Here is a 115,343-nt window from a genome sequence, read left to right as displayed (position 1 = left end):
CTCGCCGTGGTGGGGGAGTCCGGCGCCGGGAAGTCCGTCACGGCGCGGGCCGTGGTCGGGTTGCTGCCCGCCGGGTTGCGCGTGTCCGGTCGGATCCGGTTCGACGGCGAGGACCTGGTCGGTGCTGCGGCGTACCGGAAGCTGTGGGGACGCCGGATCGCTTTCGTGCCGCAGGACGCGTTGTCGGTGCTCAGCCCGGTGCACACCATCGGGGACCAACTCGCCCTCGCCGTCCGGTCGGTGCGCGGGGTGGGGCGCAGGGAGGCGCTGGCGCGGGCCGTCGCCGCGCTCGACCGGGTCGGCATCCCGGACGCCGCCCGCCGCGCCCGCGCCTACCCGCACGAGTTCTCCGGTGGCATGCGCCAGCGCGCGGTGATCGCCATGGCGACGGTCAACGACCCCGACCTGGTGGTGGCCGACGAGCCGACCACCGCCCTGGACCCGACCGTGCAGGCCCGCATCCTGGACCTGCTGGACAGCTTCCGCGAGCGCGCGGGGACGGCGGTCGTGCTGGTCACCCACGACCTCCCCGTGGCCGCCGCCCGCGCCGACCGGGTCCTGGTGGTGTACGCGGGCCGGCACGTGGAATCCGGTCCGGCCCACCGGGTCCTGCGCGAGCCGCGCGCCCCCTACACGGCCGGCCTGGTCGCCTCACTGCCCTCCCCGCACTCGACGAGCCGGTACCTGCCCGTGCTTCCGGGCACGCCCGGCTCCCCGGGTCCTGGCTGCGCGTTCGCACCCCGCTGTCCCGCGGTTGTCGACACCTGCGCGTTGCGGGAGCCCGAGAGCGTCGAGTGGCGGGACGGGCACCGGGTGTCCTGCCACCGGCTCGCCGACCTGCCGCCGCGCACCGCGGACCTGTTCGAGGGGATCACGGCATGACCGCGCCCGTGCTCGAAGTCCGGGACCTCGTCGTCCGCTACCCCGCACGGGGACGCCGAACACCACAGGTCACGGCGGTGGACGGGATCTCCTTCACCGTGGCCGCGGGCGAAACCCTCGCCCTGGTCGGCGAATCGGGGTCGGGCAAGTCCAGCACCGCCGCCGCGGTCCTCATGCTGCGCAAGCCCGAAGGCGGGTCCGTCCGCTTCGAAGGCCGTGAACTGACCACTGTGGACGAACGCGGGCTGCGTGCGCTCAGGCGCGGTTTCCAGCCGGTGTTCCAGGACCCGTACGGCTCGCTCAGCCCGCGCAAGACGGTGTTCGACGCGATCGCCGAGCCGCTGCGCGTCCAGGGCAGGTGGGACCCCGAGACCGGTCGCGCCCGGGTGGCCGAGCTGCTGGACCTCGTGCACCTCGACCGGTCCGTCGCCCGGAAGCGGCCATCGGAGCTGTCCGGCGGGCAGTGCCAACGCGTCGGCATCGCCCGTGCGCTGGCGAGCGAGCCGAAGCTGCTGGTGCTCGACGAACCGGTGACCGCGCTGGACCCGTCGGTGCGGGCGGGCGTGGTCAACCTGTTCACCGAGTTGCAGGACGAACTCGGGCTCGCCCAGCTGTTCATCTGCCACGACCTCGCGCTGGTCCGGCACGTGGCGCACCGGGTGGCGGTGCTGCACCGGGGCCGCATCGTCGAGTCCGGTCCCGCCCGCCGGGTCTGCGACGCACCCACCCACGACCACACCCGCGAACTGCTGTCCGCCGTACCCGACCACCCGCTCCCGCCGTCGAACCGCATGGAGGCTCGATGACCCTCGTCGTTGGCACGCTGACCGCCGCACCGGGCACCAAGGTGCGCGGCAGCGTCCGAGCCGACCTCGGCACCCTCACCACCGACATCCCGCTGACCCTGGTCAACGGCAGCACGCCAGGCCCGCGCGTGGTGATCACCGCCGGCGTCCACGGCGGCGAGTTCACCGGGATCGAGGCCGCACACCGCCTCGCGGCGCTGCTCGACCCCGCGCACATCCGCGGCCAGGTCGTCCTCTGCCCGATCGCCAACCCACCCGCCGCCTACGGCGGACGCCTCGGCACGTCCCCGCTCGACGGCGTCAACATCAACCGCGTCTTCCCCGGCAACCCCGAGGGTGGTCCCACCGAGCGCTTGGCGGCGTGGCTGTTCGCCAACGTGGTCGACGGCGCGGACGCCTACGTCGACCTGCACTCCGGCGGCATCGACGAGTTCCTGCAAGACTTCGTCGGCTACCGGCTCACCGGCGACCCGGACCTGGACGCGAAGACCGCGGCCATGGCACATGTCATCGGCTACGACGACGTGGTCGTGGGCCTGCACGCCGACGACGGCAACAGCCACGCGGCGGCGGTCCGCCGGGGCATCCCGGCCGTCCTGATCGAGACCGGCCAATTCGGCGAACGCGACCCGCGGGCGGCTTCGCGCGTCGTCGACGCGCTGATCCGACTGCTCGACCACGTCCTGGACGGCAAGGACTCCGAGTACCCACCGGCCCGCGAATGGCTCTGGGCCGGCTTCGTCACCTCTTCCGCCACGGGCCTGTGGTACCCGACCGTCACGGCGGGGGACGACGTCACCGAAGGCCAGGTCATCGGCCACGTCACCGACCCAGCCGACGACACGACCCACGAGGTCCACGCGCCCGCCACCGGCCGGGTCTTCTACGGCATGCACGGCCTGACCGTCGTCCCCGGCACCGACCTCGCCGCCATCGCCGCACCCCGCTGACCCGCCCCGCGCCGGTGTGACGGCCGGCGGTGCTGCTGTGCGGGCCGTCGCTGCCAGGTCTGATCATCGCGCCGACGAGCGGGCCGTGTTCGGATCCGTTCGGGTTCGTGCGCACATCGCCGCCGCCGGTGCGGCGCGGGGTTCCCTGGGCCGGGCAACGCCTGCCCACGCTCGGTACCCAGGGAAGGACCGCGGATGCGTTCTCCTCGTCGACGGCAGCGCAGACCCCTCTTCCGCCTGGTCGTCGCCACTGCCACGACCGTCGCGCTCGCCGCGAGCGGCCTGTCGGCCCCGACTTCGGTCGCCGAGCAGGCGTTGCCGGGGTGGCCGGCGGTGCCGCGGACCAAGTCCGTGCCTGGCACCGGCGTTCCGGTGTCGCCGAGGCCGGCCGATCCGGCGGTCGAGCACGCGGTGACGTCCGTCCCGGCGGTGTCCTGGCCGAAGGCGGGCACCGCCGAGGTCGCCGTGAGCCACACCGCCGCGCGCGTCGGCGAGACGGCTGTGTCGGTGTCGGCCGCCGCGGACGGGCCTGACCGGGTCCGGGTGGAGGTGCTGGACCGGTCCGCCGCGCAGCGGGCGGGCGTGGAGGGCGTGCTGTTCCGCGTCCGGCAGGCCGACTCCGCGCAGAAGGCCGGCCCGGTCAGCGTGGACGTCGATTACTCCGGTTTCCGCCACGCTTATGGCGGTGATTACGCGGCTCGGCTGGCGCTGGTCCGGTTGCCGGCGTGCGCGGCCTGGGCTCCGGAGCGGCCCGAGTGCGTCACCGGGACACCGGTCGCGGCGCACAACGACCTGAAGACGGGGCACCTCCGTGGTGAGGTGACGGTCTCCGGAGCGCCCCGCGCCAAGGACCCGGAGGACGCGCGAGCGGGCCGGGAGCCTGCGCCGTTGTTCGCGGTGACGGCGACGCCGAGCGGCAGTGCGGGCAGCTTCAAGCCGACGTCGTTGTCGCCTTCGGCGATGTGGGAGGTGGGCCTCCAGTCCGGTGACTTCACCTGGGCTTATCCGCTGGATCTGCCGCCGGTGCCGGGTCCGGAGCCGAGGGTCGCACTGTCGTACTCGTCGGGCGGGATCGACGGGCGGACGGCCGCGACGAACAACCAGTCGTCGTGGATCGGTGACGGGTTCGACTTCCAGCCGGGCTTTATTGAGCGCCAGTACACCTCGTGTGCCGGTACCGGGGATCTGTGTTACGCGACGGCTAATGCGGTGGTCTCGCTTCCCGGTGTGACGGGCGAGTTGGTGTTCGACGCTACGAAGGGGATCTGGCGGGCGGAGGAGGACGACGGTTGGCGTGTGGAGCAGTTGTTCGGCGCTGCCAATGGTGACAACGATGGTGAGTATTGGCAGCTCACGGCTCCGGATGGCACGCGGTATTTGTTCGGGCGCAGCGCCGATGCTCGTTCGGCGTGGACGGTGCCGGTGTTCGGCGATGACGCCGGGGAGCCGTGCAAGGCGGCGTCGTTCGGTGTGTCGTGGTGTCAACAGGGCTACCGCTGGATGCTCGACCAGGTGGTGGACCGTCACGGTGACATCGTCAAGTACTTCTACGACACGGAAACCAATCACTACGGCCGCAACAACACCGCGTCCCTTGCCACGCCGTACGTGCGTGGCGGCCAGCTGAACCGTATCGACTACGGCTTGCGTGAGGGTCAATCCGAGCCTGCGGCTCGTGTGGTGTTCACGGCTGCCGACCGGTGCGTGCCGGGTTCCGCCTGCCAACGCACGACTACGGCGGATTGGCCGGATGTTCCGTGGGATCAGCAGTGTGACGGCGGTGTGTGCACTGGGCGGCTGTCTCCGGTGTTCTTCGGTACCAAGCGGTTGGCGAAGATCACGGCTCAGGTGCGCGACGGTGCGAACTTGCGGGATGTCGACTCCTGGACGTTGAACCACCTGTTCCCGTCGACGGGCGACACGACCAGCCCGAGTCTGTGGCTGGAGTCGATCGTCCACACTGGACACGTCGACGGCACGGCCACGATGCCGGAGGTGAACTTCGACGGGCAGTTGCGGGACAACCGGGTCGAGGCGGTCGACGGGCAGCCGCGGATGAGCAAGTGGCGGATCTCGCGGGTCAACACGGAGACCGGCGGGCGGATCGACGTCACCTATGGGCCGGTGGGGTGCGCGCCCGGCGGGCTGCCGGCGGCGGACGTCAACGGCACGTCGTGTTTCCCGGCTCACTGGATGCCGCAGGGTGCGTCCGCGCCGGTGTTGGACTGGTTCCACAAGTACCTGGTGACCGAGGTCCGCGAGGTCGACCGGGTCGGCGGCTCGCCGGACGAGGTCACCTCTTACGAGTACTCCGGTGACGCGGCGTGGCACCACGACGACGCCGAACTCGTGCCCGACGAACTCAAGACGTGGGGCCAGTGGCGCGGCTACCAGTCGGTCAAGGTCCGCACGGGCGAACCGGCGAAGCCGCGCACCCTGGTCGAGCACCGCTTCCACCGCGGCATGGACGGCGACCGCAACGCCGACGGCACCACCAAGAGCGTCACGATCGGCGCGACCCGGGACGTGCCCGCGCTGCGCGGCTTCGCCTACGAGGAGATCACCTACAACGGTGACGGCGGACCGGTGGTGGTGCACGAGATCACCGAACCGGAGGTCATCGGCCCCAACGCCGTGCGCCACCGCGCCTCCGGGGATCTCGCCGCCTACGTCACCGAGGTCAAGAAGACCCACGTCCGCACCGCGTTGGCGGGCGGCGGGTTCCGCGAGACCGAGGAGCGGCACTCCTACGACGGGTACGGCGTGCACGTCCGCACCGAGGACCTCGGCGACCTCGCCGTCCCCGACGACGACACGTGCACGCGGGTCGAGTACACCCGCAACCTCGACGTGTGGCTGATCGCCACCCCCAAGCGGGTGGTGAAGACGTCGCGGAACTGCTCGGTGGAGGACTACGCGCCGGGCGACGTGATCTCCGACGAACGCACCTACTACGACGGGTCCGACGAGTTCGGTGCACAGCCGGTCAAGGGCGACCCGACCCGCGAGGAGGAACTGTCCGGTTGGGACGGTGGCACCCCGCTGTACAGCACCGTCGAGCGGTCGGTGTACGACGCGCACGGCCGTGAGGTCGAGGAGTTCGACGCGCTGGGCAACAAGGAGACCACGGCCTACACCCCTGCGGTCGGCGGCCCGGTCACCTCGGTGACCAGCACCAACGCGTTGGGGCACACCGAGAGCACGACGTTCCGGCCCGCCACGGGCGACCCGCTGGAGCAAGTGGACGAGAACGGCCGCCGCACCACGATGTCCTACGACCCGTTGGGGCGGCTGACGAAGGTGTGGCAGCCCGGCCGCTCCCGCGACGACGTGCCGGACGTGGAGTTCGAGTACCTGCTGCGCGACGACGCACCCTCCGCGGTCGTCGCGAAGAAGCTGCTCGGTGACGGCGGGCAGGTCAGCAGCTACACCCTCTACGACGGGCTGCTGCGCGAGCGGCAGGTCCAGGCACCCGCGCCCGACGGCGGCCGGGTCGTCACCGACACCCGCTACGACAGCCACGGCCGGGTGGCGCGCACCAACGCCCCCTACCACAACCCCGACCCGCCGGGCACCGACCTGCTGGCCGTCGCGGACCAGGACGTCCCGGCGCAGACCGCGTTCGCCTACGACGGCGCGGGCCGCGAGGTCGTCGAGGCCCTGCTGGTCGACGGCACCGAGAAGTGGCGCACGACCACGACCTACGGCGGCAACTGGGTGAGCGAGGACCCGCCCGAGGGCGGCATCGCCACCACCGAACTGCTGGACGCCGAGAACCGCGTGGTGGAGCTGCGGCAGTACAAGTCCGGCTCCCCGTCGGGCGACTACGACGCCACCCGCTACACCTTCACCAAGGCCGGTGAGCCGGAGACCATCACCGATCCCGCCGGCAACACCTGGCGCAACCACTACGACGTGCGCGGGCGGCTCGTGCGGGTGGACGACCCCGACCAGGGCACGTCCACCATGACCTACGACGACGAGGACCAACTCGTCACCAGCACCAACTCGCGCGGCATCACACTGACGCACACCTATGACGCGCTGGGCCGCAAGACCGCCACGCACGAGGGTGGCACGAAGCTGCTGGAGTGGACGTTCGACACCCTCGGCAAGGGCCTGCCGGTGGCGGAGACCCGGTTCGTCGACGGGCAGGCGTACCGGGACGAGGTGCTCGGCTACGACGACGCCGGGCGACCGACCGGCAACGCGCTCACCGTCCCGGCGCGGGAGGGTCCGCTGGCGGGGCGGTACGAGTCGACGCTGACCTACAACGCGGCCGACCAGGTCACCTCGGTGTCGCTGCCGGCGATGGGCGGCCTGCCGGCGGAGAAGCTGGAGCAGGGCTACGACCGGTTCGGCAACGCCGACTCGCTGACCGGCCTGTCGACCTACGTCGAGCAGACGCTGCGCACCAACCTCGGCGAGGTCGGCCTGTACGTCATGGGCTCGCCGGGCAAGCAGGCCGTCCAGGCGTTCGAGTACGAGCACGGCACGCGGCGACTCGTCGGCGCGGCGATGTACCAGGAGCACGACGCCACCCCGGTGGTGGACCGGAGGCTGGAGTACGACCCGGCGGGCAACGTCACCAAGCTGGTCAACGCCTCCTCCGGGCGGCCGGTCGACACGCAGTGCTTCCGCGTGGACCACCTGCGGCGGCTGACCGAGGCGTGGACCGCGCCGTGGTCGTGCGAGGAGGAGCCGCGGGCGGACGCGCTCGGCGGGCCCGCGCCGTACTGGCACTCCTACACCTACGACGCGATCGGCAACCGGCTCACCGAGGTCCGGCACGGCGCCGCCGGCGACACCACCCGCACGTACGACTACCCGCGGCCGGGGTCCAAGCAGCTCGCGGCCGTGCGGACCTCGCGGCCCGGCGCGCCCGAGGACGTGCGGTCCTTCGCTCACGACGCCGAGGGCAACGTCACCGCCCGCGGCGGGCAGACCCTGTCCTACGACGCCGAGGGCCACGTGACGTCGGTGGTGGAGGGCGACAAGACCACGTCGTTCACCTACGACGCGGACGGCGACCGGCTCATCCGCCGCGACCCTGGCGGCACCACGCTGTACATCGGGGACACCGAACTGCACGCGGACAAGGTCGGCCTCGTCACCGCGACGAGGTACTACGAGCACAACGAGGAGACCATCGCGGTCCGCACCCGTGAGTCGCTGACGTGGCTGTCCACCGACCACCACGACACCGCCGAAACCTCGCTGGACGCGGACTCCCTGACCGCCCACCACCGGCTGCGCCTGCCGTTCGGCGCGGACCGCGAGGAGAAACCGGCGGCCTGGGTCGGCGACCGCGGCTTCGTCGGCGGCACCGAGGACCCGTCGACCGGCCTGACCCACCTCGGGGCGCGCGAGTACGACCCGGAGACCGGGCGGTTCCTGTCGGTGGACCCGATCATCGACGAGGACGACCCGCAGCAGCTGCACGGCTACCTGTACTCCAACAACAACCCGCTGACCTTCAGCGACCCGGACGGCCTGCTGTGGGGCTGGGTGAAGAAGGCCGCGAAGGTCGTCGCCGCGGTGTCGGAGGTCGCCTCCTACATCCCGGGCCCGATCGGCACGGCCGCTGGTCTCGCGGGCGCCGCGGCCCACGCCGCGTTGGGCAACAAGAAGAAGGCGCTGGAGATGGCCGCAGGCGCGGCGGCCAGCCTGGTGCCCGGCGGGAAGCTGCTGCTCAAGGCCGGCATGGCGGTGGCCAAGAAGGTGACCGGCAAGGTCGCCGCCAAAACCGCTGCGGCCAAGGGCGCGGCGCAGACGGCCAGGACGACCGCCGCTACCGCAAAACCGGTCAAGACCAGAATGAAGTTCCCCGTCCCCCAGAAGGGCAGGAACAAGCCGTTGATAACCCACGTCGGCAAACGTTTGAAGACTCCCGCTCCGGGTGGTAAGCGCAAGGATGTCAGCAAATCTCGGCGGGACGACGTCCACGACAGCGGTGCCGGGTATTGCGGGTCGTGCGGCGATCGCACGGTCCCGTCCAAGCAGAGCAAGACCGGCGGCAAACATCGGCTGAACGAACGGACCATCGGTCACCCCGTGCCGGTCAGCCGTGGCGGTAAGAACAGTGACGATCTCTTCTCGCAGTGTCGCCGATGCCAGAAGGGCGTCAGCAAGGGCAACGACATGGAGTGGAGCCGAGTCGGTCACCAAAACGGGCAGGCGGCGAAGAAGAAGGCGGCCAAGGCTCGCACGAAGGCGCGCCCCAAGCCCAAGGCCAAGCGCTCAGGCAGCAAGGCCCGGTACACGTTCTGAAGATCGTCGACTGTGGCGAGGGACAGGACGGCTGCGGGTCTCGTGGGCGCGCCGGCGTGTGCGGCGTTGGGCAACAAGAAAGCGCTGGAGAGCGTGCGCGAGGTGTCCTCGGGCACCAAGCACTGGTCGACATCGACCCCGACGGCGACCTGTCGTACGTGCTCACCGCCACCGCGCAGCACCCGTTACGGGTGACCGGCCGGGGTTGGGCGCACGCGGTCGACCTGGAAGTGGGCGACGTCGTCGTCGGAGCGGACGGCCGAACCGGCCGGGTCTCCCTCGTGGTCGACCACGGCGACCAGCCGGACCAGGTCGTGTACAACCTCAGCGTCGACGACCTGAACACCTACGTGGTGCTGGCCGGCGGCGAAGCACCAGAGGCCGCTGCCCACGGTGGTTGGCATCAGAGCGACAACAAGGGCCAGCAGGGCGCGATCGGCGTGAGCAAGAAGCACCGGCCGAAGGACCCGAACGCCAAGCCCACGACGGGAAGGGCCCCAAGACGACCGGTCCGAAGGTTTACCAGGACAAGTACGCGCGCAAGGACGGTGGTTGCTGAGCCCGATCCGTCGGGTGTGGTGCCCGGGCGGGTGCACGCGACTTCCGCGCGCACCCGCCGTGGCCGGTGCGGGTGGGCGAGGTCGGCGCGGGCGTGGTGATCGCCCCGACCTGGTGGTGACGTGCGCCCACGTGGCCACCGTCGACATCCTGGCCCGCCACGCCCTGCGCGCTCGGCCGCACCGTTGCGGTCGGGGTGTTGTCCGGTGTGCCGGAAGGCTGTGTGGCCTGGGCTGTCCGGCAGACGCCGGACAGCCGGGTGGGGTGTCCCGGACGGGCCGGTTGGTTGCCGGACGGTGGTGGGCGTTGCACGCTCGGCGGCACTGCGGGTTTGGGGGGTGGGTGTTGTCCTCGTACGTCGATCCGGGTGCGGCCCGGAGCAGTGGCGAGTTCGTCGCGTTGTTGAGATTGCGGCGGGAGGTGGCGGGGTTGTCCTACCGGCAGTTGGAGCGTCGGGCCCGGCAGGACGGTGGGTGTCTGCCGCCCAGCACGGTGGCCACGATGTTGCGCCGCTCGACGCTGCCGAGTCGGGAGTTGGTCGTCGCCTACGTCCGGGCGTGCGGCGGGGACGCGGACGAGGTCGCCGCGTGGGTCGCCGTGCGGACGCGGTTGGCGACCACCGTGGAGGCGCCGGTGGAACGGCGGGGTGGCGTGCCGTCGTTCCCGGTGCCGCCGCGGCAGCTGCCGCCGTGCGGGGTGGCACTGGTGGGGCGGCGGGATCGGCTCGCCGAGGTGGACGCGGCCACCGGGGGCGCGGAGTCGCCGCTGGTCGTGGTCACCGGCGCGCCGGGGGTGGGGAAGACGGCGTTGGCGGTGCACTGGGCGCACCGGGTGCGTGACCGGTTCCCCGACGGGCAGTTGTACGTGGAGCTGGGCGCGTCCCGGCCGCTCGCGGACGTGTTGGGGGAGTTGCTGGCGGCGGTGGGGGTGCCGGCCGGCTCGGTGCCCGCCGACGATCGGCAGGCCGCCGCGCTGTTCCGGTCCGTCGTGGCGGACCGCCGGGTCCTGCTGCTGGTGGACGGTGTCGTGACGGCCGAGCAGGTGCGGTTGCTGCGGCCAGGGGGTTCTGACTCGTGCATGGTGGTGACCAGTCGGGACCGGCTGGTGGGCCTCGCCGTGTACGACGGCGCGCGGGTGGTGGAGACGCCGCCGTTGGAGCGGGGGCACGCGGTGCGGGTGCTCGCGCAGGCCGCGGGGGAACGGCTGGTGTCCGCCGAGCTGACGGCGGCGGGTCGGTTGGCGGAGCTGTGCGACCGGCTGCCGCTGGCGCTGCGGATCGCCGCGACGGCGCTCGACCCGTCGGCCACCACGCCCATCGCGGACCTCGTCGTGCGGATGCGGGCCTTCGGGCGGTTGGCGGCGCTGGAGGTGCACGGCGACCCGGAGGTCGGGCTGGACGCCGTCTTCGGCCGGTCGTGGGAGGCGTTGGACGAGGTGTCGCGCGGGCTGCTCCGCGCGCTCGCCGCGCTGCCGCCGGGTGGGGTGACTGCGGTGGCCGCCGCGGCGGCGCTGGAGACCACGGTCGCGTTGGCGCGGACCGCGTTGGGGCGGCTGGTGAACGCGCACCTCGTGGTCCGCCTCGGGGACGACCGGTACGCGGTGCCGGGGTTGTTGCGCGAGTACGCCGGGTCCGTGCTGCCCGCCGAGGAGCCCGCCGTGGCGTGAAGGTGGGGCAGGCTGTCCCGGCGGGGCGTGGCGGGCTCCCTGGCGTGGCGTGATGGCGGGGGTGGGCTTCCCGGCGGGCGTGGCGTGGCGGCGGGGCAGGGCGTGGCGGCGGGGGCGTGACGCCGCGTTGCGCTGGCGGGGCGTGGCGGTGGCGGGGTGTGGCTGGCGCCCCCGGATCCATTGTCTCACCGGGGTACGACAGTCCCATGCGTGCGGCGTGCGGGGCGTGGCGTGAATGCGTGGCGGGTGGTCCCGGCCTGGCGTGGCGGCGGGGCGTGGCGTTGTGGGGCGGGGTGTTGTTCGGATGCGTTCGGGACCGTTCGCACTCCGCCGCCCGCGGTTCGACACCGGTTCTGCTGGGGCGGGCACCCCTGCCCCGGCACCGAGGAAGGATCGCGGATGCGTTCTCCACGTCGACGGCATCGCAGACCCCTGTTCCGCATCGCGGTCACGACGACCACGGCGCTCGCCCTGGTCGCTACCGGGGTGACCGCACCGACCCAAGCCGCCCCCGAGCCCGCGAAGCCGGGACGGCCCACCGTGTCCCGGACCGGGTCCGTGTCCGGCGGTGCGGTCCCTGTCCAGCCCAGGCCCGCCGACCCGGCCGCCGAGCACGCCGTGACATCCGTCCCGGCGGTGTTCTGGCCCAAGGCGGGCACCGCCGAAGTCGCGGTGAACCACTCCGCCGTCAGAGTCGCCGACACCGCCGTCTCGGTGTCGGCCGCCGGCGGCGGGCCGGACCGGGTCCGCGTCGAAGTGCTGGACCGGTCCGCCGCCCAGCGGGCGGGTGTCGAGGGCGTGCTGTTCCGCGTGCGGCGCGCCGACCCCGCGCAGAAGGCCGGCCCGGTCACGGTGGACGTCGACTACTCCGGTTTCCGGCACGCTTATGGCGGTGACTACGCGGCTCGGCTGGCGCTGGTCCGGTTGCCGGCGTGCGCCGCCTGGGCTCCGCAACGCGCCGAGTGCGTCACCGGCACGCCGGTGACGGCCCACAACGACCTGAAGACCGGGCACCTCCGCGGCGAAGTGCACGTGACCGGCGCACCGCGCGCCAAAGACCCGGAAGACGCGCGCGCGGGTCTCGAACCGGACGCGCTCTTCGCCGTGACGGCGACGCCGAGCGGCAGTGCGGGCAGCTTCAGGCCGACGTCCCTCGCTCCCTCGGCGATGTGGGAGGTGGGCCTCCAGTCCGGCGACTTCACCTGGGCTTATCCGCTGGACCTGCCGCCGGTGCCGGGGCCGGAGCCGACCGTCGCGTTGTCCTATTCATCAGGCGGGATTGACGGACGCACGCCCGCGACCAACAACCAGTCGTCGTGGATCGGTGACGGGTTCGACTTCCAGCCGGGTTTCATCGAGCGCCAGTACACCTCGTGTGCCGGTACCGGGGATCTGTGTTACGCGACGGCCAACGCGGTGGTCTCCCTGCCCGGCGTGACGGGCGAGTTGGTCTTCGACGCCACCAAACAAGTCTGGCGGGCGGAGGAGGACGACGGTTGGCGTGTGGAGCAGTTGTTCGGCGCTGCCAACGGTGACAACGACGGCGAGTATTGGCAGCTCACGGCTCCGGATGGCACGCGGTACACCTTCGGCCGTGCCACCGACGCCCGTTCGGCATGGACGGTGCCGGTGTTCGGCGATGACAGCGGGGAGCCGTGCAAGGCGGCGTCGTTCGGTGTGTCGTGGTGTCAACAGGCGTATCGGTGGCAGCTCGACCAGGTCGTGGACCGTCACGGCGACACCATCAAGTACTTCTACGACACCGAAACCAACCACTACGGCCGCAACAACACCGCGTCCCTCGCCACGCCGTACGTCCGCGGCGGCCAGCTGAGCCGCGTCGACTACGGCCTGCGCGACAACCAGACCGAGCCCGCCGCGCGCGTGGTGTTCACCGCCGCCGACCGGTGCGTGCCCGGTTCCGCCTGTCAACGCACGACTACGGCGGATTGGCCGGACGTCCCATGGGACCAGCAGTGCGACGGCGGCGTGTGCACCGGACGGCTCACCCCAGTCTTCTTCGGCACCAAGCGGCTGGCCAAGATCACGGCCCAGGTGCGCGATGGCGCAAACCTGCGGGATGTCGACTCCTGGACGCTGAACCACCTGTTCCCGTCGACGGGCGACACGACCAGCCCGAGCCTGTGGCTGGAATCGATCGTCCACACCGGACACATCGACGGCACGGCCACGATGCCGGAGGTGAACTTCGACGGTCAACTGCGGGACAACCGGGTCGACGCGGTCGACGGCCAACCCCGGATGAGCAAGTGGCGCGTCTCGCGGGTCAACACCGAGACCGGCGGGCGGATCGACGTCACCTATGGGCCGGTGGGGTGCTCACCTGGCGCGCTCCCGGCGGCGGACGTCAACGGCACGTCGTGTTTCCCGGCTCACTGGATGCCGCAGGGTGCGTCCGCGCCGGTGTTGGACTGGTTCCACAAGTACCTGGTGACCGAGGTCCGCGAGGTCGACCGGGTCGGCGGGTCGCCCGACGAGGTCACGTCCTACGAGTACGTCGGCGACGCGGCCTGGCACCACGACGACGCGGAGCTGACGCCGACCGAACTCAAGACGTGGGGCCAGTGGCGGGGCTACCAGACCGTGAAGGTGCGCACGGGCGATCCGTCGAAGCCGCGCACCCTGGTCGAGCACCGGTTCTTCCGCGGCATGTTCGGCGACGTGAAGTTCGACGGCACCACCAAGACCGACAAGGTGGGACCGTACGACGACTTGGCCGTGCTGCGCGGCTTCGCGCACGAGGAGATCACCTACGACGGCGACGGCGGCCCGGAGGTCGGGCGCGTGCTGCACGAGCCGGTGGTCATCGGGCCGAACGCCGTCCGCCACCGCGCCTCCGGCGACCTGGGCGCATACGTCACCGAGGTCAAGCGCACCTACACCCGCACGGCGTTGGCGGGCGGTGGCCACCGCGAGACCGAGGAACAGCACTTCTACGACGAGTACGGCGCGCACGTGCGCACGAACGACCTCGGCGACCTGTCCACCCCGAACGACGACACCTGCACGCTGATCGACTACGCGCGCAACACCGAGGCGTGGTTGATCGCGACGGCGAACCGCGTGCGGAAGCTCGGCGTGGCGTGCGGATCGCCGGAACGGCCCGCGGACGTCCTCTCCGACCAGCGCACGTACTACGACGGCTCCGACGAGTTCGGCGCGGCGCCGACGAAGGGCGACCCGACGCGCCAAGAGGAACTGTCCGGTTGGGACGGTGGCACTCCGCGGTACACCACCGTCGAGCGGTCGGTGTACGACGCGCACGGCCGTGAGGTCGAGGAGTTCGACGCGCTGGGCAACAAGGAGACCACGGCGTACACGCCCGCGGTCGGCGGTCCGGTGACGTCCGTCGTCACGACGAACGCGTTGGGCCACACCGACACCACGGTCTTCAACGTCGCCGTCGGCGAGCCCGTCCAGCGGACCGACGAAAACGGGCGGCGCACCACGATGGTCTACGACCCGTTGGGCCGCCTCACCAAGGTGTGGCGTCCGGGTCGGGCCCTCGCCGACGTTCCGGACCTGGAGTTCGAGTACGTGGTGCGCTCCGATGGCCCGTCGTCGGTGGCGACGAAGAAGCTGCTCGGCGACGGCACGCAGATGGCGACCCGCACGCTGTTCGACGGGCAGTTGCGGGAGCGCCAGGTGCAGCACCCGTCGCCGGCGGGCGGTCGGATCGTCACCGACACCCTGTACGACAGCCACGGTCGGGTCGCCGCGACCAACAACGAGTACCACAACGCCGACCCGCCGGGCCCGGACCTGCTGCTGCCCACCGACGTCCCGGCGCGGACCGTCTTCGGCTACGACGGGGCCGGCCGCGAGGTCGCCGAGGTCTTCGAGGTCGGCCTTGTCGAGAAGTGGCGCACCACCACGGCGTACGGCGGCGACCGGGTCACCGAGACCCCGCCCGCCGGCGGCACGGTGACGACGAAGGTGTTCGACGCCGAGGGGCGGACCACCGAGCTGCGCCAGCACCGGTCCGCCGCGGAGTACGACAGCACGCGGTACACCTACAGCAGGGAAGGTGAGCTGGAGACCGTCACCGACCCGGCGGGCAACGTGTGGCGCACGCACTACGACGTGCGCGGCCGTGCGGTGCGGGTGGACGACCCGGACCAGGGCACGACCACCATGACCTACGACGACGAGGACCGGCTGCTGTCGACGACCAACTCCCGCGGCAAGACCGTCGCGCACGCCTACGACCCGCTCGGCCGCCGGACGGCCTCGTACGAGGGCTCCGCGTCCGGGCCGAAGCTCGCCGAGTGGGTGTTCGACGTGCTGGCGGACGGCACGCAGGTCAAGGGTGTCGAGACCGCGTCGGTCCGGTACTCGGGCGGCCAAGCCTACCGCGACGAGGTCTTGGCCGTCGACGACCAGGACCGTCCATTGAGGACAGCGGTGACGATCCCGGCCGCCGAGGGCCGGTTGGCCGGCCGGTACGAGTCGACGCTGACCTACAACGACGCCGGTCAGGTCACGTCCGCGACCCTGCCGGCGGTCGGCGGCCTGCCCGCCGAGACGTTGCAGTACGGGTACGACCAGTGGGGCAACCCGGATTCGCTGACCGGCCTTGCGCCGTACGTGCGGCAGACCGCGCACAACGACCTCGGCGAGGTCGCGATGTACATCATGGGCGCCGAGGGCCGGCAGGTGTTCCAGCTGTTCGACTACGAGCCGGGCACGCGCCGGCTGGCGAAGTCGACGCTGTACCAGGAGAACGACACCGCGCCGGTGGTGGACCGGACGCTCGACCACGACCCGGCGGGCAACCTCACCCGCCTGGTCACCGCGGCGGCCGGCCGCGCGGTGGACACGCAGTGCTTCCGCCACGACCACCTGCGGCGCATGACCGACGCGTGGACCGCCGACGACTGCGGCACCGCACCGGGAACGCTCACCGGACCGGCGCCCTACTGGCACTCCTACACCTTCGACCAGACGGGGAACCGGCTCACCGAGACGCGGCACGAGACCGGCACCACGCGGAGGTACTCCTACCCGCCCGCGGGCGGTCCGCAGCCGCACACGCTCACGTCGGTGACGACGAGCGGTCCGGGCGGGGCGCGGACGGACACGTTCACCTACGACAGCGAAGGAAACACGGTCACCCGCGCGGTCGACGGCCGGACCCAGAGCTTCGAGTGGGCTGTGGACGGCGAGCTGACCAAGGTGACCGAGGGCGACACCGAGACCGCGTACGTGTACGACGCGGACGGCGACCGGCTGCTGCGGCGGGACCCCGAGGGCACCACCCTCTACCTCGGCTCGACCACCGAGGTGCGGGTGGACAAGGTAGGCCTGGTCACCGGCACCCGCTACTACGAGCACAACGAGGACACCATCGCCGTCCGGACCGGCGAGAACACCCTGAGCTGGCTGTCGGCCGACCACCACGACACCGCCGAGACGTCGGTGGACGCCGAGTCGTTGTCCGCGACGCACCGGCTGCTGTTGCCGTTCGGCGAGGAGCGGGGCGACGTGCCGGGGGCGTGGCCGGGTGAGCGCGGCTTCGTCGGCGGGACGAAGGACGCGTCCACCGGCCTGACCCACCTGGGCGCCCGCGAGTACGACCCGCGGACCGGCCGGTTCCTCTCGGTGGACCCGGTGATCGACGAGGAAGACCCGCAATCGCTGCACGGCTACCTGTACGCGAACAACAACCCGTACACCTACACCGACCCCGATGGCCTGTTCTGGTCCAACGTGCTGAAGAAGGTCGCCAAGGTCGCCGAGGTGGCGTCCTGGGTGCCGGGGCCGATCGGCACCGCGGCGGGCCTGGTCGGGGCCGCCGCGTACGCCGCGACCGGCAACAAGGGCAAGGCGCTGGAGATGGCGGCCGGTGCCGCGGCGAACCTGGTGCCCGGCGGGAAGCTGCTGATGAAGGCCGGCATGGCGGCGGCCAAGGCGGTCGGCAAGGCGGGCGCGAAGGCCGGGGCGAAGGGAGCGGTGGCCGCGGCGAAGACCGGCAAGGCGGTCGCGAAGGCGGCCAAGGGGACGGCGAAGGGTGCCAAGACCGCCGCGACGAGGACGGGGCGGACGGTCAAGCGGGCCAACCCGCGCGGGTGCAACTCGTTCACCGCGGACACCCCGGTGCTGATGGCCGACGGCACCCGGAAGCCGATCGGGCAGGTGGTCGTCGGTGACCGGGTGCTCGCGGGCAACCCCCTTACCGGGGAGGCGGGGGCTCGGCAGGTCACCGACACCATCGTCGGCGCGGGCCTGAAGGACCTGGTGACGGTCGAGGTCGCCGGTGGTGTGGTCGTGGCGACGGCCGGCCACCCGTTCTGGGTGGTGGAGGAGGGGCGGTGGAAGGAGGCCGGGGAACTGGAACCCGGTGACACCGTGCTCACGGAGGGCGGTGTCCTCCGGGTCGCCGCGGTCGACCGGTATTCCCGGGTGCTGACCGTGCACAACCTGACGGTCGACGACCTGCACACGTACTACGTGGGTAGGGATGATCCGGTGCTCGTGCACAACGCCGGTTCGTCCTGCCAGGTCCACCCGACCAGGGGCCAGAAGCCGAACAAGAAGGCGGCCTGCACCTGCGGCAAGATCAACAAGCCGGGCAAGGGCGGCGCGCCGCTCAAGCGCAAGGCCGCGCCGGGGCGGGAGAACGCTGAGGTCCTCGCGGGCCAGGAACGGCGGCAGCACGTCGGCCAGGCGCTGCCCAAGGGCGTCGACGGCATCAAGAACGGCGGCACGGACGCGGTCACCGGGGGAAGCCTGCTCGTCGGGTTCGGCGTTGCGGGGGCGATCTGGGCCGGGCGGAAGGCCGCGAAGGCGATCAAGAAGGCGGTGAAGAAGCAGACGCCGAAGGGCAAGCACCGCAAGACGAAGGGGACGAAGAAGAAAAAGAAGCCATAGCGGCCTCCCCAGCCGAGCGGACTGCCCGCCTTGCCGAGCGGACTGCCCGCCTTGCCGAGCGGGCAGTCCGCCTTGCCGGCACGGCGAGTCCGCTTTGTCGTGCGGGCAGCCCGCCTTGCCTTGCCGTGCGGGCAGTCCGCCGAGCGGACACACCTCGACTTGGGCTTCTTGCTTGTGTCATCCCCGTACTGGATGGCCCTCCCGAAGGGCTACCACAGATTTCCCGGGTGCAGCCGAAATTTTTTGTGAGGAACGAGCAAAAAATTTGCGCTGCGCGCTCTCAAGATCAAAAGCGCCTCGCCGGCGGGCAGACCACCGATGGGGGAGGAAGGGCTTCGGTTCCCCCACCGCATGGCCTGGCAAAGCCAACCACAGATTCCCCGGGTGCCGCTGAAAACTTTTGCTCGTTCCTCGCAAAACTTTTCGGCCGCACCCGGGAAATCTGTGGTAGCCCTTCGGGCAGGCCATACGGTGGGGGAACCGAAGCCCCGCCGTGGCTGATAGCCAGCCCGCCGCGCGAAGCGCGGCGAAAAGCGAAAGCGGCTGCTGCGCGGCGGCGGTGTTCGGGTTCGTTCGGCACAGCGCGCGAACCCTCCTCGAACGCAACGCGCACGCAGCAGATTGACGGTCAGGGCCGGGGTGTGGCGCCCCGGTCCTGACGTCGTTCGGAGGGGAAGCCGCATGGTGGCTGGAAGAGGTCTGGCGGTGGCGGTGGCCGCCGTGCTCGCGTGGTCGGCCGTGGTGGCTGTGCCGGCCGTGGCCGAGCCGGTGAAGTGGCCACCCCTGCCCGTGCCCGGGCGGTCGGTGCCGGGGACGGACGCGGGGGCGGTCGCGCCGGCCGAGCTCGCGGTGACGGCCAAGGCGGTCACGGCCGCGCCGGAGGTCGCCTGGTCGCCCAAGGCCGCCGCGAAAGGCGTCGGCGTGGAGGTGCTGGACCGGGCCGCGGCCGAGGCGGCGAACATACGCGGTGTGCTGTTCCGCGCCGGACGGTCGGCCGGGCCGGTGTCGGTGGAGCTGGACTACTCGGGCTTCCGCCACGCGTTCGGCGGCGACTACGCCTCCCGCCTGCGGGTCGTGGACGTCGCCACCGGTCGGACCCTGCCCGCGCGCAACGACATCGCCGCCGGTCGCATCCAGGTCGACGTGACGGGGGCGACGGGCCGGACCAGAGGCCCGGACGGCGTCCAGATCAACGCACCGGCCCCGCTGTACGCCCTGACCTCCGGGACGACCGGCGAGGCGGGCAGCTTCGCGCCGACCTCTCTCGCGCCGTCCGCCACGTGGGCGGTGGGCCTGCAGTCCGGTGACTTCTCCTGGAACCACCCGATCCCGGTGCCGCCCGCGCCCGGACCGGCGCCGCGCATCGCCCTGTCCTACTCCTCCGGCGTGGTCGACGGCCGCACGGCGTCCACGAACAACCAGGCGTCCTGGGTGGGCGAGGGTTTCGGCTACGAGCCGGGGTTCATCGAACGCACCTACAAGCCGTGCGCCGAGGACGGCGAGCAGGGCAAGGCCGACCTGTGCTGGGACCGCAACGCCGCGCACATCGTGCTGCCGGGCGTCAGCGGCGAGCTGGTGTGGGACGCCGGGCGCGGCGTCTGGAAGGTCGCCAACGACGAGGGCTGGCGCGTCGAGCCGCGCACCGGCGCGGCCAACGGGGACAACGACGGCGAGCACTGGCTGGTCACCGGCCCGGACGGCACGCGGTACTCCTTCGGGCGCGCGGCGGGCACGGCGTGGACCGTCCCGGTCTTCGGCAACGACGACGGCGAGCCGTGCCACGGTCCGGCGTTCGACAACTCCTGGTGCCACCAGGCCTACCGCTGGACCCTCGACACCGTCACCGACACCCACGGCGACCAGGTCGCCTACCACTACGAGACCGAGACCAACCACTACGGCCGCTCCGGGGCGGGCGCCAACGCCACGCCGTACGTCCGCGCCGGCCACCTCGTCCGCATCGACTACGGGCTGCGCGAGGGCGGCGACCCGGCGGCCCGGGTGCTGTTCACCAGTGCTCCCCGCTGCATCCCCGGTTCGCCCTGCGACCCGGCGCGCCCGGCGGACTGGCCCGACACGCCGTGGGACCTCGCCTGCTCCGGCGGCAACTGCCCGGCCGCCGGACCCAGCTTCTGGGGCGCGCGGCGACTGGCGAAGATCACCACCCAGGTGCGCTCCGGCGCCGGTTACGCCGACGTGGACTCGTGGACGCTGGACCACGTCTTCCCCGGCACCGACGACCGCACCAGCCCGACGCTGTGGCTGCGCTCGATCACCCGCACCGGCCACGTCGGCGGCACCGCGACCCTGCCGGACGTCCGGTTCGACGGCGTCCTGCTGGCCAACCGGATCGGCACGGTGGACGGCCTCCAGCCGATGAACAAGTGGCGGCTCTCCCGCGTCCACAACGAGATCGGCGGCACGACGGAGGTCGAGTACTCGAACGACCGCTGCGCCGCCGGGGCGCTGCCCCGCCAGGACGCCAACGAGGAGAACTGCTTCCCGGCGTACTGGCTGCGCCAGGGCGCGTCCACGCCGGAACTGGGCTGGTTCAACAAGTACGTCGTCGCCCAGGTGTCCGAGGTGGACCGGGTGGGCGGCGCGCCGCGCAAGGTGACCGCCTACGAGTACGTGGACTCCGGGACCGCGTCCTGGCGGTACGACGCGGCCGAGCTGGTGCCCGGCCGGTTCAAGACGTGGGGCTCGTGGCGCGGCTTCCAGAAGGTGCGGGTGCGCACCGGGGACGCCGCCGGCCCGCGCACGCTCACCGAGCACCTGTTCCTGCGCGGCATGGACGGCGACCTGCTGCTCGACGGCACGCACCGCAAGGTCGAGGTGGAGGACTCGCAGCAGCGCAAGTGGCCGGACAAGCCCAACCTGGCCGGGTTCGCCCGGGAGACGGTCGTGCGCGACCCGGCCACCGGCGCGGAGATCTCCGCGGAGTTCCAGCAGCCGTGGCTGTCGGACCCGACGGCCGTGCGCGACCGGGAGGGCGGTCCGCTGGAGGCCCGCATCCTCCGGGTCGACGTGGTCCAGACGCGCACGACCTTGCCCGGTGGCGGCACCAGGCTGTCCGAGACCAGCACGAAGCACGACCAGTACGGCAACGTGACAGAGGTGCACGACCGCGGCGACGTGGCCGTGCCGGACGACGACCTATGCACCACGACGACCTACGCGCGCAACACCGACGCGTGGATCGTCAACCGCCCCAGCCGGGTGCTGACCGCGGGTGTGCCGTGCGGGACCACCGCCAACCCGGTCGACGTGGTCTCCGACGCGCGCACGTTCTACGACGGCGCCGAGTCGGTCGACGCGCCGCCCACCAAGGGCGACGTGACGCGCACCGAGGTGCTGGACGCCTGGGACGGCGCTCAGCCGGTGTACGTGACGACCTCACGGGCGGTGCACGACGCGCACGGCCGGGTGGTCGAGTCCTACGACGCCCTGGGCGCGAAGACCACGACCGCCTACCAACCGCCGACCGGCCTGGTGACGGCCACGGTGGTGACGAACCCGTTGGGGCACACCACGACCACCGAGCTGGACCCCGCGCGCGGCTCGACCGTGGCCACGGTGGACGCCAACGGCCGGCGCAGCGCCCAGTCCCACGACCCGCTCGGCCGGCTGGCCGCGGCGTGGCACACCGGGCGGCCGGTCACCGAGACCCCGACCGTCCGCCACGAGTACCTGGTCCGCTCGGACGGCCCGGCGGTGGTCACCACCCACCGGCTGGAGGGCGGCCAGTACACCACCAGCCACACCCTGTACGACGGCCTGCTGCGGCGGCGGCAGACCCAGGAGCCCTCGCCGCACGGCGGCCGGATCGTCACCGACACCCGGTACGACGCGCACGGCCGGGTGTCGAGCACCAACGCCGCCTACCACAACGCCGGCGAGCCGGGCACCGCGCTGCTGGTGGTGGCCGACGAGGACGTGCCGTCGCAGGAGGTGGTCGAGTACGACGGCGCCGGCCGCACCGCCGCCGAGGTGCTGCGGTCGCTCGGCGTCGAGAAGCACCGCACCACCTACTCCTACGAGGGTGACCGGGTGCACGAGGACCCGCCCGCCGGCGGCACGCCGACCACGCGGATCACCGACGTGCGCGGGCGGCTGGTCGAGCTGCGGCAGTACACCGGCGACGCGCCGACCGGCGAGTTCCACGCGACGACGTACGGCTACACCAAGGCGGGCAAGCGGAACTCGGTCGTCGACGCCGCCGGCAACGCGTGGCGGTTCGACTACGACCTGCGCGGCCGGCAGGTGCGCGTGGCGGACCCGGACAAGGGCGTCGCCACGATGACCTACGACGCCGAGGACCGGCTGACGAGCGTCACCGACGCCCGTGGCGTCACCCTGGCGCACACCTACGACTCGGTGGACCGGCGCACCGGGGTGTTCGAGGGGTCACCCGCCGGACGCCGGCTCACCGAGTGGACCTTCGACACCCTGCCCGGCGGTCTCGGCCTGCCCGCGGCCTCGATCCGCTACGTGGACGGCGCCGCCTACCGCTCCGACGTCCTGGGCTACAACGACCACGGCCTGCCGACCGGCAGCGCCGTGACGGTCCCCGAGCGCGAAGGGCGGCTCGCCGGCCGCTACGAGTCCACAGTGGACTACGACGCGGTCGGCCGGGTGAGCGCGACGACGCTGCCGGCCGCGGGTGGCCTGCCGGCGGAGACGCTGGTCACCGGCCGCACCGCGCTGGGCCAGGTGGCCACGGTGACCTCCGACCTCGCGCCGTACGTCGCGGACACGGGCTACTCGGCCACGGGCCAGGTGAGCCACCGCGTCCTGGGCGGGCGGGTCGTGCGGCTCTACGCCTACGACGAGGCGACCAGCCGGCTCACCGGCCTGTCGACGGTGCTGGAGAACGGGGAATCGGCGGCCGACGTGACCGTCGCCTACGACGCGGAGGGCAACGTCGTCTCCACCGCCGACGCGGTGTCCGGTGACGCCCAGTGCTTCCGCTCCGACTCGTTCCAGCGCCTGGTGGAGGCGTGGACGGCCGCGGACTGCGCGGCCGGGCCGAGCACGGCCGCGCTGGGCGGCCCCGCGCCGTACTGGCACTCCTACGGCTACGACAAGGCGGGCAACCGCACCCGCGAGGTGCGGCACGCGGCGGCCGGGGACGCGGTCCGCGAGTACGCGTACCCGGCCGCACACCGCGTCGCGAGCGTGACCGAAGGGTCGCGTGTGGACGGTTACGGCTACGACGCCGCCGGGAACACCGTGACCCGGCCGGGGCAGTCGTTGTCCTGGAACGCCGAGGGCCGGTTGGCGAGCGTGACCGCCGGGACCGCGGTGACGTCGTTCGAGTACGACGCCGACGGCAACCGGCTGATCCGGCGCGACCCGACCGGCACGACGCTCTACCTGGGCGACACCGACCTGCGGCTGGACGCGGCCACCGGCGCGCTGTCGGCGACGCGGCACTACGCCGTGGCGGGGACGCCGGTCGCGGTCCGCACCGAGGCGGGCGTGAGCTGGCTCGCCGACGACCACGCCGGGACCGCGTCGGTCGCGGTCGACGGCGACGACCTGGCCGTCACCGCCCGCCGGCAGTTCCCCTACGGCGAACCGCGCGGCGCGGTCCCGGCCTGGCCGGGGGAGCGGGGCTTCGTCGGCGGCACGGTCGACGCCTCGACCGGCCTGACCCACCTGGGCGCGCGCGAGTACGACCCGGTGCTGGGCGCGTTCCTGTCGGTCGACCCGATCCTCAACGCCGAGGACCCGCAGCAGCTCCAGGGCTACGCCTACGCGGGCAACTCGCCGGTCAGCCACACCGACGCGACGGGCCTGTCCGCCGAGCACGTGACCGAGCCCGCGCCGCCCACGTGGGACAGCGCGGTGACGGCCTTCCGGGCCGGCGGCGACACGGGCCAGGCCGGGCTCTACACCGCCCACGGCGGGGTCGACACCGCCTCGACCGCGAGCGATTCGGGCGGGTGGTCGCCGAAGGTCCCACCCGGGTACACGAACCCGCCGGGCGACACCACGCCGTCCTTCCCGGGCATCCCGACGACGCCGCCGCCCACCGGCCCGTCGCAGCCGGACAAGTCGTGGTCGGGCAAGACGCAGATCGTCCACGACGACGACGGCGGCTCGGGCGACTACATGGACAACTTCGGCGCCGGCGACATAGAGGTCCGCGACCTGTGGGAGTACGACCGCTGCAAGCCGTGGAACCCGTGCGTCAAGGACACCAAGCCCGGCATGGTGAAGGGCTACAACCCGCCCGGCCTCTACAAGGACAAGAAGAAGGGCAAGGACAAGAAGAAGGACAAGGCCAAGAAGGACAAGGACAAGAAGAAGGGCAAGTCGAAGTCCAAGGCCAAGAAGGTCAAGGCGAGCAAGAGCGGCAGCAGCAAGAAGAAGAGGAAGTGATGCGGGCCGTCCTCGTGGTCGCGGCGCTCGTCCTCGGCCTGGTGGTGGTGACGGGCGCGGCCGGTCCCGCGCCGCTGTCGGCCGAGGAGTCCGCCTCGGCGCAGGCCCGGCGGACCGGCCGGCCGGTGCCGGTGGACGCGCTGGGCGCGCCGGACGCGGAGGTGGTCGCCAACGCGGACGGCTCGTTCACCGCCACCCTGCACAACCGGCCGGTGCGGGCGCGGACCGGCGCGGGTTGGGCGCCGATCGACACGACGCTGGTGGCGCGGCCGGACGGGACCGTCGGCCCGAAGGTCTCCGCCGTGCCGGTGGCGTTCTCCGGCGGCGGGGACGTCCCGCTGGCGCGGGCGGGCGCGGCGGCCCTGGACTGGCCGGGGCCGCTGCCCGCGCCGGAACTCGCGGCCGACACCGCGACCTACCGGGACGTCCTGCCGGGCGTCGACCTCAAGCTGACCGCCACCGCCGCCGGGTTCACCGACGCGGTGGTGGTGCGGGACGCGGCGGCGGCGCGCGACCCGCGGCTGCGCGGGCTGACCCTGGGCGGACGGCCCGTGACCGGCCGCGCCGAGGCCGCGGCGCTGGACGACCCGGCCACCGCCTACCCCGTCACGCTGACCGGCCCGGAGCTCGGCGACAAGCTGCACTGGATGTTGTTGTCCCACAACACCCAGACCGGCGCGAAGGCCGCCTACTGGGACTCGACGCACATCCCCCGCGTCGGCCGCAAACCGGGCGACCCGCTGCGCTACCGGTCGTACTTCGAGATGAACACCGCCCCGGTCGCGGGCAAGCACGTCCTGGCGGCGCAGCTGAAGATCCACGAGTGGTGGTCGGACTCGTGCACGCCGTCCCCGGTCGAGCTGTGGCACATCGGCACGATCAGCCCGGCCACCACGTGGGGCGACAGCACCCCGTTCCTGCGCAAGGCCGCCGAGGTCGCCTCCGCCCACGGCTACGACCCCGTCGCCTGCAAGGACGGGCCGATCGGTTTCGACGTGCGCGACCTCGCCGTCGAGGCCGCCGCCGGCGGGTGGGCGACGACGACCATCGCGTTGAAGGCCCGGGAGGACGCGGACTCCTACGGCGCCAAGGAGTTCCTCGACCGCAAGGTGCCCGAGCTGGGCCACAAGTACGCGGTGCTGACGCTGGACATCACCTACAACACGGTGCCCGACCGCGCCTCCGACCTCGCGGTGAACGGGACCCCCTGCGGAAGCGACATCGTCGTCAACACCCCGAACCCCACGCTGTCGGCCACGATCCACGACGCCGACGTCGAGCGGGGGCACAGCCAGCCGCGCGGCGTCTTCCGCTGGTGGGAGGAGACCGGGGGCCCGCCGACCTCGGTGTCCACCGCGACGAGCACCGACACGCCACCCGGTCCCGTCAAGGTCACCGTCCCGCAAGCCTTGCGCGACGGCGTCACCTACTCCTTCGGCGTGACCGCCGTGGACCACGCGGACGCCGGCGACGACAAGCCGTGGTGCCGGTTCACCGTCGACCTCACCAAGCCCACCGCCGCGCCGACCGTGACCTCGCCCGAGTACCCGCCGCACCCCACCCCGGGCGCGCGGGTCTTCACGCCGGGCCGGTTCACCCTCGACGCCGGCGGCGACCGCGACATCGTCCGCTTCCGGTACGGCATCGGCAAGAACCCGCCGTCGCGCGGCTCCGTCGTGGAGGCCGACGCGCCCGGCGGCAAGGCCACCGTCACCTACACGCCCGACACCCCCCGGCTGATCCCGGGGCGCGCGTCGCACGCGGTCTCGGTGGTGGGCGTCGACCGCGCCGGCAACGAAGGCCCGGTGAGCACCTACCTGTTCAGCGTGGCCCCCGTGCCGTCGAACACCGCCTACGCGTGGTGGAAGGCGGACTCGGTCACCACCGGCGCGTTGCAGGACAGTTCGACTTCGGCGTACCACGCCGCCATCTCGGGGCCGGTGACCTCCACCCGTGACCGGCTCGGCGGGAGCACCGGCGCGGTGCGCCTCGACGGCGTCACCTCCCACGCGGCGACCACGACGCCCGTCGCACCGAAGACCGCCGCAGGGACGTTCGGCAGCTTCACCGCGATGGCGTGGGTGAAACTGGACAAGGCGGAGGACTGGGCGACGGCGGTCAGCCAGGACGGCCCGATCCACAGCGGGTTCGCGTTGAAGTACGACCACTCCCCGCGGTCCTGGCAGTTCTCCATGCCGGGTGCCGACGGGCGCGCCTCGGAGGCGAATTCGCTGGCCATGCCGCAGGTCGGCGTCTGGACGCACCTGGCGGGTGTGCACGACGCCGCCGCGGGCAAGCTGCGCCTGTACGTCAACGGGCGGTTGGCGGGGGAGGCCGACCACACCAGCACCTGGTACGCGGGCGGCCCCACGGCCGTGGGCCGGGCGAAGCACAACGGGGTGTTCGACGAGTTCTGGCCCGGTGACCTCGACGACGTCCAGGTGTACCCGTGGGCCGCTGCCGAGGTCGAGGTGCGCAGCCGGATGGGCACCGCACCGGCGTTCGGCCCGAACGGGAAGTGGGAGCTGAACGAGGGCACCGGCCGCACGAGCGCGGACGTGTCCACCAACGGTGGGAACACCCTGGCCCTGGAGAACGGCGCGTCCTGGGCCACCGGCCGCACCGGCACGGGCGGCGCGCTGCGCTTCGACGGCCAGGACGGGCACGCCCACACCGCCGGACCGGTCGCGCCGAAGACCGCCGACAACACCCTGGGCAGCTTCACCGTCACGGCCTGGGTGAAGCTGGACGAGCTGACCGACCGCGCGACGGCGGTCAGCCAGGACGGGCAGCGGGACAGCGGTTTCGCGCTGGGCTACTCGCCCGACCCGCGCGGCTGGAGCTTCGGCATGAACGCCGCCGACGCCGACGGCGGCACCGACGACGACCGGCTGATCGCCGACGCCACCCCGCAGACCGGCGTGTGGACGCACCTGGCGGCGGTGTACGACCACGGCGCGGGCACGATCACGTTGTACGTCAACGCGAAGCCCGTGAAGTCGGTGGCGCGCCGCAGCACCTGGTACCCGACCGGCGCGCTCCAGGTCGGGCGGGGCAAGAACGACGGCCGGCTCACCGACCACTGGCCGGGCGAGGTCGACGAGGTCGAGCTGACGCCCACCGCCATGTCGGCAGCCCAGGTCGACGCCGCGATGGCGGGGCCGTCGTTCGACGAGGGCGGGCGCTGGGCGCTCAACGACAACACCACCGACGCCACCGGCCACGGCCACACCCTCGCCCTGTGGCACGGCGCGTCGTGGACGAGCAGCCGGCCCGACAGCAGCGGCCGGTTCGACAGCGGCCTGCGCCTGGACGGGGCCCAGGGCCACGCCTACACGGCCGGACCGGTGGTGCGCCCGGACGCCGGGTTCACCGTGGCGGCGTGGGTGAAGCTGGACGCGGTGGACCGGTCGCAAACGGTCGTCGGCCAGGACGGCACCCGCGTCAGCGGGTTCCGGCTGCACTACGACAAGGCCTCCAACGCCTGGGCGTTCACCGTCGCCGGCGACACGCGGGACGGCGGGACCGTGCCGGACGGGGTGGTGCGCGGCACGACCACGCCACGCGCCGGCGACTGGACCCACCTCGCGGGCGTCTACGACCAGACCGCGCGCGTGCTGCGGCTGTTCGTCAACGGCCGCCTCCAGGCGACGACGCCGTACACGTCCGTGGCGAGGGCCGATCTCGGCGTGTCCATCGGACGTGCCCGCAACAACGGCGACTGGGCGGACTTCCTGGCCGGCGTGGTGGACGAGGTGGAGTTGCGGCCGGCGGCCCTGACCGCGGAGGGCGTCTTCCGGATCAGCGGGCTCCCGGTGCCGTCGGCCACGGAGAGCCAGCCGACCAGGATCGAGGACGTGGCGACCGCCGAAAGCGCGGTCGTGGTCAACGGGCTGACGCCGGACATGACGAGCACGCTGGAGGTCCACGTCGAGATCACCCACACCTACCGGGGGGACCTGGTGCTGCGACTGGTCGCACCGGACGCCACCGAGTACCTGCTGGAGGACCTCACCGGCGGCGGCGACGTGGACGACCTGACGAAGACCTACCGGCTCAACGCGTCCGGCGAACTGGTCAACGGCACGTGGAAGCTGCGCGTGGAGGACCGGGTCCTCGGCGACACCGGCACGATCGTGAAGTGGTCGATCTCCGCGCCCGTGACCGACCAGCCCGTGACCGCCGCGCCGTGGCCGAGGATCGTCGGGTCGGGCTTCACGGTGGGCAACAACACCACCACCGAGCGGTCGGTCACCGTCGCGGGCATCCCGGGCAACGCGCCCACGAACCTGACCGTGACGATCGACAAGACGTGGAGCTGGGCCAGTGACCTCAAGGTGACCCTGGTGTCGCCGGACAACCGCGAACTGCTGCTGCACGACCCGGCGGTCCCACGACCGCCCGAGTCCGACTCCTGCGGACGGCCGACCGACACCTACGACATCAAGAGGACCTACGTGGTCAACGCGGCCACCATGCCCGCCAACGGCGTGTGGAAGCTGCGGTTCAAGCACACCAGCTCCAGCGGCGCGCCCACGGTCACCGCGTGGTCGTTGTCCGCGCCGATCAACCTCGTGGCGTCGGGCACCGCGCCGAACACCAAGTTCGCCAACCCCGCCGACGTCACCATCGACGGCTACCACACCTCCAGCTACGCGCACGCGTGCGGCGTGCCCGGCACGGCGGCCCAGGACGTGCGGGTCAACGTGGACGTCCGGCACCCCGACCGGGGTGACCTCAGGCTCGAACTGCACGCCCCGGACGGCGTCGCGACCTACCTGCTGGAGGACTTCCCGGACGACGACAGCGGTGACAACGTGCGCAAGACCTACACCGTGCCGGGGGTGGCTCAGCTACCCAACGGGGACTGGGCGCTGCGGGTCGTCGACTGGAGCGGCGAGTACGTGGGTGTGATCAACGAGTGGAGCGTCCAGGTCCTGCCCGCCGCGCACGCGTCGCCGGAGCCCACGTGGAAGGCGGAGAGCACCACCGACGTGCCGATCGTGGACGACGGCTGGACCACCTCGCCGATCACCGTCGACAAGCTGGCCGGCATGGCGCCGAAGGTCTGGAAGGTCACCGTCGACATCAAGCACACCCACCGCGGCGACCTCGCCCTGTACCTGGAAGCGCCGGACGGCACCGGCTACCTGCTGGAGGACCTGACCGCCACGGGCGACGTCGACGACCTGGCCAAGACCTACACGGTCAACGCCTCCTCCGAGATCGCCAACGGGGTGTGGAAGCTCAAGGTGCTCGACGCGGTGTGGGGCGATGTGGGGCACATCGACTCGTGGAGCCTGTCCGTGCCCGACTTCCGGCCGGTCCGCACCGACCTGCGAGCGCCGATCGCGGACCTGGGCACGGCGACCAGCCCGCTCGTGGTGGCCAACACCCCGGGCAACGCCCCGAACGGCATGCTGGTCCACGCGGCGATCACGCACGCCAAGCCGGAGCAGCTGGTCGTCACGCTGCTGGCCCCCGACGGAACCGAGTACGTGCTGCACAACCGCAAACCCGTGCTGCCACCGGTGTTCGCGGTGGACGCGACGACGAAACCGCTCAACGGCACGTGGACCCTGCGCGCCCAGGACGCGGCGGCCGGCGAAGCGGGCGTGCTGGAGTTGTGGGGTCTGGTGCTGGCGCCCGCGGTCGCCTGGCCGGAGCGGAAGGGGTCGGCGTTCAAGGTGGACGGGCCGACGTCCCCGGCGACCGGCACGTCCTCGGTGCGGGTCGGCGGGATCGCCGGGAACGCCCCGGCCGACCTGCGGGTGACCGTGGAGACCTCGTACCACTGGGCGAGCGAGCTGAAGATCGCCCTGGTCGCGCCGGACGGCACCGCGTACACGCTGTTCGACCGCGGGGCCGCGCTGCCGCGCACCTTCACCGTGAACGTGTCGGGTGAGGTGGCGAACGGGCTGTGGACGCTGTCGGTGCAGCGGAACAGCGGCAGCGGCACCGTGGACATCACGTCGTGGGGCCTGTGGTCGCCGGTCAACCAGCAGGCCACCCCGCCTGGACCGGTCACCAAGTTCGCCAACGGGACCGACCGGGCGCTGCCCGACGACGGGTGGTCCTCGGGGTACAGCGCGGCGTGGGTGTCCGGCGTCCCCGGCACGGCCGCGAAGGACCTGCGGGTCGTGGTGGACGTCAAGCACCCCAACCGGGGCGACCTGAAGCTGGAGCTGCGCGCACCCGACGGCGCGGCGACCTACCCGCTGGAGGACGTGCCGGACGGGGACACCGGCGACGACCTGTTCAAGACCTACACCGTGCGCGGCGTCGCGCAGGTGGTCAACGGGAGCTGGGAGCTGGTCGTCACGGACACCGCGCAGGGCAACACCGGCACGATCGACGGCTGGAGCGTCCAGCTTCTGCCGACCCCGCAGGCCGCGCTGCCCGCCGGGTGGAGGGTGGAGAACGGCACGGACGTGGCGATCCTCGACTACGGCGTGGTGGAGTCGTCGATCACCGTGTCCGGCCTGGGCGGGATGGCCCCGAAGGACTGGGCGGTGTCGGTGGCGATCCGGCACACCTACGCCGGGGACCTGACGCTGCACCTCGTCGCGCCGGACGGGACGGCCTACCTGCTGGAGGAGTTCGCCGGCGACCTGGACGACGTGGCCAAGACCTACGTGTTCAACGGGTCGGCGGAGCTGGCCGACGGCGTGTGGAAGCTGCGCGTCCGCGACCGGGTGTGGGGCGACGTCGGGCACGTCGACTCGTGGAGCCTCGCCGCCTCGCCCGCCGGGACGACCGCGCCGCCCGTCGCGTGGCCGGAGCGCAAGGGCTCGGCGTTCAAGGTCGACGGGACCACGTCCGGCGTGCGGGGCACGTCGTCGGTGCGGGTGGCGGGCGTCCCGGACACGGCGCCCGCGGACCTGCGGCTGACGCTGGCCACCTCGTACTACTGGGTGAGCGAGCTGAAGATCGCCCTGACCGCGCCGGACGGCACCTCGTACGTGGTGTTCGACCACGGGTCGAAGCTGCCCGGCACCTTCACCCTCAACGTGTCGGCGGAGGTCGCCAACGGGCTGTGGACGCTGTCGGTGCAGCGGGACAGCAGCAGCGGAACCGTCGACATCACGTCGTGGAGCCTGTGGTCGCCGGTCAACCAGCAGGCCACCCCGCCCGGCCCGGTCACCAAGTTCGCCAACGGCGCGGACGTGGCGATCCCCGACGACGGCTGGTCCACCGCGGAGAGCGCCGTCCAGGTGACCGGCCTGCCCGGCAACGCGCCGACCGCCCTGCGGGTCTCGGTGGACCTCAAGCACCCCAACCGCGGCGACCTGGCGCTGCACCTGGTCGCGCCGGACGGGACCGCGTACCTGCTGGAGGACTTCCCCAACGCCGACACCGGCGACAACGTCTTCCGGTCCTACGTCGTCAACGGGTCGGCGGAGACGGCGGGCGGGTCGTGGCGGCTGCGCGTGGCGGACTTCGCGACGGGCAACACCGGCACGATCGACGGCTGGAGCCTGCACTTCGCGGGGATCGTCCTGGTCCCACCGGGCAGCCGGTTCGAGAACGCGGCGGACGTGCCGGTCCCCGACAACGGCGTCGCCGAGTCCACGGTGTCGATCGCGGGCGTCACCGGCCCTGCGCCGGCCGGGCTGAAGGTGGACGTGGTCGTCCGGCACGCGCAACGCGGTGACCTCGTGCTGTCGCTGATAGCGCCGGACGGGACCGGTTACCCGTTGGAGGACCTGACCGGCAGCGGCAACGGGGACGACGTCGTGACCCAGTACGCCGTGAACGCCTCCGCCGAACTGGCCAACGGGACCTGGCGGTTGCGCGTGGCGGACACCGCCGCCGGGGACGTCGGGGTGATCGACTCGTGGAGTCTGACGTTCCCCGCGCCGACCAAGTACCACACCACTGCGGACGTGGCGATCCCCGACGACGGCTCGGCCGCGACGAGCATCGTGCCCGTGACGCGGATCGGCCCCGCACCGGTCGACCTCCGCGTGGTCGTGGACGTCAAGCACCCGAACCGGGGTGACCTCGTGCTGGAGCTGCTCGCGCCGGACGGGAGTGCGTTCCTGTTGGAGGACGTGCCGGACGGCGACACCGGTGACGACGTGCGGAAGACGTACTGGGTGGACGCGTCGGCCGAGCAGGCGGCCGGGGGGTGGGCGTTGCGGGTCAGGGACACCGTGCGGGGCGGGAGCGGGGTGATCGATGCGTGGAGCCTCCAGTTCGGGGCGGAGTAGTGCTGCCGAACGGGTTAAAGGCGTTGTGGCACATCGGAAAACGCCGGTGGTCGGCTACGATCCTCGGCGTGGACGAGGGGGAGCCGCAGCCGTCGCTCGCCGCGAGCCCGGCCGAGTTCGTCGCGCAGTTGGAGCGGCTGAAGGCCAGGTCCGGCCTCACCTACCGGGAGTTGGAGGAGCGGTCGGCCGCCCGCGGCGAGTTCCTGCGCCGCAGCACCGTGGCCGACGCCCTGCGCCGCCCGACCCTGCCCCGGCCCGAGTTCGTGGCCGCGTTCGTGCGGGCGTGCGGCGCGGAGGCGGACGTGGCGGAGTGGCTGGCCGCACTGGCCCGGCTCAGCGATCCGGCGGCACCCGTCCCCACACCACCGCCGGATCCGACCGCCGGTGATGCCGTCGTGGCACCGCCGGTGGCGGTCGCGTCGGATCGGTCCGGCGGTGATGCCGTCGTGGCACCGGCCGACGCGGCGGCGAGCCCGACCGACCGCCGACGGTCACCGGTCGTCCTGTCGGCCGCGGCGGCGGTGATCATCGCCGTGGTCGTGGCCCTGTGGCTGCACGCCCAACCCGACCGCCCGGCACTCGACACCTCCGCCACCTCCGCGGAACCGACCGGCCAACTGGCGCCGTCCCTGGCCGGCTGGGCCCGCATCCACCCCGTCCGCACCCCGGACCTCTGCGTCACCGAGGGCTACGACCGAACCGGCCGCTACCACAGCCATGTCGCGGTGCAACGGCCGTGCGAGGAGGCCGAGCCGCCCCGAACCCTGCTGGAACGCGTCCGCGGCGACCTGTACCAGGTGAAGTGGGACCACCCCGGCCACGGCATCGGCTGCCTGACCGTCATCGTCGGCGGCGTGGGCGCGAACCTCCTGGAACCGTGGACGGACTGCCAGGGCGGTCGGCCGATCCAGCTCTTCCGCGTCGAACCCACGACCTCCGACCGCTACCGCCTGCGACCCGCGGAAACCCAACTGTGCCTGGGCATCCGCGACGACGTCGAGGCACCGGGCGCGGAAGTCGTGCAGGAGACGTGCACCGGGGCGGCCGACCAGGAGTTCGTCATCGAGCCACGCGCAGGCCGATGACCCGCGATCCGTCTTGGTGTCACTCGACGCGCGAGGCGTAGAAGTAGTAGCCGTCCTGCCAGGGGTAGCCCATGTCGCGATAGGTGCAACCGGTCGTCAGGTGGCCGGCCGACTGGAAACCCTGTTCGGAGATCTCGCACTCCTCGTACGTCGGGTACGGCCCGATCGGAGCCCACTCCTCGGCCGCCGCCACACCGGCGCCGGCCGCCGCCACACCGGCGCCGGCCGTCGCCAAGGCCGCGGAAATCCCCAGGACGCCCAGAATTCGTCGCATGCGAGTAGCACACCTCGCGGGGAGTGGGGCCACAATCCACTGTTGTGTGCATCCGCCCGGCGAACGGGCGCGAGCCGGCCGGCGGCACCACCGCTGTTCGCGGGCGGGAGACGAGCCCGCCGCCGGGAAGTGGGCGGGCGGTCAAGCGCGGCGGGCGTTCTCGACGATCGCGTCGATGATCAAGGAGTTTGCCGGCCTCGCCGCGATCCTGGACGCCCCCACGGCCGGTCGCGTACGGTCACGAGTCGATCGAACCGGTTCGACCCGTGATCTGGGAGCGCTCCCAGAACGAACAACGGGCCCTTCAACGACGAAGGAGGACCATGACCCTGCAAACACGACCACACCGGTGGTGGGCGCCGGTCGCCGCCTTGGCACTGGTCTTCGCCGGTGTCGGCGCGGCCGACGCCCGGCCCGGCCCCACCGAGACCGGCACGCTCGCCGCGTCCCCCGGCTGCGGCAAGAGCCCGACCCTGACCAGCGGCACGCACACGATCCAGAGCAGCGGCCAGAACCGCTCCTTCATCCTGCGGATCCCCGCCAACTACGACAACACCCGCCAGTACCGGTTGATCTTCGGGTTCCACTGGTACGGCGGCACCGCCAACGACGTCGACTCGGGCGGGTCCGACGGCTACAACTGGTCGTACTACGGCCTGCGGCGACTGGCGGACGCCGCGAACAACGGCACGATCTTCGTGGCCCCCCAGGGCAACGGCAACGGCTGGGCCAACCCCGGCGGCCAGGACGTGACCTTCGTCGACGACATGATCCGGCGGATCGAGAACGACCTGTGCGTCGACACGGCACAGCGCTTCGCACTGGGCTTCAGCTACGGCGGCGCGATGAGCTACGCACTCGCGTGTGCCCGGCCCACCACCTTCCGCGCGGTCGCGGTCTACTCCGGCGCGGGCATCAGCGGGTGCAACGGCGGCACGCAGCCCGTCGCGTACATGGGGATCCACGGCATCAGCGACAACATCGGCGGCGGCCGGGCACTTCGGGACACGTTCGTCCGCAACAACGGCTGCACCCCGCAGAACGCGCCCGAACCCGCGGCGGGCAGCCGCACCCACATCACCACCACCTATTCCGGGTGCCGCACCGGGTATCCCGTGGTGTGGGCCGCCTTCGACGGGGGACACACCCCCGGCCCCATCGACGGCGGTGGCGAGGGCTGGCGGAGTTGGACCTCGCCCGAGGTGTGGCGGTTCTTCACCGGGGAGACGACACCCGCGCCGGCGTCGTTCCGGCTGCGCGGCGAGTCCTCGGGCCGGTGCCTGGACGTCAACGGCGCCGGCTCGGCCAACGGCACCCAGATGATCGTCTGGGACTGCCACACCGGCGCCAACCAGCAGTTCACCCAGAACAACAAGGCCCTGCAGGTGCTGGGCAAGTGCCTGGAGGCGCCCGTCAACGCGACCCCCGGCACCCGCACCCGCATCTGGGACTGCAACGGCGGCGCCAACCAGCAGTGGAACGTCAACGACAACGGCACCGTCACCAGTGTCCAAACCGGACTGTGCCTGAGCGTCAACGGGACCGCCAACAGCTCCGCCGTCACCGTGGCGACCTGCAACAACACCGCCGGCCAACGCTGGTCCAAGGCCTGACCGGACCGGACGGGGACAGCCGCCACCGCCGCGCGGCCGTCCCACCGCCTGGTTGACAGGGTCGTCCCGGTCACGAGCACTGTGCGCGCCCAGGAATGTTATCGCTAACATCATGGAGGGCCGTACGCGCCGACCTCTACTCGCAGTTCTACGGCAACGACGTCAACTTCCACACCTGGGGCTCCGGCGTGGTGCGGATGTCGGGCGTGTACGGGCGATGGCACGCACAACCGGTTCTTCCTGCCGGGCAACGAGAACACCGTCTACATCAACATGCACCGGGCACGCTCGCGGTCACCGGCGGTTCCCTCGCCGCGAGCGCCGCCGTCGACCTGCCGGCGCCGGGCACGACGCTGGACCTCGCCGGCGACCAGACGGTGAACAACCTCTCCGGCGTCGAGGGCAGCACGGTGGCCGCCGGCGGGGCACTCACCGCCGCGGGCACGCTCGAACCGGGCCGAGAGCCCGGCGTGATCATCGACAACCGGGGAACCGCCCCGGTGGGCGGCACTTTCGACGGCCTGCCGGAGGGAGCGGCGGTGGGCGGGCTCCGGCTCACCTACCACGGCGGCGACGGCAACGACGTCGTGCTGACGAGCGGTTCCGACCCGACCGACCCGACGCCACCGCGCCGCAGGCAGCGTCGACTTCGGACCGTGGTGGTGGGTCTCGGCGGTGGGCGCTCTCGTGCTGCTGATCGCACTCGGGTTCCTGGTGCGCCGCCGGTCGCGGAACCGGACCTGAATCCGGCCGTGGGGTCGACTGCGACAGTCGGGATGCGGCAGGTCAGCGTGCGCCGCGGGTGCTCAGCTGCCGGTAGTGGTCGATCTTCGCGTCCAGTGCCGACAGGCAGTCGGAGAGTTCGTCGATCCGCCGCCGGACGGCGTCCCGGTGCCGTTCCAGCAGCTCCAGGCGTTCCGGCGCGGTCACGTCACCCCGCCTGCGCAGGTCGGCGAAGCGCCGCATGTCGCGGATCGCCATGCCGGTGGTGCGCAGGCGGGTGAGGAAGGCCAGCCAGGCCAGGTCGGTGGCGCGGAAGCGGCGGTGGCCGCCCGGGCCGCGGCCGACCGGGTCCAGCAGGCCGATCCGCTCGTAGTAGCGCAACGTGTGCGCGGTCAGGCCGGTGACCTCGACGGTTTCCGCGATCGACAGCACGCTCGGGTCGTCCATGCGGCCGACGGTAGGAGTTGGAGCGCGCTCGAAGTCAACCCCGCTGCTCCTCGAACACGCCCCTGGCCACGGTCACCGCGTTCAGGACGCGGGGAAAGCCGGCGTAGGGCACGACGTGGATCAGCGCCTCGACCACCTGGCCCCGGCTCAGCCCGACGCGCAGCGCGGCACCCAGGTGCACCCGCAGCTGGGGCGCGGTGTCGCCGGACGCGGTCAGCGCGCCGATGGTCACCAGTTGCCGCTGCGGCAAGGTCAGCCACGGCCGGTGGTACACGTCGCCGAACGCGAACTCGACCACGTAGCGACCGAGGTCGGGTGCGATGTCCCGCAACGACTCGATCACGTCCAGCCCGTGCTGCCCGTCGACCTCCACCAGCTTCCGCACGCCGCGTTCGTAGCGGTCCTGCTCGTCGGTCTGCACCGGCGGCTGGAACGCGATCCCCCGGTCGGCGAACACCTGCCGGGCGACGGTCACCGCGTTGAGCGCCCTGGGGAAGCCCGCGAACGGCACGACGTGGATCAGCGCCTCCACGACCTCGACCGGGCTGAGCCCGACGTGGAGCGCCGCGTCGAGGTGGAAGCGCAGCTGCGGCGCGGTGTCGCCCTGCGCGGCCAGGGCGCCGATGGTCACCAGCTGCCGTTGCTTCAGGTCCAGTCCCGGCCGGGCGTAGACGTCGCCGTAGGCGAACTCGACGATGTAGCGGCCGAGGTCCGGGGCGATGTCCGACAGCGACTCGACCACCTCGGCGCCGCGGTCGCCGGAGACCTGGCGAAGGACGGCCATACCCCTGGCGTACCGACCCGACGCCGCCGATGCCGACGCCGGTGCTGCCGCCGCAGCCGGTGCCGTCGACACCCCGACGGCACCGATCAGCGCACCCGCGGCCAGCAGTGAACGTCGGTTGACGGCGGTCTCGCGTTCTGACTTGGTCATGCCGGCGACGCTAGGTCTTCGCGCGCGCTCGAAGTCAAACCCTCCTTCCTGTAGTGATCACTCCAATTGGAATGATCACTACGGTAAGCTGCGGCCGAGGCACGGGAGACCGCGGAGGCAGCGATGACGGCTCGGATCGACGTCCACCAGCACCTGGTGCCCCCGCCCTACCGCGCCGCGCTGCGGGCGGCGGGGATCACCGAGGTCGGCGGGCGGGCGGTGCCGGACTGGAGCCCCGAGGCCGCCCTGGCGCTGATGGACGAGGTCGGCATCGCCACCGCCGTGCTGTCGGTCTCCGCGCCGGGCACCACGTTCCTCGACGACCCCGCCGCGGCGGCGCGGTTGGCCCGCGAGGTCAACGAGCAGGGCGCGGAGCTGGTGCGGCGGCACCCGGACCGGTTCGGCCACTTCGCCACCGTGCCGATGCCCGACGTGGCCGCCGCCACCGCCGAGGTGGTGCACGCGTTGGACGTCCTGCACGCGGACGGTGTCGTGCTGCCGGCCAACGCCCGCGGCACCTACCTGGGGCAGGACGGGCAGGACCGGCTGTTCGCCGCGCTGCACGAGCGGGAGGCGGTGGTGTTCGTGCACCCGGCCGCCGAACTGCCCGGCCCCACCGTGCCCGGCGTCGCGCCGTTCGCCGCGGATTTCCTGCTGGACACCACCCGCGCCGCTTACCTGTTGGTGCGCAACGGGATCGTGCGCCGCTACCCGGGCATCCGTTTCGTACTGGCCCACGCCGGCGGCTTCGTGCCGTGGGCCGCGCATCGCATGGCCATGGGCTTGGGTGCCGAGGGGATGAGCATCCGGGACACCCTCACCGACCTGCGCACGTTCTACTTCGACACGGCGATGTCGGCCAGCCCCACCGCACTGCCCGCGCTGCTCGCGTTCGCCCGGCCGGAGCGCGTCCTGTTCGGCAGCGACTGGCCGTTCGCGCCGGATGTGGCCGTGCACTACTTCGCCGCGGGCTTGGCGGAGCACTTGGCGCACACGCCGTTCGGGGCCACCATCGCCGCCGCGATCGACCACGGCAACGCCGCCGCCCTGTTCCCCCGTCTGGCCCGGCAGACCGTGCCCGCCACCCCGCCTCGCTCGGCTCTGCGGGGTGCGCTCAAGAGCCGCGCCGTGCGCGCGTTGTTCAAGATCGCCGACCCGGCCCGCCGTTGACGCGGTTCCCGGCTGTTTCAGGCGTCGGCGTGGTCGCGCAGGCGGTCGACGGTGTCGATCAGGGCGTGGGCGTGCAGTTCGAACAGGCCGGGGAGGTCGACGTCGTCGCCGCCGATCTCGTGGGCGATGAACAGCCCGTCGGCGGCCGCCAGCGCGTAGTGCGACACGCGCCGGACCGCCGCCGGGTCGAGGTCGGGCGCGAGTTCGGCGATGGCGGCCGACAGCCGGTCCTGCGCCACCTTGCGCACCTGGAGGAACATCGTGCGCGCGGTGGGTTCCTCGGGACGGCGTTCCAGCGCCAGCATCAGGCCCAGGCGCAGGAAGTCCGGCGAGTCCGACAACGACTTCGCGACCCGCGCGGCCATGCCCAGCGCCCGCCGCCGCGCCCGCACGGCGGGGTCCGCCGCGTCGTCGGCGTCGGGCAGGGTCATGGCGTCCAGCCACGCGCCGAAGCTGCGCTCGATCACCGCGGCGATCAGCTCGTCCTTGTCCTTGAAGTGCCAGTAGATCGAACTGGCCGGCAGCCCGCACCGCGCGCTGACCAGGTTGATCGTGGTGCCCTCGTACCCGCGCTCGCCGGCGACCTCGACCGCGGCGTCCAGGATCCGCCGGCGCGACTCCTCCCCGTTGGCCCGCCGCTTCCGCGCACCCCGCTCACCGACCACCCGACCCACCTCCTCCGTCGCCGGCGACCAGGTTACGACCTCGCCCGGCCCCTCGATTCCCTCCACAAGTGCACGACCCCGGCTCCGCCGGTGACGAGGGACCGGTTCACGCCGCCGGCTCGTCGGACCGGTGCGGGACCATCGCCTCGGTGCCGATGTGGTTGAGGCAGAACTCGACGGAGTGCGCCATCAACCACCCGGTCTGGGCGTCGCGGAAGATCCGCTGGATCGGCGACGTGGCCACGAAACCCGACCCGCCGCCGACTTGCAGGCACAGCTGCGCGATGTCCCGCGCGACCCGGTTGGCGGTGGGTTTGGCGCGCATCGCGGCGGGCAGGAACTGCGGTGAGTTCTGGTCGGCGAGCCAGGCGGTGTGCTGGGCGACCAGGGTGGCGGCTTCGAGTTGGAGGACGGCGTCGGCGACCTCGAACTGGAGGTGCTGTTCGGCGGCCAGGGGTTGGCCGGTGGAGGGCAGGGTCCGGGTGCGGGCGTAGTCGATGAGGGTGTTCAGGGCGGTGTCGGCGACGCCGAGGGAGAGCGCGGCCAGGCCCGCGGCGATGTGGTTGGGCTTGGGGTGCTGGGCGGGTGGGCAGCGCCGGTCGGCGCGGAGGAGGGTGCCGTTGAGGCTGACGAGGTGGCTGCGGGTGGCACGCAGGCCGAGGGTGTCCTGGGGGTCGAAGGTGACTGTGTGGTCGGGTTCCAGGCCGAACAGGGTGGGTTGGCCGTCGACCAGGGCGTTGATGAGGAAGTGGTGGGCGATCTCGCACCCGGAGACGAACCGCTTCGCGCCGGTGAGCCGGAAGCCCCCGTCGACCGGTTCGGCGACCTGCTGGGGTGAGAGGAACTGGTTGCCGCCGGTGGGTTCGGACAGGGCGTTGGCGAAGCGGCGCCCGGCAACGAGTTCGTCGGCGTAGTACCGGGCCACGTCGGGGGTGGAGTGCTGCACCAGGCCCTCGGCGGCGCCGATGTGCATCAGCCACAGGCAGGCGGTGGACGGGTCCGCGGCACTGATGACCCGCAGGACCGCGCCGACCGTCCGGTAACTCAGCGCCTGCCCGCCGAACTCCCGCGGCAAGGTGGCCTGGTCGAGCCCGCTGGCGTGGAGCGCTTCGAGGTTCGCGACCGGGAGCTGCGCGGTCCGGTCCAACTCGTCGGTGGTGGCGGCGAAACCGGCGGCCAACTCCTCGGCGACCCGGACCCAGGACTGCTCGTCGGGCGGCGGGCCGAGCGGGTGGTCGTCGGGCAACGGCATGGTCATGGGCTGCGGTCCCTCCCGGGCGAGTGCGGATCACGGTCACTGTGACGCCATGTGGTGACGGTGATCAAGGGGAGAACCGGTTCACCGGATTCCGTTCCACCCGGGGCCGGCCGCCGGACTCGGCGTCGGCGGCCAGGTGGTGCGGTGCGAGGTGGCGCTGGACGTGATGGTGGCGGAACTCGTGGACCGCTCCATACTGGCGCAGCACGCCGCGGTCGCGGGCGTCGTCGAGGAACGTCATCAGCCGCCATGGGCGCGCGGTCGCGCAGCAGCGACCCGATCCGGTCGAACGGGACGCCGTCGACGGCGTAGCGCGTGGCCAGCGGGCGCGGGGCGTTCAGGCCCAGGCGCTCGACCTCGCCGCGCCACACGCTGGTGACGGCGCCGGCGAGGCGCTCGGCGGCGTCGACCAGCACGCGGCTCAGCTCGGAGCCGACCGGGGTCGTGCGGAACAACGCGTCCTGCCGCCACGTCGCCGGGTCGACCGGCGGTGCGAGTTCGGGCGGCGGGGGCGACATGGTGGCCGACCCTAGCGCCGCCGTCTAGCGCCGGGAGCGGAACCGGGCCGGTCGTGAGCGGCCGTCACGTGCGCAGTCCCCTCAGCAGCAGGGCCACCACCTCGGGCGGGCAGCCCGGCCGGTCCTTGAGGCGCGCGGCCCGGCCGCCGGCCGCCGCGCCACCGTCGAGGGCCAGGAACGTCTCGGCGATGGCGAGCTTCACCGCGACCGCGAGGTCCGGTTCGTCGAACAGGCCGTCGAGCCAGTCGACCGCGAGCCGGTCGCGAGCGGTGAAGCCGCGCAGCAACTCGATCACGGCATGGTCGATCTTCTTGCCGAGGCTGCGCGGGTCCAGCGCACGCAGGACCACCTCGACCAGGTCGCGGACCTCGTCGGCGGGCAGCCGGCGCGCGGTCACCGCGCCGGTGAACATGGTCAGGTCGCGGAACGCGGCCGAGTGCCCGGTGTCGCGGTCGACGGCCGTTCCGCTCAACGGCAGGCGCGAGCAGGTGATCGAGTGGACGCGACGCACCTCGGCCGGCTGGAGCGGGCGGTGCCGGTCGACGGCGGCCACGAGGGCCACCAGGGCCCTCGACAGGTTGGTGCTGCCGGGCACGCGGGCCGCGGTCGCCATGCGGTCGAGCGCGACGGGCAGCAGCTCGTCCGCGATCCCGGCGAGGACCCGACCGTGTGGCCGCAGCAGTTTCGCCAGCCTCTCGGCGGCGTCGACGTGTCTCGTGGCCAGCAACGGGATCGCCCAGCCGGCCAACGCGGGTGTCAGCTCGTCCAGGGTATCGGCGATCGTCTTGACCGCGGTGCCGGCGGCCGCGGAGCTGGGCCCGTCGAGCACGCAACCGCGCACCCAGTGGCGGGCGTCGTCGTCGGTGTCCACCACCCGGGCTTCCAGGCGGGCGCGCACCGGCACCATGTCACCGGTCGCGTTCCGGGTCAGCTCGCGCAGTTCGGGCAGCAGGTCGTCCAGCGCGGGCCTGGGGGTGTTGATGTACCAGGAGAGCACCAGCTTCTCCCACACCGCCGGCGGCAGTTCCGCGACCGCGGCCTCCGCCAGCAGCACGCGGTGCAGGTCCACGTCGTCGGTGGCCAGTGACACCGCCGTCCGCCACATCGCGCGGGGTTCGGACCGGCGGGCGGGTCGCAGCCACGCCGCGAGCCGGGCGCGGGTGTCCCGGTCGAGCGCGCCGGCGAAGACCCCGGTGCACTTGGCGATCGCGTTCAACGCCGGGCGGTTCGTCGGCACCGGGTGGTGCAGCAGCCGCGCCGCGGTCGGCAGCGGGAGCCGTTGAGCGAGCTGGTGGAAGATGTTGACGTGCGCCTCCTGCGCCCGCGCGCGGTCGAGGACGAGGTCGTCGACCACTTCGGCGGCGACCGCGGGGTCCTCGACCGCGCGGGCGATGACGTACTTGACCTGGCCGTTGTTCCAGCCCGCCGGCAAGCCGTCCGCCACCACGTCCGCCCAGTCGCGCCAGCCGCGCTCGGCGCGCACACCGGGTGAGGACCACAGCAGCCGCACCACCGCCTCGGCCTCGGCGTCCTTCAACGGCGGGCACTCGCGGACCAGTGCGACGTGGGCGAGCCGAACGACCTCCGCGTCGCGCATGTGCCGCGCGCGTGCCAGGTGCATCCGCAGCACCGTCCTGCGCCCGAGCTGCCCTAGTGACGGGTAGCGCTCCAGCGCGACCGCGCGCACCCGGGCGGACGCCTCGGTGTGGGTTTCCAGCAGGCGTTCGACGTAGTGATCCCATGCGTCCTGGTCGAGCTTCGGACGGGCCTCGACCAGGTCGTCCAACGCGGTGGCGAGCAGTTCGGCGGAGTCGGCGCGGGCCAGCAGCGACACCAGCGCCGCGACCCCGACGCCCGCGAGCGCGTCGGGGTGTCGCACGAGGGCGCGCCCCACCGCCGCGGCGGCCGGCCCGAGGTGGCGGACCGGGGCGTCACCGAGCGCGGGCACGGCGACGCGCAGCCGGTCCGGCTGGTCGGACATGCCCGACAGCAGGTCGGACAGTGCGTCGGGCGTCGTGCGTTGCAGGGCGCCGAGGGTGTGGCACTTGGTGCCGTCCAACGTGTCCGCGGGCACCGACCGGGCCAATTCCCCGTACTCGTCGTCTTCGGCCTGGAGGAGCAGGGAGGTGGCGATCGGCCACAGCGTCGTCTGCCCGCCGGTGACGCGCGCGGTGAAGCGGTCGACCTCCGGTGACCCGGTGCCCCTGGTGAGCAACCAGCGGGCGTGCCCGTACTCGGCGAAGGTCTGGTGGAAGAACTCCCACGACGTGTCCCGTTCCCGCAGCACGCCTTCGCTGGCCAGCATCCGCAAGCCCGTGTCGTCCACGTCGTCGAGCTGTCCCTTCGGCACCCGCAGCGCGATCTCGCCGGACGGACCCACCACCTGCGCGGCGACGTCGAGAGCCGCCCGTTCCTTCAGGTCTCCGGCACCGGCCGGGTCGCGGCTGATCCGCAGGTCCCAGTAGGCGCGGTACAGGCCGGTGACGGTGAGGTCCTCGGGCACGTGGCGTTCCCGGCCGAACACCTGGCAGGTGAGCGCGAGCCGCACGGGCAGCGCGCACACCTGCCACAACGAGCCGCTGGACCGCAGGCCGCCCGCCAGCGACTCCAGGAACGCCGCCTGCTCCGCGGTCGAGCCGCCCAGACCGGCGACGTGGTCGCCCGCCCACGCCAGGATCTCCGGCCTGGTCAGCGTGGGCACCGGGAAGTCGGCCAGCCGGCCGGCGAGCCGCGGCGCGGTGGTCCTGGCTTCTCCGAGGTGCCTGCCGAACTCCTCCGTGCGGCACGTCGCCACAACGTCGCCCACGTCGAGCGCGCGGACCAGGACGGAGGCCAGCGGCGCCGTGCTCCGAGCGTCGAGCAGCAGATCCAGGGTGTCGACGAGCAGGGTCACCGCGCCGTGCGCCTCGCGCAGCCGCCGCATCAGCGCGAGCAGCCCGGTCGCACCCCACTCGTCGTGCGCGGCGACGCCCAGCGCCCGGTCGACGGTCGACGGCTCGTCCAACGCGAGCGCGGGCGGCACGCTCGCGGCCGACACCAGCAGCGCGGCGCCACCCGCGGCCTCGACGCGGTCGAGGTGCTGCCCGAGCAGCACGCTCTTGCCCACGCCGCCCTCGCCGGTCAGGACGAGCACCTCCCGGTCCTTTCCGGTCCTCCGGGCGCGCCGCGCCAAGGCCTTGTCCAGCAGGTCCGCCCGCACGACGGGGGACAGGGTCGCCGGCTCCAGCGATGCCCGGTCCTGCGCCACCACACGTGGCGGGCCGGCGACCGTCTCGCCCAGTGCGGGCTTGAGGTGCGCAGGTTGACCGGTGAGGACCCGGCACAACTCCTCGACCCCGGCGAGGCTGATCCACGGCACCGCGTAGGGGCGCACGGTGGCGGGCGAGAGGAAGTCCGGCAGCTCGTCGGGCCCGCCGCCGGGGAGCACCACCGGCAAGACCCGGCGCAGCCACCGGTCCCGGTCGCCGTACAGCCGCTGCTTGAGCATCGAGACCTGGAGCGCGGTGACAGTGTCCGACGCGACCGGGTGGTCGGACAGCCGGCGGTACTCGGGCGAGCCGACGACTAGGACGTACGAGGCGGCGTCGAGCTCCGCGGCGAACCACTCGGACCAGTCCCGGTGCTCGGTGCGGTCCCAGAGGTCGAGCACCACATCGATCCCCGCCTGCCGCCGCAGCAGTCCTGCGAACTCGACCACGCGGCCGATGTGGTGCTCGTGGTCCTTGGCGTAGGAGATCAGCACCCGGGGTGCGGCCGGTCCGCTCGCGCCGCCGACCGTCACGACGTCAGCGGCGGCAGCACGGGCAGCGTGCCGAGCGGCGGTGGGAGGTGCTTGGGTTGCCCGCTGAGCGCCCGCAGCAACTCGTCCGCGCCCGCCGCGGTCAGCTCCTTCACGCGGTAGTGGTCGGCCGTGTGGGGCTGGAGCACCAAGGGGATCTCCGACACGGAGCGGCCCGGCAGCACCACGGGCAGGATCTTCGACAGCCACCGCGGTCGGTCGGCGTAGAGCAGTTCACGCAGTACGAGGGCCTCTGCCTGGGCGCCGCGGTGCTTGTCGCCGGGCGCCGAGCCGTCGAGAACCGCTTGGTACGACTTGGAGGCGATCGGCAGGATGAAGTCAGCCCGGGTCATCTCCGCGACGATCCAGGTGTACCAGTCCTTCCTCCGGACGGTGGTCCACCGGTCGAGGGTGGTCGTCACGCCGTTCTCCTGGAGCAGGCGGGCGAAGTCGAGGACGAGCTGCTTGTGCCGGGCGGACCCGTGTACATAGGAGATGAAAGCCGTGGGGGACAACGTCTCCTCCGCGTTCACGACGCCGTGTAGCAGCGAGCGTAGCCGATGTGATCACCCGGTGCGGGCCCGGCGAGGGGAGCGGCGTGGACACGAACAACTCGATCAGCGGCGGGACGGTCACGGGGCTGGTGCAGGCCGGCGTGGTTAACGGGGGAGTGCATGTCTTCGAGGAGCCCCGGCTGCCCGCGCCGCACAACCTGCCGCCCACGACGGCCCACTTCGTCGGGCGCGGCGATGACCTCGACCGGCTGACCCGGTTCGCGGGCGCCACCGGCGGCAGCCGGATCTGCGTCGTCGACGGCGCGCCGGGAGTGGGCAAGACGACGTTCGCGGTGCGGTGGTGCGGGTCGGTGCGGGACCTGTTCCCCGACGGGCAGGTGTACGTGGACCTGCGGGGGTTCGACCCGCGCAGACCGGCCGTCGAGCCGGACGCGGCCGTCCGGATGGTGCTGGACGCGCTGCACGTGCCGGCGCGGTCGATCCCACCCGACCCGGACGGCCGCGGCGCCTACCTGCGCAGCGTCGTGGACGATCGGAAACTCGTGCTGGTCCTGGACAACGTCCGCGACAGCGAGCAGGTCCGCCCGCTGCTGCCGGGGTCGCCGCAGTGCTTCACCGTCGTGACGGCGAGGCACCGGCTCGACGGGCTGGTGCTGCACCACGGCGTGCGGCGCCTCACGCTCGCCCCGTTCACCGCGCAGGAGGCCACGGACCTGCTGACCAGGCACCTCGGGCGGCGCAGGGTGGACGGCGAGCGCCCCGCGGTGGCGGGCGCGGTCGCCGCGTGCGCCGGGCACCCGCTGGCGCTGAGCGTGGTCGCCGCCCGTGCGGCGGCCGACCCGACCCAGCCGCTCCAGGAGATCGTCGACGAACTCGCCGACCGGCACGGCGCGCTGGACGCGCTCCGGCTCGCCGACGCGGTGGACTTCCGAGCGGTCTTCGAGATGTCCTACCAGCACCTGGCACCGCCCCTGGCCGCCGCGTTCCGAGACTTGGCCCTGCACACGGGCACCGGGATCGACGCCCGCGCCGGCGCGGCCATCACCGGGCACGATCTGCCCGGCGCACGGCGGGTGCTCGACGAACTCGTCCGCCGTCACCTGCTGGACCGGGTCGGTCCCGGGCGGCACGCGCTGCACGGCCTGACGCACGTGTACGGGGCGGAGAAATCCCGCTCGATCGACGGCGCCCCGCACCGCGGCCGCTCGGTGCGGTCGTGGCTCAACCACCAGTTGCACGCCGCCGCATCGGCCGACCGGCTGATCAACGCGCACCGCCGCGCGATCCCGCTGGAGCCGTGCGCCCGTCCCGAGTTGCTGCCCGCGTTCACCGACCGCGCGGCGGCCCTGGGCTGGTTCGCGGAGGAGTACGACAACGTGCTGGCGGCGATCGCGACGGCGGTCGAGGGGCGCCTGCACCCGTACACGTGGCAACTGGCGTGGGTCATGTCGAACTTCGCCTACACGGCCGCCCGCTGGCAGGACTGGATCACCACCCACGTGGACGCGGTCGACGCGGTGGGGCGGGAGGGCGACCGGCAGGTCGAGGTGCGGCTCCGGCAGTCCCTCGCTCGTGCGTACTGCGAGAGCGGCGACTACGAGCGTTCGACGGAGCAGTTCCGAGCCGCGCTCGACATCCTCGACCGGATCGACGACCCCACCGGTCGGGCGAACGCGGTCAACGGCCTCGGTGGCGTGCAACTGCGGTCCGGGGCGTTCGAGGCGGCCGCCGAAACCGGTCTGCACGCCCTGCGCCTGTACTCGGCACTGGACGACGATGCGGGCACCGCGAGCACGTACAGCCTCTTGGGCCGCGCGAGCCTGGCGTTGGGCAGGCTCGAAGACGCCGGCCGGTACCACGGGCTCGCGCACGAGCTGTACCTGCGGTCCGGCAACTCCTACGGGCTGGCCCACGTCGCGGACTGCCGGGCCGAACTGGCACTGGCCGCCGGAGGGGTCGAGGCGGCGGCGGTCCTGCTGCGGGAGGCGGCCGAGGCGCACTTCACCGTCGGCAACCGCCACCACGCCGCCCGGTCGTGCCGCAAGCTCAAGGCGCTGTCGGGCGGCTCCGCCCCCGCCGCTCTCGACAGGGTGATCGCCCTGCTCGAAGCCGCCGGCGCCCCGACGGCGGTGGAGTTCACCGACCTGCTCGCCGAGGTGTTCGAGTCGTCGGTCGATCCCGGTCGAGAGGGATCGCGCGACCGGGCTTGATCCTGCCGCGGTGCGTGTTGCGGTCCGGGAAGTACTGTTGGCGGCCATGTCGGACAACGACCTCCGGGCCGAAGTCATCGGCACCGCGCGCCTGGAGTTGCTGCCGTTGCGTGTGGAGCACGCCGAGGAGATGGCGGTGGTGTTGGCCGATCCCGCTCTGCACGCCTTCACCGGCGGCTCCCCGGACGGCCCGGAAGCCCTGCGGTCGCGTTACGAGCGCATGGTCGCGGGCTCGCCCGACCCGGCCGTGTCCTGGCTGAACTGGGTCATCCAGCTCCGCGAAGGGTGTCTGGTGGGGACGGTCCAGGCCACGGTCGGTCCCGCGGTCGCGGAGATCGCCTGGGTGGTGGGAACTCCGTGGCAGGGCCGGGGGATGGCCACCGAGGCGGCGCGGGCGCTCGTCGGGTGGCTTGGGCGGCAAGGGGTGCGGGCCGTGGTCGCCCACGTCCACCCCGAGCACCGGGCGTCCGCCGCCGTCGCCGCTGCCGCCGGTCTCGCACCCACCGGCGAGGTGCACGACGGTGAGATCCGGTGGCGGCGGACCCTGTGAGCCTCAGAACACCGACAGGCCGGTGCGGGTGGTGAACCGGTCCAGCGCGTCCACGCCCGCGACGGAGTTGCCGTGCCGGTCCAGCGCCGGGCTCCACACGCACAGCGTGCACCGGCCCGGCACCACCGCCAGGATCCCGCCGCCCACACCGCTCTTGCCCGGCAGGCCCACCCGGAAGGCGAACTCGCCCGCCGCGTCGTACGCGCCGCACGTGAGCATGATCGAGTTGATCCGCTTCGCGGTGCCGCGGTCCAGCAGGCGGGAACCGTCGCCGCGCAGGCCGTGCCGGGCCGGGAACAGCCCGGCGGCGGCCAGGTCGCGGCAGCTCATCGCGATCGAGCACTGCCAGAAGTAGTGCTCCAGCACCTGCCCGACCGGGTTCTCCAGGTTGCCGTAACCGGCCATGAAGTGGGCCGGCGCGGCGTTGCGGTCGCCCCGGGCGGCTTCCGAGCGGGCCACGTCCGGGTCGAAGTCGATGCTCGGGTTGCCACTTTCGGCGCGCAGCAGCTCCAGCACCGCGCCCCGGGCGTCACCGGTCAGGGTCAGCAGCCGGTCGGTCACCACCAGCGCGCCCGCGTTGATGAACGGGTTGCGCGGGATGCCGTCCTCGTTCTCCAACTGCACCAGCGAGTTGAACGGGTTCCCGGACGGCTCACGCCCGACCCGCGCCCACAACGAGTCGCCGCCGGCCAGCGCGAGCGCCAGCGAGAACACCTTGGACACGCTCTGGATCGAGAACGGCGTCAACCAGTCCTCGACCCCGAGCACCTCGCCGTCCGCACCCGCCACCGCGAACCCGAACGCCGCCGGGTCGACCTCGGACAGCGCGGGGATGTGGTCCGCGACCCGCCCGCACCGCCCGCGCCGGGCGCGACTTCGTCGGCGATCCTCCGCAGCACCGGCAGCAGCCGCCGCGCCTCGGTGGTCGGCAGGTCCTCGACCGTCACGACGGCTCCTCCGTGATTCGACCCTGTCGGCCTGACCGTAGTCGGCGGGTCACTGCCCCCGGAGGCGGGCGTTCTCCTGTTCCAACTCGGCGATCCGGTCCCGCAGCGCCCCGATGGCCTGCTCGACGGCGTCGCGCGGGAACAACTGGGGGATGTGCTGGCGGCAGTTCCAGTCGTAGGCCTCCACGTCGATGAGCAGCGCGCGCTCGACCTTGGCGTGGTGGCCCGGGATTGAGAGCCGCTCGACCACCTCGGGCGACTCGTCGGCCCGCGCGCGGCCGATGAGCTTGAGCCGGGTGCGGTTGGCGTAGTCCATCAGGAACAACGCCACCCGGTCGTCGTGGTCGAGGTTGCCGCGGGTGATGTACTGGCGGTTGCCGCGGAAGTCGGCGAACCCGAGCGTGTGCTCGTCCAGCACGCGCAGGAACCCGGGCGGGCCGCCGCGGTGCTGGATGTAGGGCCAGCCGGTCGCGCCGACGGTGGCGAGGTAGAAGCTGTCGCGTGCGGCGATGAACGCCGCTTCGCCCGGGCCGATGCGGTCGGGGACCGGCGCGGCGGCGTCGGCCGTCCTGGCGTAGGCGCCCCGGCTGCCGTGCCGTTCCTGGTGGAGCTGGACGTCCGGGGTGAACATGACTTGGGCGAAGCGGCTGGTCATCGCGATCTCTCCGGGTGGACGTGTCGGGTTCCCGTCAGTTCTAACGCTTGCTGACTCGGGCAACCGTTAGATCGTCTGCCGGCATTCCGACCTGTCCCGATCTATGACCACGGTCACATCCCGGCCCGAATTCACACGATCGCGTGGCGAAGGTCGTCGGAGATGGTTTGGCGATCACGCGATCGTTAAGGTGCTCGGTCGGGTGATCGTGCACGCACGCCAGGTCGCTTTCGGCATCTTCCGATCGCGGGACCACCACCCTTCGCAAGAGTTTCAGGTACCCCTGCGCGCCGCCTCGTGCCGCACCGGGCAAGCAGACGGAGAAGGTCATGCGGATCACCGATATCCAGCGTTGTGAGATCCGGCCCGGGCGGCTCGTCGAGTGGGTGTTGCGTCCCGTGGTCGCCGGCACCGCGACCGGTGCGCAAGAGGACGCGCGACCGCCGGCGTACCTCCAGGAGTCGCACGTGCGGACGGCCAGGACCCTGCGTGACGACGGCCTTTTCGTGCCCACGTGGCTGGGCGTCGCGTTCGACCTGCCGGGCGTCGTCGACCTCGACGTGCTGCAGGAGGCCTTGCGCGTGTGGACGTTGCGGCACGAGACGCTGCGCAGCGGTTTCCATTGGGAGAACGAGGAAATGCGGCGGTTCACGCTCGCCGCCGAGGACGTCGCGCTGCACCGCGAGGACGTCGGCGAGTTCACCGACCCGGACGTGCTCGCCCAGCACCTGCAAGACCGCTTCGACGTCGCCGCCGACACCCTCACCTGGCCGAACTTCATCTACGCGGCAGTGGTGCGCGAGGAGAGCACGAGCGTCTACCTGGCGTTCGACCACAGCAACGTCGACGCCTACTCCATGTACCGGGTCCCCGCCGAACTCCACGAGTTGTACGCGGCGGGCCTCGAAGGCCGCACCCTCGACCGGTCGCCGATCGCCAGCTACGTCGACTTCTGCGCCACCGAACGCGCCGACGCCGACGAGGTCGAGGCCGACCACCCGGTCGTCGACCGCTGGCGGCGGTTCGTCGCCCGGTGCGACGGCCGGATGCCGAACTTCCCCTTCGACCTGGGCCTGGAGCCCGGCGGCCCGCTGCCGACGCAGAAGTCGCTGCACGAGATGCTGGTGGGCGACACCGACGCGGCGGCGTTCGAGCGGCACTGCCGACCGCACGGCGGCACCCTCGTCGGCCTCCTCGCCGCCACCGCGCTCATCATGCGCGAGATGACCGGCGACGACGTGTACCGCACGGTCGTGCCGTTCCACACCAGGGCCAAGTCGCGGTGGTCGGACTCGGTCGGCTGGTACGTCGGCGGTGTGCCCGTGGAACTCCCCATCGGCGCGGCCGACTTCGACGACCTGATGTGCGCCGCCCAAGCCGAACTACGGGCCAGCCGTCCCGCTTCCCGTGTCCCCGTCGCGCGTGTGTTGCGCTTGCTGGGCGACGACTTCCGCCCGACCTCACCGGACCTGTACTCAATCGTGTCCTTTGTGGACGCACGCATGACTCCGGGCTCGGAGCGTTGGCGGGACATGAAGGCGTACGGCCTGATCCGCGTGTCCTACGGCGACCAGGTTTGCGTGTGGGTCACCCGGCTGCACGAGGGACTCCAGTTCGCTTGCCGTTATCCGGACAACGACGTGGCCTACAAGAACATCCGGCTTTACGTGGACCGGTTGCGCGACATGATCGTGTCGGTCGCACGACAGGAGTTGGTCACGCGCTAGCCGGTGCGACCCCCGCCTCCGGCCACGTGCCGCCGTTGAGGCGGGCCACGACCGTCGCCGTGCCCGTGGACGCTGTCAGCCCCGCCCCGATCCCCCGCCCGCGCCAAGCGTCGACGAGCCTCCCACACGTGCCGGCCGGGTCACGCCTCCACAGGTGCACGGTGCGGGCTCGGAAAAGGTCGGGTCGCGGTAGGAGTCGGTGGCGATCGGCAGCGCCGTCCGCACCCGCGCGGCACGCGAACCCCCGGTCACGACAAGATCCCAGCCAGGCTCCCGTCCGGCGTGGTTCCCGTGATCACCTGTGACCGGTGCGCTATCGTCGACCGTGATCCGGGGGAGGGGTTGCGTTGTCGGACAACGAAGTTCACCTGGTGGTCGGCGGTGACGACCACGTCGTGGAGACCCGGTCGCTGCTGACCGCGCTGCGCGACGACGACCTGCGCGGCGTCACGCCGGTCCTCGACCGCGGCGAACCCGACCCCGAGAGCCTCGGCCTCGTCGACGAGGCCATCCGGGTGGTGGTCAACCCCGAGGTCGGGGCGGCGTTCGCGGGCGCGCTGGGGACGTGGCTGACCACGCGGCGGCGCGCGGTCCGGTTGCGCGTCAAGCGGCGTGGCCGGGAGTTGGAGCTGGAGGCCGGCAGCCCCCGGGACGCGGCCAAGCTGATGCAGCAGGTCAAAGACTTCCTCGACGAGGAGTAGGCCGGTGCGGCTGGGCGATCCGTCGGCGTCCCGCGTCGCGCTGATGGGCACGGCGACCTACACCGGGTCCGGCGGACTGCCGGACGTGCCCGCCGTGGCGAACAACCTGCGGGCGCTGCGGGAGATCTTCACCGACCCGGGCCTCGGCGCGATGCCGCGGGACCACGTGCCCACCCTGCTCGACGCCCGGACCCCGGCCGAGGCGGACGAGTGGCTGGAGGGCGTCGCCCGCGCAGCCTCCGACCTGCTGCTCGTCTACTACTCGGGGCACGGCCTGATCGGCGACGACGAGGAGCTGTACTTCACCGTCGGCGGCTCCGACATCGATCACGTCCACCGCACGGCCGTGCCGTTCGCGTGGATCAAGCGGGCAATCCTGGACAGCCCGGCCCGGACCCGGGTGCTGGTCCTGGACTGCTGCCACAGCGGCCAGGCGATGGTCCGCCTCGGCCGGCTGGGCGGCGGGGTGTCGGCGGTGCTCAACCAGGTGGACGTCGAGGGCACCTACGTGCTCACCGCGTCCGGTCCCAGCCAGGCGGCCCGGGCCGTGGACGGGCGGGAGTTCACCGCGTTCACCGACGTGCTGGTCCAGCTCCTGCGCCACGGCGTCAACGGCGGCCCCGAGCTGCTCACCGGCAGCTACCTGTTCCCCAGGCTGTCGCAGGCGCTGGTCGCGGCGGGGCTGCCCAAACCGCACCAGCAGACCAAGGACATGGCGGGCCAGGTGGCGCTGGTGCGCAACGCCGCGTTCGTGCACGGCTCCGCGCCCGCGCTGACCCTGCCCGGCACGACCGAACCCGTGCCCGCCGACGCCATCGTCCCGCCGACGGACTACGTGCCCGCCGAGAAGAGCCTGCGCGACCTGCACGAGCGCAGCCCCCAGTTCGTGCCGCGCCACTACGACCGCCTGGCCGCCGCGTACGCCGACGAGGGGTACGAGGCGGACGCGGAGCAGGTGCTGATGGAGAAGGAGCGCCGGCGCTACGCGGCCCGCGCCGACCGACGACGCTGGTCGGCGGTCGGTGTGCGGATGTGGAGCCTGATCCAGCGCGTCACCGTCGGCTACGGCTACCGCCCCTCGCGCCTGCTGGTGTGGGTGGTTCTCCTGACGGTGGCCGGGACGGTCTGGTTCTCCTACCACCGCGCCATGGAGGTCAACGCCGACGACAATTCGGTGTGGAGTCCGCTGCTGGTCAGCGTCGACCTGTTGCTGCCCGTGGTCGACCTGGGCCAGGACGGCCGATGGAGCTTCGACCGGCCGAGCATGTGGATCGCGAGCGCGTTGAGCGTGGCCGGGTGGACCATGACCGCCGCCGCGCTCGCCTGCCTGCCCCGAGGACTGCGCCGCCGCTGACCGCAGCGCGGCACCCCGGTCGAGCCGACAAGGCCTTGCCACCTCGTCGCAGCCCTCACTAGCCTGACCGATCGTCGAAGCGCTTCGACACCTGGGGCGGCGAGGTGGCTCGCCCTCGGGCACCGGCCGAGCCGCGGGGGTACGGAATGCCGGCACGCTACTTCGAGGTCTTCTCGCCCGGCTACGGCAAGGCCGCGCCACGCGCCGTGCCGGCCTCGGACGCCCCGCGCCTGGACCTCAACGGCGACTGGGCGTTCCGGTTCTCGGCGACGCTGCTCGACGAGCCGGACGGCTTCGAGCGGCCCGACTTCGACGACACCGGCTGGGACCGGCTCCCGGTCCCGTCGCACTGGCAGCTGCACGGCTACGGCGAGCCGGCGTACGTGAACATCGCCTACCCGATCCCGGTCGACCCGCCGTTCGTCCCCGACGAGAACCAGACCGGTGACTACCGGCGGGTGTTCGACGTTCCGCAGTCCTGGGCGGGCACGCCCGCCGTGGTGCGCTTCGAGGGCGTGGACTCGTGTGCGCGGGTGTTCCTCAACGGCGTCGAGCTGGGCGTGACCTTCGGCAGCCGGCTGCCGACGGAGTTCGACGTCTCGTCGGCGCTGCGGCCGGGGCGCAACGTCCTCGCGGTCCGCGTGCACCAGTACTCCTCGGGCACCTACCTGGAGGACCAGGACACCTGGCGCATGTCGGGGATCTTCCGGGACGTCACCCTGCTGGCGCGTCCGGCGGGCGGGATCCGCGACGTGTTCGTCCACGCCGACTACGACGCGGCCACCGGCGGCGGTCGGTTGCGGGTCGACGTTGACTCGGACGCTCCCGCGGCGATCACCATCCCGCGACTCGGACTGACCGACGCGCCGGTCGACCGCGAGTTCGCGTTCGACGCGGTGCGGCCGTGGAGCGCGGAGGACCCCTTCCTCTACGACGCGGTCCTGGCCACCGCGAGCGAGCGGGTGCGACTGCGGCTCGGGTTCCGCACGGTCGCGATCGACGGGTGCGGTGTGCTCACGGTCAACGGCCGCCGCGTGGTGCTGCGGGGCGTCAACCGGCACGAGTTCGACCCCGACCGCGGGCGGGCGGTCACGGTCGAGACCATGCGCCGGGACGTGGAGCTGATGAAGCAGCACAACATCAACGCCGTCCGCACCTCGCACTACCCGCCGCACCCGGCGTTCCTCGACCTGTGCGACGAACTGGGTCTGTGGGTGATGCTCGAATGCGACCTGGAGACGCACGGGTTCGAGTACAGCGGCCCCGCCTACTGGTCGGACAACCCTTCCGACGACCCGCGTTGGCGCGCGGCGTACCTCGACCGCGTCGAGCGGACCGTGGAGCGGGACAAGAACCACCCCAGCGTCATCTCCTGGTCGCTGGGCAACGAGGCGGGCGACGGGGAGAACCTGGCGGCGATGGCCGCGTGGGTGCGCGAGCGCGACCCGTCCCGGCCGATCCACTACGAGGGCGACCGGATGGCCCGCTACGTCGACATCCACGCGGTCATGTACCGCACGCAGGCCAACGTCGCCCGGATCGGTCGCGGTGAACTGCGGCCGGGCGAGAACTTCTACCCGGCCACCGACGGCGAGGGCGACCCGGCGGACGAGCCCCGCAACCGGATGCCGTTCCTGCTGACCGAGTTCGCCCACGCGATGGGCAACGGCCCCGGTGGGCTGGCCGAGTACATGGCGCTGTGCGAGCGGTATCCACGGGTCCAGGGCGGGTTCGTGTGGGAGTGGATGGACCAGGGCCTGCGCACCACCGACGCCGGAGGACGCGAGTTCTTCGGCTACGGCGGCGACTTCGGCGAGGACCTGCACGACGGGAACTTCATCTGCGACGGGCTGGTGTTCCCCGACCGGACGCCGTCCCCCGGGCTGCTGGAGTACCGGAAGGTCAACGAGCCCGTGCGCATCGAGGCCGGCGACGGCACCATCGTCGTGCACAACCGCTACGACTTCCTCGACCTGTCCCACCTGCGGTTCACCTGGTCGCTCACCCGGGACGGCACCCCGGTCGCCGAAGGCGTCCTCCCGACGCCGCGACTCGGCCCCGGCGAGCGCACCGAACTGCCCGTCCCGTCGACCGCCGTGCCCGGCGACGGCGAACAGTGGCTGACCGTCGAGGCGGCGGCCGAGCCCACCGCGTGGGCGCCCGAAGGACACGTGGTCGCCTGGGGCCAGATCCCGCTGCCGTCCACCCTTCCCGTCCCCCCGAGCAGTGCGTTCTTGCCCGCGGAACCCGTCGACGCGCACATCGTTCTCGGCCCCGCCCGCTTCGACCGGCGCACCGGAACGCTGATCAGCCTCGCCGGGCAGCCCCTGCACGGTCCTCGGCTGGCGCTGTGGCGCGCACCGACCGACAACGACCTCGCGTGGTCCCAGGGCGACGCCCGGTACTGGGAGGCCCGCGGCCTGCACCGGCTGCGCCACCGGACGGTGTCGGTCAGCCCGGACCGCGACGGCCTGACCGTCGTCGTGCGCAGCGCCGCCGCCGCGGTGACCTGCGGCTACCTCACCACCTACCGCTGGGGCACCGACGGGAACCGACTCCGCCTGCACGTCCGCACCGAACCGGTCGGCCACTGGCCGGAGCGCGAGGACAGGTTCGCCGAGGCGATGGTCGACCCCGACCTGCCGCCCGAGCAGTACGCCGAACTCGTCCGACGGGACAAGGCGCCGTCCCTGGCCCGCATCGGCCTGCGGTGGACGGTGCCCGAGCAGTGGTCCCACGTCCAGTGGCTCGGCGCCGGACCCGGCGAGGCCTACCCCGACTCCCGGCAGGCGGTGCGCATCGGCCGGTACCGGGCCACGGTCGAGCAGATGCAGACCCCGTACGTGCGACCGCAGGAGAACGGCAACCGGATGGACGTGCGCTGGGCCGAGGTGTCCGACCCGGAGGGCTCGGGAGTGCGCATCGAAGGAGACCCGGTGTTCAACCTGGCCGCTCGACGGTGGAGCGACCAGCACCTGGCCGCGGCACGGCACCAGACCGACCTGACCGCCGAACCGAGGATCCACCTGCACACCGACCACGCCGTGCAGGGCATCGGCTCCGGCGCGGTGGGCCCGGGCGTGCTGCCCGAACACCGGCTCGAAGTGCGACCCGCCGAGTTCACCTTCATCCTCACCGCTCTACCAGGGCCTCGCTGACACGCGTGGATTCGGTCACCCACAAGGGTTTCCGCGCCCTGGCGCGACGTGGCCCGGCGTGGCTCGGCGTGGCGCGGCCCGGCTCGGCGCGGCGCGGCACCCGCTGCTGGCGTCCGTTGCCCGGCGCGCGTTGCCCGGCGCCCGCAGCCGGCGTCCGCAGCCGGCGTCCGTTGCCGGACGCCGGCTCGACGGCGCTCAGCGCAGCGGGGGAGAGGCGAGCTTGGCCAGTTCGAGGGCCTGCTCCGGCCACCACCGACCGGCCGCCGGCCCGCCCTGGCACTCGCCGTCGGACTCGCCCGGCCGCTTGATCCACAGGAACGCGTCCACCAGCGGGATGCCGGTGTCCGCGGTCGGGCGTGCGCCCAGGCCTCGGCCCGGCGGGTTGCACCAATCGGTCTCGCCTGGTCCGGGGGTGTAGTGACCGCGGCCGTTGCGGCTGGTGTCGAGGACGAAGTGGGTCATGCCGGGCTTGTGCACGGGCAGCGCGTCGAGTTCCGCGTCCGACGGGCAGCTCGTCGCGCCCCGCGCGGTGCGCAGGTGGATGCACTTGGACACCCGCGTGCCGTACCGGACGAGGTCCTCGGTGGTGCGGTAGTTCGAGGTGTTGAGCGCGAACCCGTCGGCCCGCGTCACGCCGCCCTTCAGCAACCGGTTCACGATGCCGGACTGCTGCCGGGGTTCGCCGTAGCCCGCGTCGTAGTCGTTGAGCGCCTGCCACGCCGAGTGGCCCGCGTCGAGGTAGACCCGCGTGTGCTTGCCGCGCTTGAGGGCGTCGACAGCGTGGTTGATCTCCCGGTACCGCTGCGGCACCAGCTCCTCGTCGGGGCCGATGGTGCACCACGGTTCGCTGGTCAGCAGCGCCAGCCCGTCCGGCTCCACCACGACCACGGCCTTCTCGTCACCGATGCCCTGCGCGAAGGCGTCGATCCACTCCTTGTACTCCTGCTCGCTCCGCGCACCGCCCGCCGACCACTGGGAACAGTCCCGGTAGGGCACGAAGTAGGCCACGAGCACCGGCACCCGGTCCTGCGCCTTGGCCGCCTGCACGACCCGCCGCACCCCGTCCCGCACCTGGTCCGCGCCCGCGGTGGTGAACCAGATCGCCTGGGCGTGCGAGGCCATCGCGTCCATCAGGTCGGCGTCGGCGGTCCGCCCTTCCTGCCGCCACACCGCCGCCTGCCGGGCAGCTCCGCCGTTCGGGTCGACGTAGAACGCGGTGCCCTTGGGCAGGTGCGGCGGCCCCATCGCCCCGGCTCCGGCGCTCGTGCCGGTCCCCGCGCTCGCGGTCGCGTCGCCCGCGCCGGTCCCGGCGCTCGCCGTCGCGGCGAACGCCCCGGCGACCAGCGCGGCGGCGGCTAGACCTGCCAAGGCGGTCCGGCGTCTCGTTGCTCGCTTGTCCACTTCCTCTGCTCCTCCTCATCGTCGAGGGCGGCCTGGGAGCGCTCCCAAAATTGGTCGGCCAAGCATGGATGCTGATGCCCCGGATCACAAGCCCCTTCGGCGCCGCAAGTGCGCCTCGGTTGAACTCTACCTAGCCCCTAGGTAGAGTTAGCCTATGCCCGCACCTCCCGCGCCCCGGATGACCCACCCGACCAAGGCGGTGTTGACCGCGCTCCTGTCCGATCCCGGACGCGAGCAGTACGGCCTCGAACTGGGCGCCGCCGCCGGACTGCCCAGCGGCACCATCCACCCGATCCTCGCCCGCTTGGAGGCGGTGGGCTGGTTGGAAAGCCGGTGGGAGAACGCCGATCCGGCGGAAACCGGACGACCCCGTCGCCGCTACTACCGCTTGACCGCGGACGGCGTGGTGCACGCGGGTGCCGCGCTCAGGCGCAGCGAAGCGGCGAAGGCGAAGATCGTCGCGCGAGTGCGGCCCGGCCTGGCCGGAGGTGGCGCGTGACGGACAACGCCCAAGCGCGATTAGGCCGCGATTTCCTGGTCGAACTCCTGGTGGGCATGACGGTCCGGATGCTGCCGGCGGACCAGCGGGTGCGCTACGCCGAGGAGTTCCACGCGGAACTGGCAGACCTCCAAGGGTGGCAGCGGATTTCGCACAGCGCCATGTTGTTGTGCACGTCCTGGTCCCTGCGCCGCTGCCTGCGCTCCTCGGCACCGCTCGCGCGCCAACGGAGACACCGCTTCCTCATCCCGATCGCCTCGGCGGCGGCCGTCTGCGCCATCGCCTTCGTGGGTGTGAGCCTGGTGGCGAGGAACGCCCAACCGGGAGACGCTCTGTGGCCGTTGACCCGAGTCCTGTACGCCGACCACGCGCGCTCAGTCGAAGCCGCCGTCACCACGCGGGTCGATTTGGAGATCGCGCGAGCGGCGTTGCGCGAGGGACGGTTCACAAAGGCCCGCGAGCAACTCGACCGTGTGAGCGCGTACATAACCTCCGTGAACCCGAAGCACGGCAAGAGCGATCTGGCTAAGAACCACGAGGTCCTGGTCAGGGAACTCACCTCGACGCCCGCCGATCCGCTGTCGGCGTCCGCCACTGCGAATGGGACCAGGTGATCGGTGTTGTCCACCACGGAGTCGATCAAACTGCTCAAGTACATAGTGGACGACAACGGCCGAACCTGGCGCACAGTGGGCTTGCTGGCGGCGCTGACGCTCGCCGTCGCCGTCGCGACAACGCTCCTCGCCCTCGCCCTGCACTGGACCACACCCGCCGTGGCCTTGGGCGGCTGCGCCACGTTGCTCGCCGCCCGGCGACTGTCCCGCCGAGGCCGCAGGAAGCCGATCCGACGAAGTTCGAGCTGAGCGCCGGCGGATCGGTCGGGCCGGCTGCCGGGTCATCGCTTGGCTCGTCCGCGCACCGACAGGATCGCCAAGCCCAGCAGGACCGGGCCGGCCAGGCGGACGACCACCTGGAGGGCCGTGCCCCACCCGGTGAGCCGGTCGGACGAGCTTGCGCCGACCAGCTTCGTGGCCGCGTCGGCGACGTGCACCACCGACGCGGGCCAGGTGTGCGGGTCGGCGAAGCCGAACCGGTTCATCAGCGTCGCGCAGACCAGCAGGAGCACCACCAGGCAGGCCACCGACCGCAGGCCGCGCAGGCCGTAACCGGAGGTCAGCCAGTACAGCCTGAGGATGAGCCCTTCGGCGCTGTGCCGGGGTGTGGCACGGCGGCGCATCTCCATCTCGCCGTAGTAGAAGTCGGCGGCGTTGGGCTCGTCTTTGGCGTCCTCGCGGGCTTTGCGCAGCTGCCGGTACACCCGGGCCACGTCGTTGGCGTAGACCGGGCGTGCCGGCGCGGAGAAGCCCTGCAGCAACGGCGCCCAGTCGGCCGGTGCCGAGCGGGCGCGCACCATCGCCTCTTCGGCGACGATGCGGCGTTTCGAGCGTTTCAGGACCCAGGGCCACCGCCGGGAGAACCGGAGGCGGTGCGGTGCCTCGGGGAACGCCGCAGCTTCGACACGCAGCTTGTCGAGGTTGTAGACGTCGCTGAGCGCACATACGCCGAGGTCGACCATGGCCAGGGTGAGGTTGGTGGCGTCCGTGCCGGCCAACGACCGGATCCGACAGGTGGACCGGCTGTCGAGCGTGACCGGCGCGGCGAACCGGGACCTTTCGACGACCACGTCGGCGTTTCCCAGCACCAGCGACGCCTGGACGGCGAAGGTGGTGTTGACCAGTGCCAGGTGGCGCACCTCGATGTCGAAGTCCACCGCACCGTCGAACCGGACGTGCTCGAACCGCAGGCGGTCGCCGAACCGCGCGCCGCGGAAGCTGACCGGGCCGAGGAACCGGACGTCGCGGAACGTGACCGGCCCGCCGAACTCCGCGGAGTCGAACGTGACCTCGCGCTGGAACTCCACGTTGTGGAACACGACCGCGTCCGCGTAGCTCCCGGAGTGGAAGCTCACCGCGTCCTCGAAGGTCACGTCGCGGACCTCGACCCGGCCGGTGGACCGCAGCCGGTCCAGGGTCAGCGGGCCAGAGAACGTCGAGTCCTCGACCAGGAACGGGCTCAACAGGTGTGCGTCCACGAAGCGAACGGCGGACGTGGCTTCGAGCCTGGTCAACCTGAGGCCGTGGTGGTAGGTACCGGAGTCGAAGGACACCTCGCCGCCGGTCTTCGACCGCTCGATGGCGATCGGTGCCAGGGCGGTCACGGCGTCGAGGGACAGCTTCCCGTCGAAGGCGCCATCAGTCAGCACCATCGGCGCCTGGAAGGTGGCCTTCGCGAACGTGACGTCTTCTCGGAAAACGCAGCCGGTGAAGCGGAGCGGCCCTTTGGTGGTGCTTCGATCGAGTGTCACGGCACCGACGGACTCGACCTTGTTGAACTCCATGCCCTCCATGAGGGTGCCCCGGCGGAAGTCGATGCGTTCCGTGACCGAGACCCTGGTGAAGGTCGCGGCACCCACCACCGCCCTGTCGAGCGCGATCTCGGCGAGAGCGCTGTTGACGACCGAGAGGTCGTCGACATGCGTCAGCCTGATCCTTTGCTGCACGTCCTCGCGGCGGCCCACTCGGCCGACCTTAGTGCCCAGGGCGGAGCTTTTGGCGTGCCCTAGCGGTTTCGGGTGCGGTAGGCGCGTTGTTGGCAGCGGCGGGAGCAGTAGGTGCGGGGGCGGCCGGAAGGGGGTTGGGGGATGGGGGTGCCGCAGACCGCGCAGGTTTCGTCACGGGTTACCTCACGCTGCTGGACGCGGAGTTCGATGCTGTCCAGCAGGCGTGCCAAGCCGAATTCGAACGGGTCGGGTTGGTCGAAGGCGCCGGCCTCCCACAGGGCGGTGAGCGTCGGGTAGTTGCTCATCCGGGACCACAGGGCGTCGCGGGCGCTCCAGAACTCCTCGTCGGAGATGCCGGTTTCGCGTTCGGCGCGGGCGGCCTCGACCAGGGCCAGGGCTTCGGCGTCGAGGAACCGGCCGAGGAGGCCGGCGGTGGCGACGACCTCGGCGGGTGGCAGGGGAGTGCTCGCCAGGATGCTCAGCAGGTGTTCGTAGTGGGCCAGTGCGTTGGGCCCGGGGACGTGGCGCGTGCTGCGTTCCTCCGCCAGCCACGGGTGACGCCGGCGCAGTTCCCAGCCTTGGCGCACCGCGGTTTCCAGGCGTTGGCGCCACGGGGCGTCGGGATCGTCGGACGTGGGCTCGCCCAGTACGGCGTCGCGCATGAGGTCGACCAGGTGGTCGCGGCTGGGCACGTGCCGGTACAGCGACATGGTCGTGAAGCCCAAGCGCTCCGCGACCTTGCGCATGGACAGCCCGGCCAACCCCTCCTCGTCGGCGACCTCCACGGCGGCGACGACGACGCGGTCCGTGCTCAGCCCCGGTCGTGCGTCCCGCCACAGCAGTTCGACCCGGTCGTTGTCCTGCGTCACCCGACACCTCCCTGTTTATAGTATAAATGCGTTTATGTCGTACACAAGTGAGGTCTACGTGGCTCCGAGCGGCGACGATGCCGCCGCCGGCACTTTTCAGCACCCCTTCGCGACGGTGGACCGGGCACAGCGCGCGGCTCGGGAGATGCCCGGCGAGGTGATCGTCCACTTGCGGGCGGGTGTCTATCCCGGACCGTGGGTGTTCACCGAAGAGGACGCCAAAACGACCTATCAGGCTTACGGCTACGGGACGGCCGACCAGGAGGAGGTCGTGGTCGGCGGCGGCCGGGCGATCACCGGGTGGCATCAGAAGGACGGCATGTGGGTGGCCGAGGTCGGCGCGCTCGACACCCGGCACCTGACCGTGGACGGCCGCCGGGTCGAGCGCGCGGGCATCGACGGCATCCCCGGCAACGTGAGTGAAAACCCGAAGGGTTACGTCACGGATGCCACCCTCGACTGGCGGACCGGAGTGGAGTTCGTCTACCGGGGCGCCTACCCGTGGACCGAGGCGCGGTGCGCCGTGGAGGCGGTCGACGGCGGGACCATCACGATGAAGCAGCCCGCGTTCGGCTGGGCGCACGACCTCTACAACTCGTCCTGGGACGGCCAGACCTCCTCGGGCCCCGGCCTCCCCGCCCGCGCGGAGAACGACCCGTCGTTCCTGCGCGAACCCGGCACCTTCGCCCTCGACCGCTCCCGCCCGGGCCACCACGTCCTGCACTACCTCCCCCGCCCGGGCGAGCACCCCACCACCACCCGAGTCGTCGCACCGGAACGGGAAACCCTGCTCAGCATCACCGGAGCGCAGCAAATCTCCTTCCGCGGCCTGACTTTCGCCGACACCACCTGGCTGCGCCCCGCCACCGACCGGGGTTTCCTGCACTTCCACGGCAGCGGCTACCACAACGGCGGCCGGATCGACACCGTGGTCGTCGTCGAGGGCCAGTCGTGGCTGACGGTGACCGGCGAGCCGGAGACCGTCCCGGCGTCCGCGACCCTCGTCGACTCCAGCGCCATCCGGTTCGAGGGCTGCCGCTTCACCCGCCTGGGCGCCACCGCGCTCGGCGTCACCGGCGGCGCGGACGTCGTCGTGCGCGGGTGCGACTTCGACACGCTCGCCGCCGGCGCGCTCACCCTGACCGACACCCACCGTGCCCTGGTCGAGGACAACGTCGTCCGCCGCGTCGGCCTCGACCACTCGGGCTCGCCCGGCATCTCCGTGCAGGACACGGTCGAGTGCACCCTGGCGCACAACCTGGTCGAGGACGTCCCGCACTGCGGCATCGTCGCCGGCCCGGCGAAGTCGACCCGCATCCTGCGCAACCACGTGACCGGCGCGATGGGCGTCCTCGCCGACGGCGGCGGCATCTACATCGCCGGCCCGCAAGGCACCTCGCACGACGACGGCGCCCGGGTGCACGGCAACGTCATCACCGACACCCGAACCCCGTACAACTTCGCCCTCTACACCGACTACGGCGCGGCCTGGGTCACCGTGACCGACAACGTCGTCCGCCGCGCCGACAACACCGCCGTCCTGCACGTCACCCCGCCGCTGGACAACGTGGTCTACCGGGGCAACGTGTGGGACGCCGACCCGGTGGGCAGCGACGCCGTCCCGGACACGGTCACCTACGAGGACAACACGACCCTGACCGACGCCTCCGCGCTGGACGCGGCGGAATCCCGAACCCAAGCCGGCCCCCGCCGCACCTGAACCGGTCCGATGTTTGCGCAACAAGCGGTGTGGCGGATCATTGCCACTTAGCGAGCTTTGCACTGATTCGGGGCTACCGGCCGACCATACATCGGATCTATGCTGCCCGAGGTTCGGCCGGACCCCGGATCTGTCCACCGCACCCAACGGAGGGTGTCCATGCGCAGTTCGCTAGCGAAGTCGACGGGGGTGTTCGTGGCGCTGGCCCTGGTGTCAGTCGGCCTCGTGGTGCTGTCCGATCGGGTGCCCGGCGCACAGGCCCAGCAGGCGCCGGACGGCAACACGCTGTGGTACGACGAGCCCGCCTCCGACTGGGAGAGCCGGGCGCTGCCGATCGGCAACGGCGCGTTGGGCGCGATGGTGTTCGGCGGGGTCATGTCCGAGCAGTTGCAGTTCAACGAGAAGTCGCTGTGGACGGGTGGTCCGGGCGCGACGGGCGGGTACAACTTCGGGAACTGGACGTCGCCGCGGCCCGGCGCGCTGGACGAGGTCGTCAACGCGATCAACCAGAACGGCTCGGCCGATCCGAGCTGGGTGGCGGGCAAGCTGGGGCAGCCCAAGACCAACTTCGGGGCCTACCAGACGTTCGGTGATCTGCGGCTGGACATGGCCGGGCACAGCACGTCCTACTCCGGGTACCGGCGCGAGTTGAACATCGGTGACGCGACCGCCAGGGTCAGCTACACCAACAACGGTGTCGTGCACAGCCGCGAGTACTTCGCCAGCCACCCGGACGGCGTGGTGGTGGGCCGGTTGGGTGCGAACCAGCCGGGGAAGGTGTCGTTCACCCTCCGCTACACCTCGCCGCGCAGCGACTTCACCGCGACCGCCTCCGGTGGCCGGCTGACGATCCGGGGTGCGTTGGCCAACAACGGCATGGTCTTCGAATCGCAGGTCCGGGTCCTCGCGGACGGCGGAACGGTCACCGCGAGCGGCGGAACGGTGACCGTGTCGGGCGCCAACAGCGCGACGATCATCCTCGGCGCCGGCACCAACTACGCCGACACCTACCCGAGCTACCGTGGTGCCGACCCGAGTGCGCGCGTGAAGTCCACAGTAGACAGTGCTTCGGCAAAGTCGTTCGCGACACTGCGCGCGAACCACGTCGCCGACCACAAGGCGTTGTTCGACCGGGTGAAGTTGAACATCGGCCAGGTGATGCCGAACAAGCCGACCGACGACCTGCGCTCCGCCTACACGGGTGGCTCGTCGCCGGAGGACCGGGCGTTGGAGGCGTTGTTCTACCAGTACGGTCGGTACCTGCTGATCGCGTCGTCGCGCGCGGGGTCGTTGCCGGCGAACCTGCAGGGCGTGTGGAACAACTCGACCAACCCGCCGTGGTCGTCGGATTACCACACGAACATCAACGTCCAGATGAACTACTGGTTGGCGGCGCAGGCGAACCTGGGGGAGACGGCGGAGCCGTTCGTCCGGTTCGTGGAAGCGCTCAAGGCGCCGGGGCAGGTCACCGCGGGCAACATGTTCGGCACCGGCGGGTGGGTGGTGCACAACGAGACCAACCCGTTCGGGTACACCGGCGTGCACGACTGGGCGACCGCGTTCTGGTTCCCCGAGGCCAACGGCTGGCTGGCGTCCCAGGTCTACGACCTCTACACGTTCAGCAAGGACCCGGCTCTGCTGAACCGGGCGTACTCGCTGCTCAAGGGTGCCAGCGAGTTCTGGATGGCGAACCTGCGCACCGATCCGCGTGACGGCAAGCTCGTTGCGACACCGAGCTATTCGCCCGAGCACGGTCCGTTCACCGCGGGCGACTCGATGGCGCAGCAGATCGTGTGGGGCTTGTTCACCGACACCATCGCCGCCGCCGGTGCGCTGGGTGTGGATGCCGACTTCCGGTCCCAGGTGCAGGCCAAGCTCAACGCCATGGACCCCGGTCTGCGGGTGGGCAGTGGCGGGCGGTTGCAGGAGTGGAAGAGCGACGGGATCACCGGTGAACCGCAGCACCGGCACGTGTCCCACCTTTATGCGCTGCACCCCGGCCACCAGATCGCGGCCGGCACGGCGTTCGGCGACGCCGCCAAGGCCACGCTGGTCGACCGCGGCGACGGCGGGACGGGGTGGAGCAAGGCGTGGAAGATCAACTTCTGGGCGCGGCTGCTCGACGGCGACCACGCCCACAAGATGGTGTCCGAGCAGCTCAAGTCGTCCACGTTGGCGAACCTGTTCGACACGCACCCGCCGTTCCAGATCGACGGCAACTTCGGCGCGACCGCCGGCATGACGGAAATGCTGCTGCAAAGCCAGAACGGCGACGTCCACGTCCTCCCGGCCAAGCCGGGCGCGTGGGCCACGGGCTCGGTGACCGGGTTGAAGGCCAGGGGCAACGTCACCGTGGACGCGTCGTGGACGGCTGCGGGCGGGGTCGACTTCACTCTCAAGCCCGCGAACTCGGGCAGTCTGACCGTGCGCAACGGCATCTTCGCCGGGCAGTACACGCTGACCGACACCACGACCGGGCAGCCTGTCGCCGGGACCCGCAACGGTGACCGCATCACCTTCACCGCCATCGCCGGCCGTACTTATCGCGCCACCGGGACGTTGAGGAAGCCCGCCAACCTGGCTCTGCACGCGCCCGCGAGTCAGTCGAGCACCTACCACACCGGGGCGGTCGCGAGCCGTGCGGTGGACGGGAACACCAACGGGGACTTCGCTGCGGGCTCGGTGACGCACACGTCGGATCGGCCGTTGGACGCGAACCCGTGGTGGGGAGTGGATTTGGGTGCTTCGCATGAGGTGAGCACGGTGAAGTTGTTCAACCGGACGGATTGTTGTGCGGATCGGTTGCGTCAGTTCTACGTCTTCGCCTCAGACACGCCTTTCACGTCTACTGATCCGCAGGTCACGGCGGGCCAGGCTGGTGTGTGGAAGCACTTCCAGACCACGGCGGTGGGGACGACCCTGTCTCTACCGGTCGGCCGGACAGCCCGGTACCTGCGCGTGCAACTCGTCGGCTCGGACCGGCCGCTGTCGTTGGCGGAGGTGCAGGTCTTCGGGAACCTGGCTGTGCGGGCGCCGGCGAGTCAGTCGAGCACGTACCACACGGGGGCGGTGGCGAGCCGTGCGGTGGACGGGAACACGAACGGTGACTTCTTCACCGGTTCGGTGACGCACACGTCCGACCGGCCGTTGGACGTGAACCCGTGGTGGGAGGTGGATTTGGGTGCTTCGCATGAGGTGAGCACGGTGAAGTTGTTCAACCGGACGGATTGTTGTGCGGATCGGTTGCGGCAGTTCTACGTGTTCGCTTCGGACACGCCTTTCACGTCCACCGATCCGGAGGTGACGGCCGGGCAGCCAGGCGTGTGGAAGCACTTCCAGACAACCGCGGTAGCGACGAGCCTGTCTCTACCGGTCGGCCGGACAGCCCGCTACGTCCGCGTACAACTGGTCGCCTCAGACCGACCGCTCTCACTCGCCGAGGTCCAGATCTTCGGCTGACGCACACGGCTCGGCGGGGGTCGACGTTCGCGTCGGCCCCCGCCGTCTTCGCGTGCCCACTCCGGATCAGCCCTGTGGTCTGTCAGGGGACGGGGTTGCCGGTTCCGATCCACCGTCAGACTGCCGATCCGGGGTTTCACAGCCGCGGAACCGGCGTTCGGACACTGTACGACCGGGCGCCGGCCGTCGCCGGTTGTCCGACCCTGGGATGAGGAGGCGGTCGGGTGTTGGACGAACACGATCGACGGTTGCGGGGGCTGGATCCGCTGCTGCCGCCGGCACCGCCCTTGCCGCGCCCGGCGGCGGGAGAACTCGCGCTGGCCGTGCCGTCTGCCGCGGGGGTGTACCGGCTGAGGCGGCTGGACGCGGATTCCCCGGAGGCCGACGAACGGGCCGCCGAGGTGCACGTGCTGGAGGCCCGGGTCGCGGGCCCGGATCCCGCCGCCGCGATGGCCGCGCTGCTGGACCGGTGGGAGGAGCACCTCCCGGCGGGCGACGGCGACTCCGAGGCCCTGATCACGTGGCCCAGTCGCGACACGTCGTTGACCTCGACCTTCCTGTCCCGCGGGCTGGTGCCGGGGTTGATCATGGCGGCCCGACCGGCCGGACGTCCGTCACCACCCGTGCCGGCGGGCGTGACCGTGCGCGCGATGCGGGGTGCCGACCTGGACGTGGCGGTCGGTCTCCAGTTGGAGTTGGCGCGGTGGAACCGGCAGTTCGGCGGCCGGGCGCCCCGACCCGCGACCGAGGCGAACGCCCGTCGGGTACTGGGCGCGAGCCTCGCGTCCGCTTCGTCGTGGACGTGGGTGGCGGAGGTGGCGGGCGTGGTCACCGGTCTGATCGTGGTGACCCCGCCGGAACGGGCGGGCTGGGTCGCGACGTCCGTGGCGTCCGGACCGGTCGCCTACGTCGGCTGCCTCGTCGTGGGCGGGGAGAACCGCGGCGGCGGCGTCGGGGCCGCGCTCGTGGCGACCGCCCATGCCGCCCTGGACGCCGCGGGTGTCGGCGTGACCTTGTTGCACTACTACGCCATGAACCCGCTGTCGGCGCCGTTCTGGCACCGCTGCGGCTATCGTCCATTGTGGACCGAATGGTCCCGGAGGCCCGCCGGGCCCCGGCCGGGACCGCGTCGACCAGGCCCGGCGTAGGTCGTGCCGGAGGTGATCGACCCCACGGCCACCACCCGGGTGCCACCGCGGGTCGACGCCGGATCGAAGCTGCCGGTGTCGTCGGACCCTTCAGGAGAGGTCCGTCCAGAGGCGGATCTTGCCTTCGCCGTCCCCGGAGGCGAGGACCTGCCCGGTCGGGTCGAAGGCGAGCGCGGTGACCCCGTCGTCCGAGCCGTGCCCCGGGAGTTGGGCCGTTTCCTTCCTGGTGGTCAGGTCCCACACCCGAGCGGTCCCGTCCTTGCTGCCGGTGACGAGGACGTTCCCGTCGGGGCGGAACGCGACGGCGTTCACGATGTCGGTGTGGCCTTTGAGGGTGAACACCACCTGGCCCGTGCGGGGGTCCCACAGGCTCACGTTGTCCCCGTTGGCGGTGGCCAGGAACTGGCCGGTCGGACTGAACGCCGCGGCGTTGACGTAGTCCTCCGCGGTGACGCTCACGGTGTTCCGGCCGGTCGTCCGGTCCCACAGCTTCAGCGCGCCGAGGTCGTAGGTCGCGAAGAGCGCGCCGGCCGGGTCGAACGCCATGCCCCCGCAGCTGTCCGCACCCAGCTCCAGCTTCGCCTTCGGGGCACCGGACGGCGAATCCCAGAACTGCACCACGCACGAGTCGGTCCTGCGGAGCATCGTGGCGACTTCGGCGGCCTTGGGGACGAACGCACTGGGCACCGCGCCCACCCCGGAGTCGTTGAGCAGTTGCACGGTGGGGACGTCCCGCGTCCCGGTGGTCGCCCACAACGCCGCCTGTCCCAGGCTGCCGCTGACCGCGAGGGCCGTGCCGTCCGGGCTGAACGACAGCCAGGACCCGCCACTGGCGGCGTTCACCGTCCCGACGACCTCACCGGACCGCCGACTGCGGATCGTCACCGCCTGGGCGTTGGCCGCGCCTCCCGTGTAGACGCCCACGGCCAGGGTGTCGCCAGCCGGGCTGAACGCCATCGCCGTCGGCGAACCCCGGACCGAGAACGTCGACTCGACGCGCGGGTTCGACGAAGCGGGCGACGCACCGCCGGAGGGTTGCGGGCGTCCGGCGATCGTCTGGCCCGTCCCCTGACCCACCACACCGCCCAGGAGCTGAACACCGCCGTACGTCGCCGAACCGAGGACGAGCACGGCGACCACCGCCAAGGCGACGAACCGCGCGGGGTGCCGCTCGGCGTAGTTGACCACGCGTTGCCTGATGTTGACCGGTCCGGAGGCGATGACGTCGCCGATGACGTTCCCGCCCACGACCTCGGTGGTCGAAGGCGCACGCTCCGCGCGGGCCCGCACGGCCATGGCGGCTTGGACCGCGGCCTCCAACTCCCGCCCGAACACCCGGTCGTGCTCCTCGGCCCGCCGGAGCGCTTCCACGGCTCCCGCACCGACGTCCGGCGGCACGTGGCCGGTCCGCAGCGCGGCGTCCCGGAACCGGACGATCGCCGGGTGCGTGCCCAACTTGGCGCCGATCAGGGCCCATATGCGGTCTACCGCCGCGTCCAACGCGCGATCGGCGACCCGCCGCGCCGCCCATTCCACGATGAAGGCGACAACCGTCTCCATGCCCATGTGCTCGTCCATTCCTCGGTTCGTCGACAGCTGCGGTTCAGTAGAGGGACGCGGCCCAGCCGATCAGCGCCAGCGCCGCGATCAAGGCGATCGCCAGGAGTACGACGCGGATCGGGTGGTGCCGCGCATGGCTCGTGACCTTCTGGTCGACGGTCACCGGGCCGGTCGAGGTGATGTCGCCGACGGCGTTCCCGCCCGTGACCGAGGTGGTCCGCACGCCGGGAGTCGGTGGGTTCGCGGCTTTCTCGGCCCGGCCGACGGTGTGGTCGACGGTGCGGTCGATCGCCTCGGCCAAGCCCGCGGCGAAGGCGGCGGCGTTGCGCACCGCCGTGTCCTGCCAGCCGCCCGAGTCGACCTGGTGCTTGTTGCCGTCGGCGTGGTCGCTGATGCCGCGGATGGCGATGGTGGGCGTGGACTCGTGCAGGTGACCGGCGAGGGCGACGCCGGAACTCTCCATCTCCACGGCGACCGCGTCGTTGTAGTGCGACCGCAGGCGATCGCGTTCGGGAGCGGTGGTCGAGTTGAGCACGACCTCGCCCGCCGCGATCGGCTCGAAGTGCACCGCCGCCGCGGTCTCGGCCGCGCCCGGCCAGGCTTTCGCGCGGTTGACGTGCTTGGCGAGTTGGACGAGTCGGTGCGAGGTGTCCCACGCCTGTGGTCTGGCCAGGAACTCGTCCCCGTCGATCCGGCCGCCGTGGTAGGCGTAGACCCGGGTGGCGACGACGACGTCCCCGAGGGCGATCCATTCCCGCAGGCCACCCGCGATGCCGACGAACAGCACGGCCGACGGGCGGAACTCGGCGATCGCGCGTTCGGTGATCGCCGCCGCGTTGACCGTGCCCATGCCGATCACCGCCAGCGCGACCTCGGCGCTCGGCCGGGTGGCGAGGGTGCCCACTTCGAAGACCGTGCCGGCGCCGTGGTGGTGCGGGCGCAGGTTCGTGAGGTGCTTGCGGACGGCGGCGCCTTCGATGTCCAGCGCGGTGAGGATCACGAGCATGGCCACTCCGTTCCTTCGTCGGCGGGCTGACCGTAGAGCCGAGCGGGACTTCTCGTCAATGTGACACATCTAGAAGTGATCTCTTGTCTAGCATTCGGTGCAGGTGAAGTGGCTGTTTCAGGACGAGGTCACTTGTTGTGCAACTGACACACAACGGTAAGCTGGCCCGGTGAACGAGGGTTGGCAGATCCCGACGATCGCGGTGGCGGTCGATCTCGTCGTGCTCACCGTGCGGTCGGAGGCGTTGCAGGTCCTGCTCGTGGAACGGGGGATCGAGCCGTACCGGGGCAGGCTCGCGCTACCCGGCGGCTTCCTGTCGTCCGAGCAAGAGGACATCGACACCGCTGCCGCCCGTGAACTCACCGAGGAGACCGGGCTCGACGCGGCCAGGCTGCACCTTGAGCAGTTGGGCGCCTACGGCGTCCCGGACCGCGACCCCCGCCGGCGCGTGCTCACGGTCGCGTACCTCGCGATCGTGCCGGATCTCCCCGAACCGGCCGCCGGCGGAGACGCCCGGTCGGCGCAGTGGACCCCGGTCGCGAAGCTCGGCCGTCGTCGACTGGCCTTCGACCACTCGCGGATCCTGGCCGACGGCGTCGAACGGGCGCGTCGCCGCCTGGAGTACACGACCCTGGCGACCGCGTTCTGCCCCACCCACTTCACCGTCGCGGACCTGCGGCGGGTCTACGAGATCGTGTGGGGTGAAACCCTCGACCCCCGCAACTTCCACCGCAAGGTCAGGGGCGTGGCGGACTTCCTGGTGCCCACGGGGGAGCACACCACCAAGCACGGCGGCAGGCCGGCGGCGCTGTTCCGGCGGGGAAGCGCCGAGGTCCTGCACCCGGCGATCCTGCGCGGCGGCGGGAACTGATCGGCGCGGCCTTGCGCTGATCACGACGAGCACTTTGGCAGGGTGGGGGCGTGCGTTCGTTGGAATTGCTCGACTCCGCCGCCCTGCGGCCGTTGTGGCGGGCCGTGCACGACCGCTTGTCCTCTGGCCGGCAGGTCAGTCGGGTGCGGGTCGGACCGCTGGACGACGCGCAGCGGTCGGCGGTGGCCGACCTGTTGGGGACCGAACGGCTGCCGGGCGCCCATGCGACGGTGTCGGTGGCCGCGCTCGACGAGTTGCTCGTGGCGTCCATGGGCATGGGGCTGCGTGAGGTCGTCGTGGCGCTGCTCGGGCCGCTGGACGACCGGGCCGGGCGGCGCGCGCTCGACGCCGACGCGCGGGCCGGGCTGTGGGCGTGGCTGGACGGGCATCACGTGGTGAGCGGCCAACCGGCGTTGCGGGAATGGGCGGAGGCCGTTCGGCGGGCCGGGCTGGTGGGTGGCTCGGTAACGCGGACCCGGGAGGAACTGGACCGGGCGTTGCGGGTGTTCGCGCGGCTGCCCGCGGCGGGTGTGCCGCTGCCGGTGCTCGCGGAGGACGTCCTCGGCGATCCGCACGCCCTGGACGACGGCACGCGGGCCGCGGGGCTGGTGCTGCGCGCGCTGGCGGTGGTCCACGGCGAGGACCCGCCCGGGGACGCCCAGCAGCGGCGGGCGCTGTGGGAACGCGCCGGGGTGGTCGAGGACGAGTTGTCGTCGGTCGTGCTGTCGGCCGGCCTGCGGTTGGGCGGTGCGGGCGGTCGGGTGCTGGCCTTGTGCACCGACTCCGGGCTGGTCGCGGCCCTGACGTTGGCGCAGGTCCGGGCCACCTCGTTCACCGGGGCGCCGGCGGACGTGTGGGTGTTCGAGAACCCGAGCGTGCTCGCGGTGGCGGTCGCCCGGTTCGGTGCGTCGTGCCCGCCGGTGGTGTGCACGTCGGGCTGGCCCAACAGCGCGGTGATCGCGCTGCTGCGTGGGCTGTCCGAGGCCGGGACGGCGCTGCACTACCACGGGGACTTCGACGGCGAAGGCGTTCGGATCGCGGCGCACGTCATGGCCCGCACGGGCGCCACGCCGTGGCGCATGGCCGCCGACGACTACCTGGGCGCACTCGGCGGCGGCACCCCCGTGGGCCGGGTCACCGACGCCCCCTGGGACGGCGGGCTGGCGGACGCGATGCGCGCCCACGGCCTGGCGGTCCCGGAGGAACGGGTCACCGCGCGGCTGCTGGACGAACTCGAATATTGCGGACCGGCGGGCGGCGGTCTGCCGTAGCGTGCTCGACCGGTGGGAGGAGTGCCCTTGGAGGCCATGCGCGTGCCGCCGGAGATGTTCCGGTTCACCAGCGGCGAGCGAGCCGAGCTGTACGTGGCGATCCTGCACGCCTTCGGCGAGGCCAACGAACGGCTCGAAACCGCCCTCGGTCTCGACGACGTCCGCGCGCGGCTCCGCTCGATCGGCTGGCTGGACCCGCTGGAGGACAAGGACCTCACCGAGGCGCTGGGCAGCCTGCGGGACTGGCGGCTGCTCGACGTCACCCAGAACCACGCCGAGAACTACCGGACCGCCGACGAGTACGAGCGGCGCAACCTCCAGTACTCGCTGACCAGGCGCGGTGAAGCGGCGCTGGCCGGGGTGGTGCACGCGATGGGCGTGCTGGCCTCGACGGGCGCGCTCCAGACGGCCGTGCTGGACGCGATCGCCGACCGGCTCGGCGAGTTGGCCGTGCTGCTGGGTGATCCCGCGGTGCCCGACCGCCGCGTCTTCAGCACGCTGGTCGAGCTGGAGGGGCACCTGGAGGCGTTGCGGGGCAACACCAAGCAGTTCAACGGGGAACTGCAACGCCTGCTGCGCGCCGAGGGCGCGGACCAGGACACGTTCCGGGAGGTCAAGGCGGCGACCGTGGCCTACCTCCAGGAGTTCACCACGAACCTGGAGCAGCGGTCGCGGGCGATCGCCGACCGGATCGAGCGGGTCGAGGGCCACGGGGTCGCCCTCCTGCACCACCGGGCGCTGGTCGGCGCCGAACTCCCGCCCACCGCCGGCGAGGACGCCCACATCGCGTGGTCGCAACTGCGCCAAGCCCGGTGGGAGGGGTTGCGCGCGTGGTTCCTGCCGGTGGACGGCGGCCCGCCGCGGGTGCAGCAGCTGTTCGTGGTCGCCCGGCGCGCGATCATCGCGTTGTTGCAGGTGCTCGACCGGATCAGCGAGTCGCGGCGCAGGTCCACCAGCGCGGCGGCCGACTTCCGCGAGCTGGCGCGCTGGTTCGCCGCCGCACCGTCGGACGACGACCTCCACCTGCTGTGGTCGACCGCGTTCGGTCTCGGCTCGGCCCGGCACGCGCACCTCGGGCACCCCGACCCGGAACTGGTCGCCTCGACCGCCCGCTGGGCCGACGCGCCGCCGGTCGAGGTGTCGGCCCTGCTGCGCAGCGCCGGGCGGACCGAGCGGTTCAGCCGCACCGGGCGGGTGCGCGACGTGGCCGCGGTCAAGGCGGAACGGGCGCGGCGGGCCCGGGAGGAACGGGCCGCCCTGAAGGACGCCTGGGACCGGTTGGACACCGGCGGCGGCATCCGGCTGTCCGGGTTCGGGCGGCTGGACCACGAGGTGCTCGAACGGCTGCTGGACCTGCTCGGACGGGCGTTGGCCGCCGCACCGGACCCGCACGGCGCCCGCCGGGCCACCACGGGTGACGGGCGGGTGGAGATCCTGCTGCGCCCACCCGGCGCCCACCGCGCGCCGGCCGTGATCCGGACGCCGCGCGGGGTGTTCACCGGCCCGGACTACGACGTCGAGATCCGCGCGCCCGGCGGTCGCGCGGCTCGGCGGCCGGGGGAGGCGACCGGGTGAGCAACATGGCGAACCAGTTGGTGATCGCGGAGCGCGACGAGGTCGCGCGGGCGATCCGCCTGCTGCTGGCGACGCCGCTGATCAGCGCCGGGGTGTCGGCGGAGGCCTTCGACCTGGTCCGCCGGCGGCGCGAGCCGGTGGCGAAGTGGTTCGACTACTACTGCGGGTGGTCGCTGGTGGTCGAGCCGCGCCTGGGGTACGCGCGGCTGGCGAAGGTCCGGGTGGCCGGCGACGCCACCCGGCCGGCGCGTCGGCACCGCACGGGCCGGGCCCCGTTCGACCGCCGCCGCTACACCCTGCTGTGCGTGGTGGCCGCCGAACTCCTGGGTGTCGCGGTGACCACGATCGGGCTGCTGGCCGACCGGGTCGTCCAGGCGTCGGCCGCGGACCTGGCGCTGCCGGCGTTCGACACCTCCAGCCGGGCCGAGCGGATGGCGTTCGTCGACGCGCTGCGCCTGCTGGAATCCGTCGGCGCGGTCGAGGTGGTGGACGGCGCCACCGAGTCCTTTGTGGACTCGGTGGCGGCGAAGGTCCTCTACCGGGTGGACGCGACGCTGGTCATGCGCCTGCTCGCGGCCCCGGTCGGCGCCTCGCAGGTGGCGGTGCCGGCCGAGGAGGTCCCGCTGCGCTTCCCGGACCTGCTGACCGGGCTGTCCCGCGAACGGCGCTACGGCGACGCCGACGAGCCGGTGTCGGAGGTGCAGCGCAACCTGCGGCTGCGGCACTCGGTGTTCCGCAAGCTGGTCGACGACCCGGTCGTGCACCGCGACGAACTCACCCCCGCGGAGCGGGCCTACCTCTCCTCGCCGACCGGCGGGCAGCTCCTGCGCCGGGCCGCGGAGCAGGCCGGGTTCCTGGTGGAGGAACGCGCCGAGGGCGTCATGCTGGTCGACCCGGACGGCCTGGCCACCGACACCCGGTTCCCCGACGACTCCGGCACCGCCAAGGTCGCCGCCCTGCTGCTGCTCGACCCGCTCACCGCCGCGCCCGGACCGGTGGCGGTCGAACAACTGCACGCCGAGGCCGACGCGCTGCTGAGCCGCTTCCCGAAGTGGGCCAAGGGTTACCGGGGCGAGGAGGGAGCCGTGCGGCTGGTCGCCGACGCCCTGGACGTGCTCCGAGCGTTCCAACTCGTCCGAGTGGACGACGGGGTCGTGCGCGCCCGTCCCGCCGCCGCCCGCTACGCGGTGACCCGCACCAGTACCGACGAGGACCAGCCATGACGGTGACGGAACTCCCGCGCTCCACTGCCCGCGTCGAACCCGACGCGGGCGCCCGGTGGATGCCCGAACGCGCCGGGATCTTGAACGTGTGGCGCTACTACGACGAGGTCTTCCGGTTCCACCGCGGGCGGTTGCTGCTGCGCGGCCCCAACGGCACCGGCAAGTCCAAGGCGCTGGAACTGCTGCTGCCCTTCCTGTTCGACGCCAACCTGCGCGCCAACCGGCTCTCCACGTTCGGCACGTCCGAACGCACCATGCACTGGAACCTGATGGGCGAGGGCGCGACCGGCACCACCAGGGTCGGTTACGTGTGGCTGGAGTTCCGCTCCTCCGACCCGGAGCGGTGGTTCACCTGCGGCGCGCGCCTCGCCGCCACCAAGCACACCACCACCGTGCACCCGGACTACTTCACCACCGAGCAGCGCGTCGGCCTGCCGGGTGGCCTGGCGCTCACCGATCCCCACGGCGCGCCCCTCACGGCGAAGGCCCTGGAAGCCGCCCTCGGCGAGCGGGGAGTGCTGCACCAGAACGCCGCGGACTACCGGACGGCGGTGCGCGCGGCCCTGTTCCCCGGGTTGAGCGAGCAGCGCTACGACGCGCTCATCACGGCCTTGCTCCAACTCCGCACGCCGAAGCTCTCGCAGCGGCTGGACCCGGGCCTGCTGTCCACGCTGCTGTCCAAGGCCCTGCCACCGCTGGGCGAGGCGGAGATCAGCGACCTGGCCGAGGGCTTCGAGCGCCTGGACCGGCAGCGCGAACAGCTCGACCGCCTGGACGCGGAGGTCGCCGCCGCGCAGCACCTCAAGGCCAGGCAACGCGCGTACGCGCAGCGCGTGCTGCGGGCCGCCGCGGCGAGGCTGATCTCCGCGACGACCGACCTGGGCAACCTGGCGGAGGCGGCGAAGCGCTCCGAGGAGGAGCACCACGACGCCGCGCGGCGCAAGGCGGAGGCGTCGGAGCGCGGCGACCTGCTGGACCGGCGGGTCGTCGAGGTGGAGGGCCGGATCCAGGGACTGGTCGGCAGCGAGGCGTACCGGCAGGGCGAACAGCTCGACCGGCTGCGGACCCGCGCGCGTGACGCGCGGACGACCGCCGGCCGCAGGCGTGCCGACGCGACCCGCCACCGCGAACTCGCCCGGACCGACCAGGACACCGCCGACGCCGCGGCCCGACACGCTCGCGCGCGGACCGAGAGGGTTGCGGCGCTGGCCGGCGACGCCTCGACCGCCGCCGGACGCGTCGGCCTGGCCTCGGTGCACGCCGAGATCACCCGCACCCTCGCCGACCCCTCGCGGTCGCGGAACCTGGTGCGCGCGGCGGTGCGGGCCCGTGCCGACCAGGTGGAGGCCGTGCGCGCCGCGCTGAACGAGCACGAAGTGGCCGTGCGCAGCAGGCGCGACGCGGAAGCCGCGCTCGACGGGGCCCGGGAAGCCCTGGCGGAGGCCACCGAGCGGCGTGCCGAGCGGGCCGAGCAGCGCGAGGCCGCGCTCGACCGGCTGCGCACGGCCATCCGGAGTTGGGCGGCGGGCTGCCGCGAACTGGTCTTCGCCGACCCAGGGGCGCTGGCCGGGCTCGCCGCGTCGGAGACCGCCGTGCTGGGCGAGGTCGACGCCGTCGCGGGCCGCGTGCTGGACGCCATCACCCGGGACGAGACCCTCACCGGGGCGGCCCTCGGCGACGCCGAGCACGACCGCGAGGAACTGCGCGAACAGGTCCGGCGGCTGCTGGCCGAACAGGACCTCCCGCCCACGCCGCCGCACACCCGGACCGCGGACCGCGCGGCGCTGACCGGCGCCCCGCTGTGGCGGCTGGTCCGGTTCGCCGACGAGGTGCCCGACGACGTCCGCGCGGCGGTGGAGGCCGCGCTCCAGGCTTCCGGGCTGCTGGACGCCTGGGTCGGCCACGACGGCGCGGTGGTCGGGCACGACACGTTCGCCGTGGCCGGCGCCGTGCCCCCGGCGCCCGGCCGCTCCCTGGCCGACGTCCTCGTGCCCGAGGTCGACGCCCCGGTGGCCGCGGACGTCGTCGCCCGGCTGCTCAACGGCATCGCCTACGGGGAACGACCGCCGGAGGGGCACCCGGCGGCCATCGGCGCCGACGGCGGCTGGCGCCTGGCCGCGCTCCGCGGCACCTGGCACAAGGACGAGGCGGCGCACATCGGCGCGCTCGCCCGGCAACGGGCCAGGCAGCGCAGGCTGACCGAGCTGCGCGACCGGATCGCCGCGGTGGAACAGCTGATCGAGGAGCACGCCGCCGCGTTGCGCGCGTTGGCCGCGCGCAGGTCGGACGTCCAAGCCGACCGGGACTCCCGGCCCGGCCACGCCGAGGCCAACGTGGCCCTGGAGGCCCTGACCCGGGCGGAGTCCGCGGTCTCCAGCGCCGACGGCGTGGTCCGGCGCGCGCTGGACGCCCTGGCGAAGAGCGAGCAGCGCGTGGACACCGCTCTGCGCGCCCTGACCACGCTCGCCGCCGAGCACGGACTGCCCACCGAGCGGAACGCGCTCAGCGCCGTCACCGCCGCCGTGGACGCCTTCCGGTCCGCCGCCGACGCCTGGATCGACGAACACGCCGCCCTGCTCGCGGCGCGTGGCGAAGCCGAGCGGGCCGCGGCGCAGGCAGAGCGCTCCCGGCTGGCCGCCGAACAGCGGGAGGACGAGGCGGACGAGGCCGAAGCGCTGGCCCTCGGACTCGACAGCGAACTGGCCGCCGTCGAAGGCACCATCGGCGTGGACTACCGGCAGGTGCTGGACGAACTCGGCGCACTCCGGCAGGAACTGGGCGTCCTCAAAGCGGAGCTGAGCGCGAACCAGCGGAAGATCACCGACTTGGCGCTTCGCCTGGGTGAACTCACCGCCCGGCGCGCCACCGACGCCGAGGCCCGCGACCGCGCCACCGAGGCGCGCGACGCCACCGCGGCCCGGTTCCGCCACCTGGCGGGCGGCAGCTTCCCCGCCGACAGCGGCATCGACGACCTGCCCGCGTTCACCCGCGTGCTCACGGCGTCCGCCGGTGTCCGGGCCGCGTTGGACGCGGCGAGGCTGATCGCCGCCGCGTGGCCGACGCTGCCCCACTCGCCGAAGAACCTCGGCGACGCCGCGCACCGGTTGGCCGAGGCGGTGCACGGCTCCCGCGAGGTGCTGGGCGGTCGCGCCGACCTGGAACTGGACTCCGACGAGGACGTCCAGGTCTTCTCCGCCGTGGTGGACGGGGTGCGGATCGGTGCGTCCGCGCTGTTCGAGCTGCTGCGGTCGGACGCCGAGCGCGGCAGGGAGGACATCACGGCGCAGGAGCGGGAGCTGTTCGACCGGACCCTCACCGGGGACACCCGTCGCCACCTCGCCGCCCGCATCCGCCAGGCGCACGAACTGGTGGACGGCATGAACTCCCGCCTGGAGCGCGTGCGCACCGCCTCGAAGGTGGCCGTGCGGTTGGTGTGGGAGGTCTCGCCCGACCTGCCGGCGGGCACGAAGGCGGCCCGCGACCTGCTGCTCAAGGACCCGGTGCGGCTGACCGAGGCGGACCGGGAGTCGCTGCACCGGTTCTTCCGCGACCGGATCGAACAGGCCAAGGCCGACGACACCGCGACCAGTTGGGAGCAGCAGCTCGGGCAGGTCTTCGACTACACCGCCTGGCACCGGTTCGTGGTGAAGGTCGACCGCATGAACGGCGCGGGCTGGCAGCCGCTGACCAAGAAGCTGCACGGCGCCCTGTCCGGCGGCGAGAAGGCGATAGCGTTGCACCTGCCGCTGTTCGCCGCGGTGGCCGCCCACTACCAGGCGGTCCCGCGGGCGCCGCGGGTGATCCTGCTGGACGAGGTCTTCGTGGGCGTCGACAGCGTGAACCGCGGTCAGGTGTTCGCCCTGCTGTCCGCGCTGGACCTGGACCTGGTGCTCACCTCCGACCACGAGTGGTGCACCTACCGCGAACTGGACGGCATCGCGATCCACCAGCTGATCGGCGGCGGTGACGGCGACGACGCCGTCACCACCGCCCGGTTCGTGTGGAACGGCGCCGAGGTGGTCGACGAGGAGGCGGCGGAAGCCACCTGACCGTCGGGTGCGGTTCAGGCTCGATCCAGCCAGGGTGGGCGGCGTTCGTCGGTGCGGTGGACGAGCAGGAACTCGTGTCTGTTCCACCGAGGGTGCTCGCCGCCCAGCGGGCCGGGGTCGAGGTCGATGTCGTCGGTGTGGATGAGACAGATCAGCCGGCGGCCGAACAGCAGGTGCCATCGGGCGATCGACGCGAGGAGGTCCAGCAGGGTGTGCGTGGACGCCCCGTCCTTGCGGCGGACCTGGTCGAGGCCCTTCAGGACAAGGACGACGAGTGGGCGTCCTGTGGTGAGCAGGTGGTCGGTCAGGCCGTCGGTGAACCCCGGCCAACTGTCGCGTCCGTAGTCGCTCGGCCAGTCGTCGATCGCGCCGATCACCGCTGCGCGCAGGGCGTCGGCACTGTCGCAGGAGGCCGTGTCGACCTCGACGACCTCGTACCCCAGCCCGGCCAGGTCGGCCGCCAGGCGCGACAGCGCCCACTCGTTGCGGAACAGGTGGAGGTGCCCGTGGGTGAGGAGTTGGAAGTCCTCCGGGTGGGTTCCCCAAACGTCGTCGTCGAATGCTGCCACGTTGGCACCATAGTTCTTAGCGCGGTTCAGGCTTTTCCGCGTCGGGGGTAGCGCACGGCAAGGCGGGCCAAGGCCACTGCGGCGACCAGGAGGCCGAAGTCGCGGAGGGCGACGTCGTAGAAGCCGGGGATGGTCAGCAGGTTGACGATGATCCCCGCCAGCCACGCCGCGACGAGCAGCCCGCCGAAACGCGGTGCCAGTGCCACCACGACGCCGGCCACCACCTCCACCACGCCCACGGCGTACATGGCCTGCTGAGCGCTTCCGGGCACGATCCCGTCGACCCAGGGCGCCAGGTAGCCGGGCCAGTCGGTGAGCAGGTTGGCGAACTTGTCCAGCCCGAACAGCACGGGGGCCACCGTGAAGACGGTGCGCAGGAGCAGGAACGCCTGGTAGGGCGGGTCGGATCGGAGTACGTGGCCTGCCGGCTGGACGCCGGACACCCCGGTGGACATACCGACCTCCTTCTATTGACAACTTTGACTCACTTTAGAAGCGGACCAGCTCTAGCGTCAAGAGAAGTTGTTTTTAGAGATCTGGGGCGTTGGAGGCATCGGCAGAATCGGGGCATGGGCAGTCGGTCGTTTGCGGAGTACCTCGGTCGGATGGACCCGGCGGAGCTTGCCGAGGTGCGACGGGTTCGTGGGGTGCCGTCGGCTCTGGAGGGGATGGGGCTGGCGGAGCGGTTGAGCGGGCGGGAGGCGTTGGCGGCGATCCGGTTGGTCAGTCGGGACGCGGTGGCGGTGGGGCGGGCCGCGGCCGGGTTGGGGGCTGGGGCGACGGTCGACGCGGTGGCTCGGGTGACCGGTGGGGATCTGGAGGCCGTTCGGGCGGCGCTGCGGGAGTTGCGCGGCGTGGGGGTGGCGTGGCCGGAGGGGGAGGTGGTTCGGCTGGTGCCGTCGGTGGTGGAGCGGTGGCGGAAGGGCACTGGGGCGTCGAAGGTGACGGGGGCGCCGGCGGTCGAGCCTGGTCGGGGTGGGTCGGAAGGGGAGTTGCGGTCGGCGGTGCAGCACCTGCTGCGGTCGGCGTATGCGTTGTTGGACGCCAACCGGCCGATCATCGGGCTGCGGCGGGGTGGGGTGGGCGTCAAGGAGCAGGAGCGGTTGCGAGAGGCGCTCGGGGTGGAGCGCGGTCACCTGGTGCTGGTGTTGGACGTGCTGTTCGCGGCCGGGTTGTTGACGCAGAACGGGTCGCTGCTGGAGGTGACCGCGCGGTGCGAGCGGTGGCGGGACGCCGCGCCGGCCCGGCAGTGGGCGGAACTGGCGTGGGCGTGGTTGCGGTTGCCGCACTCGCCCACCGCCCGGCGGAACGCGGCGGTGTCGAAGATCGAGTCCTCGCACGCCCGGGCGGCTCGGTGGGCGGTCCTGCGGGCCGCGCGGGGCGGGTTGTCGGTCGACGGGGTTGCGGCGGCTGCGCACTGGTTCTGCCCGGCGGTGCACGAGCACGTCGACGGGGTGGTTCGCGAGGCGGAGGTGGTGGGGGTGGTGACGGGGGATGCGCTGAGCGTGTGCGGGAAGGCGTTGTTGTCCGCCGACGACGTGGAGGGGCTGGCCGCGTCGGTTGCCGACGTGGTGTTGCCGATGCCGTGCGAGGTGGAAATATTCGACGACCTCAAGGCCGTGGTGTTCGGTCAGTTGACGCGGGAGGCCGCGCGGGTGCTGGACGCTGCCGCCGAGAGCGTGGTGGAGGACGGGGCGCGGGTGTGGCGGTTCACCCCGGCCGGTGTGCGGGCGGCGTTCGCGCGGGGGTGGACGGCGGAGTCCTTGCTGGCCGAGTTGGAGGAGTTGACGCAGCAGAACGTGCCGTGGGCGTTGCGGGTGCTGCTGGGGGAGCGTGGGCGGGGGCACGTTCGGGTGCGAGAGGTGGCGTGCTGCGTGGTGGCCGAGGCGGACGTCATCGCGGAAGTGGTGCGATTACCGGGTTTTGTCGAGTTGGCGCCGACGGTGGTGGGGAGTGCGATGGCACCGGCGGAGGTGGTCGCGGTCCTGCGGGCGGAGGGGTTCTCGGTGGCCAAGGAGCCGGGTGGTGTGGCGGTTCGGCGGCGGAAGGCGGTCCGAACCACGGCGGGGATCGTGCGGAAGTTGAACGGGGAGTTGTCGGACGAGGCCGTCGCCTTGCTGGCGGGGGCGGTCGACGGGCAGTCGGACGTGTGCATCGACTACGTCGACGGGAAGGGCGACTCCACGCGGCGCACGATCACGCCGATCGGGTGGGAAGGGCCGTTCCTGCTGGCCTGGTGCCACCTGCGCGAGGCCGAGCGGCAGTTCCGGGTCGAGCGGATCAAGGCGGTTGCGCAACCCTGAGGGCGACAGCCGAACGGGTTGCCGCGGTCCTCGGAAGAGCGAATACCCGCATTAATCGGCAATCGGCGCAAGTGCTTGTGCGGCAAGGGGTTTACCCCATCAGGTGATGGCCCCCGGCCCAAATCCCTCGGTACGGTCGCGTCATCCGAGCCCCGCACGAAGGAGTGCGTCCCATGGACTTCGACGCCCTTGGCCTGCTGCGCGACGGCCTCCCGGAAACCCGCGCGCCCCGCCGCGTCGTCGTCGTGGGGGCCGGGATCGCCGGGCTCACGACCGCGCTGCTGCTCAAGGACGCGGGCCACGACGTGGTCGTGCTCGAAGGGCAGAACCGGCTGGGTGGGCGCATCCTCACCCACCGCGGCTTCTCCGGCGACATGTACGGCGAGTTCGGCGCGATGCGCTTCCCGCGCCAGCACCTTTTGGTGCAGCACCTGATCGTCGACAAATTCGGGCTGGAGACCGCGCCCTTCCCGATGTACGACGAGGACACGTTCATCTTCCTGCAGGGCAAGGGCGTGCGGCGCAGCGAGTTCGACGCGTCCTCCTTCCAGTTCGACCTCGCGCCCGATGAGAAGGGCCGGACGCCGCACGAACTGCTGCGCCGCGTCGTGCAGCCGCTGGTGGACGTCGTGGAGGGCGACGAGCCGGACCGGGCGTGGCAGCGGTTGCTGGTGGAGTTCGACCGGTACACCCTGCTGGGCTACCTCAAGGAACGCGGCCTCAGCGACGGCGCGCTGGCCATGCTCGGCCCGCTGTTCAACCTCGAAGGCCGCTACCACTTCTCGCTGCTGGAGTGGTTCTCCCACTTCTACGAGGACGTCTTCGGCGACCTGGTCTACCTCCCGGCGGGCGCGGACGCGTTGCCGCGGGCGTTCGAGCCGCACCTGATGGACGACATCCGGTTCGGGGCGGTGGTGCAGGGGATCGACCAGTCCGAGCGGGACGTGCGGGTGCACTTCCGGACGGGCCGGGAGCTGCGGACCCTCACCGCGGACGAGTGCGTCGTGACCGTCCCGTTCGCGAGCCTGCGGCACATGGAGATCACCGGGCTGGACCCGGAGAAGTGGTTCGCCATCCGCAACACCTACTACGGGCGCGCGCACAAGCTGTTCATGCAGTTCAGCGAACGCTGGTGGGAGACGAAGTACGGCATCACGCACGGCACCACGGTCACCGACCTCGCCATCCGCAACGTCGTCTACCCGCCGGCGGGCCAGGACCGCAGGCACGGCAAGGGCGTCATGATCGCCTCCTACTGCTGGGAGCAGGACAGCATGCCGTACACGCCGCTGGCCGGCGAGGAGTGCGTGATGCAGGCGCTGGAAGACCTCGCGAAGATCCACCCGGAGGCGCGGGAGACCTTCGAGTTCGGCGTCTACAAGGACTGGGCGCTGGACTGGTTCGCCTGCGGCATCGGCCCGCTGTTCCGCGCCTACGAGATGAGCGAGTCGTTCTACGAGGACGTGATCCGCCCGGTGAACCGGGTGTGGTTCGCCAACGACGCCTGCGACCGCCGGCACCGGCGCTGGGCGGAGGGCTCGATCAAGGCCGCGATCAAGAACGCCTACGCCATCCACACCGGACTGCGCGACGAACTCCCCTGGCACGACTGAGAGAACGCGGAGCCGGCGAGGAACCGTTCGACGTCCTCCACGTCCAGGGTCCCAGCGCCGGTACGGCGAACCTGCTCGGCCAGGCACCGGGCGATCCGCTCGCCGCCGTCGTGGTACTCCTCCTCCGGCACGCCGCCCAGGCAGCCGAACTGGAAGTACACCCGGTCGGCGACCTCGGTGCTCCGCCAGTCCCGCGTGCACCGGGCCGAGGACCGCCGCGTGCACCCGGGTCCCGGCCACCGGCACATGCTCCGCCCCAGCCACCGGGACGTGCTCCGCGCCGATCATCGGGACGTGCTCGGCGCCGGCCACCGGGACGTGCTCGGCGCCGATCACCGGGACGTGCTCCGCGCCGATCACCGCCACCATCGGCGGGCCGCCACCGCGGCGCCGGTGACCACCGCTGCCGCCGCCGTCCGGCGCACCGCGGCCCGCCGCGCGGCGAGCACGACCGCGCCCCGACGTCCGGCGAAGGCCAACGCGGTGGCCCGCCCGATGCCGCTGGACGCCCCGGTGACGACGACCACGAGATCCTTGGTCCGCATGACGACGGCATACCCGCACACAGGGCGACCAACCCCGGGATCACACCGCCACGTCGGCCGGCCGGGCCTTCGCCGCCGCCGTCACCGCCCGGTAGATCCGCTCGTAGCGGGCACCACCCTCCGTCATGGCACTCCTCCCGGCTCAGCGGCCCGGTATTCCGCACGGGGGTGCCACGGGTCCGGGCGGCCGAACACCTCCTCCGGGCGTCGAGGCACGGTGCGTGCGGCGGTTCGCCACACCATCGAGCGAATCCGGGCGTGCTCGTCGAACTGTTCGACGCCGGTGAGTCGAATACGTTCTGTAGTGATATCACTGCGTTAGCGCGGTAGTTTGGCGCTATGGCAACGGTTTCCGGGTTGACGGTGTACCCGGTCAAGGGGTGTGCCGGGGTGGCGGTGGAGCGGACCGCGGTCGGCGTGACGGGGTTGGCCCACGACCGGCTGTTCGCGGTGGTCGGGTCGGACGGGGGCACCCTGTGGCAGGGCGAGACGCCCCGGCTGGCCGCGATCCGGTGCCGGCTGCGGCACGAGGGCGCGAAGCTGGCGCTGAGCGCGCCCGGCGTCGCCGACCTCGTGGTGGACGTGGTGGCGGACGGGGCGGCTCGGCCGGTGAACGTGGAGAAGTGGCCGGGGGCCGGGGTCGACCAGGGCGACGAGGCGGCGCGGTGGCTGTCCGAGGTGGTCGGCCGCCCGGCCCGCCTGGTGCGCGAACCGGCCCGGGAGAGTCGGCTGGGTGCCGACCCGACCGCGCTGCTGGTCGTCTCCGTGTCCTCTTTGGACGGTTTGAACGCGCGGATCGCGCGGCGGGGAGCCGATCCGCTGCCGATGGACCGGTTCCGGCCCAACATCGTGATCACCGGCTGGCCCGAGCCGCACACCGAGGACCGGGTGGGGCGGATGCGGATCGGCGGCGCGGAGATCGGGTTCGGCGAGCGGGCGATCCGTTGCGCGGTCACGCTCGTCGACCAGACGACCGGGGTGAAGGCCGGTCCTGAGCCGTTGCGCACCTTGGCCGACTACCGGCGTGAGGCGGACGGTGTGAGTTTCGGCCTGAAGGCTTCTGTTCTCGCGCCCGGGGACATCGCGGTGGGCGACGAGGTCACGGTCACCGAGTGGCGGTGACGCGTGTTTCGTACATGCGGATCGCGACGAGGACGCCGGAGGCGGCGGTGACGGCGGCGACGACCCAGACGGCGGCGCGCAGGCCGTAGAGGTCGGCGACGATCCCGGCGAGCAGGGCACCCACCGCGAAACCGCCGTCCCGCCACAGTCGGTAGACGCCGACCGCGCGGGCGCGCCAGGTGGGGTGGGCGACGTCGCCGATGACGGCGAGCAGGGTCGGGTAGACCATCGCGGTGCCGAGGCCGAGCAGGACGGCGGCGGTGGCCCAGACGGGGAATCCGGTGCCGGCGGCGATGACGGCGAGCGCGGCGGCTTGGGTGAGCATCCCGGTGGTGATGAGGTGCTTGCGGCCCCAGCGGTCGGACAGCGGGCCGGTGAGGAGTTGGCCGAGGCCCCAGACGGCCGGGTAGAGGGCGGCGAGTGCGCCGATCTGGGCCAGGGTGAGGCCGGCGGCGGCGAACAGGACGGGCAGCAGGCCCCAGGCGAGGCCGTCGTTGAGGTTGTTGACCATGCCGGCTTGGCTGGCGGCGGACAGGGCGGGTTCGCGGAAGCTGGTGTGCGCCAACACCTGCCGGTTGGTCATGGTGGTCGTGGTGTGGTCGCGGGCTTCGAGGTGGGCGTGGTCGCGGGTTTCGCGGACCAGGAGGGTGGACAGGCCGAGGCCGAGGGCGGCGTAGGACAGGCCGAGCAGGAACGGCGCCGGGCGCAGGCCGTAGCGGGCGGCGAGGTAGCCGGTGGCCAGGGCGGTGGCGGCGACCGCGACGTACCCGGCGGCCTCGTTGAGGCCCATGGCCAGGCCGCGCCGGTCGGGGCCGGCGAGGTCGATCTTCATGATGACGGTGGTGGACCAGGTCAGGCCCTGGTTGACGCCGAGCAGCACGTTGGCGGCCACGACCCAGCCCCAGTCCGGGGCCCAGATCAGCAGCAGCGGCACGGGGATCGCGACCAGCCACCCGACGACGAGCACGGGTTTGCGGCCGATGCGGTCGGACCAGGCGCCGGCGACGTAGTTGGCGGCGGCTTTGGTGAGGCCGAAGGCGAGGATGTAGGTCAGGGCGGCGGTGTGGGCGGAGAGGTGGAACTCCCGGTCGGCGAGCAGGGGCAGCACGGTGCGTTCCTGGCCGAGCGTGCCGCCGACCAGGGCGTTGACCGCGACGAGCAGGCTGAACTGGCCGAGGTTGGCGCGCAGTCCGAGTACCGGTCTGCTCACGACCCGGTCACCACGGTGCCGCCGGTGTCACGGGCCCAGTCGCGCGGGCCGCCGGTCAGCACGGCGAGGTCGCGGTGTCCGGCGTGTTCGAGGACGCTGGCCGCGCCGAGTGCGCGTTCGCCGTGGCCGCACATCACCACGGTGGGCTCGTGCGGCAGGTCGGCGGCGCGGGCGGGCAGGTCGCCGAGTTCGACGTGGGTCGCGCCCGGGAGGTGTCCGGCGGTGAACTCGGCGTGCTGCCGGACGTCGAGCACGCGGCCGGAGACCTCGTGCGGCGACACCAGGCGGGTGGCGGCGGTGGGGTGGCCGGCGGCGGTCCAGGCGTCCAGCCCGACCAGTTCGCCCGCCAGGTTGTCGTAGCCGATCTTCAATGCCTGCCAACGGATCTCGTCGCCGTCCTGGTCGGGGTCGCGCAAGACCACGAGCGGGCGGTCGGGTGCGGCGAGCCAGCCCAGCCAGGTGGCGAACACCGGCCGCAGCGGGATGGACAGCGAGCCGGGCACGTGGGCGGCGGCGTAGCGGGACATCGGCCGCACGTCGACCAGTTGCGCGCCCTCGGCCAGCAGCGCCCGGACGCGGTCGACGTCCAGCGCGGGCAACGCGGGGTCGTGCAGCGCCGGTCCGCGCCGGTTCACCTCGCCCAGCCACCGGAAGTAGGCCGGGTAGCTGCCCAGCGGTCCCAGCAGCGCCGCCACGAACTCGTCCTCGCCGGCCACGCGCAGCAGCGGGTTGGTGGTCTTCTCGCGGCCGATGGTGCTGACCCGCTCGCCGCCGGCGGGAGCGGCGCAGAACGAGCCGCCGCCGTGCGTGGGCCACACGGAGACCTCGTCGGGCAGGGTGGTCAGCCTGTGCAGCGAGGCGTACTGGGCGCGGGCCAGCTCCTCGGTCCGGTCCGGCGCGACGAGGTCCGTGCGGGCGGCGGACCCGACCAGCAGCGAGCCGCCGGTGAACACGCCCAGCGGGCGCGACCCGTCGGACAGCAGCAGGGAGAGGTGTTCGTGGGTGTGGCCGGGCGTGGCCAGCGCGCGCAGGGTCAGGCCGCCCAGGTCGACTTCGTCGCCGTCGTGCAGCCCTTCGTGCGCGAACTCCCGCCCGCCGGCGGCCGACGCCAGGACGCGTGCGCCCCAGGTGCCGAGTTTCCGCGCGCCGGAGAGGAAGTCGGCGTGCAGGTGCGTGTCCGCGGCGAAGGCCACGGTGAGTTTCCTCCGGGCGGCTTCGCGTTCGACCGCGCGCAGGTCGCGGCTGACGTCCACCGCCAGCGCCCGGCCGTCGCCGAGGTCGACCAGGTAAGCGGAGTTGCCCAAGCCGGCGTCGACCAGCGGGACGATCCGTGTCACGGCCATCATCCTCTACACTATTCCAAGGATTATTGGAGAAGGGTAGGCCGATGGGGGACCGCGAGGCAAAGGCCGCGTTGTTCGAGCAGTTCGCGCGGGTGGGCAAGGCGCTGGCCGGCGGCAAGCGCCTGGAGCTGCTGGACCTGCTGGCGCAGGGCGAGCGCACGGTGGAGGCGCTGGCCCGGACGGCCGGCCTGGGCCTGACCACCGCGTCGGCGCACCTCCAGACCCTCCGGCAGGCCGGCCTGGTGGCCACCCGCCGGGAAGGCACCAAGATCCACTACCGCCTGGCCGGCGCGGACGTGGCCGCGCTGTTCGCGCTGGTCAGGCAGGTTGCCAACACCCACCTCCCGGACGTCGAGGCCGCCCGCGTGGCCTACCTCGGCCCGGCTTGCGACGAGGTCACCCGGGAGGAACTGCTGGAGCGGGTGAAGTCGGGCGCGGTGACCGTGCTGGACGTGCGGCCGGCCGAGGAGTACGCCGCCGGGCACATCCCCGGTGCCGTGGGCATCCCGCTGGACGAGCTGCCCGACCGGCTGGCCGAGCTGCCCGCCGACCAGGAGGTCATCGCCTACTGCCGGGGCGCGTACTGCGTCCTGGCCCATGACGCCGTCCGTTATCTGACCGACCAGGGCCGACCCGCCCGCCGCCTGGCCGACGGCCTCTTGGAGTGGCGCTTGGCCGAGCTACCGCTCGCGGTCTGACGACCCGGGGCGGATGCTGTAGCCCCAACGCAGTTCTCCCTGGTGGAGTCATGGACGGCACTGGCGCGGTCGTGACACGGGACGGGGCGGCCTTCGAGCGCCTCGCCCGCGCCGAGCTGCCCGGCCTCTACGCGCTCGCGCGGCGGTTGTGCCGGGACGAGGCGGAGGACCTGGTGCAGGAGTGCCTGCTGCGGGCGTTCCGGGCGTTCGGCTCGCTGCGCGACCAGGACGCGGGCGGCGGGTGGCTGCGCGCGATCCTGACCAACGTGTGGCGCGACCGCGTCCGCAGCGACCAGCGCTCCGCCCGTGAGACGCCCATCGGCGACATGGCGGACTTCTCGCTGTACCGGACGCTGGTCGACGAGGACCCGTTCCCCTACAGCGACTCCCTGCACCTGGACTTCCTCGCCACCTTCGACGCCGACGACGTCCACGCCGTGCTGGACCGGCTCCCCGACCGCTACCGCGCCCCGCTGGTCCTGCGGTACGTGGACGGTGTCCCGACCAAGACCATCGCCCGCCTGCTCGGCCTGCCGCTGGGCACCGTCCTGGCGCAACTGCACCGCGGCCGGAAGCTGTTCGAGCACGAGTTGTGGGTGTACGCGGCGGAGAGGGGGCACGTGTGACCACCACCAATTGCCGCGAGGCGGTCCGGGAGCTGTGGCGGTTCCTGGACGGCGAACTGCCCCCCGACGAGCGGCTCGGCGTCGAGGAGCACTTGGAGCGGTGCGTGCGCTGTTGCGGCGAGTTGGAGTTCGCCCAGGCCCTGCGTGGGGTGCTGGCCGCTCAGCGCGCCGAACCGATGCCCGCGGACGTGCGGGCCAGGCTCGAACAGTTCATCGACGACTTGGAGTGACCGACTTGGAGTGACCGACTTGGAGTGACCGACTTGGAGTGTCCATGACCCGCGACCTCATGCACCAGGACGACATCCTCGCCGCCGTCCGACGCGCTTACCGCGCCATCCCGGCCGGGGCCGGGCGGGCGATGGCCGGGCGGCTCTACCAGTCCCTCGCCGATGTCCCGGACGCGGCCGTGGAGTGGTCGCTGGGCGTGGGGGACCCGGTCCGGCACGCGGGGCTGCGGCCCGGCGAGCGGGTGCTGGACGTGGGCTGCGGCGGCGGCATCGACACGGTCCTGGCGGCGCGAGAGGTGGGTGCGGAGGGGCACGTGACCGGGCTGGACATGCTGCCGGAGATGTGCGACCGGGCGCGGGCCGCGGTCGACGAGGCCGGGGTCGGTGGGTGGTGCTCGTTCACCACCGGCCGGATGGAGGCCATCCCGTTGCCGGACGCGTCGGTGGACGTGGTGGTCTCCAACGGCGTCCTGAACCTCTCGCCGCGCAAGAGCCGCGCGTTGGCGGAGATCTTCCGGGTGCTGCGGCCGGGCGGGCGGATGTGCGTGGCGGACCTGACCGTCGAGGAGGACCTGCCGCCGGAGGTGCTGACCAGCGACAGCGCGTGGGCGGGTTGCATCTCGGGCGCGCTGAGCGAGCGGGTGTTCACCCACAAGCTGGAGAAGGTGGGGTTCGCTTCGATCGAGATCTCCGAGCGCATGGCGTTCGGCATCGACGACGTGGCGCTCTACCCGCTGTTCGACGCCGACGTGCTGGACCTGATGCGCCGGACGATCCCGGCCGAGCGGCAGCACGACGTGTGCGCCGGCGTGATCGTCCGCGCCCGCAAGCCTTCCTGACGTCGGCGGGCCTGTTTTATTGCGTTCCGCAATGCCTTCCGGCGCGGTCGCGTCCTCTTGGGTGGAAGTTCCCGCTGGGAGGAGGACGTCATGGTGTCCACGTTGGACGTCGCGGACCTGGAGCGCCGGGTCAAGGAGGTCTACCGGGCGGTCGCCGAACGGCCGCACGAGCGCTACCACTTCGAGGTGGGGCGCGGGCTGGCCCAGCGCCTGGGCTACCCGCCCGACCTGCTCTCCCACGTGCCCGCCGAGGCGTTGGAGTCCTTCGCGGGTGTCGGCTACTGCCTCGACCTGGCCCGGCCGGTTCCGGGTGAACGCGTGCTGGACCTGGGCAGCGGGTCGGGCACCGATGTCTTCGCCGCCGCCCACCTGGTCGGGCCGACCGGGCGGGTGATCGGGGTCGACATGAGCGAGGAGCAGTTGGCCAAGGCTCGGCGGCTGCGCACGGCGGCCAACGTCCAGTTCCTGGCCGGGCACATCGAGGACCCGCCGGTCCCGCCGGGGACGATCGACCTGATCCTGTCCAACGGCGTCATCAACCTCTCGGCGGACAAGGCGGCGGTGTTCCGCGCCGCCGCGGCGGTTCTTGTGGCCGGCGGGCGGCTCGCGATCTGCGACATCGTGGCCCAGCACCCCTTGGCGGAGCACATCGTGTGCGACGCGTCGCTGTGGGCGGCCTGCGTCGGCGGCGCGGCCCAGGTCGACGAGTACCGGGCGTTGATCGAGGACGCGGGCCTGCGGATCGTCGCCGAACGCGACAACCCCGGGTACGCGTTCCGCTCCGGCTCCGCACGGGCCGCGACGGTCACCTACGGCATCAAGAGCACCAGTTTCCTCGCGGTCAAGCCGCGGTGATGTGAAGGAGTTGTGTTGTGACTACGTCTGTTCGGCCGTCCACCGGGCGTGCGTTGCACGTCGGTGGCAGCCTCATGGCCCTCGCCGGCGTGGCGTTCATCGGCTACGCGGTGATCTTCTTCGTCCGCAACTTCAGCGGGGCGTTCCTCGAACTGGGCATCGGACCGGCCGAGGCCGGGGCGACTCGGGAGCAGGTTGAGGCGTTCAGTCCTGAGCTGTACGAGTACATCTCGCACTTGCACGTCGCTTTGTCCGGGTTCATCGCGGCTGCCGGGCTGGCGACGGCGGCACTGGCGTGGTTCGGGGTCAGGCAGGGGGTGCGGTGGGCGTTCATCGCGGCGGTCGCCACGCCGGTGCTGGCGTTGGCTGTTGCCTTGCCCTCGCACTACCCGTACGACTTGGACACGTTGGGGCACCTCGGGTTGATCTACTTGGCGACGGCGGTGTTCGTGGTCGGTGTGGTGATCGCGTTGCCGGCGGTGCTGCGGCCGACTCGCGCTTGAGCCGGCAGGGTTGGCGGTTTCGCTTGTTTTCTCGCCTTTGGGGGGTGCGGCTGTTCTTCTCGCGTTGGGCGTTCCGCCCACCCACCCCTCCCAGGCCCCCTCACACAAGCCCCAACTGCACCCGCCTTCGGCGGGCCGCCTGCGGCGGCCGGCACGGCCCGGCTCCGCCGGGCCGTGCGACCCGAGCGCGCAGCGCTCGGGTCTGCGCGCGAAGCGCGCTCGGCGCGCCCTGCGCGCCTGGCTTGTGCCAGGGGGCATGGGAGGGGGTGGGTGGGCGGAACGCCCAACGCGCCTGTACCCACGTTGGGCGGAACGCCCGACGTGCCTCAGCCCCGGTCACGACGGCGCACGGACCCGCCGCCCGCTATGTCACCACTCGGCCATGATCGGCGTGTCCGGCTCGTGGTCGCGCCAAGCCCGCGTGATCCGGTTGAGCCGTGGCGGGGCGGCGATGCCTCGGACCGCCGCGATCCTGCTGCCGGCCAGCTCAAAGGTCACCACGCCGACGACCCGGTCGTCGACCACAAAAACCACCGCCGGCGATCCATTGACAGACGCGTAGTGGACCACAGCCGTCCCACCGGCCAGTCGGCGCTTCGCCGGGCTGGGCGCGAACCCGGCTCGGGCGATCGTCGCGATCTGCTGCGCCGTGTTGTACCGCAGCAGCGCCTTGGTCAGGCCAGCACCGTCCGACACCGCCGTGGCGTCGTCGGTGAGCAGGGCCACCAGCCGCTCCGTTCGGCCGGAGGTGGCGGCTGCCAGGAACTCCTCGACGATCCTCCGAGCGGTGGCCGGGTCGACATCACTGCCCCGGCCGCGTGCCGCAGCGATGCGGCGGCGGGCACGGTGGAGGTGTTGCTGGCTGGCGGACTCGGTGATGTCCAGGATCTCGGCGATCTCCGCGTGGCTGTGGGAAAACGCTTCCCGCAGCACGTACACCGCCCGCTCGAACGGTGACAGGTGTTCCATCAGCATCAGCACGGCCAGGGACACCGACTCCCGCTGCTCGACGGTCTCCGCCGGGCCGAGCATCGGGTCGCCGTCGAGCAGCGGTTCGGGCAGCCAGGCGCCGGCGGTGCGTTCGCGGCGGGCCTGCGCGGAGCGGAGGCGGTCCAGGCACAGGTTGGTGACGACCTTCGTCAGCCAGGCCTCCGGCACCCTGATCAGGCTCCGGTCGGCGGCCTGCCAGTGCAGGAACGCGTCCTGCACCGCGTCCTCGGCGTCGGTCGCGGAACCCAGCAGCCGGTAGGCCAACGAGGCCAACCGCCCGCGGCCGGCCTCGAAGGTCCCGATGTCGAAGTGCTCGCCCACGGGCCAGACCCTAGACGCGCGCGGTCGGGCGCACGGTCACCTGCCGCCTGCGCTGGGGCACGCCGAACGTCGGGTGCGAGGTCGCCCACAACGACAACTTGAGCACGGTTTCCTTGAGCCATGCGATCTTCCGGCCGCCGGAGTGCTTCGGCCGAGCGCGGCCCCGGTCGTCGACGCCCTGGAGGATCGCGTCCCGCCGGCCGAGGCTGATGTGGTTGTAGGTGTGGGCCAGCGTGGAGTGCGGGACCTCGCGCCCGGTCAGGCGTCCCATGATCGCCTCGACGGCCTGTCGACCGGTGTACCCCGCCGACGCGCACGACATCGGCAGCGGCAAGCCGTTGTCCCCGATGGCGTGGGCGCTGTCGCCGACGGCGTAGACGTCCGGGTGCGAGACCGACCGCATGGTGCGGTCGACGACGATCCGACCGTCCTCGGTGACCTCCAGCCCGGCCGCCGCGGCGACGGGGCCGACGGTGAACCCGGCCGTCCACACGGTCGCATCGGACGCCAGGACCGTCCCGTCCGCGCGCCGCACCCGCGTGGCCTCGACGGTCTCCACCTCGGCGTTCTCCAGCACGGTGATGCCCAACCGGTCGCAGGCCGCACGCAGGTGCGCACGGGCGCCGACCGACAGCCGTGCACCCAGCTCACCCCGGGCGACCAGCGTCACCTCCAGCCCCGGCCGCGACTCGGCGATCTCGGTCGCGCTCTCGATGCCGGTCAACCCGTCCCCGACCACCACCACCCGTCCACCCGCGCCCAAGCTGTCCAGCCGCGCACGCAACCGCGCCGCCGAGGGCCGTGCGGACACGTCGAACGCGTGCTCCGCCACCCCGGGCACACCACGGTCGTCACCGTGACTGCCCAGCGCGTACAACAGCGTGTCGTAGGCCAGCTCACCACCTCCGTCCCCGTCCGCCACCGCGACCACCCGCCGCTCGGGGTCGACCGCGGTCACCCGGGCGACCCGCAGCCGGACGTGGGTGCCCGCGAACACGTCCACGAGCTTCGGCGCGGCGATGTCCTGCCCGGCCGCGAACTGGTGCAACCGCAGCCGCTGGACGAAGTCGGGCACGGCGTTGACCACGGTGATCTCGGCGTCCCGCGCGGACAACCGGCGGGCCAGGATGCCGGCGACGTAAGCCCCGGCGTACCCGGCGCCGAGGACGACGATGCGGTGCTTCATGAGTTCACTCCTGTCGGTTGGCGTGCTGCTTGAGCGGCACAGCCCGCCAATCCCTGACAGGAGCGGCACGTGTGCTGAGTCACACAACGATCGGTGATCGCGCGAACGCACTCCGCGTTGTACCGCGGCGATGCAGGCGGTGCCTACGGTCCCACCTCGGCATTCACGGGGACAGGGGAGGACGCCGTGCGCACACGTTCTGGCAGACCATCGCGAAGAAACCCGCTCGCCGTGCGGAGTCGGCTGTCCGTCGCCGCCGCTCTAATCCTGTCCCTGCTGGGCCCGGTGCCCGGCGCGGACGCCGCCCCGACTGCCGCGGGGAACGCGGTGATGGCGATGAACGCCGCCCGCGCGCACCGCGTCCCCGTCGAGGACCTCTCGGCCCGGACCGAGAGGTCCCGGGTGTTCGCCAACCCGACCGGCACGTGGACGATGGAGTCCTACGCGACACCCCGGTGGGTCCGTCGTGACGGATCCTGGGTGGACGTCGACACCACGCTGGTCCGGCGCGGCGACGGGTCGCCCGCCCCCGAGGCGAGCGCCGCGGACGTCCGCTTCTCCGCCGGCGGCACCGGCCCGATGGTCACCTTGAACCAAGCCGGGCACACCTTCACCCTGTCCTGGCCGGGCTCCCTGCCGACACCGGTCCTCAACGGCTCCTCGGCGACGTACCCGGAGGTCGTGCCCGGAGTCGATCTGGTGCTCCGCGCCACCCGCCAAGGGTTCTCGCACGTCCTCGTGGTCAAGTCCCGGCAGGCGGCGGCCAACCCGTTGGTGCGCAACCCGCGGTTCAAGGTCGGCGGGGACGTCACGATGTCCGGCACGCCCAAGGGCGGGCTGCGGGTGACCTCGGGCTCGGCGGTCGTGGCCGTCGCGGGCGAAGCGATGATGTGGGACTCCAGCACGACGGCGACGACGGCAGCAGAAACCGCCGCGTCCGCCTCGACGGCAGCCGCCCCGGCGGCGGGTGCGCGTCACGCGGCGATCCCCGCGAAAGCCGCCGGCGCGGAACTCACCCTGACCCCCGACACCGGCCTGCTCGACGACCCGGCCGCGAAGTTCCCGATCTACATCGACCCCGAGTTCGCCACCGGTCCGCAGGGCTGGGCCTACGCCACCTCCAACAACACCACCTCGCCGACCTCCGACAACGACGTCGACGTCGGCGACACGCCCGGCGTGAACCTCAGGGTCGGCCGCGACCAGGAGACCGGCAAGCTGGTCCGCAGCTTCCTGGAGTTCCCGATGGCCGCCAACGGCCACGACCTGCGCGGCAAGCACGTCCTGTCGGCCGGGTTCGCCGGCTGGGTCGACCACACCACCCAGTGCGGCTACGGCACGCCCACCTACTTCTACCGGACCGCCCCCATCACCGCGTGGCCCCGCCAGTCATGGCCCGGCCCGCAGCTGCAGGTGGCGATCGGCGACTTCTGGTCGCACGCCAACGAGTTGTCCTGCAACGAGGGCAACGCCTACCTCGAAATCATCGACAACGCGCTGCTCGCGGACCTGAAGGTCGCCGCGAAAGACCATTGGGACACCTACAACATCGGCATGGCCGCGATCGACCCCGGCGGCGCGGGCGAGAGCACGAGCAACCGGTGGAAGCGCTACTTCCTCGACGACTTCCGGCTGACCGCCACCTACAACAGCATCCCGAACGCGCCCACCGACCCGAAGACCGACGGCCGGGCCTGCGCAACGGGATCGAACCGGCCCGTCCTGGGCACCGCGACACCCACGCTCAGCGCGCTGGTGACCGACCCGGACCCGGAGACCGACATGACCCTCCAGGTCGACTGGCACGCCGTCCGCCCGGACGGCAGCCGGGTCGACCCGAAGCTGGGCACGGCGACACAGGGTTCGCTCGCGAGCGGCACCCGTGGCCAGGTCACACTGCCGGCGCTGGCCCAAGGCACGTACACCTGGCGGACCGACGCCCACGACGGCACGGATTCCGCCCCCGACAACAACGTCTGGTGCGAGTTCACCGTCGACACCGTGGCGCCCAACGTGCCCGGCGTGTCGTCCCCGGTCTACAAGGAGGACGGCAACTTCCACGGGTCGATCGGGCACACGGCCGACTTCACGTTCAGCGCCAACAGTTCCACGGACGTGAAGAAGTACCTGTACGGCTGGGAGACCCCGCCGACCACGGAAGTGGCCGCGCCGAGCCCGGGCGCGAGCGTGACCATCCCGCTGACCCCGCCGCCGGTGCCCGGATCGGCCGACCCGACGCGCGGCGGCCTGCTCACCCTCTACGTGCGCAGCGCCGACCAGGCCGAGAACCGCAGTCCGATCAGGGCTTACGCGTTCAGCATCGGGTCGGCGTCCGGTCCGGTGGGGGAGTGGCCGTTGAACGAGACGTCCGGCACCACCCTGTACGACACCTCCGGGTACGAGCACCACGCGACGTTGTCCGGCGGCACCCTCGCGACCCCGGGTCCCCGGCCCGGTGAGACGGCGGTGTCGTTCGACGGGATCGACGACCACGCCGCCACATCCGCCGCGGACGGCCGCGTGGTGGACACCGCCAACAGCTTCACCGTCGCGGCCTGGGTGAAGGTGACCGATCCCGCCCGGCCCGTGCAGACCGCGGTCACCCAGCTCGGCGTGCACAACTGTGCGTTCTACCTGCAAAAAGCCGACAACACCTGGGCGTTCTCCTTGCAGCCGCTGGACACCACGTCACCGACCGGCTTGCGGGTCCGGTCGTCGTCGGCGCCGCAAGCGGGGGTGTGGACGCATCTGACCGGTGTCTACGACCGGGGTCGGAAGTCGGTGCAGATCTTCGTCAACGGAGCGCCGGCGGGGTCGTTGGCCTGGAGCGGCCGCCCGTTCGCCGCGAACGGTCCACTGTGGATCGGTCAGGCGCGCTGGATCGACCAGACGGTGGACCGGTTCGCCGGGGCCGTCGCGGGTGTCCGGGTGTGGGACCGGGTCCTGCACCCCAGCGAGATCACCCGACTGGCAACCCGCTGACAAGCCCAGGGGGAGACGACATGATCACACGCCGATGGTTGTCTATAGCGCTCGTTCCGCTGCTCACCGCGCCGATGGTCGTCGGGGTCCGGACGGCGTCCGCCGCCGAGCCGGAACGCTTGCGACCGCAGACCGACCGGGCCGTGCCGGGGCGGATCTCGCCGCCGGTCTTCGACGTCGTGGCCGAGACCGGAAAGCCGTACCAGGGCAAGTCTCCGGCGTGGCCCGCGGCGGGGGAGGCGGTCGTCGACCTGGCGGCCGGGACACCGTCGCGCGCCGGCGGCCTGCCGGTCACCGTGGACCGCGGCCGGGGCGTGGACGGCGCCGCCGTCACGGGTGCCGCGGCGCCGGGGAAGGTGCGGGTCCGGGTGCTGGACCAGGACGCCGCTCGCGCCGCCGGTGTGCGCGGACTGGTCCTGAAGGTCGGCCGGGCGGACGGGGTGGCGGCGGCCGGGCACGCCCGCGTCACCGTCGACTACTCGGCCTTCCGGGACGCCTACGGCGCGGACTGGGCGTCCCGGCTCCGACTCGTCTGCGTGGACGCCCCTTGCGAGGCCCGGCCGGTCCCCGGCAACCTCGCCGCCGGGTCCGTGACGGCCGACGTCGAGCTGAAGGGCGAGCGGACGTTGGCCCTGACCGCCGCGCCGTCCGGGCCCGCGGGGGACTACGCGGCGACCTCGCTGCAACCCTCGGCGACGTGGACCGCGGGCGGGTCTTCGGGCGACTTCACGTGGAACTACCCGGTGCGGGTGCCGCCCGCGGTCGGCGGTGCCGCGCCGGGCGTCGCGTTCGCGTACTCGGCCCAGTCGGTGGACGGGCGGATGGCCGCGTCCAACAACCAGCCCTCGTGGCTGGGCGAGGGGTTCGACTGGTCACCGGGGTTCGTGGAGCGCAAGTACAAGCCGTGCGCCGAGGACATGGCCGGCGGCAACAACTCCACCGCGACCGGCGACCAGTGCTGGGTCACCGACAACGCGACCGTGTCGTTCAACGGTCGCGGCGGGGAACTGATCCACGAGGACGGCAAGGGCTGGCGGCTGCGCGGCGACGACGGTTCGCGGGTCGAGCACCGCACCGGCAGCCCCAACGGCGACGAGAACGGCGAGCACTGGGTGGTCACCACCACTGACGGAACCCAGTACTGGTTCGGCCGCAACCGGTTGCCCGGCTGGACCGACGGCCGCGACGAGACCAACAGCGCGCAGGTCGCGACGGTGTTCGGCAACCACCCCGGCGAGCCGTGCCACCTGCCGTCGTTCAACGCGGCGCACTGCGACCAGGCCTACCGGTGGAACCTCGACCACGTCGTCGACCCGAACGGCAACACCACGTCGTACTGGTACGCCAAGGAATCCAACAAGTACGCGCGCAACAACAACCCGAACGACCTGGTGGCCTACGACCGGTCCGCGCACCTGACCCGGATCGACTACGGGACCCGTGCGGACACCGCGTTCGGCACGGTGCCCGCGCAGGTCGTCTTCACCACCGAGGACCGGTGCCTGGCCAACTGCGGCGTGAAGGACCGCACCACGTGGCCGGACGTCCCGTTCGACCAGGAGTGCACCACGGCCCCCTGCACGGTCGGCTCCCCGACGTTCTGGAGCACCAAGCGGCTCGGCAAGGTCACCACGCGGATCTGGGACGCCGGCGCCGCGCGGCACACCGACGTGGAGTCGTGGACGCTCACCCACTCCTTCCCCGACCCCGGCGACGGCACCCGCGCCGGCCTGTGGCTGCAGAAGATCGCGCACACCGGCCACGTCGGCGGTGACCAGTCCGTGCCGGACGTGACGTTCACCGGCGTCCAGATGCCCAACCGGGTCGACACCGCCGACCACGCGCCGGCGATGAACTGGTGGCGCGTGGCGCACATCGACACCGAGACCGGCGGCAAGGTCGCGGTCACCTACTCCGGCCCGGACTGCGTGGCCGGCACCCGCGTGCCGACCGCGCCGGAGACCAACACCCTGCTGTGCTACCCGGTCCGCTGGACCCCGCAGGGGCAGAGCGGTCCGGTCACCGACCACTTCCACAAGTACGTGGTCAAGGAGGTCACCGAGTCCGACCTGACCGGCCACGCGCCACGCGCGATCACCGGCTACCGCTACCTCGGCGATCCGGCGTGGCACTACACCGACGACGACGGGTTGGTGAAGGCCGAGCACAAGACGTGGTCGGTGTGGCGGGGTTACGGCGGAGTCCGGACCACGAGGGGCGATCCGGGCGAGCAGACCGTCACCGAGACCCACTACTTCCGCGGGATGCACGGCGACAAGCTCCCGTCCGGCACCCGCTCGGTGACGGTTCCCGCCGCGGGCGCGGCGCCGGCGGTTGCCGACGAGGACGCGTTCGCCGGCATGGCCCGGCAGACGATCACGTTCAACGGCACGGCCGAGGTGGCCGCCGAGGCGTTCGAGCCGTGGCAGTCCGCGCCCACCGCCAGTCGGACCCGCAACGACACCACCGTGCACGCCCGGTTCACCGGCACCCTGGCCACCCACACCCGCACCGCCCTCGACGGCGGCCGGCCGGCCCGGACCACCGTGAGCCGCAGCAGCTTCGACGCCCACGGGATGGTCACCCAGGTCGACGACGCCGGCGACACCGCCGTGACCGGCGACGAGAAGTGCGTCCGCACCACGTACGAGCCCCGCAACACCACGGCGTGGCTGATGTCGTACGCGCACCGCGTGGAGACCACGGCGTTGCGCTGCGGCACCAACCCCACGACCGAGAAGGAGGTGGTGGGCGACGAGAAGACCTCCTACGACCACCAACCTTTCGGCACCGCACCCACTGCGGGTCGGGCCACCCAGGTCGAGCAGTTGAAGAGTTGGACGGCGTCCGCGCGCACTTACGTGGTGACGTCGAGATCCAGTTATGACGCGCACGGCCGCGTCAAGGAGGCTTGGGACGTCAAGGGGAACAGGTCTCGCATCACCTACACGCCCGAGGTCGGCGGGCCGACCACCTCGACGACCTCGTACAACGCCTTGGACTGGCCGACGACCACGACCCTGGCACCGGCGTGGGGGTCGCCGACCAAGGTCGTGGACGCGAACGGCCGGACCACCGAGCTGGCGTACGACCCGTTGGGGCGGCTGAAGGAGGTGTGGCTGCCGGGCCGGGCCAAGCCCGCCACGCCGTCGATGCGCTACGAGTACGAGGTCCGCAGGAACCTGCCGGTCGCGGTCACCACGTTCCGGCTCAACTCCGCCGGTGGTTACACCAGCTTCCACACCCTCTACGACGGGTTGCTGCGGCACCGCCAGACCCAGTCGCCGGAAGCGGGTACCGGGGGTGGGCGGATCGTGGTGGACACGTTCTACGACACGGCGGGTCGGGCGTGGAAGGCCAACAGCCCGTACCTCGCCAACGGTGCCCCGGGCAAGGAGCTGTTCCTGCCCGAGGGCGACAACGTCATCCCCGCGCAGGCCCGCCGGCAGTTCGACGGGGCGGGCCGGGAGACCGCGTCGAGCCACCACCAGCTGGGTGTCGAGAAGTGGCGGACCACGACCGGGTACGGCGGCGACCGGGTCGACGTCACCCCGCCGGTTGGCGGCACCGCGACCTCGACCATCACCAACGCTTCGGGCCGGACGACCGCGTTGCGCCAGTACCACGGGCCGACACCGTCAGGAACCTTCGACGCCACCACGTACAGCTACACCCGCAAGGGTGAACTGGAGACCATCACCGACCCGGCCGGCAACCGCTGGACTTACGACTACGACCTGCGCGGACGCAAGCGGACCGTCTCCGACCCGGACAAGGGGACGACCGCCCACGCCCACAACGACGCGGGCGAGCTGGTGTCGGTGACCGACGCCGACAACAAGACGCTCACGTTCTCCTACGACGCGCTCGGCCGCAGGACCGGTGTGCTCGCCGGTTCGGTCCTGCGGAGCGAGTGGATCTACGACACCGTGGTCAAGGGCCACCTCACCCGGTCGACCAGGATCGAGGGCACGAACCGCTACACCCGCGAGATCACCGGGTACACCGCCGACTACAAGCCAACCGGCGTCACCTACACGATCCCCGTCGCCGAGACCGGCCTAGCCGGCACCTACGCCTACAGCCACAGCTACACAGCCGGCGGCCTGGCAGAGACGACAACCCTGCCCGACCTCGACGGCGACGGCGGCCTACCCGCCGAGACCCTGACGTCCCGCTACACCGACCTGGACAAGCCGCACACCCTGTCCACGTCCATCGACGCCACGACGTACGTGGACCTGACCGCCTACACCCGCTTGGGCGAGTTGGCCGTGCTGGGTCGGCGCAACAACGGTGGCCGGGTCATGGACACCGGTCTGTACTACGAGGAGGGCACGCGCCGGGTGACGCGGATGCTCACGGTGAAGGAGGTCGCCCCGTCGGCTGTCCTCGACATCAACCTGGGCTACGACAACGCCGGCAACGTGGTCCGCATCGCCGACACGCCGGCAGGCGGCGCCGCGGACATCCAATGCTTCCGCCACGACAACCTCCGCAGGCTCAAGGAGGCATGGACCCCTCTGAACGGCGAATGCGGTCCCAACCCGTCGACCGGCGCTCTGGGCGGTGCCGCGAAGTACTGGCACAGCTGGGAGTTCGACAAGGTGGGCAACCGCACGAAACTGGTCGACCACGCGACAGCTTCCGGCCAGTCCACCACCACCTACACCCACCCCACCCCCGGCAACCCGCAACCACACACCCTGCGCGCCACCAGCACGACCGACTCAACCGGCACCCGAACCGCCACCTACACCTACGACAACCTGGGCAACACCAAAACCCGCCCCTCGCCGGCCGGAACCCAAACCCTCAACTGGGACATCGAAGGCCACCTGTCCACCAGCACCGACACCACAGGCACCACCCAGTACATCTACGACGCCGACGGCAACCGCCTGATCCGCCGCGACCCGACCGGCAGCACCCTGTACCTGCCCGACCAGGAACTGCGCCACACCAAGAGCTCCGGCACCAAGACCACCACCCGCCACTACACCCACGCCGGCCACCCCGTCGCCACCCGAACCGCCTCCGGCCTCCGCTGGCTGGCCACCGACCACCAGGGCACCGCACTGACCACGGTCCACTCGAACTCGCAAACGGTCGCCCAACGCCGCCAAACCCCCTACGGAACCCTCCGTGAAACGACGGGCGTCTGGCCGTCCACAATGGACAAGGGCTTCGTCGGCGGCACCAACGACAACACCGGCCTGACCCACCTGGGCGCCCGCGAATACGACCCGTCAACGGGTAGGTTCATCAGCCTCGACCCGATCATGAACCTCGGCGATCCGCAGCAACTGCACGGGTACGCCTACAGCCACAACAACCCGGTGACCAGCAGCGACCCGTCCGGTCTCATCGACTGCGGCAACGATGACTGCACGCTGAGCGCGCGGCCGACCTTCGACGGCGAAGGAAAGGCGGTCCACGACGCCAAGACCAACACCACCAGTTTCGTGAAGACCCGCAAGCGGCCGGGTGCGGCACCACCGGGAAGGCCGCCGGTGACGCCGTGCTACTTCGGGGTGCCATGTTCCACCAAGCCGACGTGGTCGCCGTCGACCGGAAGCTCGCCGGCTGCCCTGGAGGGTCAGTGGGACGACTACCAGTGGAACCTCCACCTCTACGACCAGGCCTGGCAGCGCGAGCAGCGAAGCGCCACGTGCACCCGTGAGAGCTTGGGCTTCACGTCGATCTTCTGCACCCCCTACAAGCCCCCGCAGTTCTCGATGCCCGCACCGCCCGCTCCACCCGCACCCCCGCCGCCACCGATCCATCGCTACACGGCCATCGACATCTGCTTGGACCTGTGCGCGTCGCTCGTGATCTCCACGAACCCGCACACCGGTGGGACGGCGGTGCAGATCGAGGTGGGGACCGTCGGCACGCCGGGCGTAGCGGTGACGTTCTGGGAAGCCACTGCGGCTCCGGTCGACCAGGACACGTCGGCCTCGTTCTGCGTCGCTCCCGGGTGGGGCATGTGCATCGCGGACGGGACGACCTCCGACGGGAAGTACTGGTCGGGCTACGGAACGACCATCGGCTTCGAGACGAGGATGAGTCTCAGCGGCGGGCACAGCGTCAGCTCGTGCGTGTGGGGTTGCGGGGGACCGCCGGAGATCATGACGCCGTGTTACCAGTTCCGGTGCCCTCCCTCCACAACCCGCCCGGGTGGACAGGTAGACGCCTGACGAGGTCAGCCGGACGGGCTCGGTGAGTGACCGAGCCCGTTCAGATGGGCGAGGGCTCGGCGTTCCTGGCCGCCGAGTCCGTACTTCCTGGCCAGGCCGAGGGCGCGGTCCGCGTGTGTCGCGGACCGCGCCCCGTCGCCGAGCACCTGGTGCACCGACGCCAAGCCCAGCACAGCCTCCGCCACCTGGTACTGGACGTCGATCTCCTCCGCGATCCGCAACGCCTCCCCGTGCATGGCGATCGCCGCCTCATGGTGCCCGTCGAGCAGGTGGACAGAGCCCAGGCAGTTGCGGACCTCGGCCTCTACGCGGCGGTCGCGCATGCGGTGGGCGATCGTCAGGGCCGAGTAGGCGTGGTCGGTGGCGGTGTCGAGGTGGCCGGTGTCGCGGTGGACTCGGGCCATCGCGCACAGGGTTGCGGCCTCGTGGAACGACGCGGCGGTTCGGCGGGCTACCACCAGGCCCTCTGCCAGGTGGGTGGTGGCGGTGTCGAAACGGCCGAGTTGGCGGTTGAGTTCGCCGAGGATCAGCAGGCTGTGGGCCTCCAGGCGCAACGCGCCGTGGCGGCGGGCCAGGTGCAGGGCTCGGGTGGCGTGGGACATGGCGTCGTCCAGGCGGCCGGCGAGGAGCATCGCGGTGGCGGTGTGGGCAGGGATTATCCCGTGCAGGTACGGCAGTGGGATCTGCGCGTAGAGGTCGCCGGCCCGACTCAGGTGGGCAACGGCGCGGTCGGTTTCGCCCCGGTAGGACAGCACAAGGCCGATGTGCAGCAGGGCGACCGCCTCGCCGTACGTCCAGCCGATCTCGGCACAGGCGCTCGCGGCCAGCTCCCCGATCTCCGCGCTGAGCCGGAACGCGGACGTGGAGTAGTGCGCGGAGGTCAGGCTCACCAGCGCCGCCGCCCGCCCCAACCGGTCGTCCTCGGCGCGGGCGGCGGCCAGGGCCGTCTCCGCGCTCGCGATCCACTCCACCACCAGCCGCGACTGGAGGTAGTACAACAGGAGCCGTTCGCTGAGCAGCCACGCGTAGGCCCGCGGTCCGTGCCGCTCGGCCGCGCGGATCGCTTCCGCCAGGTTGTGGTGCTCGGCGTCCAGCCACCGCTTCGCCGAAGCGGGGTCGGCCACGGCGTCCGTGCGCCGAACCGGGGCGGGGCGGAACGGGCTGGCCGGGCGGTCCGGCCAGAGCAGGTCCGCCGCGGTCGTCACCATGTCCAGGTACCACTCGAACAGCCGGGTCCGAGCAGCCGACCGTTCCTCGGCGGAGTCCTCCCGCCGGCACTGCCGCGCGGCGTACGCGCGGAGCAGGTCGTGCAGGGCGTAGCGGTCGGGGCCGCGCTTCTCCACCAGGTGCGCGCCGGTGAGCACGTCGAGCGCCGCAGCGACGTCCGACTCGCCCGCCGACGCCGCCAGCGACGCCGCCGTGAAGTCGGGCAGCGACACCAGCCCCGACAACCGGAAGATCCGCCGGACCGACTCCGGGAGCGCCCGGTACGACGAATCGAACGCAGCACCGACCGCACTGCGTTCATCGTCCTCGACCGCCAGCAACGCCAACGGATCGTGCGCACGGAGATCGGCAACGTAGGACGCGATCGAGTAGTCGGGTCGGTCGAGCAGCCGAGCGGCGGCGATGCGCAGTGCCAACGGCAGCCACGCACAGGTCGCCCCCAGTTCGGCCACCGCGTCCGGCTCGGCGGCGGCCCGCCCAGGACCGAGCAACCGGGTCAGCAGCGCGGTGCCCTCGTCCGGCTCCAGCACGTCCAGCGCGAGCCGATGAGCGCCGTCGTGCGCGACGAGTCCGGTTAATCGGTTCCGGCTGGTGACCACGACCACGCAGTTCGGGCCGCCGGGCAGCATGGGACGGACCTGTTCCGCGGTCAGGGCGTCGTCCAGCACGATGAGCAACCGGCGCCCGGCCGTCACGGACCGGAAGCGCGCGGCGGCTTCGGCGGGGTCGGTCGGTATCCGGTCCGGTGGCACGCCCAGCGTCCGCAGCAGGACCGACAACGCGTCCACGGGGAGCATCGGCGTGCCGGCGCCGTGCCCGCGCAGGTTGAGGTGCAGTTGCCCGCCGGGGAAGCGGTCCGCGACCCGGTGGCCCCAGTGCACGGCCAGCGCGCTCTTCCCCGCGCCGGCCGTGCCCGTGACGACCACCACCGTGCCGCCGGACCGCAGCAACTCCTCCAGCCGCCGCAGCGCCTCCACCCGCCCGGTGAATCCGCGCACGTCGGGCGGCAACTCGTGCGGCGTCGGCACGGCCGGGTGCGGCTCGTCGCCACGCAGGATGGCCTCGTGCAGCCGGCGAAGCTCGTGACCGGGTTCGAGGCCGAGTTCCTCCCGCAGCGACACCCGGATGCGCCGGAACGCCGTCAGCGCCTCGACCTGCCTCCCGCCGAGGTGCAACGCGCGCATCCACCGCGCGCACAACCCTTCCCGGAAGGGGTTGTCCCGCACCGGCCCGGCCAGTTCGGCCGCGACCGGGTCGGGCCGCCCGGCCGCCAGTTCCGCGTCCGCCCACCGCTCCCAGACGTCCAGCCGCAACTGCTCCAGGCCCGCCGCCTCGGCCGCCACCACCGGGCAGTCGACGAACTCCGCGAACGCCGCCCCGCGCCACAGGTCCAGCGCGGCCCGCAACGTCCGGCACGCCCGCTCGACCTCGCCGCACGCCAGCGCCGCCTCGCCCTCGGCCGCCAGCCGCCGGAACCGCGCCGCGTCCAGGTGCTCACCCACCGCAGCCACATAACCGTTGTCCCGCCGGGCAAGGAGCCCGCCGCCCAACGCGTCCCGCAGTTGCAGGACGTACTGCTGGACGTTGCGCCGGGCCGACGCCGGCGGCCGGTCTCCCCACACCGCGGCGATCAGCCCCTCGGTGGTGACCACCCGGTCGGCCCGCGCGAGCAGCACCGCCAGCACCAGTCGCGGTTTGTGCCCCGACCGGACGTAGACGGGGAGGCCGTCCCGGACGGCCTCCAACCTTCCCAACACCCGGATGTCCATCGCACCCCCCGGTAATGGCGACCGACCAGAATCCGAAGCCGGCCGCGCGCTGTCAAGGGGTGCTCCGCAAGCTCAGCCCAGGACCACCCGCCGGGACCCGGTCGACCGGTCCGCCGTCTTCCGGGCACGTCCGGACGCCGGGATCGCCCGGTCGCGCAGGAGCCGGACTTCCTCGATGCGTTCCGGGGCCGAGCGGGACAGCGGGACGACGTTGCGGAAAGCGCTGTAGTAGTACTCGACGGGCACGTTGGCGTCGCCTACGCGGATGGCCTCGTAGCCGATCTCGGCGACCGCCGACTGGAGGTCGGACCCGGCGAAGCCCTCGCTGATCCCGACCAGTTCCTCGACCACCTGCTCCGGCACCGCCGTCCGCAGGTACTTGCGGAGGTAGATGTCGATGATCTCGCGCCGCTCCTCCGCGTCGGGCAGGTCGACGAAGAACATGTCGTCGAACCGCCCGCTGCGCAGCAGTTCCGGCGGCAGGGACCGGGTGTCGTTCGCCGTCGCCACCACGAACACGCGCGCCCGCGACTCCTGGAGCCAGTACAGGAACTGGCCGACCAGGCGGGTCGTCACGCCGGTGCTGTCCGAGCCCGACCCGGCCAGGCCCTTCTCGATCTCGTCGATCCACAGCACGCACGGCGCCACGGTGTCCGCGGTCGCCAGCGCGTCGCGCAGCCGGTTCTCCGACTGGCCGACGTAGTGGCCCAGCACCGAACCCATGTCCAGCCGGTACAGCGGGAGCTGCCAGTCCGCGGCGATCGCCTTGGCGGACAACGACTTCCCGCACCCCGGCACGCCGACCAGCAGCACCCCGCGCGGCGCGCGCATGCCCCGGTCGCGCAGGTCCATGGTGAGCAGCGGGCGTTTGCGGTCCAGCCACTGGCGCAGCCCGGCCAGCCCGCCGACGCGGTGGTCGGCGTCGCGCAGCGACACCCGCTCGATGCCTGCCAGCTCGCTGAAGATGGAGTCCTTGGCCTGGCTGAGCAGGTGCAGGTCGTCCTTGGTCACCGAGCGCTTCACCACGAACGTGGCCAGGATGTTCAGCGCCTCGATCTTGGTCACCCCGCACAGGATCGACGCCGCCTGCTCGTAGTCCGCCGGACCCCACTCGATCGGGATCGCCGACGCGTACGGCTGGAGGAACCCCTCGATCTCCGCGCGCATCTCGTCCACGTCCGGCAGGTCGAGCGACACGGCCATCCCCATGCGCTGCAACGGACTCCACACCGCGTCCGAGGTGATGACGACGATGCTGCCGCCGTGCTCCTCGGCCAGCGTGGCCAGGTCGGCGAACCGCCGGGCGACGTCGTTGTCGTCGGACAGGTGCTGGACGTCGGTGAACACCACGGTCAGGTTCGCCCGCGCCTGGAACCACTCGCCCGCCAGGTCCAACGCGCCCAGCAGGGACTTGTCGTCGGTGACGACCTGCTTGGTGCGCAGGTCCCGCAGCCCCTGGCTGAGGGTGTGCACGAGGATGTCGAGCTGCTTGAGCTGCGCGAGGTCGCCCAGCATCTCCAGCGCGCGACCGCGTTCGACCGTGCGCACGGACACGAACGGTATGCGCGCGAGCAGGTAGGACTCGATGCGGGCTCGGGTTTCCGCCCCGTTGGCCATGCTTGGCGTTGTCCTTTCAGAGGATGACCCGACGGCCCGGCGGTCGTGCCGGGGCGGTGGCGGGTGCGGTGCGCGGCCGGGTGAGGCCGGGGACGAGGCTGTTGGCGCGGACCGCCGACTGGAACTCGACGGGGGCGTCGCGGATGGAGCCTTCGAGGGTGCGCTGCGCCGAGGTGACGGTCTCCGCCAGCGCGGAGCGGAGGTTGGTGCGGACGTCTTCGGGCAGTTGGGGGAGTTCGGTGAACTCGCGCAGGGGAGCGAGGCGCAGGCGGGCGTCGCGCAGGACCGCGGCCACGGCGGTCGTGGCGTGGGCGGGTTGGGCGGTGAGGGCTTTGAGGTCCCGTTGCAGCGCTTCCTGCCACTTGTGTTGGCGGTCGTGGAACGCTTGCGCGACAAGGGTCAGGAGGCGTTCGACCATCTGCGGTCCGAGGTCGGCGGTGACGGCGGTCAGGTGCGCGGCCGGCAGGTCCTCGCCCCGGCCGAACGCCTCCAGCCAACTCGTCCACGCCGCGTACGGCCCGGGCAACCGGCGCACCGCGTCACCGCCCGCCGCGCCGGCGGTCGAGGAACTCGGCGGGCGGCAGGAGGTCCCAGTCGGGCAGCCGCAACGCCATCTCGCCATCCACCACGGCGTGCCGCGGCACGGCAGCTTCAGTGGTCGGCGGACCGGGCCGCGGCACGGCCGCTGCCGGCCGGCCGGCGGCTGCGGACGGGCCGGCCGGCTGCCCGGTGGCCGCGGCGTCGGCCGGTCGCGGATCGCCGGTGATCGGGTTCGGCATGTCGTCACGCGCCCCTTCTCTGGTCGGGCGCTTGGGCCACGAAAGCCGCGCCGTCCAACCGCTCCATGTACTCGCGGAACCGCGCCGCGCCCGCCAGTTCCCGCTGCCACTCGCCGCGCAGGTCGACCAGTTCGGCGATCCCGCCGCGCAACCGCCCCACCGCCGCGGCCCGCCGCCGCTCGCCCTGCCGCCGGATCTCGTCCCGGCGCGCCGGCAGCGCCCGCGCCTCCCACGCCGACCAGCCACCCAGGACCAACGCCCCGACCAGGCACAGCACCGCGAACCCGACCCCGCCGCCCAACGCCGCCAGCAGCGCGATGAACGTCAGGACACCCGCACCGACGGCCGCCCCCAGCATCGGCCCGGCGAACCGCACCGCCCGCACCGCCCGCTCGGTCTCGGCGTCGACGTGCGCGGCCAGCCCGGCGACCAGGGCCTGCTCGCTGGTGCGGCCGTCCACCTGGGCGGTCCACCCCTCCAGCGACAGCGCCACCGCCTTGGGCTCGGCGGCCACGTTCGCCGCCTCCAACCGGCCCGCTCCCTCGACGATCCACCCCTTGGCGAGGGCGATCGCGAACCGCTGGGTGCCCGGCGACGCGCCCGACTCGGCCGCGTACAGGGCGGAGTTGCTCAGCACGGTGAGGAAGTCGGTGGTCTGCTCGTGCACCGGGTCGGCCTGCGCCATCGCCTTGGCCGCGGCGGTCTTGTCGCCGTCCGCGTCGATGATCGACTGGAGGCGGGCCTCCTTGTGCCGCAACGGCGCTTCCTCGGCGTCGAAGTTGGTGACCAGGCCGTCCAGGATGGCGTCCACGCGCTGGTGCAGGTCGCCGGGCGGCGGCACCGGACCGGTGAAGATGCCGCGGAACAGCTCCTCGGCCCGGCCGTGCACGGTCGCGCCCTCGTAGAGGTCCTTGAGCTGCGGCCAGGTCGGGCTGATCGACGGCAGCACCTGGTAGCGCGGGCCGATCGGCGTGCGCAGGCCGTCGAGCATCCGCGTCCACCGCTCGACCTGCCGGTCCACCACCGCGCGGTCCGCGCACAACCGGTCGTACCACTCGCTGAGCTGGTCCAGCACCAGCGGTTTCGCCTGCACGCCCAGCGCCCCGGTGCTGACCGCGTCGAGGACGACGACGAACTCCCGCGACAACCTGGACGGGTCCTGCCGCGCGATGTACTGCCGGACCCAGCGGGCCGTGGCGGCGTCGCGCTGGTGGCGGCGCAGCACGAGCGCGAAGAACAGCGACGCCTTGTCGTTGTCCCGGCGCACGGCCTCGGCGAGCGCTTTCCCGGCCAAGTCGGGGTCGTCGCGGATCCACGCCGCGAGCGCGACCAGTGCGGGCGCGAGCCAGTAGCCGGGGGTGAGCAGCATCAACTCTTCGCTGAGGCCGCGCATCGTGCCGTGCGAGACGATGCCGACGTCGAGCGCTTGCAGCGTTCCGGTGGCCAGCCTGCGCACCTCGCGGAAGTGGCCGTACTCGGTGTCCAGCTTCTGCCGGACCTCGACGATCTCGGTGTGGGCGACCTGGAGGTTGTGCCGCAGCTCGTCCCGGCGCGCGTACTCGTCGAACACCGCGCGCAGCTCGTGCAGCTCGTTGCGGGTCCGGTCCTGAGTGGCGGCGACGTGGTCGATCGAGCCCTGGAGCACTTCCTGCCGGCGGTGCAGCTCCACGGTCGCGGCGGTGACGTCGTTGACGGCCTTGGTGAGGGCGCCCAGCTGCGGGATGTTGATGCTGTTCACGATCCGCCCTCCAACACCGCGGTCGAGCCGTCCGCCCGGATGCACACCACCCGGTCGGAGTACACCTCGACGGCGAGGTACACCGGGGAGACGGCCAGTGGTCTGGCCCGCTCCAGTCCGCCGGGCACGGTTTCGCCGACCCGGTAGTGCTCGATGATCTCGCCGTCGAGGGCGAGCGTGTGGACCTCGAAAGGCTCGCCGAGGTAGCACTTCCCGACGATCCCGATCGGCGTCGAGCAGTACTTCTCGTCGAACTCGCGGCGGATGTCGTCCACGATCCCGCGCATTTCCGCGGCACCCAGCCGACCGCCCGCGTCCAGCTCCTTGAGCGCACGCAGATAACGGTTCGACCGCTGTTCCACACGGATCGGCAGGCGCGCCCGATTGGCGGTCGAGGTGGTCGGCGCGGTGAACCCGACCGTTTTCGCGGTGTTGTTGATCAGCGGCTGCGGCACGCCACCACTCCCGGTTTGTTCATGCGTTGGTTGGCAGGGTCATCGCCCTGTTGTGACGGATCATTACTGCTTCACTCGTTCAGCCCAATGCGAGCAGCGTGCCGAGCGCGACCGGAGTGGCCGTCCACAGCGCCGCTATCGCCGTCGCCGTCGCCTTCATGAGTCGCCGGTCGCCCACGACCTTGATCACCTCGCCGGTGTCCGTGGCGATCAGCCGGTCGACCAGAACACCCCCGGCCCGACGCTTCCCGTAGACCTCCACCACGTCACCCCGCGAGGGCGGAGCCGGCTTGAGCGCGCCCCGAACAGTGCACTCGTGCACCGCTCCCGACACCTCCTTCACCGTCATGACCTGCTCGTTCAGCGCCTTGACCCGCCCTGCGGCCCGAAGCGGCTTGATCAGCGACCACCACTTCCCCGAGCGCTCGTCGGCAGGCAACGTCCGGTCGAGCGCCAGCCCGAGACCCGCCGCCGGCACCAGGCAGACGCCCGTCAGCGCCACCGCCCCGACGAACGGCACCACTCCGCCGGCGGCTGCCGACAGGACCAGAGCGCCGACCGTCAGCACCATCCCCGACCAGGAGAGGAGCAGCGTTGTCCGACCCACGACAGGTACCTGACGGACGGCGGAGAACCCGGTCACCGCGCCGGTCGCGAGACGCCCCCGGACGCGGGTCGGAATTGGGTTGTCGGGGAGCCGGGCGGAGATGTGCGGATCGCTCGGTTTCGCGGCCTGTCCGCCACATTGCGGGCACCGGTCGTCGGTGCTGCTCAACGGAGTTCCGCAGGCGGCGCAGGACTTCGACATGGCGGGCTGGCTCCTCGACCGGGGAAATGGGGAAACGTCGGGATGTGCATCGGCGATTGTGTCTCCAGACCGCCGATCGCGGAAGTGCCGACGGACCGGTTCGTCGCGCGGGAAAGGGTTGAGTGCCGTGAATCCTGAAGAGTCCGCCCCGCTGTGGGGTTCACCCGTTCCCCCAACCTCACAGGCTCCCGCCACCCCTGCTCCCGGCTACGTCCCCGCCCCCACTCCGGAGCCCCCGAAGAAGGGCAATGGTCTGCTCATCGGCTTGGTCGCCGGCGGCACAGCGTTCCTGGCCGTAGTAGCCGTGGTCGTGGTCGTCGCCCTCCGCGAACCACCCACCGTCGCCGCCACCCCACCGCCCTTCCCGTCCACCACCACGTACCCGCCCACCACCACGTACCCGCCCACCACTACGTCCTCGACCACCTCCCAGCCACCCACCACCCGCATCACCACAACCCACCCCGCCCCGTCGTCCGCCACCGTTCCTCCCGGCTACACCCTGATCACCGGCCCGGCGGGCGTGCGGACCGCGATCCCGGCGGACTGGCCGGTGCGCGCGGGCGCTGTGCCGTCCAACCAGCAGGCGGACAGCCCCACCCGGAAGGGCGACGTGCTGAGGTTCGGCGGCAGCGAGGCCCCCGCCGGCACCCTCCTCGAGTCCGTCAGGAGCAACGAATCCGACAACACCGGCATCCGCGACGGCTACCACCGCCTCCACCTCGCCAACCTCCCCCCACCCACGACCGCCGTGGCGGAAGTCGTGCAATGGGAATTCCTCTACAACACCGACACCGGCCCCAAACACGCCATCGGCCGCTTTTGGCGCCTGCGCGGCACCGACTACGTCGTCTACGCGTCAGCCAGCGTCGACACCTGGCCGTCCGTACGCGCCGTGTTCGACGTGATGACCCAGACCGCCGGGCCGATCACGTGATGTCCGAACAGGAGCCCGTCTGCGGGCGGAACTCGCTGAAGCCCTCGCGTCTGTCCTGTGACTCGGCGTCACGCCGAAGGCTCGTGCAGTCCACAGGATGAGGGTGGGTCACACCTCCTGGTGACTTCCCCGCTGCCGCGCGCCGGGAGTGGCAACGTGGTTGTGCCGGCTCGGGTTGGGGCTGCTCGGGCTGTCCACTTGGGAGGTCGGGTTGTGAAGCGGCTGGTTGTGCTTGTGGTCGTGGTTGTTGTGGTGTTGGGGGGAGCGGCGGGGGTTGGGAGCTGCTGAAGGGGTGTTGGTACATGACGTCGATGTGGACTTGCGCGAGGCGCACGTCGCCGGGGGAGCGGTGTTGGCCGGCACCACCTTCGCCGTGTCGATCCTGCAGGCGTTCGCCGAGGACCGCCGGAACGACGGGCAGCCGCCCTGACAGGACGTGAGCACCGTCGAGATCGGCCAGGAGCGCTACGGCGCGGGCATCCCGGACAACCGGCCCCGGCTGTGCGCGGCGCTGAACCGGACGATCACCGAGTTCCTCAACGACCACTGGGCTATCGAGTTCGACCGGCACCTCAAGGGCGTGACCAACAAGGCCGAGCACATCCCCAAAGCGACCTCGCCGTGCCGCGGTTCGGCGCTGTTCTGAGGGCTACGGCTTCGCGGCCACGCCGGCGTAGACGAGCATGTTCATGTGGGGCGTGTCGGAGATGTCGGCGACGGAGCGGGGCCGCCACTCGCCGCAGCCGACGAGTCCCGGTTCCACCAGGGTGAAATCGCCGAACAGTTCGAGGATCTGCGCGTGGGTGCGTTCGTTGACCTGGTCGGGGCTGTTGCTGCGCTTGATGACGTCGGTGGCCGCGTCCAGCGAGGCGTCCTGGTGGTCGGCGCTGACGTGGCTGATCGCGAGGTGGCTGCCGCTGGGCAGCGCGTCCCGGTAGCGCGCCATCAGCCGCAGCGGGTCGGCGTCGTCCGGAACCCAGTGCAGGACAAGGAGCATGAGCAGGCCGATGGGCTGGTCGAAGTCGAGCAGCCGTCGCGTTTCCGGGTGGTTGAGGATGCTCTCCGGGTCGCGCAGGTCGGCCTTGACGATGCCGGCGCGGTCGTTGGCGGACAGCATGAGTTGGCTGTGCGCCACGGCGATCGGGTCGCGGTCGACGTAGACCACGCGGCACCCCGGGTCGGCCGCCTGGGCGACCTCGTGGACGTTGGCCACGGTCGGGATGCCGGAGCCGATGTCGAGGAACTGCCGGATGCCCCGGTCCACCATGAACCGCACGGCGCGGGCGAGGAAGGCGCGGTTGACCCGGGCGGCGGTGCGTAAGCCGGGCATGACCTGTTCGATCTGATCGCCCACCTGGCGGTCGACGGCGAAGTTGTGCGCGCCGCCGAGCATGTAGTCGTAGGTCCGGGCCATGCTGGGCACGGTGGTGTCGACGCTGTCGGGAACCCAGTCCTGCACTTGCTGCACGGTGAACACCTCGCCGTTGTGGTGGTGTCGGGGCGCACGAGCATAGCCACTCCGGACGCGGTGGTCCGCTGGGCTGACGGAGTGATCGGACTTCCACTCGATCGGGCACTGTCGGGCTCGTCCGGACGGCTCGTAGGGTGCCCACCATCTGTGGGCCGGTTCCCCTGTCAGTGGAGTCACGATGTCCATCCCGGCCGTGCCGGTGGCGCCCGGGCGCTTACCGCTGCTGGGCCACACGCTGGGAATCCTGCGCCGGCGCGCGGAGTTCACCGCATCCTTGCGGGAACGCGGGGAG

At 72.1% G+C, this 115,343-nt stretch carries 74 protein-coding genes and 1 pseudogene (2 of these 75 cut by a window edge); 44 read left to right on the top strand and 31 right to left on the bottom strand.

Annotation, left to right across the window (positions count from 1 at the left end):
- From RIN75_RS18350 to RIN75_RS18305, 10 genes are all read left to right on the top strand, one after another.
- On the top strand, positions 1-882 hold the 3' portion of the coding sequence (locus RIN75_RS18350; RefSeq protein ID WP_309113168.1) for an ABC transporter ATP-binding protein. Its footprint begins 93 nt before the window's first position; the window shows 882 of its 975 coding nt (coding positions 94-975); its start codon lies off the left edge, out of view; its stop codon occupies positions 880-882.
- Complete coding sequence (locus RIN75_RS18345) at positions 879-1,688, top strand: ATP-binding cassette domain-containing protein (RefSeq protein WP_309113167.1); 810 nt, start codon at positions 879-881, stop codon at positions 1,686-1,688. Before RIN75_RS18350 ends, RIN75_RS18345 begins: the two co-directional genes overlap by 4 nt.
- Positions 1,685-2,638, top strand: coding sequence for a succinylglutamate desuccinylase/aspartoacylase family protein (locus RIN75_RS18340; RefSeq protein ID WP_309113166.1), 954 nt, complete (start codon positions 1,685-1,687; stop codon positions 2,636-2,638). The genes RIN75_RS18345 and RIN75_RS18340 overlap by 4 nt, the downstream gene beginning before the upstream one ends.
- Before the next feature lie 195 nt (positions 2,639-2,833).
- Positions 2,834-8,908, top strand: a complete 6,075-nt coding sequence (locus RIN75_RS18335) for an RHS repeat-associated core domain-containing protein (RefSeq protein ID WP_309113165.1) — start codon at positions 2,834-2,836, stop codon at positions 8,906-8,908.
- A 56-nt stretch (positions 8,909-8,964) separates the two neighbouring features.
- On the top strand, positions 8,965-9,567 hold the full coding sequence (locus RIN75_RS44140) for a polymorphic toxin-type HINT domain-containing protein (protein WP_375295977.1): 603 nt from the start codon (positions 8,965-8,967) through the stop codon (positions 9,565-9,567).
- 244 nt (positions 9,568-9,811) lie between these two features.
- Positions 9,812-11,131 carry an NB-ARC domain-containing protein gene (locus RIN75_RS18325; RefSeq protein ID WP_309113163.1) on the top strand — a complete coding sequence of 440 codons (1,320 nt, stop codon included), beginning with the start codon at positions 9,812-9,814 and terminating at the stop codon, positions 11,129-11,131.
- Positions 11,132-11,530: 399 nt separating this feature from the next.
- The gene (locus RIN75_RS18320; RefSeq protein ID WP_309113162.1) at positions 11,531-18,022 is read left to right on the top strand and encodes a polymorphic toxin-type HINT domain-containing protein; all 6,492 of its coding nucleotides are present in this window, start codon (positions 11,531-11,533) and stop codon (positions 18,020-18,022) included.
- 681 nt (positions 18,023-18,703) lie between these two features.
- Positions 18,704-24,409, top strand: a complete 5,706-nt coding sequence (locus RIN75_RS18315; protein WP_309113161.1) for an RHS repeat-associated core domain-containing protein — start codon at positions 18,704-18,706, stop codon at positions 24,407-24,409.
- Positions 24,409-32,622, top strand: coding sequence for a proprotein convertase P-domain-containing protein (locus tag RIN75_RS18310; RefSeq protein WP_309113160.1), 8,214 nt, complete (start codon positions 24,409-24,411; stop codon positions 32,620-32,622). The genes RIN75_RS18315 and RIN75_RS18310 overlap by 1 nt, the downstream gene beginning before the upstream one ends.
- Before the next feature lie 68 nt (positions 32,623-32,690).
- The gene (locus RIN75_RS18305; RefSeq protein ID WP_309113159.1) at positions 32,691-33,707 is read left to right on the top strand and encodes an RICIN domain-containing protein; all 1,017 of its coding nucleotides are present in this window, start codon (positions 32,691-32,693) and stop codon (positions 33,705-33,707) included.
- 19 nt (positions 33,708-33,726) lie between these two features.
- On the opposite strand, the gene RIN75_RS18300 is transcribed toward RIN75_RS18305, so the two are convergent.
- On the bottom strand, positions 33,727-33,981 hold the full coding sequence (locus tag RIN75_RS18300) for a hypothetical protein (RefSeq protein WP_309113158.1): 255 nt from the start codon (positions 33,979-33,981) through the stop codon (positions 33,727-33,729).
- Between the two features lie 323 nt (positions 33,982-34,304).
- On the opposite strand from RIN75_RS18300, the gene RIN75_RS18295 reads away from it, so the two are divergent.
- Positions 34,305-35,594, top strand: coding sequence for a ricin-type beta-trefoil lectin domain protein (locus tag RIN75_RS18295; RefSeq protein WP_309113157.1), 1,290 nt, complete (start codon positions 34,305-34,307; stop codon positions 35,592-35,594).
- Positions 35,595-36,380: 786 nt separating this feature from the next.
- Here the strand turns inward: RIN75_RS18295 and RIN75_RS18290 are convergent.
- Positions 36,381-36,764, bottom strand: coding sequence for a MerR family transcriptional regulator (locus tag RIN75_RS18290; RefSeq protein WP_309113156.1), 384 nt, complete (start codon positions 36,762-36,764; stop codon positions 36,381-36,383).
- Positions 36,765-36,798: 34 nt separating this feature from the next.
- Positions 36,799-37,698 carry a carboxymuconolactone decarboxylase family protein gene (locus tag RIN75_RS18285; protein ID WP_309113155.1) on the bottom strand — a complete coding sequence of 300 codons (900 nt, stop codon included), beginning with the start codon at positions 37,696-37,698 and terminating at the stop codon, positions 36,799-36,801.
- A gap of 123 nt (positions 37,699-37,821) precedes the next feature.
- Between RIN75_RS18285 and RIN75_RS18280 the strand changes: the two genes are divergently transcribed.
- On the top strand, positions 37,822-38,868 hold the full coding sequence (locus tag RIN75_RS18280; RefSeq protein ID WP_309113154.1) for an amidohydrolase family protein: 1,047 nt from the start codon (positions 37,822-37,824) through the stop codon (positions 38,866-38,868).
- Positions 38,869-38,885: 17 nt separating this feature from the next.
- On the opposite strand, the gene RIN75_RS18275 is transcribed toward RIN75_RS18280, so the two are convergent.
- The 5 genes from RIN75_RS18275 to RIN75_RS18255 form a co-directional block, all read right to left on the bottom strand.
- A complete protein-coding gene (locus RIN75_RS18275) occupies positions 38,886-39,533 on the bottom strand; it encodes a helix-turn-helix domain-containing protein (RefSeq protein WP_309113153.1) in 648 nt (215 codons plus the stop codon).
- A gap of 106 nt (positions 39,534-39,639) precedes the next feature.
- Positions 39,640-40,791, bottom strand: a complete 1,152-nt coding sequence (locus RIN75_RS18270; RefSeq protein ID WP_309113152.1) for an acyl-CoA dehydrogenase family protein — start codon at positions 40,789-40,791, stop codon at positions 39,640-39,642.
- 64 nt (positions 40,792-40,855) lie between these two features.
- Positions 40,856-41,032 (bottom strand): hypothetical protein, encoded by a 177-nt coding sequence (locus tag RIN75_RS18265; RefSeq protein ID WP_309113151.1) that lies wholly within the window; start codon positions 41,030-41,032, stop codon positions 40,856-40,858.
- A 341-nt stretch (positions 41,033-41,373) separates the two neighbouring features.
- The gene (locus RIN75_RS18260) at positions 41,374-45,090 is read right to left on the bottom strand and encodes an SEFIR domain-containing protein (RefSeq protein WP_309113150.1); all 3,717 of its coding nucleotides are present in this window, start codon (positions 45,088-45,090) and stop codon (positions 41,374-41,376) included.
- On the bottom strand, positions 45,087-45,602 hold the full coding sequence (locus RIN75_RS18255; protein ID WP_309113149.1) for a toll/interleukin-1 receptor domain-containing protein: 516 nt from the start codon (positions 45,600-45,602) through the stop codon (positions 45,087-45,089). Before RIN75_RS18255 ends, RIN75_RS18260 begins: the two co-directional genes overlap by 4 nt.
- An 83-nt stretch (positions 45,603-45,685) precedes the next feature.
- Between RIN75_RS18255 and RIN75_RS18250 the strand changes: the two genes are divergently transcribed.
- Positions 45,686-47,812 carry a tetratricopeptide repeat protein gene (locus tag RIN75_RS18250; RefSeq protein ID WP_309113148.1) on the top strand — a complete coding sequence of 709 codons (2,127 nt, stop codon included), beginning with the start codon at positions 45,686-45,688 and terminating at the stop codon, positions 47,810-47,812.
- Positions 47,813-47,858: 46 nt separating this feature from the next.
- Positions 47,859-48,362 (top strand): GNAT family N-acetyltransferase, encoded by a 504-nt coding sequence (locus tag RIN75_RS18245; RefSeq protein ID WP_309113147.1) that lies wholly within the window; start codon positions 47,859-47,861, stop codon positions 48,360-48,362.
- A 3-nt stretch (positions 48,363-48,365) separates the two neighbouring features.
- Here RIN75_RS18245 and RIN75_RS18240 read toward each other — a convergent pair.
- Positions 48,366-49,270, bottom strand: a pseudogene (locus tag RIN75_RS18240) (glutaminase).
- Positions 49,271-49,358: 88 nt separating this feature from the next.
- Positions 49,359-49,964 (bottom strand): pyridoxamine 5'-phosphate oxidase family protein, encoded by a 606-nt coding sequence (locus RIN75_RS18235; RefSeq protein WP_309113146.1) that lies wholly within the window; start codon positions 49,962-49,964, stop codon positions 49,359-49,361.
- A gap of 329 nt (positions 49,965-50,293) precedes the next feature.
- Between RIN75_RS18235 and RIN75_RS18230 the strand changes: the two genes are divergently transcribed.
- The 4 genes from RIN75_RS18230 to RIN75_RS18215 all read left to right on the top strand — a co-directional run bounded on the left by RIN75_RS18230 (position 50,294) and on the right by RIN75_RS18215 (position 56,904).
- On the top strand, positions 50,294-51,691 hold the full coding sequence (locus RIN75_RS18230) for a condensation domain-containing protein (protein WP_309113145.1): 1,398 nt from the start codon (positions 50,294-50,296) through the stop codon (positions 51,689-51,691).
- 347 nt (positions 51,692-52,038) lie between these two features.
- The gene (locus RIN75_RS18225; RefSeq protein ID WP_309113144.1) at positions 52,039-52,392 is read left to right on the top strand and encodes a hypothetical protein; all 354 of its coding nucleotides are present in this window, start codon (positions 52,039-52,041) and stop codon (positions 52,390-52,392) included.
- A 4-nt stretch (positions 52,393-52,396) separates the two neighbouring features.
- Positions 52,397-53,746, top strand: coding sequence for a caspase family protein (locus RIN75_RS18220; protein ID WP_309113143.1), 1,350 nt, complete (start codon positions 52,397-52,399; stop codon positions 53,744-53,746).
- A gap of 146 nt (positions 53,747-53,892) precedes the next feature.
- Positions 53,893-56,904, top strand: coding sequence for a glycoside hydrolase family 2 TIM barrel-domain containing protein (locus RIN75_RS18215; RefSeq protein WP_309113142.1), 3,012 nt, complete (start codon positions 53,893-53,895; stop codon positions 56,902-56,904).
- A 195-nt stretch (positions 56,905-57,099) separates the two neighbouring features.
- On the opposite strand, the gene RIN75_RS18210 is transcribed toward RIN75_RS18215, so the two are convergent.
- Positions 57,100-58,305, bottom strand: a complete 1,206-nt coding sequence (locus RIN75_RS18210) for a glycoside hydrolase family 6 protein (RefSeq protein ID WP_309113141.1) — start codon at positions 58,303-58,305, stop codon at positions 57,100-57,102.
- A 154-nt stretch (positions 58,306-58,459) separates the two neighbouring features.
- On the opposite strand from RIN75_RS18210, the gene RIN75_RS18205 reads away from it, so the two are divergent.
- The 3 genes from RIN75_RS18205 to RIN75_RS18195 are packed head-to-tail and all read left to right on the top strand — an operon-like array spanning position 58,460 to position 59,667.
- Positions 58,460-58,804, top strand: a complete 345-nt coding sequence (locus tag RIN75_RS18205) for a MarR family transcriptional regulator (protein WP_309113140.1) — start codon at positions 58,460-58,462, stop codon at positions 58,802-58,804.
- Positions 58,801-59,418, top strand: a complete 618-nt coding sequence (locus RIN75_RS18200) for a hypothetical protein (RefSeq protein ID WP_309113139.1) — start codon at positions 58,801-58,803, stop codon at positions 59,416-59,418. The genes RIN75_RS18205 and RIN75_RS18200 overlap by 4 nt, the downstream gene beginning before the upstream one ends.
- A gap of 3 nt (positions 59,419-59,421) precedes the next feature.
- Entirely contained in the window at positions 59,422-59,667 is a 246-nt protein-coding gene (locus tag RIN75_RS18195) for a hypothetical protein (RefSeq protein WP_309113138.1), read from the top strand.
- Between the two features lie 32 nt (positions 59,668-59,699).
- Here the strand turns inward: RIN75_RS18195 and RIN75_RS18190 are convergent, their stop codons facing one another.
- On the bottom strand, positions 59,700-61,382 hold the full coding sequence (locus RIN75_RS18190; RefSeq protein WP_309113137.1) for a pentapeptide repeat-containing protein: 1,683 nt from the start codon (positions 61,380-61,382) through the stop codon (positions 59,700-59,702).
- A 41-nt stretch (positions 61,383-61,423) separates the two neighbouring features.
- Positions 61,424-62,233, bottom strand: coding sequence for a TetR/AcrR family transcriptional regulator C-terminal domain-containing protein (locus tag RIN75_RS18185; protein WP_309113136.1), 810 nt, complete (start codon positions 62,231-62,233; stop codon positions 61,424-61,426).
- Positions 62,234-62,267: 34 nt separating this feature from the next.
- Between RIN75_RS18185 and RIN75_RS18180 the strand changes: the two genes are divergently transcribed.
- The 3 genes from RIN75_RS18180 (at position 62,268) to RIN75_RS18170 (ending at position 68,560) form a co-directional block, all read left to right on the top strand.
- Entirely contained in the window at positions 62,268-63,953 is a 1,686-nt protein-coding gene (locus RIN75_RS18180; protein ID WP_309113135.1) for a right-handed parallel beta-helix repeat-containing protein, read from the top strand.
- 159 nt (positions 63,954-64,112) lie between these two features.
- The gene (locus tag RIN75_RS18175) at positions 64,113-67,412 is read left to right on the top strand and encodes a glycoside hydrolase N-terminal domain-containing protein (protein WP_309113134.1); all 3,300 of its coding nucleotides are present in this window, start codon (positions 64,113-64,115) and stop codon (positions 67,410-67,412) included.
- A gap of 224 nt (positions 67,413-67,636) precedes the next feature.
- Entirely contained in the window at positions 67,637-68,560 is a 924-nt protein-coding gene (locus RIN75_RS18170) for a GNAT family N-acetyltransferase (RefSeq protein WP_309113133.1), read from the top strand.
- A gap of 90 nt (positions 68,561-68,650) precedes the next feature.
- Here the strand turns inward: RIN75_RS18170 and RIN75_RS18165 are convergent, their stop codons facing one another.
- On the bottom strand, positions 68,651-70,138 hold the full coding sequence (locus RIN75_RS18165; RefSeq protein ID WP_309113132.1) for a WD40 repeat domain-containing protein: 1,488 nt from the start codon (positions 70,136-70,138) through the stop codon (positions 68,651-68,653).
- Between the two features lie 25 nt (positions 70,139-70,163).
- Positions 70,164-71,126 carry a 5'-methylthioadenosine/S-adenosylhomocysteine nucleosidase gene (locus RIN75_RS18160; protein WP_309113131.1) on the bottom strand — a complete coding sequence of 321 codons (963 nt, stop codon included), beginning with the start codon at positions 71,124-71,126 and terminating at the stop codon, positions 70,164-70,166.
- Between the two features lie 169 nt (positions 71,127-71,295).
- Here RIN75_RS18160 and RIN75_RS18155 point away from each other — a divergent pair, with 169 nt between their 5' ends.
- Genes RIN75_RS18155 through RIN75_RS18135 form a run of 5 tightly spaced genes read left to right on the top strand, consistent with a single transcriptional unit; the run spans position 71,296 to position 80,115 of the window.
- Entirely contained in the window at positions 71,296-71,997 is a 702-nt protein-coding gene (locus RIN75_RS18155; protein WP_309113130.1) for an NUDIX domain-containing protein, read from the top strand.
- A gap of 50 nt (positions 71,998-72,047) precedes the next feature.
- Positions 72,048-73,268, top strand: a complete 1,221-nt coding sequence (locus RIN75_RS18150) for a TIGR02679 family protein (protein ID WP_309113129.1) — start codon at positions 72,048-72,050, stop codon at positions 73,266-73,268.
- Between the two features lie 27 nt (positions 73,269-73,295).
- On the top strand, positions 73,296-74,843 hold the full coding sequence (locus RIN75_RS18145) for a TIGR02677 family protein (protein WP_309113128.1): 1,548 nt from the start codon (positions 73,296-73,298) through the stop codon (positions 74,841-74,843).
- Positions 74,840-76,066, top strand: coding sequence for a TIGR02678 family protein (locus RIN75_RS18140; protein WP_309113127.1), 1,227 nt, complete (start codon positions 74,840-74,842; stop codon positions 76,064-76,066). The genes RIN75_RS18145 and RIN75_RS18140 overlap by 4 nt, the downstream gene beginning before the upstream one ends.
- Positions 76,063-80,115, top strand: coding sequence for a TIGR02680 family protein (locus tag RIN75_RS18135; RefSeq protein WP_309113126.1), 4,053 nt, complete (start codon positions 76,063-76,065; stop codon positions 80,113-80,115). Before RIN75_RS18140 ends, RIN75_RS18135 begins: the two co-directional genes overlap by 4 nt.
- Before the next feature lie 14 nt (positions 80,116-80,129).
- Here the strand turns inward: RIN75_RS18135 and RIN75_RS18130 are convergent, their stop codons facing one another.
- Complete coding sequence (locus RIN75_RS18130; protein WP_309113125.1) at positions 80,130-80,684, bottom strand: barstar family protein; 555 nt, start codon at positions 80,682-80,684, stop codon at positions 80,130-80,132.
- Positions 80,685-80,710: 26 nt separating this feature from the next.
- Positions 80,711-81,139 (bottom strand): hypothetical protein, encoded by a 429-nt coding sequence (locus tag RIN75_RS18125; RefSeq protein WP_309113124.1) that lies wholly within the window; start codon positions 81,137-81,139, stop codon positions 80,711-80,713.
- A gap of 114 nt (positions 81,140-81,253) precedes the next feature.
- On the opposite strand from RIN75_RS18125, the gene RIN75_RS18120 reads away from it, so the two are divergent.
- Both RIN75_RS18120 and RIN75_RS18115 read left to right on the top strand, forming a co-directional pair.
- Positions 81,254-82,987 carry a helicase-associated domain-containing protein gene (locus RIN75_RS18120; RefSeq protein WP_309113123.1) on the top strand — a complete coding sequence of 578 codons (1,734 nt, stop codon included), beginning with the start codon at positions 81,254-81,256 and terminating at the stop codon, positions 82,985-82,987.
- Between the two features lie 173 nt (positions 82,988-83,160).
- Positions 83,161-84,600 carry an FAD-dependent oxidoreductase gene (locus tag RIN75_RS18115; protein WP_309113122.1) on the top strand — a complete coding sequence of 480 codons (1,440 nt, stop codon included), beginning with the start codon at positions 83,161-83,163 and terminating at the stop codon, positions 84,598-84,600.
- Here the strand turns inward: RIN75_RS18115 and RIN75_RS18110 are convergent.
- Together RIN75_RS18110 and RIN75_RS18105 are read right to left on the bottom strand one after the other, a co-directional pair.
- Positions 84,552-84,761, bottom strand: coding sequence for a hypothetical protein (locus tag RIN75_RS18110; protein WP_309113121.1), 210 nt, complete (start codon positions 84,759-84,761; stop codon positions 84,552-84,554). The two genes, RIN75_RS18115 and RIN75_RS18110, sit on opposite strands and share 49 nt — an antisense overlap.
- A gap of 195 nt (positions 84,762-84,956) precedes the next feature.
- A complete protein-coding gene (locus RIN75_RS18105) occupies positions 84,957-85,145 on the bottom strand; it encodes a hypothetical protein (RefSeq protein ID WP_309113120.1) in 189 nt (62 codons plus the stop codon).
- 339 nt (positions 85,146-85,484) lie between these two features.
- On the opposite strand from RIN75_RS18105, the gene RIN75_RS18100 reads away from it, so the two are divergent.
- Positions 85,485-86,267 carry an MOSC N-terminal beta barrel domain-containing protein gene (locus tag RIN75_RS18100; RefSeq protein WP_309113119.1) on the top strand — a complete coding sequence of 261 codons (783 nt, stop codon included), beginning with the start codon at positions 85,485-85,487 and terminating at the stop codon, positions 86,265-86,267.
- Here RIN75_RS18100 and RIN75_RS18095 read toward each other — a convergent pair.
- A complete protein-coding gene (locus tag RIN75_RS18095; protein ID WP_309113118.1) occupies positions 86,251-87,477 on the bottom strand; it encodes an MFS transporter in 1,227 nt (408 codons plus the stop codon). The genes RIN75_RS18100 and RIN75_RS18095 overlap by 17 nt on opposite strands.
- Positions 87,474-88,820, bottom strand: coding sequence for a rhodanese-like domain-containing protein (locus tag RIN75_RS18090; RefSeq protein ID WP_309113117.1), 1,347 nt, complete (start codon positions 88,818-88,820; stop codon positions 87,474-87,476). Before RIN75_RS18090 ends, RIN75_RS18095 begins: the two co-directional genes overlap by 4 nt.
- A gap of 44 nt (positions 88,821-88,864) precedes the next feature.
- On the opposite strand from RIN75_RS18090, the gene RIN75_RS18085 reads away from it, so the two are divergent.
- From RIN75_RS18085 to RIN75_RS18060, 6 genes are all read left to right on the top strand, one after another.
- Positions 88,865-89,518 (top strand): metalloregulator ArsR/SmtB family transcription factor, encoded by a 654-nt coding sequence (locus tag RIN75_RS18085; protein WP_309113116.1) that lies wholly within the window; start codon positions 88,865-88,867, stop codon positions 89,516-89,518.
- A 50-nt stretch (positions 89,519-89,568) separates the two neighbouring features.
- Positions 89,569-90,144 (top strand): sigma-70 family RNA polymerase sigma factor, encoded by a 576-nt coding sequence (locus tag RIN75_RS18080; RefSeq protein WP_309113115.1) that lies wholly within the window; start codon positions 89,569-89,571, stop codon positions 90,142-90,144.
- Positions 90,141-90,374, top strand: coding sequence for a zf-HC2 domain-containing protein (locus RIN75_RS18075; protein ID WP_309113114.1), 234 nt, complete (start codon positions 90,141-90,143; stop codon positions 90,372-90,374). The genes RIN75_RS18080 and RIN75_RS18075 overlap by 4 nt, the downstream gene beginning before the upstream one ends.
- A gap of 44 nt (positions 90,375-90,418) precedes the next feature.
- Positions 90,419-91,213, top strand: a complete 795-nt coding sequence (locus RIN75_RS18070; protein ID WP_309113113.1) for a methyltransferase domain-containing protein — start codon at positions 90,419-90,421, stop codon at positions 91,211-91,213.
- Positions 91,214-91,303: 90 nt separating this feature from the next.
- Entirely contained in the window at positions 91,304-92,068 is a 765-nt protein-coding gene (locus RIN75_RS18065; RefSeq protein ID WP_309113112.1) for a methyltransferase domain-containing protein, read from the top strand.
- 17 nt (positions 92,069-92,085) lie between these two features.
- Positions 92,086-92,571 carry a hypothetical protein gene (locus RIN75_RS18060; protein ID WP_309113111.1) on the top strand — a complete coding sequence of 162 codons (486 nt, stop codon included), beginning with the start codon at positions 92,086-92,088 and terminating at the stop codon, positions 92,569-92,571.
- A 369-nt stretch (positions 92,572-92,940) separates the two neighbouring features.
- Here RIN75_RS18060 and RIN75_RS18055 read toward each other — a convergent pair whose 3' ends face one another.
- Entirely contained in the window at positions 92,941-93,882 is a 942-nt protein-coding gene (locus RIN75_RS18055) for a sigma-70 family RNA polymerase sigma factor (RefSeq protein WP_309113110.1), read from the bottom strand.
- A gap of 10 nt (positions 93,883-93,892) precedes the next feature.
- Positions 93,893-95,068 (bottom strand): FAD-dependent oxidoreductase, encoded by a 1,176-nt coding sequence (locus RIN75_RS18050; protein WP_309113109.1) that lies wholly within the window; start codon positions 95,066-95,068, stop codon positions 93,893-93,895.
- A gap of 186 nt (positions 95,069-95,254) precedes the next feature.
- On the opposite strand from RIN75_RS18050, the gene RIN75_RS18045 reads away from it, so the two are divergent.
- Positions 95,255-98,050 (top strand): LamG domain-containing protein, encoded by a 2,796-nt coding sequence (locus tag RIN75_RS18045; protein ID WP_309113108.1) that lies wholly within the window; start codon positions 95,255-95,257, stop codon positions 98,048-98,050.
- 20 nt (positions 98,051-98,070) lie between these two features.
- On the top strand, positions 98,071-104,250 hold the full coding sequence (locus tag RIN75_RS18040) for an RHS repeat-associated core domain-containing protein (RefSeq protein ID WP_309113107.1): 6,180 nt from the start codon (positions 98,071-98,073) through the stop codon (positions 104,248-104,250).
- Between the two features lie 5 nt (positions 104,251-104,255).
- Here RIN75_RS18040 and RIN75_RS18035 read toward each other — a convergent pair whose 3' ends face one another.
- The 7 genes from RIN75_RS18035 to RIN75_RS18005 all read right to left on the bottom strand — a co-directional run bounded on the left by RIN75_RS18035 (position 104,256) and on the right by RIN75_RS18005 (position 112,442).
- The gene (locus RIN75_RS18035) at positions 104,256-107,246 is read right to left on the bottom strand and encodes a BTAD domain-containing putative transcriptional regulator (protein ID WP_309113106.1); all 2,991 of its coding nucleotides are present in this window, start codon (positions 107,244-107,246) and stop codon (positions 104,256-104,258) included.
- Positions 107,247-107,318: 72 nt separating this feature from the next.
- The gene (locus RIN75_RS18030; RefSeq protein ID WP_309113105.1) at positions 107,319-108,863 is read right to left on the bottom strand and encodes an AAA family ATPase; all 1,545 of its coding nucleotides are present in this window, start codon (positions 108,861-108,863) and stop codon (positions 107,319-107,321) included.
- A 16-nt stretch (positions 108,864-108,879) separates the two neighbouring features.
- Positions 108,880-109,398 carry a hypothetical protein gene (locus RIN75_RS18025; protein WP_309113104.1) on the bottom strand — a complete coding sequence of 173 codons (519 nt, stop codon included), beginning with the start codon at positions 109,396-109,398 and terminating at the stop codon, positions 108,880-108,882.
- Between the two features lie 4 nt (positions 109,399-109,402).
- Complete coding sequence (locus RIN75_RS18020; protein WP_309113103.1) at positions 109,403-109,642, bottom strand: hypothetical protein; 240 nt, start codon at positions 109,640-109,642, stop codon at positions 109,403-109,405.
- Positions 109,643-109,646: 4 nt separating this feature from the next.
- Positions 109,647-111,380 (bottom strand): hypothetical protein, encoded by a 1,734-nt coding sequence (locus RIN75_RS18015; RefSeq protein ID WP_309113102.1) that lies wholly within the window; start codon positions 111,378-111,380, stop codon positions 109,647-109,649.
- Complete coding sequence (locus RIN75_RS18010) at positions 111,377-111,835, bottom strand: hypothetical protein (RefSeq protein WP_309113101.1); 459 nt, start codon at positions 111,833-111,835, stop codon at positions 111,377-111,379. The genes RIN75_RS18015 and RIN75_RS18010 overlap by 4 nt, the downstream gene beginning before the upstream one ends.
- A 79-nt stretch (positions 111,836-111,914) precedes the next feature.
- On the bottom strand, positions 111,915-112,442 hold the full coding sequence (locus RIN75_RS18005; RefSeq protein WP_309113100.1) for a hypothetical protein: 528 nt from the start codon (positions 112,440-112,442) through the stop codon (positions 111,915-111,917).
- Between the two features lie 328 nt (positions 112,443-112,770).
- Here RIN75_RS18005 and RIN75_RS18000 point away from each other — a divergent pair, with 328 nt between their 5' ends.
- From RIN75_RS18000 to RIN75_RS17990, 3 genes are all read left to right on the top strand, one after another.
- A complete protein-coding gene (locus RIN75_RS18000; protein WP_309113099.1) occupies positions 112,771-113,580 on the top strand; it encodes a hypothetical protein in 810 nt (269 codons plus the stop codon).
- 292 nt (positions 113,581-113,872) lie between these two features.
- Entirely contained in the window at positions 113,873-114,010 is a 138-nt protein-coding gene (locus RIN75_RS17995; protein ID WP_309113098.1) for a hypothetical protein, read from the top strand.
- 6 nt (positions 114,011-114,016) lie between these two features.
- The gene (locus RIN75_RS17990) at positions 114,017-114,226 is read left to right on the top strand and encodes a hypothetical protein (RefSeq protein WP_309113097.1); all 210 of its coding nucleotides are present in this window, start codon (positions 114,017-114,019) and stop codon (positions 114,224-114,226) included.
- Positions 114,227-114,229: 3 nt separating this feature from the next.
- Here the strand turns inward: RIN75_RS17990 and RIN75_RS17985 are convergent, their stop codons facing one another.
- Complete coding sequence (locus RIN75_RS17985) at positions 114,230-115,048, bottom strand: SAM-dependent methyltransferase (protein ID WP_309113096.1); 819 nt, start codon at positions 115,046-115,048, stop codon at positions 114,230-114,232.
- A 181-nt stretch (positions 115,049-115,229) separates the two neighbouring features.
- Here RIN75_RS17985 and RIN75_RS17980 point away from each other — a divergent pair, with 181 nt between their 5' ends.
- A protein-coding gene (locus RIN75_RS17980; RefSeq protein ID WP_309113095.1) for a cytochrome P450 crosses the window boundary here: on the top strand, positions 115,230-115,343 show its 5' portion. The gene runs 1,209 nt beyond the window's last position; the window shows 114 of its 1,323 coding nt (coding positions 1-114); the start codon lies at positions 115,230-115,232; the stop codon falls past the right edge of the window.

This window comes from Saccharothrix sp. (assembly GCF_031180885.1).
GTDB lineage: Bacteria > Actinomycetota > Actinomycetes > Mycobacteriales > Pseudonocardiaceae > Actinosynnema.
Note: the sequence above shows the minus strand (reverse complement) of the source record. Positions and strands in the feature narration are given on the sequence as shown.

Bases quoted from the DNA above. Each gene is read 5' to 3' on its own strand.
- RIN75_RS18165 (WP_309113132.1), bottom strand. From the start codon at position 70,138: ATGGACGAGCACATGGGCATGGAGACGGTTGTCGCCTTCATCGTGGAA.
- RIN75_RS18090 (WP_309113117.1), bottom strand. From the start codon at position 88,820: ATGGCCGTGACACGGATCGTCCCGCTGGTCGACGCCGGCTTGGGCAAC.
- RIN75_RS18290 (WP_309113156.1), bottom strand. From the start codon at position 36,764: ATGGACGACCCGAGCGTGCTGTCGATCGCGGAAACCGTCGAGGTCACC.
- RIN75_RS18070 (WP_309113113.1), top strand. From the start codon at position 90,419: ATGACCCGCGACCTCATGCACCAGGACGACATCCTCGCCGCCGTCCGA.
- RIN75_RS18175 (WP_309113134.1), top strand. From the start codon at position 64,113: ATGCGCAGTTCGCTAGCGAAGTCGACGGGGGTGTTCGTGGCGCTGGCC.
- RIN75_RS18180 (WP_309113135.1), top strand. From the start codon at position 62,268: ATGTCGTACACAAGTGAGGTCTACGTGGCTCCGAGCGGCGACGATGCC.
- RIN75_RS18315 (WP_309113161.1), top strand. From the start codon at position 18,704: ATGGTGGCTGGAAGAGGTCTGGCGGTGGCGGTGGCCGCCGTGCTCGCG.
- RIN75_RS18265 (WP_309113151.1), bottom strand. From the start codon at position 41,032: ATGACGTTCCTCGACGACGCCCGCGACCGCGGCGTGCTGCGCCAGTAT.
- RIN75_RS18335 (WP_309113165.1), top strand. From the start codon at position 2,834: ATGCGTTCTCCTCGTCGACGGCAGCGCAGACCCCTCTTCCGCCTGGTC.
- RIN75_RS18160 (WP_309113131.1), bottom strand. From the start codon at position 71,126: ATGCTCGTGATCCTCACCGCGCTGGACATCGAAGGCGCCGCCGTCCGC.
- RIN75_RS18235 (WP_309113146.1), bottom strand. From the start codon at position 49,964: ATGACCAGCCGCTTCGCCCAAGTCATGTTCACCCCGGACGTCCAGCTC.
- RIN75_RS18030 (WP_309113105.1), bottom strand. From the start codon at position 108,863: ATGGCCAACGGGGCGGAAACCCGAGCCCGCATCGAGTCCTACCTGCTC.
- RIN75_RS18340 (WP_309113166.1), top strand. From the start codon at position 1,685: ATGACCCTCGTCGTTGGCACGCTGACCGCCGCACCGGGCACCAAGGTG.
- RIN75_RS18100 (WP_309113119.1), top strand. From the start codon at position 85,485: ATGGCAACGGTTTCCGGGTTGACGGTGTACCCGGTCAAGGGGTGTGCC.
- RIN75_RS18345 (WP_309113167.1), top strand. From the start codon at position 879: ATGACCGCGCCCGTGCTCGAAGTCCGGGACCTCGTCGTCCGCTACCCC.
- RIN75_RS18270 (WP_309113152.1), bottom strand. From the start codon at position 40,791: ATGACCATGCCGTTGCCCGACGACCACCCGCTCGGCCCGCCGCCCGAC.
- RIN75_RS18020 (WP_309113103.1), bottom strand. From the start codon at position 109,642: ATGCCGAACCCGATCACCGGCGATCCGCGACCGGCCGACGCCGCGGCC.
- RIN75_RS18050 (WP_309113109.1), bottom strand. From the start codon at position 95,068: ATGAAGCACCGCATCGTCGTCCTCGGCGCCGGGTACGCCGGGGCTTAC.
- RIN75_RS18105 (WP_309113120.1), bottom strand. From the start codon at position 85,145: ATGCGGACCAAGGATCTCGTGGTCGTCGTCACCGGGGCGTCCAGCGGC.
- RIN75_RS18205 (WP_309113140.1), top strand. From the start codon at position 58,460: ATGCCCGCACCTCCCGCGCCCCGGATGACCCACCCGACCAAGGCGGTG.
- RIN75_RS18035 (WP_309113106.1), bottom strand. From the start codon at position 107,246: ATGGACATCCGGGTGTTGGGAAGGTTGGAGGCCGTCCGGGACGGCCTC.
- RIN75_RS18115 (WP_309113122.1), top strand. From the start codon at position 83,161: ATGGACTTCGACGCCCTTGGCCTGCTGCGCGACGGCCTCCCGGAAACC.
- RIN75_RS18135 (WP_309113126.1), top strand. From the start codon at position 76,063: ATGACGGTGACGGAACTCCCGCGCTCCACTGCCCGCGTCGAACCCGAC.
- RIN75_RS18310 (WP_309113160.1), top strand. From the start codon at position 24,409: ATGCGGGCCGTCCTCGTGGTCGCGGCGCTCGTCCTCGGCCTGGTGGTG.
- RIN75_RS18295 (WP_309113157.1), top strand. From the start codon at position 34,305: ATGACCCTGCAAACACGACCACACCGGTGGTGGGCGCCGGTCGCCGCC.
- RIN75_RS18080 (WP_309113115.1), top strand. From the start codon at position 89,569: ATGGACGGCACTGGCGCGGTCGTGACACGGGACGGGGCGGCCTTCGAG.
- RIN75_RS18285 (WP_309113155.1), bottom strand. From the start codon at position 37,698: ATGACCAAGTCAGAACGCGAGACCGCCGTCAACCGACGTTCACTGCTG.
- RIN75_RS18215 (WP_309113142.1), top strand. From the start codon at position 53,893: ATGCCGGCACGCTACTTCGAGGTCTTCTCGCCCGGCTACGGCAAGGCC.
- RIN75_RS18065 (WP_309113112.1), top strand. From the start codon at position 91,304: ATGGTGTCCACGTTGGACGTCGCGGACCTGGAGCGCCGGGTCAAGGAG.
- RIN75_RS18280 (WP_309113154.1), top strand. From the start codon at position 37,822: ATGACGGCTCGGATCGACGTCCACCAGCACCTGGTGCCCCCGCCCTAC.
- RIN75_RS18125 (WP_309113124.1), bottom strand. From the start codon at position 81,139: ATGTCCACCGGGGTGTCCGGCGTCCAGCCGGCAGGCCACGTACTCCGA.
- RIN75_RS18085 (WP_309113116.1), top strand. From the start codon at position 88,865: ATGGGGGACCGCGAGGCAAAGGCCGCGTTGTTCGAGCAGTTCGCGCGG.
- RIN75_RS18300 (WP_309113158.1), bottom strand. From the start codon at position 33,981: ATGCGACGAATTCTGGGCGTCCTGGGGATTTCCGCGGCCTTGGCGACG.
- RIN75_RS18320 (WP_309113162.1), top strand. From the start codon at position 11,531: ATGCGTTCTCCACGTCGACGGCATCGCAGACCCCTGTTCCGCATCGCG.
- RIN75_RS18120 (WP_309113123.1), top strand. From the start codon at position 81,254: ATGGGCAGTCGGTCGTTTGCGGAGTACCTCGGTCGGATGGACCCGGCG.
- RIN75_RS18230 (WP_309113145.1), top strand. From the start codon at position 50,294: ATGCGGATCACCGATATCCAGCGTTGTGAGATCCGGCCCGGGCGGCTC.
- RIN75_RS18040 (WP_309113107.1), top strand. From the start codon at position 98,071: ATGATCACACGCCGATGGTTGTCTATAGCGCTCGTTCCGCTGCTCACC.
- RIN75_RS18245 (WP_309113147.1), top strand. From the start codon at position 47,859: ATGTCGGACAACGACCTCCGGGCCGAAGTCATCGGCACCGCGCGCCTG.